Raw genomic sequence first — 115343 nt, 5'->3', positions numbered from 1 at the left:
TTAGACTTTGGGACTTGCAAGGTAACGAAATTAAAACCTTGCGTGGGCATAAAAGTCGCGTTACCAGTGTTAATTTTAGTCCAGATAGTAAAAATATTGCTACTAGTAGTGATGATAGTACTGCCAAACTTTGGAATACAGAAGGCAAGGAATTAAAAACTTTAACCGGACATTATAGTGCTGTTACCAGCATTAGTTTTAGTCCAGATAGCAAAACAATTGCTAGTGGTAGTTATGACAAAACTATAAAACTTTGGAATTTAAAGGGAGAAGAACTCGCAACCCTTAAAGGGCATAATGGTGCTGTAAGCAGTGTCGTTTTTAGTCCAGATGGTAAGAGTATCGCCTCTGCTAGCGATGATAAAACAGTGATTATATGGAATTTTGGCGAACTAGATGAACTAGTAGATAGCAAGAAGTTAATGCAGAGGGGTTGTAGGTGGTTGAATGACTACTTGGTTAATTATCCAAATGAGCAAGAAGCATTAACAATTTGCAAAACTAATACATCAATTAGCCAGAGGAAATAAAAATACCAAAATGCTGAACAGGTAGGTATTATGACTAAAAATTCCAGTGGAGTTTCTCAAAAAACAATTTTAATTTTATCTGCCAATCCCAAAGACACAAATATACTACGTTTAGATGAAGAAGTGCGGAATATCCAAGCTGCAATTAAACGAGCTAAAAATCGAGAACAGTTTGAAACTATCACCTCTTGTGCAGTACGAGTTGAGGACTTACGCCGCGCATTGTTAGATCATCAACCAACAATCGTTCACTTTTCTGGGCATGGCTCAGGAACTGATGGTTTGGTTTTAGAAAATAATTCTGGGCAAATGCAATTGGTAAGCAGTGAATCCTTAGCCCGATTATTTAAGTTATTTCAAAACCAAATTGAGTGTGTTTTACTGAATGCCTGCTACTCAGAAGTACAAGCAGATGCCATTCACCAACATATTGATTGTGTGATAGGTATGAACCGTCCAATTGGAGATACTGCTGCCACCGAATTTGCTGTTGGGTTTTATGATGCATTGGGGGCTGGAAGTTCCTATGATGTTTGTTTTGAAGTCGGTTGTGCTTCAATCGATCTAGAGGGAATTCCAGAGTCCGAAACTCCTGTACTAAAGTTTAGACCGCGTTTACCTCAAGCTTTAGACAAACAGATAGAACCACAAATAAATACAGAGGAATATTTTGCTACGAAACAAAATTCACCACCAAGAAATAACGGTGGAATTTCTCAAAGCGTTAACGGTGGAACTGTTCATGGTGGGATGCAGGCTGCTATTGGTAATAATAATCAACAGACAATGACAACCCAAGGAGCAACTAGTAAACAGCCAACTAAAGAAGAAGTTATCCAGATGCTTGCAGAAATTGAGCAGATGATTAGCAGCGCAGAACTCCCAGTTAATACAAAAGAGGAAGCGATTATGTATTTAGGTGCAGCGAGAATTGCAACTGCGAAAGCAGAACCGAACAAAGCACTGATTGCAATCAATCTTGGAGGTGTAGCTGAAATCTTGCAAAATGCTAGTCAAAACGAAGCAAAGGGTAAGACACTTTGGGAAAAGGCAAAGCCTGTCTTGTTGAAAGTCACTGATTGGTTGAGTCAAGCGATCGCTCTGCCCATTTTATAGATACAGCACCGAACACCTATTTCTTCTTATTGAATTTTGCTCAAGCATACGAAAGAAGCCGATAAAATTAGATTTTCCCGCACCGTTAGCTTCAATACCCTTAAATACAATCAGCCCCAACTATGAATTCCACCCTCCACCTCCTACTAAAGCCCCCCACAACGTCTAAGTTTCGGGTATATATTTTTATAGGGTAGTAGCCTTCCTTCCCACCTTTTATCTTCAAATCACTCCATCCTACTCTGTCTCCGTACTTTTGAATATCTTCATTCACACTTACCCATATCTTTCTTTGAACGCTGAAACCATATTTTCCGTTACTATATTTTAGCCATAGTTGATTGATTTTGTTTAAAGTTTCATATGGAAAGTTTCTAAATAGCTCCCGAAAATCGAAAAAATCATTTAGTATCATTACCTGATAAAAAATCCAAACGGTTTCCTCATCAGCTTTTTCCCATCTCAATTCGCTTGAATTTTGTAAATCTTCTTCTAATTGAATACATAGGCTTTCTTCTGATAGCTCTTGTCGAAATTTTCTAAGTTCTGATTCTAAAGCTTTATCGGCTTCTGAATTATATTGTACTTTCAGCATTCTGTAAAATTGCTCTCTAAATCGCTCTTGATTTTCTTTGTCAGCCAGTGCCAAACGAAAGATTTCTCTCCATTGTTCTTCACTTCTATTTTTCTTATTTCCCCATAACTCGTATAACTTATTTAAGGCTTTACGATACAATAAATATACTTTTGGTTCTTCAGGTAATTTGATAGTGGGTATGATGTGGGGTAAGATACGCGAAACTCGATAAGCCCGTTTTGATTCGTCTGGCTCAGGACTCACTTCTATCAGTCCTAATTCAAGTGCTCGTTCTAACTGTTCTTTGTAGCCAAAGATAGATTCACAAACTGCTTCTAATGCTGACATAGGAACGGGTATTTCAAATACCAAACACCAACTGACTATTCTCTCAGTGGAGGAGTCGATTTTTAATTTAGGAGCGTCTTCTGTTACCCAAATAATCTTTTCCTTCCAACTTTCAGAACTAGCTTCTAATTGACTAAGTTTTGAATCAGCATCCTCCTTTGACAGCACCTCATCATTTAACCATTCCAACAACCGAGGATTCCCATCAGCTAGTTGTAAAGCTTGTTCAATTAACTTCTTATCTATTTTATCAGAATGAAAAGCTTCTAATTGCTTTAGCTTTTTTTGGAGATCGGATTTCCGTAATCCCTCTAACGGTTGCTTGTGGAAGTCTCGCAATAAGTCAGATTCAAAATCATAACGACAGGTAATAATAATATGGTGGTAGCTAATATTCTCTTGCTTTTGAATTGCTTCTACTAAAGCACGCCATATCGGGACAACATTAGATTTAAGAATATACCTTCCATCACGAGGCTCTAAATTCCATTCAAAGTCATCAAACACCAACACCAATTGGTTCAACTTACTCAATGCATCTCGCAATCGATATTTTAGTTCCTCTTTCCCTTCTTTGAGTGCTGCCCGTTCTTCTGGATTTTTCATCAAATCTGCTAGCTGATTCACCAAGCTAGATTCATTAATTTGTCGCCAACACACGATTTTTTGATGTCCAGATAATCGGTCACATAGTCGAGAAGCGATGGTACTTTTTCCCAATCCTCCCATGCCATGAATTAAAACTCCAATCTTTTCATTAGAACTCTTGAGTGTCCGCAAACAGTTTTGTAATTGACGGCGACGACCAATAAAGTTCTCACGAGTGGCAACTCTAACTTTCTTTTCAAAATCTAAAAACTCAGTAGCAACAGAAGGGCGAGGTGCTGGTTTGCGTCCTGGTGTCCTCAACGGTGTCACCAATGCTCCTGGTAGTGTTTCAGCAACATACAATCTCAACAAGTGCCAATCTCGTGATTTTTTTCTAATTAATGTTTGGTAAGTTTGGGCAACTGCTTCCGTAACTTTATTTCCTGCTGATAAATTTTCATATAACGTTGCTGCTGCGGTGGCATCTGTATCTAAAACTTTCTTACCCCAACTTAAAACCGCAGTTGCCCCTTCCATCAATAGGGCTTCTGCCATTGAAGAAACCATACTTTTGTCCCAAGAATATCCAGTGGGACAGCCTGAAAGGAAAATCAACTTTGGAAGTTTAAATTGCAGTACATCAGCAATGTCTTCTACACTGCTATATTCTGGTTCTCCTAATTCTGTCTCGGTAATGAAGCAGGGTTTTTCATCTTTAAAAGTTGCATGACTCGTTAGGTGAAAGACATCGAAGTAGCCGTGTTCGTACTCTTTTACTAAATAACCTAATTCCTTTAGACAACCACTTTCTTCAACTGTCAAAGATAAAGGTATGCGCTTTGTTGCCTCTAGAATGCGCCCTTCCTCTGCTTCAAAATCCAACACTCGTTCTATTCCTTGAGGAGAAGTTGCCATAAACAAGACATTCAGCGCACGATTTTCAGGTTGATTCTCCCAACTCAAGTGTCTGCTATCAGCTTTCCACCTTACTGGAATAATGACAGGTCTGCGTTCTACCAAAAACTTTTGACCATCATGTAGCACTTCCCAAGGTAGATGAGCCAGTCCTTCTGTTGCAGCAATGGCAAGAACAATACCATCACGGCGATGTTGGTCGATAGCTTGTTGAAGAATGCGCTCGCTCCCATCCAACCAGTTATAAAGTGCTTGACCCATTTTGGCGTAATCTTCTGGGCGTGTGTTGTAATCTCTTTCTGCTTCCTTGATTTCAGCTAAGGATAGCTGACAAGACTGGGAATCGTTGGTATGATCCCAGAAGTAACGGCACTCAGCGTAATCGCTGCCAATAGGTTTGAGGACGAGGTGGAGAATTTTTATCGCTGTCTTTTGGGAAATAGTCTCTGGATTCGTTTGAAGTGCTATCTGTTGAGTACTATCTGCACTAGAAATAGTCGATGAGGAGGTCTGATGATTTTTTAATAACTCTTGAGCAATATCTCTCAAGAGAAGATTTCCTGGGTTCGACTCACGTGCTGCACGGATTAGGTCTTCAACCCATCCCTGTGCTTCTGCTGTTTGTATTAATTTAAAGACAATTTCTCGTAGATTATCTCCTCCAGCAATCGCCTCCAAGTTCCTATTCAATTCAAGCGACAGCATTTGCTCTAATGATGCTTTCGTTGGAAAAGCACTCACTAGAGCTTCTTGTAATCGTTTACGCTGTTGACCTACAAGATTCATTTTTAAGACAAGTTCTTGATAGACTTGGGGACTCATGCATTAATAACATACTTTGCAGAGTATGCGGTTCTGCAAAATTGGTCAAGGGTACTCTTATATTGAAAAAGCATTAAGAACTTGTTCATCAGAGTATTACTTAATTTTAAAAGAAAAAACTACCCTTCACGCCAAAGCATGTAGGTAGTCACTAGAAAAAGCCATTTTAGTTTTATTTTACTCAAGTATTCCTATCGTTATAAGCGTAGCGTTTATGGTGGTTATACTGCAACACAATTAATTCTTTCTTGCTCTTTTAACCATCTAATTACGCTCGATTTACTAACGCTTACAGGTTTGTCTTCACCTGCGATAAATATTTGGAACCACCCAGTTTCTAACTCGTAATAGTCAATAATCAAACCCCTCTCTCTAGCTTGATTTAGGACTAATACTTCTTGGGGTAGTAATTTCTCAATTCTCGATTTTTCTTGGTGGGAGAGTTGCTCCCAAGCTTTATCTTTTACACTTAAGTGGCGATAGATTGCACAACGGATTTGGTAGTAGCTAGTTGCCAACTTAAGCTTTTCTACCAATATAGATGTTTCATCAATTTCGACTGATTGCTGTTCGGTAACGTTGCTGATAATGCTTTGTTGGCTTTGCTCTACACTGGAGTCAATTTCTACAGATTCTTCACTCTCTGATATTTCTACTCGTGGGGGTATTTCCGAGTCAACTACAAGCATTTCTGATTCAACACTCTCTTTTTGGGACTGTTCTTTTTCTTGAGTAATCTTGGCGTGATAGTCTGCGATCGCCGAACGCAATATAGCTTGTGGAAGTAGCCCGTACTCGTCGATTAACTCCTGCGCCAGTACCCCTGTTTGATAGTCGTCTTCCCACATTGGAGGGAACTGACAATAGCGATCGCCCTTCGGAGTTCTGCGCCAAACTGATGGTTTTTCCGACTCACTTTCTTGAAGCCTTTGTTTTGAAGCGAGCAGTAAAGCTTTCCGTTCCTCAATCAGTTCCAAGACGCGATCACAGGTTAAACCACCGATGGGATAATCTTGAAGCTGGCTGATAATTGGTTGGTATGTTTTAGAACATAGTTTTAGAAGTATCGTGACTGGAATCGGTGCTAAATGCTGCGGACAAGTTGCAAACTCTTGAAAGTTTTCGGCTATCTTGAGTGCTCGTCTCTCTTCAGCAGTTCCTTTATCCCATCCGTAGGTATCAAGTAGTGCGCGGTACTCTCTCTTGCTGTAAGTACATTTATACTCCCAGAGTAGGAAAGCAACGTGTAAATACTCCAGAGTGCTGGATTCGATATGTGTGGTTGGATTCAGGTCTAGTTGATGTTTTCGGGAGTAGGGAATTGATGTAGATGTAAGAGTAGTTTCCATGATAATATTCCATTAGCTTATAATTTGTTTGGTCTTGAAGAAAGACCGCTTTCTCTATTTAACAAACTGAATACTACGCGGTGATTGGCAGCTTTAAGACTTGTTCTTCTTGGTGTTGTTGATGCTGCTGTAAGATAGCGAGAGCATAGCCCAAAGTGTGCTGATGATATTTGGGCATCTTTTTGAATGAAATATCTTGCCCCCACTCTTGTACAGTGGAGGCAGCAATCTTTAATACTTGCGACAAAGTTTTGATGCACTGGGGTCTAAAGTTGATGTGCGTTACTGTTGCTAGTCGTTGTGATGGTGTCATTCCCTCGAAGAATACTTTCTTCAGGAAAATCTCAGCACTTGCGCTTGGCGGAGTATATTGTTCTCTTTTCACAATTGCGTTAATTATGGCTTTGTCCAAGTTGCACTTATTGATATAAGCGAGTGTCAGCCTTGTGTGTTGGGGCATTTTGTCGAAGCTGGGATTGTTACCCCACTTGCGGACAGCTTGTTTTGAGATTCCCAGTAACCCCGATAGAAGCTTGATACAGGCGCTGCTGTACTGAAACTTCGTTTCCTCTTCCAGCAGAAGTTCTGGGCTGAGATCGGCTATTCCAAAACAGATGCGAAGAAACTGTCTTGGCTCTAACTCTTGCTGTGGCAATGCTTTTAGGATTTCGCAGTAGTCCATTTTACGCTGATTGGAGAGGATTGATTCTTTCACTATATAACAAAAATATGAAAATATAACAAATTTATAGGTTTACAGAAAATTTTATGAAATATCACAGAATTAAGAAAATATGTCATAATTTTATAAAATGGAGAATTAAAATGGAATCATCTTCTTCAGAGGACTCGATGAATAAGTACCCGCTTTCTTACTACTACGTCTCCCCGAAAAACGCAGAGAGGATAGAGTCTTTTAGAGAATTGTCAGGTGATTCCGAAAAATCCTTAATTAGCCAATACGTGCGGGGTTGGATAGGAAGGAATAGGGATTATTACTTACAACTAGCGCGAATTGATGCGGCGGCTAGGGAAATTTCGTTTCGCCAGTGGGGAGAGACTGTTTTTAAAGATGGCATTGAAGCATTGCCAGATTATAAGCAGGAGGTGACAAACCTTCCTCCCAACCCTTTATGGGATGTGACTTTATCATCTGATGCAACAGTAAGGAGGCAATTAAATTACATAACTTTGGGTACGCAAAACTTGGTATTGTTAAAAGTTGGAATTTATTACGATCGCGACGGCGCTATTGGTTTTATTTCTCGAATCGTTAAAGAACACTTAGACCGAAACTGGGATAAGCTTTACGCTCCTCAAGTAGAGGCTGAAAATTTTGAAAATTGGGTATAACTATGCAAGCAGTACAAACAAAAGAACCAACGTTGTCACAAGTTAACCAAGCTATTAACGCCATTCTTGAAACTTTGGGAAATCCAGAAAGCGATTTGCACAAGAAGGCGCTAGCAGCATTTCAAAGTAGCGATCACCAGACTGTCAAGAGACTGGCACTGCTTAATCCAGCAGACTATTACTGCAAGTGCTTGGGATATTTAGGGGGAGCGTTAAAGCTAACCCCAAACACCGACACGATACTGGCTGAGTCAATTCGCGCTGCAGCCGATCATGTGCGGGAGAAATCTCTCTTGCATTTAGCAGAGAAAATTGGCGAGGCTCTGAACTAGAAAATCGAGTTCGGTGTAATATACCGGAATAAAACTATCAAGTCATAAAAGCACTGGGGCTTCGTCACGATATCTTCACCTGCAATGATTGCCTCAGTGCGATCGGCACCACGGCATCAAACAATGTTCATATCATTTTGAGGTGCATTGCTGTATATTCTGCACCAATAGTTGGTGCGGCTGGTGCGAGATGACCGCTTATTGCAGCTGATACCTGAAGGTTATTTTTGATACCTTTTAGAAGCAGAGGGCGATCGCATGAGTCCTCAAATTCCCAAGCAGACAATGCTCCAGTTCCAAACATCTCAAAGCCACAGACAATCACTCCAAATCCTCCAGCGATCATAAGAGTTGTTTAAGGAGAAATATGAATTACGAACCGATTTGCACAAAAGTGCAATTAACTTTGCACTTTTGTGCAATCAACTTTGCACAAAAGGTAAATGCTTTGCTCAATTCGCTGTTGTAGCTTATTAATTAAGCGACAAATTACAGGTGAAAGCCTGCTCATAGTTTCTTGATGTTCAAAGCATAGGCGATCTTTGGTAACGGTTGATACGCATAGCCAAGAAGGTTGTCTTGCTGAACATTAAGTTTTGTCTCACCATAGTTGACATGGTGAGACATGGTGCTTTAAATATTATTTTAAGTTGTTAGATTTTAGGTTACAGTACGACCGAGCAGGCTTGTAATTTGTCGCTAGATTCCTAGTTTGCCTCGGTTCACTTTCCTGTTTTTCAACAACCTTGGTTCTGAACTGTCGTTTATAAGAGGTAAACTTGTGAGTAAAGCTCCACCCACGTCTTATACTCATACTTCCAAGGCTGAGAGTCCGTCTTGCTTCCCAGGCATTGACATTCCTCAAGAAATTCCAAACACAGCAACAGCAGTCACGATAATTATCGTGATCGTTGTGTTTATTCGAGCATTGACATCTTTTGTGGTCGCTGTTAAAGATGCGTAATCCACTTTAGGTATAGTTTCTGACCCCCTAGTTATTTGAACTGGGGGTGTTCATAATGATCGCTTTTGGGTTGGAAAAACAGTGAGTCTCAAAATTGTTGTTATTGACGATCACGAAATGTTGCTGCAAGGTACGCTAGGTGTCCTGAAGGAGCAGTATCCGGATGCGGAAATTTTGACTGCTCAAACAGCACAGAGTGCAAAGGAATTAATAAAAAGTTCTCAACCTGCTCTGGTGATTACAGATCTTTCTATGCCAGAAATGCCTGGAGATCTGGCCCAGATTGAGACTGGTATGCAGCTTCTTAGAAGCTTAATGCAACTGTATCCAACCCTAAATATTGTTGTGCAAAGTAGCTATCCGCGTTCTCTAGTGCGGCTAAAACCTTCTATTAGCCTTCACGAAGGAGGTTTTACAGTGGTGAACAAAAGTTTGCCAGTGAATGAAATGTTAACCAAGGTAGATTGGTCGCTCAAAGGGCTTATTTATACTCCGAAGGAAATGCGTTCTGGATTGGAGCTTAGCCCTGAGTGGCTGGAAGTTTTGAAGTTAGCTTTCCAAGAGGGATTACAGGACAAGGTGATCGCCGAGCATATGAACGTATCTGAACGAACTGTTCGGAACTACTGGACTCAACTTCAGAATGTTCTAGGTGTGTATCCAGATGCTGGTAAAAATATACGAATTCAAACTGAGATCCGAGCGAGAGAAGAAGGTTTAATTGACTAAGACTGTGAAATATGTAAGTAGAAAAATTTGGCGACAGGTTCAAGCGGAAATTGGCATTTGGCGAGTAGGCGCACTACCAGGACTATCTGTGATTGCGCTTGTCATAATTGCTCGCTTATTAGGATTTCTTCAACCTCTAGAACTCAGTGTATTTGATTACTTTCTAAAATTACGCCCTGCTGAACCAACAGATGAACGAATTTTAATTGTTGGCATTAATAAGGAAGATATTCGCAGCATTAAAAGTTATCCAATACCTGATGGGGAATTGGCACTATTGCTTGCAAAATTACAAACTTACAAGCCAAGTGCGATCGGTCTTGATTTATTTAGAGGCTTACCTGTTGAGCCAGGTCACACAGAATTAGTCAGGCAATTAAAACAGAACAAGAATATCATTGGCATTGAAAAAGTCCTTCCCTATTTAAAGGATTTTACAACCAACCCACCACCAGAAATTCCTCCCGATCAAGTAGGCTTTGTTGATACCATTCTTGATCGTGATGGCTACCTAAGGCGTAACCTTCTGGGTACATCAGATTTAAAAGGAAGATATAAATTTTCTCTACCAATCCGTCTTGCAGAAACTTATTTATCTAGTAGAGGTTTTTCTCTAGAAAATGGCATTCAGGATTCACAGGCAATGCGTTTTGGAGGCACTGAATTGCCAAGATTTCTGCCAAATTTCGGAGGATATGTTAGAGCAGATGCGGGTGGAAACCAAATACTTCTTAGTTTTCGCAGTGGGCGGCAACCTTTTCGGATTGTATCGCTACAAGATGTTAAGGCAGGGAATTTCTCGCCTGACTGGATTCGCGATCGCATCGTTCTAATAGGGGTTACAGCGTCTAGTTCGGGAGATTCTGTGAATACTGCTGCAATTGACAGTGCTAACCGTAGCGTAGTGTCTGGGGTAGAAATTCAAGCCCATGCTGTTAGCCAAATCGTTAGTGCAGTTCTTGATGGGCGACCACTTTTAAAAGTATGGACTGATGGATGGGAGTATGTCTGGATTTTTGCCTGGGGACTTTTAGGGATTAGCCTTGGTCGAATATTTTTGTCACCGCTCAAGATTATTTTAGGGCTTGGGGTTACAAGCGCAACATTAGTTAGTACTTGCTATGTATTGCTGATTATGGGTTGGTGGATTCCAGTTGTTCCATCACTGCTTGTTCTTATTATGAATGGAGGGGGATTAACATCCTCATTATTTTACCGCTATCAACAAGATGTGAAAACACGCCTTCAAGAGCGTCAATTCGTTCTTGAAAAAGTCTTCAACGAAATTCATAATAGTCCGCTGCAAAGTATTGCCAGTACGTTACGGGGAATTGAGAAGCAACAATTGTCATCGGAACAGGTGTACTCAAATCTTAAACGTTTGAATAGCGAATTGCGAGAAATCTATAAGTTCTTACGGCGAGAAACCTTAACTCAAGACAATAATCTTTATCTTAGTAACGGTCTAAAACTGGATTTGGAAGAGCCAATTCATGAGGTTCTTCATGAGGTCTATTCAAATACCCTAGAACGTGAATTTCCCTGCTTTAAAACACTAAAAATTAAGATTATTAAGTTTGAGCCAATTGACAGTCGCTTCTTAAGCATCGAACATAAGAGAGGACTTTGTCTATTCCTAGAAGAAGCGCTAGCTAATGTTGGTAAATATGCAGTAGGGGTAACTCGTCTTGAGGTAATTTGCATACAAGAGCAAGGGTTAAATCTAATCCGCGTGGTGGACAATGGTTCTGGTATTAAGTCATTATATAAAGGTATAGGAACGCAGCTATCACAAAACCTTGCTCGGCAGCTTGGAGGAGCGTTTCAACGGGGAGTCAATTCTCCCAAAGGCACAATTTGTGAACTTACTTGGTCTGTGAAAAGACCTTGGTATGAAATTTTTAATCTAATGTTTCCCTTAAACAAATAGACTGTCTGTAACTGAATTAACTTGGCTTGGGCTGCTTAACGAATCATTTATTATAGCAGTGCCGAAATTATAGGGATTAGATTGACGGAAATTTATTAATGCTTTGTTTTGTTATTGAGTTGATTTTTTCATCATCCATTACCTATTAGAACAAATGGTGCCCAGTAAAATGGCTCTTTGAAGAATTCACTTTTTAGTAATATTAATTGTGCATTGCGGAGGGCTTCAGCTTTAGTAACACTAGGTTTAATTAGTTGCTTGTAAAACTCACCCATAAATTCAGCGGTTGATTTGTCATTTACTTCCCATAGGGTAGCGACAGTACTACGTACTCCAGAACGCAGGGCTACTCCACCCAATCCAAAGAGAACCCGATCGCTACCTTCAGCACTTTGACAAGAACTGAGAACCAGTAATTCAATGGGGTTGAATTTGTCTTTTTCTCTTGATAAAAGTAACTGTTCAAAATCCCTTTCCTTAATTCTTTTATCCCAAACTAGAATAAATGTCTCTTCTGGATTAGAGCTATATTGACCATTAACTGCAAGGTGTATTATTGAGGCGGAAGAATTAATAGCTTTTTTCAAGGCTGTACTAGTGACAGCACTATTGAGCAGCACATGACTATCTACTATTATTTGTCGTATTGTTGCTACTTCCTCTTTAACAGCAGGCATTGCAGCGAAGTTGTTTTGACTTTCAGAAATTCCGGCGATTAAACCTATCAAAGGCTTTTTTCTAGAGGGTTGGGGATCTAGTATCTGTAAAGCGGGAGTGAGAGTGATTGCATATTTTTCTACTAAATATTGCTTTCCGTCATCGTTGTAAAGAGCAGCTATGGGAATATCTTGCAGAGAACCATCTAGTATAAATACCAAATTAGTGGAGCGGCTTCTAATTAAATCAGCTTCAATAGGTTTAATTAACAAGCTATAAAGTTTTTTAGAATAGAGCATCATCTCTACATTGTCTTTGGTTTCAACACGAAATTTTTGCACATATTTTTGCATATTGCTAATTAAGGTTTTCATCTCTTTTTGAGAGATATTGGTTGAGTGATAACGTAGAGGTTGCTGGGGTGAGTGAATAATAATATCTAAGCGGTCATCAAGAAGAATTGGATAGATTGCTGTAGCTTGTGGATTAATCTCGTCAATTTCTTTTAGATGAGCATTTAAAGGAGCTAATTTGCGAAAGTTATTTAGTTCAGTCAAAAAGAGAGATTCTATAAGTTGACGAGTTTTTTTAAGATTTTGTTGATTAAATCCAGTTTCTTTAGAAGTTTGCAAAAGTGCTCCAATTAGACTCCGATATACGTGTTCTACAGTATCCTCAAAAGAAACCTGTATAGCTGGATTGATACTAGTTAAATCGCTGCCTAAAGACTGGAGGCTATTAAATGCTTCAGTATAAGCAGACAAAGCTGCTTTAATATTCTTTTGAGATTCGAGCAGACGACCTTTGGCATTTAAAGCTTGGGCAAGAATTACTAATCTGTCAGTAGAGTTTTTTTGATCTACATCTGTCTGTAATAGCTTCAAACTGTCTGAAACTGCTTTATTTGCCTCAGTTAACTTACCAAGTTGCTGATATGCTATTGAAATATTATTTAGCAACATAGCTTGCTTTAATCTTAGGTCTCGGATCTCAAAGGACAGAGATGCCTGTTTCCATGCTTGTTCTGCCTCGGATTGCTTCTGTGCTTTATAAAGTTCTCCACCTAGTGCAGATAGCTGTGAGACATTTTGAATTTCTTGCTTTGTTTGTTTAATCCATATTTTGGTAGACGCAACTTCTTGCTGAGCCTGTTGAACTCGCTGCTTAGCAACTTTTTCGTTCTGATTGGCAGCTTGAGCGTCTTGCTGTGCCTTTTTCAGTTTTGCTGTAGCTAAAGCAACTTCCTGCTGAGCCTGTTGAACTCGCTGCTTGGCAACTTTTTCGTTCTGATTAGCGATTTGAGCGTCTTGTTGTGCCTTTTTCAGTTTTGCTGTAGCCAAAGCAACTTCCTGCTGAATCTGTTGAACCGTCTGCGTTGCCTTTGTTGCTCTGTCTTCCGCTACTGTTGCCTTTGCTTGAGCCTGTTGAACCTTCTTTGCCGCTGCTATTGCTCTTTTTTCTGCTTCTCTCTGCGCTTGTTGAGCCTGCTTGGCTTCTTCTGCTGCACTCCTCGCTTTTACAACTTCCCTCCCTGCCAGAATTCCTAAGATAGCTGTAATTACTAAAGTCAAAATTAAAACAATAGTTCCAATACTAATCCGTCTTTGAGCTTTCTTATTAGCCTCAGTCAAAACCTGATTTCTTTTTTCTACTGCTTCTCTATCTTTTCTTTCACGTTCTAACTCAGCTTCTTTTTCCAATGCAGCTATTTCCTCTTCTGTTTCTTTCGCTTGGCTAGCTGCCAAAAACTCCTTATCTTGATAATTTAGATTTTTATCTCTTGCCCACTCCAAAGCATCCTGTAAGGCTTTTCCTCTCAACAATCTAGAGCGATCGACACCACCAGAAGCTATCCAAAACTTAAAATTTTCAGAGTAGGGACGCAAATTTTTTAATTGAGTTTCAATCCAATTCTGGTCAAAAACTTCTTGATAAACGCAATTATAAACTCTTAACTTGCCTTGTTGTTTAACAACTAACCCCGATAACTGTAACTCACTAATTTCAACATTGTTATTAGTAGCTATTTCTCCATATTGTTGAATCTGCTGATACAACTCCAGCAAATAAGGTGCGCGTTGCTCATTTCTGAGAATTCTATCTCGTATAGTCCTCAAATGCTCTGGCTCATCTTGAGATTCCCAATTCTCAATGATACGCGATCGCACTACCTCCTCAACTGTACGCGGATTTTCTTTCTCGGACTCCTCTACCATAAACTGACACAGCTTTTGTGTCAGAAAGGGTTGTCCTCCCGTCCAGTCCAAAATTTCCTTCATCACTGCTTGGGGATCTCTAAATCTTAAGCGCAATCCCTTGATGAGCGGCTCGACTTCATCAATCTGAAAACCATGCAGTTCAATTGCTTCACCAATGTTAAAGGGGGTTTGGGTTTTATCAGTAATCAAATCGCTTGGAGTCGCTACTCCCAACAAAGCAAATGTGAGCCGCTCAAAAGCTGGATTATCAACACGTTGATTCTGAAAAAACCTAATGAGCGCAAAAAAATCATCCAAAGAAAAATCTTGGCTCAGTACTCTGTCAATTTCATCAACGAAGATGACTATCTGTTGCTCGATCTTTACTAGTAATACTTTTTCAATAAACAATCTTAAACACATCACTGGATCGAAGACTTCCTGGTGCTTTTGCCACCATGTCTGCCAATCGAAATCAAATTTGTCTTCTAACTGGCAGCTTTCTACCAGTGCGTAAACAATCCCTCCATACCATTGGGCTAGTGTGACCTTATGTTTGCCAATACCCGTTAGGTCGATTGCAGCACAAACTGTCCCAGAAGCTTGCAACCTCTGCATTGTCTGCACTCGCAAGCTGGACTTACCCATCTGCCGAGAGTTGAGCACATAACAAAACTTACCCGCCTTCAATTTTTGGTAAAACTCTTCGTCTGCAAGTCGCTTGACATAGCTGGGAGCATCAACTGGGAGACTTGCTCCAACCTGATAGAAGTTGGAAATACGTGCTGCCATATTGTTACTCCTTACAAGACACGGCGGAAATACTCACGGTACAGTTGGCATCGGGGCATAACATAATTGCTCTGCTGATGCACCAGTCCAAGACTGTGCAACTTGTAAATCTGGATTGAATCTAATTCTACCGGAACAGTCGAATTCACAACTTTTTTCATTGCTTGGGCTAGTTCTGGTATTGGTTGCAAGATGTCCAGTAGCGATCGCAAGTGATTAGCGTAAATTCCTGCTTCTGTTGTCGCCGATTGTAACAAATGTTCTAAGGTAACTTTCCCAGCAGCAATATGATACAACGCTAACCGCACTAGATATGGGTGCCCTCCTACCATTGACCTGAGTTCTTCTATTAGAGCATTGTTTCCCTTCATGCCATGCAAATACGCCAAATCTTGTACTTGCTGCTGATTAAACTCTTCTAGCTCAACAGGTACTCCAGCATTAAAGGGAGATTGATGGATATCCAAGGGAATGTAGGCTTCCGTGGAATGCGCTAACACTAACCGCAGTTGTTTCCAAGCATCAGAAATCTTCCCCTTTTCATGCCAAGAGCGTAGCATCCCGAAAAAATCTTCAACCACTTCGCTATAAGGAAATAACCGATCTACTTCATCCAAACCTAAAACCAAAGGAGAATCGATTTGAGCTAAGATATGCTTTTTGAAGTAAGCTGTACAGTTGTCATTGCTACCTAGAATTTTGATATTCCAAGCATCGTCCACTCGATTGTTAAGGTTAAGTTCATCACCAACCCTTCCACAAAGCCAACGTAGAAATCTGTCGAGATTGATGAGTACGGATTTATCTATACCACCAAAATCCAAGTAAACTGCTTGATAATTCTGAAGAGATCCATGAGCGAGAATCCTGGTTAGCAAAGAAGTTTTACCCATCAGTTTTGGTGCTTTAATCCGAATTAGGGAACCAGGCTTAACCAGTGTTTCATAACAAACAGACTCGATCCCATCATGCTCTATATAAAAGGGCGAAGAAAGCGGCACATGACCATTTGGATACTCTAACTCCAACGCGGAAGAAGTGTTTATTGGATAACCAGAGCGTGGCGGTTCTTCTGGTGGGGAATGTTTCCTCTGTAAAAGTTGAGGTGTTAAATGTTCTGGTATCCCTGCCATACGAATAAGTTGACACCCTAGTTTATAAGCAAACTCGTAATCTTTATCTGCTCCAAGTGCATCATAAAAACCAACAGCAAATTCAATGGCTGCTTTATCTCCTATGTCCTGACTCATGCCAACCACATAATTAATATGTTGGGCTATCTCAGTAGCTTGGTACTTGGAGTAGCAAGCATTGAGGACAACACAGTCCACTTGGTCAGCAAACAGTTGAAACAATCCCGCCAATGCCTCTGCATCAACTAACTTCTGTTGACCTGCCTCCGATTCAAATAATAAGCCGTCTTCTGGCGATCCGTGTCCTGAAAAATGAATGATGTGCGGTTCGTATTCCAAAATAGCTCTGTGTATATCCCTGTAGCGTACTGCTTCTGCCCTATCTATTGAAAAGCGATCGCGCATATGTGCCCGTCTCAACCCCTCCTGAATTTCGCGCATCTCCTCATCCAGACGCAACTGGCTGATGCCAGAGGGATTTGCTGACAGAAGCAAGATTTTTCGGGTTGGACTGGGATGACCACTCATGAGAAATCCAAATTTCTATAGATTAACACCATACTAGGCAGAGTTTAAAACAAGCAAAATTTATATATTGACAAAATTCAGTTTTTTTGATATACAAGCTTTGAAGCAACGCGGGTAACATCCAAACTTAACTTTTAATTTGAAAGCCAAACATACAAAGCAAATTAGGAGCTTCGGTAGTTTGGCATATTACCCAGTTCGGGCTAAGTAAGTCGGCACAATAAAACCCATGTATGTTGAGTTTTGTAAAAACTGTACAATGACCTATTTCTAGGCTAGTTACTAATTTTACATTTTGTTACATAGATTGATTTTTTAATGCCGAGTTACTTATCTCAATAGACTTGTGTGAGTCAATTCTGTAATTTTATCTAAGAGGGTATCTATAAAAACAATATTAAGAAATCAAGAAAAGTGTTATCCATGTGAGAAGTATGACATAGAGGTGTATAAATAACAAGAGCAATTGATGGCTTGAAAGGGTTATTCATAGACCTCAGCGACGAACAGTGGCAAATCATTAAACCGATGCTGCCGAAGGCAAAGTCCGAAACCTCTAAGGATCGTAAATGCACGGTCAGCTTGCGTTCATAATTTCACGTAATTTGTATTGATACTGAAGGTAAAAAAACTTACGAAAAAGTCTTAAAGGAGTACGAAACCTTTCTATGGAACCTATAGTAACAGTAGCTAGCGCGATCGCAACTCTGATCCTCAGTGAGGCTTTTAAGGAGGGAGGAAAGTCTCTTGGAAAAGGTGTCTCCGAGAAAATCACTCAACTCCTCACAGTGATTCGTGAGAAATTTAAAGCATCGGGCACAGAAGGTCTACTTACACGGGTAGAAAAGCAGCCAACAGAACCCACTGTAGCCATATTAGAAGCCGAACTCGTAACACAGATGAGTGAGGATGAAATTTTTGCACAGAGATTGGCAGAGTTGGTAAAACAGCTTGAAGAAGCAAAAGTATTACCTCCTTCTGGCGGAAATATTCAAACAGGTGCTTCTTTCAAAGATGTTCAATTTACTAGTGGTGACTCTAGCACTTTTAACGTTGGGAATACTACTCAGAACAACTAGGAAGTCACTTAAGTAGGTGGGCATAAATATTTATCGTTGAGTCAAGGCAGAAGGCAGAAGGGAAGAGGGTTTTAACTAAATTTACTTTTTGTTACATAGTTCTGTTTTTTGTGCCTTCCTACTTACATCCAATATTAATAGTTGTTAAAAAACCTTCATTACCAAGAACTAAGCATGAATAGCTCCTCTAACCCTACAAATAAACAGCAAGGGTCAATTTTCGAGAATGTTAAGTTCACTGGTGGTGACTCTAGCACTTTTAACGTTGGAAACACTACCCAAAATGTTTATCAACAGCAAAAGCTTGATTTTTTTGAACCAAATCTTGAGCAATACCAACCTCCAAAATTTATAAGTCCACAAATCACCTCTAGCCTCATAGAAATCATTAATCAGCAACGACTGTTAGTTTTAGGTGGCAGCCCTGATGTTGACAAGGCAGCATTAGCGAAGCATCTAGCATGGTGTCTTAAATCAACCACTCCTAGTCAACAATTAAAGGTCAAAGAGTGGTATCGCAGTTCCGATCCACAAAGCATTGAGGTAGAACTTAGAGAGACACAAACAACTACAGTAGTTTTTGTCCTAACTCAGCTTTCACCTCAAAATATCGTTGGTTACAACTTGTCACGAGTTCAAAGCAATGCCGCTGAAAGTCCGCACTATGTCATAGTCACGACAGATACTCCCTTTGCTGCTTGGAGGCTACCTGAAAGTGCGAGATCATTTTGGCAAGAATTAGAGGTTGAGGATGTTGCTGACTCTGAAAATTTAATAAATAAACTTCCAAAGGAGTCTATTCATAATTGGTATTATCATCAGTTAAATCCTCGTGAACAACTACTTGCAATAGGATTGAGTTTTTTTGACGGTCTTTTTGACGATCAATTTTTTGCTGCCTTAGAAGAAGTAGTTGAGAGCGTTTGGCAACGACGGGATACTTCTTTGCGTGCTCTTGACTACTGTGATTTAGACAATCTTCGGAGCTTCTTCAATTTCACTGAGACAACTACTCAAAGAACTATCGTTGAGGTTCGCTTTCCCAAACAACGTCAGATATTGTTCAAGGTAGCATGGGGAAGTCATCGCAGGCAGATTCTTGCTGCATTGCCCATACTCGTAAATCTTGTAAAGAACTCAGTGAGGCATTTTGAGCGGGAGTTATATGGTTCTTCAGTACGGTGTGACCAGATACGTAGAGTTATCAGTGAGACGATTAGTGATATTGGTCTAATTGCTAGTGATGCTGTTGAAGATGCTTTGCTCAACATAGCAGCAGACGAGAACATTACAGTTCAAACTGTTGCTGCACAAGCTATGGCATCGTGGCGCGATGATGAAAAAAAAGAGTTAGTTGTTGATGAAAACAAATACTCCCAAATCGATCAACAACTTTTCGAGACGCTTCAACGCTGGCAACACGAAGCCCGAATTAACAGTTTAGTTGATGCAATTTTGAAGAAGCAAGATCAAGAAAAAAGCGAGAAACCACTGGACTACATTCGAGCCACAATTGCTCTCACAGTTAGTTACGCTGCTTTGTATGATCCACCGGATGAATTATCACCCAAACTTTGTGATTTACTAAAACAATTAGTAAGTGAACTGAATCAACTCGTCAGAAATCGTGTTTTCACCCATACTTTACCGAGAGTTGTACCACAGCATTTAGTTAAGTTACGTAGCATATTGCGAGGTATGCTGCGTGTCATTGATGATTCAGTTCTAGCAGTTGCTGACAGTTTAGCACTTGCTTATCGGTTTAGACCAAACGATGTTTTAGAAACACTCAATTTGTGGAATAGCGAGTGTAAGAGGACACGACCGGAAAGAGTCCTAGCCAAAGTGACACCTCGTGAGGCGTTGCTGGCGACTGTAGCGCTAACCTATGGCAAAATTAAATGCGATCAACGTGTTGGACCTCTTACAGTGCAGCAAGCAGTTGAACATTTGCAAAATATTCTTTCAGAAGAACTACATCCCCGTGTTCGGGAAGTTGCTCTATTTGCAATTGGTCTCCAAGCTTACCGAGCATTTGAGCAGGTTGAGCCGCAGTTACAGGATTTAATCAGTGAAATTACACAAAAAGAACGTCAGGAAGTCGCTGACATACTTACTGAAATATATTTAGATCAACGTGCCAAGCTGCGAAATGGTGATAAGTATATTGAAGTTGATAAGAAGCAGTACCCAGTTTGGCTTAACTCAACACGACCCTCTACTTCCGTCGAGAGGGCGATGTTGCGCTGGGCGAAAAACGACCAAAATGCAATGGCGCAACAAGTGGCAACCCACGCCTCAGCTAATTTTGTCAAGAAATTAGAACAAGAAGAGGAACGTCAAATCAAGCAATTGCGGGAAGGACGCGATCCTCTGGAAAGAGAACCAAAACCTGTCTATGCTGACCCTATTATAGTGGGTGGGCAACCTCCACAGGATTGGTATCTCGGTAAACTGATTCCTTGGTTAGCAACACGAAACGCAGAGAATTATCGGGCTGCTATCCGCAACCTGCTACCTGAAGGCTTAAGACAACGCCAACTAAGCCGGGAAATAATGAACTTTGTATTACGAAAGTGGAATGATGCCCCAGACAATGATGTGAAAACTATCTCTGGGCGGTTAAAGCCTGGTCTTTGGTTAGCAGAGAATTTAGGTTGGTTAGCAGCGCTTGGTGTTGGTGGAGTGCTTACGTTAGTTGGAGTAGCAGCCATTAATCTGAGCAAATCTCCAACGATAACTCCCTCTGAACCAGTAGCAATTGACCCCAGCATTACTATTAGCGATCGCGCAAGTGTGAGTGATGTTGACTCTCTTAACTTTAACACTGGTAAATTGACTGTTCGATTTTCCGCAGGTGGCACTTCTGATGACCGTCTCAGCATTCGTAACCAAGGTAAAGATGTGGGACAAATAGGTGTTAGTGGCAGCGAGGTGACTTATAGTGGAACAGTCATTGGTCTATTTCAAGGTAGCAAAGAAACAGAGCCAATGGTTATTAACCTCAACTCCAATGCTACTCTTGAGGCAGTTCAGGCTCTGCTGCGAAATATTACTTATCAAAACGTTGCAAACAGTGTTAAATTAGGTTTACGTATAGTAGAGTTTCAAATTACTGATGATGGTGGTATCCCTAGTCGCAAACCCTTAACTAGAAGTATTTTTGTGACTAATGAAAACACTGCACCAACCCTCATAGCTCCTAATCGTCAAGCGGTTAAAGAAAATACTTCTCTAAGCATTAGTGGTATTAGCATCAATGACCCTGACAGCACTAGAAATTTTATAATTACTCTCAGTGTTAACAACGGCACGATCGCTGTTAAAGACTCTATATTAAAAGGATTGACAGCCAGTGATATCAGCAACAATAACACGAAAACTGTTAAGATCGCTGGCAGTTCAGAAAAAATCAAAGCTACCCTAGCTGATTCTGCTGCCATTCTTTACAAGGGTACAAATGATGATAACTTGAAAATTGAGATTAATGATGGTGGTAAAGACATTCCAGCAAATGCAAAAAACACTCTAGTTTGGCCACCCAAAGCTCAAGAAGCTAAGACAAACAGTAAAGATATCCAAATTGCTGTTAATCCAGCTAATAAGACTCCAGTTATTAGTATTTCTGAACCAAGTAAGACTGTCAACGAAGATGAGAACTTAACGATTACAGGCATCAGTATTGATGACCCAGATAGTCCCAATCTCACTGTCACACTTGGCGTAGAACACGGAACCCTCACGATTAAAACGAATGTTAATAATGGTTTAGTATTCAGTGACATTAGTGGCAACAAGACAGGAACCGTTACGCTCACAGGCAGTATTGCCAAAATTAAAACAACTCTAGCTGATTCTCAAGCTATTACTTACCGGGGTATACAAGACTTTAACGGCAATGACTCCCTAATTATCGCCGTCGATGACAAAGGTAGAGGAAAGACTAATAAGCTAAACATTGTTGTAAATTCTGTTAATGATCCGCCTGTTCTCAGTATTTCTGCAAGTATTAATACTCCTAAACAAAAACCTGAGCAACTACCTGAAGCTAGCCCAAGCAGAAAGCCTGTACCCAATCCATTCCCATCTTCAAACCAAAATAACAACAGTACAAACGCAACTATTGCAGGAGAACCAGGGTCGAAAAACATTCGCTCTGGTCCCGGAACAGATTATGAGAAACGCCACACTGCCTATCCTGGCGATCGTATTCAAATTATAGGTAGGGGCTATGATAAAGAGGGATACCTTTGGTATAAAGTCTACTTCCCATTGTCTGGAGCAGAGGGTTGGATTGCAGGCCAATTAGTTAAAGTTGATGCTAATGCTCAACCCGCTCCTTGAGTAAATTACGTTGTAGACCTACGAGTATTTCCTATCTGATGGAGTAAGTGGGATAAGCAGTTATCTGTAAATGAAAATGAGATTTATTAGTGATTTATGGACTCGATGGCGTTTTATTCTAGTAATTGCCCTAGTTGTTATAGGAGTTGTTCTCAATATTTATGCTCTAACTCAATTTCTAAAGCAAAAACCAAGTGTCTCTCAGTCTGCTTCCAATATTGAACAGAACTTAAAAGTTAATTCTTCTCCAACTACAAATATCTCTCCCAAAGTGGTAACACTTAAAAAACTTCAACCATCAGCATCAACCAAAAAAAAATTAGGACACTTTTATTATTTAGAGGGCGACCCTAATCAAATGATGATTATTGGTAGCTACGGTCCTGGTGAATATCAAAGATTTGAGAGACTAGCTCCAGAAGCGGCTTCGGCATTCATGAAGCTAATTTATGCAGCAAGAGATCAAGGTGTTTGGATTATCCCTGTCTCAGGTTATCGGAGTGTTGCAGCTCAAGAAAAGCTTTTTGAAGCACAAATTCAACGACTGGGTTCACCGGAAGCGGCTGCAAAATTAAGTGCTCCACCTGGTTATAGTGAACACCACACGGGTTATGCTATCGATCTAGCGGACGGTCATTTTCCAAAGCAAGATATTACACATAATTTTGCTTCAACAGATGCATTTAAATGGCTAAACTTTCATGCTAAAGAATTCGGATTTGAATTGTCATTTCAAGAGAACAATTCTCAAGGAGTGAGTTACGAGCCTTGGCACTGGCGTTTTATTGGTTCTCCCAAAGCACTTTTAATTTTTAAGAATCGAAATTAGTGAAAAGCAGGGAAATTTAAAACTCTGACGATATCGTTCTTATCGTTGGTTATTGGCTTATGAAGAGTATCGTGTCTTTTTTGAACATTGGATGAAAGGCAAAAGCTCAAACTCTTGACGAATCTCCAGTAATGAACGGTCAAGTAGAGGTTCAAAATCAAGAAATGGAACAAAACACTGACGCTGACGACTTTTTAGCCAGATTGAAATCAATTCTGGCAATAGCTGTGGCAATACAAAAAAGATTGAAGCATATAGCCATATCACCCCATGCTCTTTCACCAAGTCATCGTACATGACTTTGATTGCGGGACTAATGGTTGGATCTCTTAGGGTGCGTAAGTGATCCCGCAACTTATAATTGCTTGTCCACCACGTCAATGGCAGAATTTTCAGTTCGTCATACATACTCGTGTCACAGCCATAGATAATATGCGAAACATCATGTGCTAGTAAAATCTTTGCAAAATCGGGAGGTAGCTCTTTAGGATCGGTGATGTTCGGATTCAAAGCATAGTATTCCTCTAATCCTTGTCGGAGTGTCTGAGTACTATTGCTGTCTGTATAAAGAGGGCGAGAATGCTGGCTCATAACTCGTCGTATTTAAATACGATACTGTTTCGTAACTATAATAGCACCTATGACTGATGACACTAAAAAATCGCCCGGAAGACCCCGTAGTACCCAATCTCATCAAGCTATGTTACAAGCGACTCTGGAGTTGCTTGCAGAAGTTGGTTTTGATGCTATGAGTATCGATGCGATCGCAAACCGTGCTGGAGTAGGCAAAACAAGCATCTACCGACGCTATAGTGGCAAAGAGGAGCTTGTTGCTGATGCAATTGAAAGTATTAGGCAAGATGTTGTTATCCCTGACACAGGTAATCTTTGGAGTGATATTGAGGCGTTAATTGAAAGTGCTGCACAAATAACTCTCAGCCCATTGGGACGAAAAACTGTTGCTATGATTATCAGCAGTGCAACAACTAACTCTAGGTTTGCTCAGATTTACTGGACAAAATACCTGCAACCTCGAAGGCAAGCCTTTACTGTCGTGCTGGAACGAGCAAAAGCAAGAAACGAAATTCACTCTGACTTAGATTCTGGGTTAGTATTTGACATGATGAGTGGGATTATGCTCTATGCATTAATCTTTCCACCTACGCCCGAATCGTGGGAAACATACGTTAGCCGTGCTCTACGTCTTTTCTTAAGAGAGGCTTCATAGTAGATTGACGCGATCGTTCTACAATAAAAATCAAACTATGGGGATGCGGGGAGTGGGTATTGGGTTCTCAAACGAAAAATTATGGTGGCAATTGAGATAAGTCAGAGATGTGAGCGATCGCCCTTGGCGCAAGCCGAAAGAGCGCTTATCGCGAAGCGCAAGCTGAAAGAGCGCTTATCGCATCCAGCCCACCTTCTTCAAAAGCTGACTACAAAACTATTTGCTTTTGAGCGATTTTATCCAAAATGCGTTTTTCTGCTGCTTCTAGGTGAGCCAATGATAATAACGTTTTTTGTTTCTCTTGCCGAATTCTTTCTAAATTCTTGATAAGATAATCGCCACTTAAATAATAATTACCAATACGTAGTGTTTCCTCGTCTGTAACTTCTCTTCCAGCAAAAGCATTATCTTCAAGTTCTTCTACTTTTTCAATCCAAGCGATCACTTGTTCGGGTGTCATACCTTAACTCCAACGCAACCTATATGCTTCTAAAAATTGTAGCGCTTTTTCCCTTGTTAGTATCATCTCTCTAGAACCGTCTGGATTCTCTTCAAACCCAATGCTTCTGTAAAACTCAATGGCTGCGGGTATGGCTGCTACTTTGAGGATTCCGCTCATTCTATTTGGAGGAGAAGTCATTTCATCAATGATTTCTGCTATCAACCAGGTTGCTGCGCCTTTCCTTGTTTCAGATACACTTTGGGGTAAGCAGTTCCAAGGTGCAGAGCAAAGTATATCTAACAGTAGATGCTGTTGCTCGCCTTCATATAAATAAATTTCTCCAACTCTAGATTCAATAATTGAACCAGCTTGAAGCATATTACTGCTCTTTACTCCTCGAAACATACTGGGACTATCAGTAGCAGCCTCTAATAAAGCTAGAGATTTATTCACACAATATCCAAATTTAGTTCTCAACGTATTCTCAGGATTGCCTCCATAAAATTCTCTAATATATTCATCTATTTTTTCTTGCCAGAATATGAGATATGAAATTGCTGTGCTGTCAGCGTAATTAATGTATTCAAATGTATTTCCGTTCATAAGGATTTTGTCAAAAAAGTATTGATCGTAATCATTTTACTAGATTTTATTAATACTTTTTATAGAAAAGTGTTTGATTTTTTATAGGTAGAAATTTGTGGTGCGATCATCTTGCGATCGCTTTGGAACGCAAATCCTGTCTATTTAGAGGTATTTTTTTATTTATAGATATTTGACTACACGAGTATGTCTTCAAGAAAAGCAGGTCACTCTATCTACCAACTCGGTCATAAGCGATTGGGGAATGCTATTGCGTATTATTTTGGTGCTGGCACAGCAGTTGTAGTGTTGGTAATATTGCTACCATTACTGCAATTTTCTCACTTGGGTTTATTTCTATATCTGGGATTAGGAGTTGGGGGGTATTTACTTTATCACCAAGGAGAACAGTTGAGGAAGAAAGCAGCGCGTGCTTATCAAGGCGCAGCAGCTGAGGCAGAAGTTGGAAAGCTTCTAAAAGTACTTCAAGCAAAAGGTTGGCAAGTTGAAGCAAATGTCCCAGTTAAGGGACTTGGGGATTTAGACTTTGCTATCAAAAGCCCTTCAGGTCACTATTTTGTTGTGGATACAAAGTCGCATAAGGGTACAAAAATTTATCTAAATGGGCAACTTACTCGTCGTTACGGGAGAAATATTTATCCTTTTCACGAAGGAAATCTTTTAGAAAAGGTGAAGCGACAGGCGCGTTCTTTGTCTGTTCGGGTGTCTAAGCCAGTTGTCGCGGTTCTTTGCTTTACCCAAGGTGAAGTAGATATCCCAAATGGTGTAGCTGATGATGTGCTTGTCGTTTTTAAAGATGACCTATTAGTCACTCTTGTTGATTGGGATAGAAAGCTGAACATTTTAAGGTAAGGTTGTTTTTGTCAACTTTTCCTGTTTTAGACGGTTCTTTTTTCAAGAATTATCATCCAGAAATACTGGTGATATTTATTGATTCATATTGCAACTCAAATTTTGAGTTTGTAATATGTTTGATAGTTACCAAACTCAATTGACACAGTTTGGGTATTCATTGGATGGTTAAAAAGAACTTTACTTTAACTTGTGACTTGGTTAAAATTGACCCAACTAAGGATTTGTTAGAGTTGTGTTTAAAGTTCTATTAAATTATCCATTTTCTTTAACTTAGACGGGTAAGTTTGATGGAAAACGTCAGGTATCTCCACAGGCTCTATACAAAAACTGAATTAGCGCGGCGATATGGCATTACAACGACTGCGCTAAAAAAGTGGTATCGATTTGCTGGAATTATTCCACCTAAAAAGAAGGGAGGTTATTTTACTAATGATAGTGTGGAAGCAGCCGACTATTTTTATATAGCAACTAGGTATAGGAGGTTAACCCATAGCGAATATTTAACAGATGTTCTTCCTGCTGGTGGGTTAAATGATTATCTGCTCAAAGCTAATTTGATGTCGCTTGAGGAATTTATTTTTAGATACATTCCAGAAGAGACAAGAAAGAATGATGTTGTAGTACGAGACGTTTTGGAGAGGATAAGAGGTCATGAAGCACATCAATCAAATGGTTTCTCAGTTGCAAGTGTCGCTTGAAGAAGTGCGAGAAATTTGCAGCTTACTAGGTCTTCCAGTCGAAGGAGATAAAATATCTGAGTCTACCGAACAACAATTGCTTCAGTTAAAGGCTGCTGCCACTTCTGAAGGGATGTCCCTTGAAGAGGCTGCTCGTCATTTACTGGAGATGCGCGATCGCAAAAATTCTGAAGGTGGAGAACATCGTTTCGATAAGCGCGAGTATATCAAACAGCGGTTTGGTGTAGACCCCGAACAAGCTACTCCTGATAGCTTTGTTGGGATGCTTTACCGAGATGTTGATAAAGGTATTCAACTTGGAAACTTACGTCATAAAGTCGTGCTAGAATCTTCCACTCTCGCTCTAGAAGAACTCATTTTCCACGGCGGTAGTGATGTAGAAAGTGGTTCAAACAAGGAGATTGCTGGTTACGACCAAGCACAGGAGCGAATTCAGACTCGGATAGATAACGATTTTTTCGGCAAAATCAACTGGGGAGAACAGACTCATCCCCTACTAGTCGGTACATCGATACAACAGCCGAAACGCTTGAAGTCCTCGCTGCCGAAAACCGAGCCATCTCCGAAGAAATAGTTTCTCAAATGCTTCCGCTTTATTACCGACTGCGTGACGAGAGCTTGCTCAATGCTCGTAAGACATCGACTTTAGCAGTTGGTATAAATTGTTTGAGTTTAGTAACTGGTACGGTGGTGGGGACATGGATAGCAGTTCCACCAACTCAAGAAAAACAACAAGTTTTGAGTATTCACCCCATTTTAATTGGTGTAGGTTTGGGCGAGTTTGTTGGTTTAATTTTGGCACTAGTCATCATTTGGTTTACCAGGGAGCAATTATGAGTGCAGCATTCGATTTTTTGATAAATACAGCAGGTGGGTTGTTGATGAACCTGGGCGTGTCGGGGATGGTGGGACAGTTAATGGGAGTAGGAGCGAGTCTTGCTTTACACCCTTTGCTGTTACTAACCGGAATAGTTGTGGGTGGCGCAGGAATTGCAATGGCACGGCAAATTAACAAACGTTCTCGGTTGTATTTAATTGTGGATAATACATAGGGGTGGGTTATGTTTACTCCTACTCCCGTGGGCCATAAAAAGCCGAGTCGAAAGAAAAAGTTAAATGCCACTTTGTGGACGGTTTGTTCGACTGTTGGAGCGCTCTCTGTCATTGCTTCGGTTGCTCTGATGGTAGGGTGGAGGCAGCAGATTCCCGGTAATTCTGTATCTGAGGTACAACAGGCAAAGGCGCAAGTCAGGCAAATTCGAGAAGCGTATTTGGAAAAGCTGTCTCGGACTGACTACAACATGGACTATCTTTCAAGTTATTCCTCAGTGGAGGGTATGCTCACACTCACGGGATGGCGACAGCTGGCGGCGGCGTTGTGGGGACAGCAGCTGCGAAGTGAGGTATCCGGGATGCAGGCAAATGAACGTTCGGGATTTTACCGCTTGCACTATATGCCAGCGTTGGAGATAGTGAAGTTTAATTCGCTAGATGTCTTACTAGAAGCTGCTTCTGGGAATAATACTTTCTACTGGGGTTATCGCAGAACTGACGGGACAAAAGTTGAGGAAAAGATACCTTCTGGTGCGGCAGCTGTGTTGATTTTGGGCAAGCTTGAAGCTATTGACTATGCCCAGAACTTAGAATCCCAGCCCTCAGTGGATTTGAATCAAATGCTCGTTCAGATTAGAAATGCTCAAGAGCCTTATTCTTTAGCACAGGCACAGTTATTGCGGGCGCGGGGATATCTAGATCCAGTCCAGCAGATGGCGCAAGTCGCAGAGATTCGCGAAAGGATAAAGCAACGGGAGGAGGAAAGGCGGATATACCTCCAGCAAATGAAGAAAAACCAGAGTAAACCAGTTCCCAATCAACAATCTGGTGACAAATCAAGGGGGTGATGTTATGTACGTTAAGTTTGCTGCTGCAATAGTTTGTATAGCCTTGTGTTCGCTCAATGTTGTAGCGGCAGTCAAACGTACCCCTATTCGTACTACCCTTGAGGGTTCATCTCGCACCACTGTTGAGATGATGCCATCTCCCAATTCTGGCGTGCATTGGTCAAGTGCGGTTGTTTTTTTGGTCGGTTTTGCTTGTTTTTTAAGTTGGGGTATTAATGAGTATAATCAGCTCCTGGATGAGGAGAATTTACCTGTCAATCCCCCTGTTGCACCGACTCAAGATAGTGTTTCTCAGCGATCGCCTACAGATGATGTCCTTGTCCCTCCGAGGGTTCCCCCATCTACGAACAATGCTTCTAATGTTGTGAAATTCCGTTCTCCCTCTGGAGCGCCGCTTTCTATAAGTTCTAGCTCAATTCCAGTTTGTGACACCACGTCTTCTGAAAAACCAGAATTATCTCCCGAAGAATTCTATTCTTACCTTCAAGGAGAAGATGTGTGGTCGGATGATACCAACCAATCCATGAGTTAATTCAAATTAAAACTATGAGCAATAACAAGCGCAGAGAGTCACCGTTCCGACTGCAACTCCAACTGCTTGTCCGGAAGCGGGTAATGATTTTGAGGCAGTTCTCAGTGCAAAGAATGTTGGCTGCTGGCAGGATAAACTTTCCAATCAAACTCAGACTTTTAGGACGAAAAAAACTCGTGAAGGTGGCTAAATGCGTTTTGTGATTGAGTTTGACTCACAAAGGGAGGATGATAATCAAACAGTAGAATTACCTGTTGAGGCTGAAAGTACATCTGTTGATAATAGATCGCTCGTTGGAAAATATGCCATTGTTACGAGTTTGCTTGTTGTTTGTATCGTTGTACAGCCGATATCTGTATTGATTGAATCGCAATCTGTGGTGCAATCTATCCAAACTTTGGTCAATCCACGTTCTAGCAGTAGTGATTTGGCATCGCGGGTGTATCAAGCAATGCAGCGTAAAGGCTATCAGATATCCCAAAACCCGGAAGAAGTTAATATTATCTATATTCGCGGTGCTGACGAATTTGGCAAACCAAATGGGAATCGCATTAATTCTTGGAGCGATCGCCGTATAATCTTGCAGTTCCGCAATGGGAATCCAGCAATTGTCGGCAATTGGGCGGCGACAGTGAAGCCAGGACTGCCAGCGATTAAGAATCCTTTGAGGAAAACAGGTGCGGCGTTTATAGAACCCGGTCAATATCAAGCTTGGCGGGTTGGTACGCACCACGGAATATTTGGGCGAGTTGAGCCGGGGCTGGTTCAGGTTGCTCCGGTGAAGTTTCGCCGAGATAGCGATCGAGATGGTGATGTGAATAACGAACCAATACAGTCTGGAAGCATTGGGCTGAACCAGCATTCGGGAAGCAATCAGCTTTTGGTTGATAAGGCTTCCTATGCGTGTCTTGCGGGACAGTCAGAAAATGGACATCTTCGCGAGTTTATGCCTCGGGTGAAATCTGACCGTCGTTACCGTCAGAATCCCAATCATATCTTTACAACAACCATTCTAGATGTCAGTGACTTGTAATGCGGTTGGTTATTGATTTTCGCGGTGGAGGGAATCACGGTGCAAAGCGGATAAAGCCTCCTATGAATCGGAATTGGGGTTATGCGATCGCAACTTCATTCTTAGTTGCAGCTATGGTGATTCCCCAGGTTTCTCAATGGGTTGAATCGCAGCAGTTGGTTAAATCTCTCTTGAGTGCTTTGCACGGACCAACTCAAACAAATGGCGATAACAAAACTGTTTCTACCGAGGGGTTTGTTTTTCCAACCGTGGCTGGTAGTCCCGTTACCTCAGAGTTTGGTTGGCGATCGCATCCAATCACGGGACGGCGTAGCTTTCATGAGGGTATCGATTTTGGTGCGCCAATGGGTACGCCCATTTATGCAGCAGATTCGGGTGTGGTGGTGAGGGTAGGCGACAGGGGAGAGGGTTATGGAAATGCAGTTATTATCCAACATCAAGGAAATATTTCGACTCTTTACGCTCATGCCAGCAAATTGTACGTGGTTGAAGGGCAACAGGTTGTGCGGGGACAGGCGATCGCGGCGGTAGGCAGTACGGGTTTTTCAACAGGACCGCACTTGCACTTTGAAGTTCGGGTTAATGGCGTAGAACGGAACCCCCGCCCCTACCTAAACAAGTATCTAGCAAAGCCTTGAGGAGAATTCTGAATTCTGAATTCAGAATTTAGAGCTTCTGCAAACTGAATTCTGACTCCTAAGTTCTGACTACTTTCTTGGTAATTTTTGTATGCTCGGATGCATTTTGATTTCTGGTTCAATTGGTGCTGTTGGGTGTGTCGTTGTTTCTTATGGAGTGGCGTCATTACCATGTGAGTTAGCCTCTAAAGGTACGGTTTGTCAAGCGAGTCGTGTTAATAAAGCGCTTGATAGCTGGAAATTTGGATTTGTTGTTGGTGGTTTAGCTGGTTTGATTTGGAGTCCTCGCCATCAATTGATATCCCGTTTTCAGCCAGTTCATTTGTCAGCTGCTTCTTTAATGACTTTGAGTCTTTATTTTTCAATTTCTCAGGGGACTGGTGTTTCTTCAGTATCTTTAAAAGACAGAGTTAGTACAAGTTCTTATCCACCAAAGTTGAGTGCTTTTTTAGCAACAATTCGTTGGGCAGAAACGGGAACGAGTGAGCCAGAAAGTTATCGCAAATTAGTCTTTAACGGAACTTTTGATGATTTTTCAACACATCCGCAAAAGAAACAGTGCGCTCCTATCAATGGGAAAAGGGTTTGTTCAACGGCAGCTGGTGCATATCAAATGTTAAATAGAAGTTGGCAAGACTTAGCACCAAAGTTAAACTTGAAAGATTTTAGTCCAGCTTCTCAGGACAAGATGGCAATTGAATATATTCGTCGTAATAACGCCTTAAATGATGTCGAAGCAGGAAGGTTTGATGCTGCTGTTTATAAAGTCAGAAAAGTTTGGGCCTCATTCCCTAATAATAATTACGGGCAGAACAGTAAATCAATTGAAAAATTAAAAATTTACTATGAACAACAACTCCAAAAGTATGAAACTAAAAGGATTAAAAGTTATTATAGCAGTCCTATTTGATAGATTAAAATTATTAACCGCAAAGACGCAAAGAGCACGAAGAAAAGAGAGAAGGGAGCATTTTACAAATGAATTAGGACTGCTATATAACCACTCACTTAATTGAATCGTGAAAATCTCCGCTCTCTCTTTCCTCTGCGTTCTCTGCGTCCTCTGCGGTTCAAAAAAATTCATTCCGCCAAATATACAGGATTACTCTCATGTTAGTGCCATATAATGGTAACGATAATATTGAATATCAAAAACAACAGGTTTTGACGGCAATTGTACAAGCCAAGCAAGATGGTTTGAGCCATGAAGAGATTAGGTTGAATGTATGGGAAGCTTTACCTTCATCAATCGCTTCTTATGCTGAAACTGTTCTACAGCAAATTGATTTTCAGACGAAGTTATCCCGCCCGATTATTGAATTTGATTTAGAGTTTTTATTTCGGTCAGTATATTCTGCAGTACTTTCTCTCACAAGTGATGAAGAAATATTATCAATATGTGCAGAACACTGTACTTTAAACCAGTATGAATTTGTGCGTTATGCTCTTGAATATATCCATGTCAATCGCGTTCCATCAGAGTGGGAGCAGAATAACGTCTATCGAAAAATTCTTGAAATAATCACTCTCTCACCCATCGAATCCTTATTTGAGTATATTGATGCTCTCAAGAATATTTATCTCAAGCAAATTGGATATGAAGTGGTTCAAGAAAATCTTTACAAGTTATTTGTTAAGAATAAACAGGTGAGTTATTTTCTAGATTTAGCTAATAAAACTAGAGATAATCTTATCAAAAATTATTGTTATCGAACCGCAGCCCTTGTTGCGGGTGTTACGGGTCAGCCTACAGATTTGCAACTGACAGGAAATAGCTTAACCATTAACGAACCTAAATCTTTAGACAGTCAGAGAGCTATTCATGAAATCGTTCATTCACAAATTTTAACTATGGAACAAGCAGGAAAGTTATTAGTTGATACTTTGGAAGATTTTAGTATCAATGCCAAGTATGTCAATGCTAAAACTGGTCCTACCTTTAATCGCATTAAGGTAAAACTGGGACGGGGTGTGAGTTACAAGAAGGTAGAAGACATTGGGAACGACTTAGTACAGCAGCTTGGTGAAGAATTAGGTTTGAAAGTTGCGCCAATGGTGAGTGTAGTCCCTGGAGGGGTAGTATTTGACATACCGAGACTGGACAGACAGTTTGCCTATTTTCGCGACTACATTAGGTTTGACGGCGAAGCTGACATTTATTCAGTCTCTATCCCCGGTGGTGTTGATGTCGATGGTACCTATGTTGAAATTCCCCTGTATAGCGATAACGTCACCCATATTCTGGGGGGAGGGCGAACTCGGGGAGGGAAGTCTCAGTTTGAGAAAGCAGCCATTTTGTATTTGGTACGGCGCTATCCACCATCAGTAGTGCGGTTGGCGCTTTCGGATGTCAAGCGCGTGACTTTTGGTAAATTTGATGGACTACCCCATCTTGTTGCTCCAGTTGCGCGAGATGCTGAGGCTACCGCCAACTTACTCGATTATTTGGTTGAAGAGATGGAATTGCGCTACCAAGAGTTTGAGCGCCACAGCAGTATCGAAACCATCGCTCAGTATAACTTGCGGTTTGCACCCGGTATTGTCATGCCGCGATTGGTTTGTCTGATTGATGAGTGTTTTGACTTGCTTTCAGATGATAAGTATTGCTCGCGCATTGAGAACGCGCTGATGAAGTTACTGGCAAAAGCTGGTGGTGCGGGGATTCATGTCCTGTTATACACGCAGCGACCTGACAAGAACGTCATTGATCCTTTGATTCGTTCAAACTTCCCAACCAAAACTGCTTTTGTGACAACCCGACCTGAAGATAGCTGTATTATCCTTGGGGATGATAAAGACAAGCGTGCGGTTTATTTGCTCGGATACGGGGATTTCTTGTATAAGACAACTGAGGTAGTACGGCTTCAAGCATTGTATGTCGCTGATGATGAAGACCCTGAATACTTTCAGCAGTTACTTTTAGAAGCTCAAAACCATAACGATTCTTATACTGCATGGGAGTCTCAACTGGATTTTGATGAATTTGTTGCTAGTTTGTATGGCAAAGGCAACAGTCATGATAGCGACGGATCTAAGCCAGTTGCTAGTTCTAAAACCAAGCGATCTCAGACTGATTTTGAGGGGAGTTTTAGTTTTAAGGTACAACTTGATGAGTCAGCAAAAAACTCTATTTTGAATTTGCATCGTAAAGGTTATCAACTTGATGAGATTGTTAAAGCCGTCTTCAATTTATCACGTCATGATGGGCGATCGTATAAGAAATTGAGAAACGTTGTTGAGGAGTTTTTGAATAGCTTGAAAGGAGGTGACGATAGTGATATATGAACTCACAATGCCTTTACCTGCTACCATGAATGAAATTATCAATCAAGCGCGTTCCGGGTGGCAGGCAAGCAATCAACTGAAGAAGTATTGGACAAATTTAATTGGAGAATTTGTTTTTGAATGTGGATTTTGTTTGGATAGTACTGTATGGATTGAGTTTCATTGGTATCTCAAGAACTTTGGGCGAGATAGCGATAATGTAGCAGCTGCTGCCAAATTTATTATGGACGGATTGGTTGCAGGGCGAGCAATTCGTAATGATAACCTGACAGTTATCCAATCGCCTGTCGTTCATTACTATCATCGCAGTCATGGTGATGATGGCGTGCTCTTAAGACTTTCACAATCCCCTGATTTTTTATTAGATAACTTGATTCTGTCTAACCAGTTTTCTCAAAAGAGTTTAAAAAAGTGTTGTCAAACAATTACACATTTACTATCGACTTAATTGGAGATTCAACCTTGAAGAGTCTCGTTGCGAATCATATTACATTATGCGGTAAACATTGGATTTTCATAAAGCGATCGCTTGATTTATGTGCAAGTTCGACCCTTGCTACCGCTCTTGGAAACTGAACTGTTTCCGAACCCGAAAACTAGCTTTTACAAAACTAATCAATTTTGAAATAGCTAAAAGAGTAGGGCAGTAGGTCAATAGTTTAGCTTCCAAAAATCCCTAAGAAGCCGGGACTACTAAGTGGTCAACGTGCATTGTTTATGGAGGGATTATGTTAAGGAAACTGGTACACTGTTTGAAGAAAACTCATTCATTTTTTGGATGTCTGTCCTTAGTTGTTGTAGCTGGTGGTAGTCTCGTCACTGTCACAGGTTTTGGAGTATCGCATTTAGCAAAGGCTGGTGTTCCTGCTGACCGAGAATTTTGGGAACGGGTAACACACGCTGGTGTTGGAAGTATTGTTCTGGGACTTGTTGGTACAGTTGCAACAACTGCAGTTGGTGTTTCTTTGGGCAGTTTTGATGAGGAGAAAAAGGAGGAGAAAAATCAAGAGTCGAGTCAGGTGACAGTCAGTCAGCTTTTGTCAGAATCTTCTGAAGATGGCCAGTCGATAGGTGAGGATACATCTGATAGTCGTAGGATTTACAGCTATCACCTGCTTGAAAATTGATGGTCATCCTAACTTTTTGGAGGATGGGTTGGTACTTTGTCGAGTTGAAGCTCAGGAGCAGCAACTGCTTTATAGCTTTATATCGTCTAGCCAACTAGACCAGCTAGCCACTATTTACGGCGAACTTTATGATGTTATTCCCAGACTTGTCGGCAAATGTTTCTCATCGTATCAACCTTTTCCTAAAGAGGCGTTGGACGAATACTTACAAATTCACCGTCGTTATACCGAGGCGGTAGAAAACGGTCATATAGGAGATGAATATTTGCAATCTTGCAAGGGTTGCTCTTATTTGTTTGCTGAAAATCATGTTGTCTGTGCGCCACAGCCTCTCGGTTGGTATGGAGTTGATTGTCCGGATAAGCGTTGGGTACCGCAAAGGGCGTTACGTCCTTATGAGGATGATGCCGTTGTTGCAGGACTTAATCAAGGATTGGAGTTATGCAATGTGGCTAAACGCGATTGCATGATTTTAGTTCGCGATGAGTATACTAGTCGATGGTTTTCTTTCAACTTTGATGGTGTCTTGTACCCATCATCTGACAAGCTTACAGAACTTGATGATATAGCAGGTCTTGCGACTTACGTTGACTATTTTCGTCACCGAAAAATTGTTGAGTGCAATTATTCAACTGCAGATTACATTGACCGCTGGCGCTACGAATTGGCAAATACTAACGTGACGATTGATGTCACGGACAATCGGATTATTGTTCGTGAGGGTAAGTCATTAGGTAGTAAGTTCCATGAGTTTAAACTGAATGGACAGCCGTTTAATGCGTATTCTTATGCGTGTCCGTGCGATCTGAGGAATAACTACAACCTAGTTTCTTTAGTTGATTATTTGAAGCGTCGTTCTCACAAAAAAGAGGTGCCGTAATGTTGCGTAAGCTGTGGGATTTTGAAACATCTAATTGTATGACTGATTTCGGCTCTGAATATTTTAGAGGTGCTTTTCGCGTAACGGTGGCAACAGCCTCGCCTTTGTAAACCAATTCAAAAATTACTGGTTTCAAACAATCTAGTTGATTTAATTGACTGGGGCAATCTCACCTCCATCTCCATTTTTACTGGGGTGACGTAGAAAATTCATTCAGCACGGGGGCAATGTGCCCCCACTACTGGGTGGATTCTCTACAAAAACCACCCACTAGTAATTATTGGAGCCACCACAATGTTAGTCACATCTGATTTGATTTCTACTATCAACGATTTACTCTTTCCTGTTTTGTTGTTTGTGCTGAGTTTTTGTACGTTCTGCTACTTTTACAGTCCTGAAAGTTTTGAGAATTGCGTTCAATCTCATGATGCGAACTGTGTTGATAAGACTCTTCAGGATTTGGCTCAACTGGCAGATTTAGAAGCTCCTGTTGCTACTGAACCACCTACTTTTATTTCTGATTCAATTGAGATAAGTACTTTAGAGTTAGAAACTAAGAGTGTTTGGGAAGAATCAACAGTACCTACAGTAGGAGCGGAACAAACCAAAACAGTAGTGTTAGTCGATGTTGGCAGAGAAAAACAGTTGCTAACTGAATTAGGTGCTCGCAAGCTGCGCTCTTTCTGTAAGGAGCGAAAGTTAAAGGGTTACTCTGTTGTTTACAACAAACACAGCCTGGATGGTTTGGTTGATTTTTTACTAGCCCGTGGGTTTACCTATTCACAAATTGTGGTTGATGTTGCATAGGGCTTAACCGATTCTTGTCCCGGTTTAATAAGGGATTTTCCATTGGAGGAAAGATAATGATATTGAGATACCAATACTATCGTGAGTTAATTGATAAATTGACTGACAGCAAGAATATTAACTTATATGGAAAAGAAGGAATTGGAAAGACTTACACTGTTAGGGAATGCCTGCTAAAAGATATTCAGTTACAAGCCGTGTATCTAAGTTTGGAGTATCCCTTTTATTTGGATAATCTTTTTGAAGCGATCGCCATGAGTTTTGAACTCTACTACTCTTTAGAATGGAGTCAAGTGGTGAATTGTTTATCGCAAGGTGCAAGCAAGCTTTTGGTGCTGGATAATTTTGACAGATTGCACTTGGCTAGTGAAAATTTTGCAGAGGACTTATCCAGGTTGAAGATGCTTGCTGACCTTGACAACTTCAGCATACTGACGATTTCTCGCTTACCTTTAAAATATTTTCACTTTGCCAGCTTTACTAACTGCTTTGAGGATTTTATAATGGATGGCTCAAACTGTTGGATATTCTAATTAGTTACAACCAGAAAAAATTTATTGAAGAAAATTCGACAGAGGAGTGGTTGACATTGAACCGAGAGCCTTGTCAGATCATGCAATTTGGTCTGAAAAGCATTGCTAAGTCTTTCTTATTTTTTCATCAAAGCCTTGTTTAACATAGGTTAACAGCTAACAACCTTAAAAAAGTGAGGCACGATTACTTAAGAAGATAAAAAAATATGTGCTAAATCATAAGCATTTTTAAAAGATGCGATCGTAATTAGAATTCTATCAGACCACACCCACCTTCTGTGTTTTGTCCAGAATTATTGCACTAACAACATTCGCTTCTCAATTGCTTCCCAAGTTGTTGGCGATATCCGCACAGCTGCTTGTTTACATTGCACCAGAAGTGAATTAGCATACAAATAATTTTTTAGTGCTTCTATTTCCTCTTCAGACAAATATATTAGGTCTGAATTTAAACGGAGAGTATTAAACCAGGTTTGTACAACACGCTCACGAACTGCACGATGAAGTGGTTGCTGCGTGTCAGAAAGTTGAGCTTTCAGTACTTCTAATCGTGCAATTAGTACATTAAAATTTACACTTTTATTAAATACTTTTATTTTTTCAAATCCGCCGGTCAGGTCGAAAGCTTGGGTATGGGAGAGGAAATAGTGAGTCAAATCAAAAGAGAAAATAGAAGCGAGAGCGAAGGCATGGACAAGGGCAAAAGCACGAGCATCAAGAACGCAATCATGAGCAAAGGCAATGTCAAGAGCGAGAACAAGAGCTTGGTCAGGATCTAAGGCAAGAGAGGAAGCAAGGTCAAGAGTAAGGAAGAGAAAGATAGCAGCGGTGCGTTTAGCAGCAGGTTTAATATCTCCTACCGATCCAGTTGTTACTTGGTTTACCCAAGTAAGTAAGGCTTGTAATTTTGGAGTATTGATATACTTTTGTGTTGCTTTTTCTATTAGTAAAAGCAACTCATCAGCCCCTCCTCGCATTAATCCTGCTACTTGCAAAAATACCTCTTTCCAACGCTGTTCTGTTAAATATGTTGCAACTAATTTTTCAATTTGGCGTTGGTCATCAATGTACTGAGCTGTCAAATACTCCTGAAGTGTGAGATGGGAAAATGAAAATACACCTTCTGCTCGTTCTACCAGAATCCCTTGTTGAATAGCGATAGCATTCAGAACTGCTTCACCGTCTAATTCTTTAGGTGCATTCAAGTTACTTGCCAAAAAACTTTTAATTTCTTCAACTATCTCTCTCTTTGTAAAAAATAACTGATTTAATTCAAAGTTTTGACAAGCAATTTTTGAAAGTAAAATTTCTTCTAATTCGGTATTTAATCCTTGATAAATTTTATCCTGTAAAATTCGCTTCTCTGCTGCCCATTCCTCTAACAAAATTCTTAAAGCTTTACGGTAAAGAATACTCCGATTGTCAGGAAAATTCTGTGAGCGATTATAAACCAAGCAAAGAAAAGTTAATAATAAGGGAGTATGTGCTAATTCTTTAGCAGCACAGTTTTCTGGTTTTTTTAGTATTTCCCAGCATTTTTGGGCTGTCCCTGCTTCTTTGTCTGCCTTTGATCCGAACCAATTTAGTATAAATTGCTCAATTTGAGTATCATCAAAATCCGCCATTACTACATCAGTGAATCGCCGAAAGTTATGACGATAAGCTGCTGTTCTACAAGAAGCAATAAAACGATTTTTTTCATATTTATCAACAAAATTCTGAATTTGGTTTATAGTTTCATTTAAGTTGTTTGTGGAAACTTCATCAAGACCATCTAACAAAAACAGTAAATTTCCTTTATCCATCAATTCTAATGCCGATTCTTCAGCATAGGGGAAGCCACATATCTTCAATTCTTCTGCTATTAATTCTTTAATATTAATTTCTTGAGGATTAAAGCTTTTAAGTTCAACAAAAACAGGAATACAAAGATGTTGAAATATACCTCTTTTTCCTTTAAGCGATTCCAGTCCCATCTTGCGAAGAAATGTTGACTTTCCAGAACCAGGTCCACCTAAAACCATAAGGTATTGCTTGTTATTAACCACTTCAATTCCTTCATGTTTGACCCCATCTGCAAGTCTAAATCCTCGATTTTTAGCTTGACGAAAAACTTCTTCTAACCTTGAAATAGATTCAAAACTATGAATTGCTGTATTATCCAAAAACTGAACAGCAGTATATACCGACTCTAATGTTACAGGCTCTTGCATCCCTAATACTTTTAACTGACCGTGCCGCTCTGTATATTTTTGAATATATTGCTGCGAGGCTTTGAAAATCAAATTTTGTGTTCTTTTATCTAAAGTTTTGACCAATTTACCTCCCTGCTCCCAAACGACCTTAATAACAAGAGCAGTTAGGTTTTTGGTGGCTTCAAATTCAAGTCCTGTCATAGAAAGCACGGATTAGTTAGTAACTATCTCAACTGTAAACGATATTATTGAAGCAAAAGTCGTGCTTCCTCTCGTAGTGGCAGTTATCTCAGTATTGCCAAAAAGGCTGCGTGAAAATCTGCTACGATATGTAAAACATAATAACATGGGGGCGATGTTGCTTAAATTTACCGAATCGGTATAATGATTGGGTAAACACTGAGAAAACCTGGTTTTAAGTTATTTTAGATACCAGTGCTATTAACTGACGCTGATGGCTTTCTTGGAAGATACAACTCTTCACCTGATATTAATGCAGTAAGGTTAGATTAATGTATTAGTCCTATGAGCAAAATTACAGTCTTCACTTTTTTTAGTTAAGCAGGTTGTTTACCTCTCATAGGTGCAAGAAGCACGTAACTGAGTTAAGTGAAGGCTTCACCTTTATGAGCTGCTTTCCAACAAAACTGTTTAAACATATTTATATAGGCTATGCCAACTCAACCATCAGTCAGCGATATAAATAACCAGTACGTCAAACAGCTTTTGAAAACACTAATAGCTGTTAAGAAAGGTGACTTTTCAGTTCGGATGCCCGACAATTACACAGGCATAGCTGAAAAAATTGCCGATACGCTGAACGACGTTATTAAGCTAAATCAACAAATGGCGACTGAGTTAGAGCGTATTGGTAAAGTGGTGGGTAAAGAAGGCAAACTTACTGAGCGTGCCTTACTTGGAGGTGCTCATGGTTCTTGGGCAGCTTGCATTGATTCGGTTAATACGCTGATTACAGATTTAGTTGAGCCTACGCTTGAAACTACTCGTGTGCTTCAGGCAGTGACAAATGGTGATTTATCTCAAACTATCTTCACTTACAGTGATGGCGAACCCTTGAGGGGAGAGTTTCTCAGAACTGCAGAAATCGTTAACACGTTGGTGAAGCATATCAACTCCTTGACATCTGAAGTAACGCGGGTAGCTCGTGAGGTAGGAACCGAAGGTAAACTTGGCGGTCAAGCATCACTGACTAATGTTGCGGGAACTTGGAAAGACTTGATGGATAATGTGAACTCCATGGCGGGTAACTTGACGGCACAAGTGCGTGGCATTGCTAGGGTTGTGACGGCGATTGCTAATGGTGATTTGAAGCGGAAGTTGATGTTGGATGCCAACGGGGAAATTGAAACTTTGGCAGAAACGATTAATGAGATGATTGATACGTTGGCAACTTTTGCTAATCAAGTAACGACGGTGGCGCGTGAGGTGGGGATTGAAGGTAAGTTAGGGGGACAAGCGAAAGTTCCTGGGGCGGCTGGTACTTGGAGGGATTTGACTGATAATGTGAATGAACTTGCTGCTACACTTACTACTCAGTTACGTGCGATCGCAGAAGTAGCAACTGCAGTAACGAAAGGTGACTTAACACGTTCGATTTCCGTAGAAGCACTGGGTGAAGTAGCAATCTTAAAGGACGATATTAACCAGATGATTGCTAACCTGAGAGAAACAACCCAGAAGAACACCGAACAAGACTGGTTGAAGACGAACCTTGCTAAGTTCACCCAAATGTTACAGGGTCAGCGAGACTTAGAGACAGTTACCAAGTTAATTCTCTCACAATTAGCACCACTGGTAGGAGCATCTCACGGTGTCTTCTATATTATGGAAAGCTTAGAAGACAATCCATTCTTAAAGCTTTTAAGTAGTTATGCTTACCGGGAACGCAAGCACCTTGCCAACCGCTTCTTTCTTGGTGAAGGTTTGGTAGGACAATGCGCTTTGGAAAAAGAACGCATTCTACTGACGGAAATACCTTACGATTATATTAAAATTGGTTCTGGATTGGGAGAAGCATCTCCACTTAATATTGTGGTTTTACCCGTCCTCTTTGAAGGACAAGTCACAGCAGTGATTGAACTGGCGTCATTCCGACGCTTCAGTGAAATTCACCTAACTTTCTTCGACCAACTCACCGAAAGCATCGCAATTGTATTAAATACTATTGCAGCTAGCATGCGGACTGAAGAGTTACTCAAGCAATCGCAGTCCTTAGCACAGGAGTTACAAGCACAGCAAAACGAACTCAGGGAAACAAACAAGCGCTTGGAACAACAAGCCCAAACCCTAAAAGCTTCCGAAGAATTACTGAAAAGGCAGCAAGAAGAGCTACAACAAACCAACGCCGAACTGGAAGAGAAGGCAGAGTTGTTAGCCCAACAAAACAAAGAAGTCGAGCGCAAGAATCAGGAAATCGAACAGGCAAGGCAGTCTTTGGAAGAGAGAGCAGCACAACTAGGGCTTTCCTCAAAATACAAGTCTGAGTTTCTGGCAAATATGTCCCACGAGTTGCGAACGCCACTGAACAGCCTGTTGCTCCTTGCAAAGCTGCTTGCTGATAAGGATAATAACAACCTAACCCAGAAGCAAATTGAATATACCCGCACCATTTATTCCGCTGGAAATGATTTACTAGGGCTAATCAACGACATTCTTGACCTGGCAAAGATTGAATCTGGAACTATGCCAGTAGACATCAACCGGATGCTATTCTCTGATTTACGCAGTCAGATAGAAAGCACCTTCCGTCAAGTCGCACAAGACAAAGGGCTTAATTTCATAATTGACTTTGCTCCTGAACTTCCTCCCTTCATCAACACTGACTCCAAGCGTTTACAACAGGTGCTGAAAAACTTACTCTCCAATGCTTTTAAGTTCACCGATCGAGGTCAGGTGAGTTGGCAGGTTAGGATAGTTGCTGAGGGATGGAGTCTCGACCAGGAAGTTTTGAATCACGCCAACACCGTCATTGCTTTTATCGTAAGCGATACAGGAATTGGTGTTGCACCAGATAAACAAAAGATTATATTTGAGCCGTTTCAGCAAGCAGATGGCTCCCCCAGCCGTAAGTATGGTGGCACGGGTTTGGGCTTGTCAATATGCCGTGAAATTGCCCAGCTTTTGGGTGGCGAAATTGTCCTGAACAGCAGTTTGGGAAAGGGCAGCACCTTCACCCTCTACCTACCGTTAACTTATCTGTCGTCCACAGCAACAACCTCAGTCAGTAGTTCGCTCACCAGCAAGCCTCAGAGTGAGTATCAGACAGCTAGCCCGGTAATTACCACCCCAGTACCGTCTCAAGCAAATGATTTCAGAAGTAATCTAGCCGCTGAGTCTCAACCACTTAAGGAGTTTTTGCCTCAAAGCAGCGCTCTTAAGGATGACCGCGACGAACTCCAACCTGGAGATCGTACACTGCTAATTGTTGAGGATGACGTTAACTTTGCCCATATTTTGTTGGAGATGGCACGGGAACAAGATTTCAAAGGGGTAGTCGCCCTACGCAGCGATGACGGTTTATCGATGGCACAGGAATACAAGCCCGATGCTATCATACTGGACATCCACCTGCCAATGATGAATGGTTGGACAGTGCTAGATCGCTTGAAGCATAACCTCAACACCCGTCACATTCCCGTCCATGTTATTTCAGTTGACGAGGAACAGCAGCGAGGTCTAAAACTTGGGGTCATCGGGTACTTACAAAAACCCGCGACCCGCGAAGCTTTGACAGAAGCCTTTTCCAAGATTAAGACTTTTGTAGAGCGTCAGAGGAAAAACCTGCTAGTGGTAGAAGACGACGAAGATCAATGCCGCAGCATTGTGGAACTTATCGGTAACAGCGATGTCTCCACAACTACCGTTAGTACTGGTGCAGAGGCTTTGGCGGTACTGAAAACACAGCAGTTTGATTGCATTGTACTCGATCTAGGGTTGCCAGATATAACTGGTTTTGAACTACTTAAGCGAATTAAACAGGAAGTGTCGCTCTCAAATTTGCCGATTATTGTGCATACAGCAAAGGAGTTAACTCAGCAAGAACAAAACGAAATTAAGCAACTAGCTGAGACTATAATCATCAAAGATGCCCGTTCCCCAGAGCGTCTGCTAGACGAGACAGCATTGTTTCTGCATCGCATTCAAGAAAATTTACCAGAAACTCAGCGCCAAATGTTGGAACAGATACACCAGACCGACGCTGTGCTGGCTGGTAAGAGAGTGCTGATTGTTGATGATGATCTACGCAACATTTTTGCTCTCACTACCATGCTGGAGTGGTACCAGATGCACGTTGTGTACGCTGAGAACGGCAGGGATGGTATTGCTGTATTACAAACCACCGCTAATATTGATGTTGTACTAATGGATGTGATGATGCCGGAAATGGATGGATACGAGACGATGCGAGTTATCCGTAAGATTAGACAATTTGCCTCACTGCCAATGATTGCGCTTACAGCTAAAGCTATGCCGGGCGATCGCGAGAAGTGTATCGAATCGGGTGCATCAGATTACATCACAAAGCCTGTAGATATTGAACAGTTGCTATCGCTGCTACGCGTTTGGCTTTATGACGCAAGGTAGAGTCGAGAGGAGTACTATTACTCTACCCCTCTCATCCAAAACTAGTAAAAATCAATGAGTGGCATAATGACCCCAAGTATCGAATGTCAACTCCTTCTACTGAACCAACTCTCTAGGTCGTTCCCGCGATGGTTTCAGTGCGAAAATACACATTTGGTGTGAGGGTAACCGTAAAGCAATAACTTTTACTGATTGAATAAGTCGAAGTATTCAAATTTGAATACTTCGATTGAAGTGCTGTTGCTTTATTAACTTGAAGCTGCTATTTCTTCTTGGTACTGTTCCAGCAAGCGCCCTATGCTTCTTGGCGATATATCTGAAACGATTCCTCTACGTACTGCTTCAGATGCAATGAGCTCGTTCTTGGCGTGTTGCGATCGATAACTTCTCTCGTTCCATTTACTAATTTCAATGATTTTGGCAACTTCGACTTGTTTGCACTTTCTGGGTCTTCCGTCCTTTGATTCGAGAAATTGTTTGATTAATTCCCTTAGCTCTTCTTCCGTTTGAGATGTGAATGTTGCATTTAACCACTTTTTACGCCAGGTCGATACGTGATGGAAACTAGTTCCTGTCTTTTTGCATATGTTTGTATTACTCTCACCCTTAGCAGCTTCCAGTATGACAAGCGCCCGCTTGCTGATATACTCTTCTTCTGTCTCAGCAATTGATTCCAGTAGTTTTTTTTCTACCTCGTCTAGTTCTACAGGAGGCGCTTTTGGAACTGGCATTCCTTGTTTACCCCTTTTTTCACTAAATTAGTTTTGCCAAAATGTATATTAGCTGATATACTCTTCAAGTATAAGTATTATTCCAAATAAATCAAGACCTTGAACCAACAAAGTCTTGAGGGAAAAGCAAGCCAACCTGTTGTAGCAGGCTGGACAAATGCTCTTTATCTGTTTTTACTTAATTGAGTCCATCATACCATGAATCTACTGCTCTGTGTACGCCTTCCCTTTGACAGGTGTTTCCTTTCTCCGTATTGGCATTCGGTAAATTGCTTAAGTATACGGTACATTTTTGCAAAACTTCGCTTGTTTTTAGAGCGAAGGTATAACAATTTTCTTATTTCAGAAAACTTAATAGTGTCTAAATATTTTAGGCATTTGGGTTGAATTCAGTTCCCCAAATGCTTTTTTGGTATGAATTTGAGCATTTGGAGAACAACAATTAGGACGATTAGGACGATTAGGACGATTAGGACGATCGCGAGTTCAGTTTTGTTCCACTTATGTCTTTGAAGATTTTAGGGTATAAATATGTACAATTTAGACCATCAGCAGGTTGTTCATCTTCCTCCAGATGAACTAGTTGTTCACCCAAGATTAATAGAAATTTACGGTGAAGATGAAGATCGCCCCTCATTGGAAGCAAGTATTCAGCGAGAGATGAGGATTCTTGTTCCAATAGAAGTTTCAGCACGCACGGGTGTAAATGTCGTCATTGCGGGTAAATGTCGGTTACAAATAGCTAAAAAACTGGGTTTTGCAACTGTTCCAGTCTTTTTTGGTGAATACTCTGGCGAGGAAGAAGAGTTGAAAGCTCTGTACGACTTGAATATTCACCGAGAAGAGAAAACCCATTTTCAAAGGTTTATTGAGGGTGCTTACTGGGAACCTCAGCTTAAAGAACAAGCCAAAGAGCGACAGAGGGAGAATGCTCGACGGCTAAACGATCGCAAACAATCAACGAAGTGTTCAAATTTGAATACTTCGTCAGATGACATGAGTTCTCAAGAATCTAGAGAATTGCCAGTCCTTAAAGAGGTTGCCAAAAAAGTAAAGCTTAGTGTTGGTAGCTACCACAAAGGGAAAAAAGTTTACTCGTATATTTCTCAATTAAAAAATGAGGGCAAACTACGCTCGGTAGCAGCGCTGCAACAAGAACTCAACCGCAGTATTGACACAGCTTACAAGTTTGTGCGTGATGAGCGTCGGGAAAAAGTATTAGATGCGATCGAGCGCGGCGAGGTAAATACCCTTCGTGAAGGTAATGCTCTTGTGCGTACAGGTTCTCGTAACCCATGGCGTAAGTTTGAAGTTGGACAAGTTTATCTATTTAAAAAGGAGCCGCGACCAGATTTTTATCAACAGGCTCGCGTAATTAAAATTACAAACGAATTTGTGATGTTTGCTTTTAGGAATTCTAAAACTAATGATTTAGAGACCATAAGTTTGAGACCACCAAGTATTGATGCCACATTACAGGAGGAACCATCAGTGAAGGAAAGAGCGCGAATATTGCGGTTGTTAGAGAAATTTGGTTCGATTTATCCACTACGGGTAGCACTGAGTGAAATGCTAAACATTACGAATTTGACAATGGAGGAGGAACGATTCTTAGCGTATCTTGAGACTGGCAAGTACGAGGAGATGATTAAGGAGCGTGAGATTGAATTTGAAATAACTAGAAATAAAAGTACTGAAGATCGTTGTGCTGCATAAAATGTTGACCTACGGGGCTTCTAACGGGCTATCTAAAGACAGCCAACTATACAAATACAACTGGTGGTAGGGGGTACGCGATGAGCAAGTATATCCGCACGAGCCGTGCTAATCCTTGTCCTGTTTGTGGCGACATTCGCGGGCGCTGCCGTCATCTGCCGAATAGCCCTGATACTGTATTATGCATGACGGCAACAGATGCATATTCAGCACCAGAAGGCTGGAAATTTATCAAACTTACCCGTGATGGGTTGTGGGGAATAATACGACGCGATACTGGTGATACTGATGAAGCTTCGAGACGCGAGTGGGCAGAATATTGGCGTGACTTACATAGCCAACGCTTGCAACAAGAAAAAGCTCATCGTGCTGCAAGTCTTACCGAAGAGGAGCGCGATCGCCAAATTCGAGATGTTCTCGGACAACTACAGTTATGTCAAAAGCATGAATTCGACTTAAAACGCCGGGGACTCAATGAAGAGTTAATCGTTGCAGGACAATTTAAATCGGTTAAGCAATGGCAAAAACTCGATAGAGAAGTTTCTCACCGTTTGGCAGGTGTTTCTCTTGGGGGACGTTCTTTGATTACCCCTCAATCTGGCTATCTTTGTCCTGTATGGAATCCTCTAGGACAAATTATTAGTTGGCAGTTGCGGGTTGGCAATATTGAAGTTGATGTCCCTAAATATTTTTGGGCATCCTCTCGGACAAAAAAACGCCCCACAGGACCAACGGCTCACTTGCCTAATGGCGAGTTACCTCTGACTTTTTGTACTCCTGCGATTCAGAACGAGTACACCCTCAACGAAAACGCTCCTATATCCTTTGCTTACATTGGACTTGCTGAAGGTATCCTCAAACCTTGGATTATTGCCCAAAAAAGAAATCAAATTACCATTGGTGCTGCGGGTGGTAACTTTGCCTCAAGCCCTGAAACTTTCAAGCGGTATCTCACTGCTGCAAGCGAAAAGTTGGGCGGTACAAAAGATTTGCTCTTGTGGGCTGATGCAGGTGCAGTTATCAATAAAAATGTGATGCGTCAATACCGAAGGACTCACGAGTTAATCAGGAGTTGGGGGTACACTCTGAAAGTAGCTTGGTGGGGTCAAGTTGATAAATATTGCGCTGATGGGGATGAATACGCGGGTGAATTTGAAATTCTGAGTTGGATAGAGTTTGAAAGTTTATCGCGCCATCCCCAACGCGTTTGGGATGATGTGAAAATTCAGTTAGCCAAAATCGAAAAGCTTTTACGTCCAAAGCGGGGTTTTAGGCGACGGGTGAAGAGATCTATTAGCAAGAATGCTCCACAAGAAATATTAGTATACACTCCAGAGGATTTACCAACTCCCGAAGAATACCAAAGAATGGGATGCCCTAAGATTGTTTATCTGGGAGACGAACGGGTTAGTCTTTGGATGGAAGCAGTTGCCAAAGGTTGGCAACACATCTTAGATAAATCAACTCCTGGGTTAGGGAAATCTCATACAGCTGGAAGCATGACGCCACAAGAGTTTGGCAGTCGTCAACTGTGGTATCTTGCGATCGATCATCGCAATCCAACGACGATCGCTGTTGAAGCTAATTTTGTCGATCTACCCCCTCGCCATAGTGGTTTGAAGAGCGATCCCACTCGACTGACTCCCCTCGGACAGCCCTTTTTAGTTCACCCGAATGGAATTGAAGATGTGACTGCACCTGGTAATTGTCATCGAGCAGGTACCTTCCGCGCACTCGCTGCAAAAAATCTTAACCAAATTGAAGAATCTAACAACCCAATTTGTTTCTCGTGTCACCTGCTGAATGCCTGTCGTCACAGTACTGGTGCGGGGTTTGGCTATCGCTTTCGTCGGCATTCTGTTCTTCAAGAGATCCAAGTTAGAGCGCATCCAGATAGTCTGCCCTCCCCAGATGATTACCAATTTTCTGATTGTGGCATGATTTGGGATGAGGCTTCTCAACTTATGCGATCGCGCAAAAAAATTGAAGTTCGTCTGGGCGATTTCAATCGAACAGCGGGTGAGTTAGCTGTGAATGCACCGGAGTTGTTTGCCAAACTCCACCCTCTTTTTGAGCGATTGAAGTTTCTTTTTTGTGCTGGGGAGTCAAAATCAAAAACTCCATGGTTCGCGTCAGATATTCAACTCCCAAGTTGTAGTCGTTATGGTTATGATGATACTGCTATTCGTCAACTCCTCGGTCAACCACTTGATGATATTGTGGATATTATTGATGAATTGACGAGCCTGCTTGCTCCCAACTTAACGTTTTTAGCTCAAAGTGCTCTCAGTATAGATACCAGTGCTGGTACTAAGAGCGAACGTGCAACTTCCAGGCGAATCAATAAATTATTGCGCTCAACTGCTTACCAAGAGTCTCAACAAGCTCTCGAAGCAGTCGCTCTGAATTGGTTGATTCCACTGTTGTCAGTTTGGGGGAGACACATCCATGGAGCATTTAATTTTCATAGAGGAATATTGACGGTACATTTGTCAGAAACCCGCCACCGGGATGTCGCGAATGCAGCGCAGTTCAATATCTACTTGGACGCTACATTAGATGTCAGGTATCTTGCTTTGAAGTTAGGAGCGCTTATTGAGGATGTACTTGTTGTTGAGCAAGTCACCCCAAGCCATGAAAATTTGAAGGTGGTGCAAATCACAAATATGGGTGTTTTGGGACGCGATCGGCGATCGTCTATGCATCACCGCCTAGAAGCACTACGGTCCGAGATTGAAGCCATGTCCCCTGGTGTGGCTTTTATTGAACGCAAAAGTTTTGCTCAACCGGGTGATGGCTACCATTTTCGCGATAGTAGAGGCGTGAATCGTTTTGCAAATGCTCCCGCTCTTTGTTCGATTGGTATACCTTATCCTAATATTGGTGAGTTAGCAGCAGAGTATCAAGTTTTAACAGGTCATTCAGTTAATTTTGATTTACCCCAAGTGCTCTCAAAACTGGGTGATTCAACAACTCCTTTCCCGCCGAAAGATGACCCAAAGGTGTGTCCAGAAGCAGGGGGACTCTGGAATTCTGGAGAAGAAATTACACCGCTCGTCTTACACCCTCAACAGAGCCAGACTATAACCTTTGAAGACTTTGTTGATAGCTTTGTGAGAGCAGAAATTATTCAGGAAGCGGGACGGTTGCGATCTGCCCTCCGGGCAGGAGCGAAGCTATCGCATTTACGTCCACCAGAGCAATTAGTTTACTATTTTGTAGGAGATTATGACTTAGAATTTTTATCCGAGGCAATGCCTGGTATAGTCTTGGAGAAAATCTCATCAGCAGAAGTTTCCCCTGAAGCTGGAACAAAGAATCAGCGAGCCATCTGGTTAGTTTCTTCTTTATTTTCTACTATTTTTCAACAGGGGAATAAGAAACCAAAGCAAAAAGAAATTGAAAACCTCTCGCTCTTAGAGAGCGAAGAAGGAGGAATTACTCAAGGAAGGGTGAGCCAAATAGGCAGACTGTTTGGCGGTTGGTCAATTTTCGCCAAGTTAATTACCGAATTATTATCAATTTTTCTGGAATCTAATGAATCAGATATTACCCAATTTAATGAAGATGAACGTTGGATAAAAGATGTCTATTTACCACTTCTAGTTCATGCAGGTGAAATTCCAAGAGTTGAAGCAGTCAAAGAAGCGATCGTACTTGTATCAGTTTATGGTTGGGAGACTTTTCGTCAGATACTAAAATCAGTTACTCTTGATATTCAAGTCATTCTTTTTGAATATTTAGCATTAATGATTCCTGAAGATATCCTTTCAATTTTTGTTCGCCTAGGTCAAGAACTTCATTTAGATTCTTCTTAGTACCAAACTTAATCTAACAGCTAGTCATTTGAAATTTTCAACATAAATATACAGTCAATACGATTCGGTTGACATCTATCACCCACGTATGGTGAGGCTATACAAGCTTGGTTCGTATGGCTGTCGGCTGTCTTTGGTGAGAGTTTATCCGAACCGTATTGAGTATACAGTCATCCAGCATTTATTTTCATATCTGCTGGCTATTTGTGTTGGCTGAAATTATACAAATATTTATTGTAAAAAATAAATATTTGGATTTTTAGATTTTTTCTATTGATGATTTTTGATATTTAATTAAATATCAAAAATTTTAAATCTTTATTATCATTAATATGAATATTTTGAATTTTTCAACACAGAATTTATCTAAAATTTTTATATTTGTTGTTTCAAAAATTTAAATCCATAGGGTTTTTATTTAAATTTTGAACATACATTAAGATGCAAAAGCTTATACAACAAGCTTAAAGCCTAAAAACTCATTCAGAAATCAAACCGGGTTTTTATATTAGTTTTGTTTTTATAAACTAAACTAACTAAATTAATATTTGAGAAATCAATTTTTCTTGAGGATTTTGTACTCAAAACTCACAGTGTAACAAGTTAGAAAAATACGGGTACTGGGTATATGTCCCAAGTACAGCAGCTACCAACTGAGAACCGCTATATATGATTTGTGCAATGCCCACACGCATTAAGTAACTTGTGCGTGTGGATATCGCCTTTATGCGGGCGCTTCATACCATTGCATAATTATTGACATCTCTTACCGCTGTTTTTAGCAACAACCGTGACTAACTTACTTTCTTTTCTTGGTACATTCTTTGAAGCCAATAGTCATCTTTGCAGTAATAGTCGTAGTTTTTGTTTATGATTCTGACAACTTTTTCTCTTGTGTCGGTGCTATCAAATAACTCTTCAGCTGTTTTATACAAGGGATTGTTAATTATTCCGCGACAAAGTTTGATAGCAGTCCAATTTCCTAGTACAGCCCATTGCAGCCAGTAAAGCGTAGCAGTTTCGATAGTGATGGGTTTTACTTCTGACAGTTCATTTTTCTCTATCAAAAACTCGATATCGTGGTGTGAAACTGGTTCTCCGCGTTTTTCTTCTGCTCTTATAAAGCTCAAAATTGTACTAAACTTCTTACCAATAACTCCACTTACCTGGTTGGCATCTAGAAATAGATGATTTTTTGTTTGATACCATTTTGTATCTCTTCTATGTCGATAAATATTGATACTAATACCGTTAATATTTATTGTTTTGTAGTTACTACTCATAGATTTAGAGCCTTCTTACAAAAAGGATACGGTTCAATTTTCAATTTAGCTGATGGGATTATTTTTTATCTACTAATAATTTTTGAAATTAAATAAATTTATTTTTAATAATTTTTTGCTTGAAAATACTTGCCTATCATCTCGAATTAAATTTTTTATAGTTTACAAGAATACCTGCAAAGTATAGAAAAATCATTACTGTTTTATCTTTCAACTAATGTTGGTAAAAAATAGATTTCTGTTGATTGATTTTTGGAAAGAGAAAGTGCATACTAGAAACCATCTAGCGAACAGACTAGTCAGGTTTGGATTGTAATGAGTAACTACTGGCTACCTCGAAAGGTTATTTTTCAAGGTAATCCTATGAGGATTTTAGATATCGATACGGGTATTGAGTTCCTAGCAGAAGATATATGCAATCTTGTTTGTCCTGGAATTATTGGTAAAGGAATCAAATCTTTTATCGAAGCACTACCACTAAAACTGCGCCGCCAGCGTCAAATTATTGATGAGAATAGCACATTCAAGGAGGTTGATACTTTATGTTGGTTAGCACTTAAATTTGTTTTTAATCTATTCGGTTATGAGAAACATCGGGAGTTTGTACGTTGGTTGCGGAAGGATGTTGTTTCTAGCGCTACTACAAACACAATCTTAACTGCTTCTAAAGCTCATATTGAGAACGGTATAGTCTCTTATGGAGAGAAAGTGGGTACTATTCGTCAGTCTTTAAACCAAGTCATTGGTTTGAAAAATACTGAATTTTTTTCAGTTAAGAATGTGTCAGTTGCATCACGTTTACCAGCTTCTGAACTAATTGTAGCTAAGCTAAATTCTCTCCACTGGTTCAATGTTATTAACAATTGTCAGTTGGTTTCACTGTCGGAAATGTATTATGAATCTCGATTTTCTTTGGTAGGTGCTCCTCCGACGCTTGTACCTGCTATTCAAGATTATTCTTTATTGCGGAACTATACTTTCGATACTGCGCTTTTAGAAGCAATATATCTCAGTTTTTTGTACAAGCAAGTTTCTGTACCTTTATTTGATTCTGAAATTGATTTACCCAACAAATTGTTACGCAAGCGTTATCTAGATTGTTGTCAATTGGCACTAGAAAATGAGAAGATATCTTATTCAGATTTATACTTCGCTTTTGTTACTAATGCTAACAATTTGTTTCTAGCACAAGAACTGGATATTGCTCTAATATTTTCTTACTTTAAAAAGCATTTGAGTTTTCCCATTTTACGAATTTTGGAAGGAGGTGTTTTTTTGCCAGCACTTGATTTATGTGGTTCTATAGGAACTCTAGATAGTCAAATAGTTTCATCTCTAAGATTAGCTTACCTCAATTGGCTATCGGCACTTTTGGAAGAAATAAACTCTTCTCACTAACATTCTATCCATTTGAAAATCTCATTTTACTAGCAAAGTGTATTGACTTTGCAAAAGGTTCTTATGTCTCGTAGTAGGAATAATAAGGCTAATAAAGTTATGTCTGATAACAATAATGCTCCAGCTAATACTGATGATAAAGCTCAAAGACGTTTAGTAATTGTTACGGGCGATAAAGGGGGAGTTGGTAAAAGTACCTTTGCACGAGGTTTGTTACAGCTTTATGTGGATAAAGACATCAAATGTCTTGCTTATGAAGCCGATCAGCGAAATCCTCAAATGGCAAGACATTTTGGAAAGAAATATGGTCCATTAGTTGACTATATAGATATCTTTCGTAGGGGTGGCGCTGATGAATTACTTATTACAATAGAAAAGAAGCAAGATTATGCAACTTTCTTGTTGGATTTACCAGCCCAATCTGGTGGTTTTTTTGAAGAGTTCGTGAAAGAACTAGCCTTTTTTGAAATGTTAAAAGATATTGGTTGTCGAGTCACTATGGTTTCAGTTATCAGTAGGGTGCTTGACTCAATCAATGTACTGGAAAAGTTGTATCAATGTTGTCAAGACCAAGTTGACTATGTTGTTGTAAAAAATCTGTTTCATGGTGAGGAACAAAAGTTTGAACGTTATAATGACTCTAAATTCCGTCAAGAACATCAGGGTATATTAAATGAAATTGTTATGCCCGATTTGTTTTACAAACCTTATGACTTTATTGATGTTCATGGCTTAACATTTGCTGATGCACAGACCCATCCCGATACCAATATTGTCATTAAAGCAAGAGTTAAATTTTGGTTGTCTGAATTTGAGGAAAAGGTTAAACCTCTCTCTAATTTATTCAATCTTGATAGTCAATCAACTCCGGGTATTTATCAACAGATGGCTGAAGCAACTGAAAAACGTAGAAAAGAGCAGGAATCTGAAGCTGCTTAGGTTTAAGAAAGAATTCTGAATTCAGGAGTCAGAATTCAGAATGAATTTGAGCTTCCTGGATGTTGAATTGGATAACAAAATTTTCTGTAGTTGCTGTAACTGGTGGTAACTAGAGCAAGGCGTTGCTTCCCTAATTTATCCATAAGAAAAGCAAAAATTTATACTTTTCACTAATCCACTGAATTCATTCAAAAGACCATTCTGATAGCGCAGCGTGGCGTCAGCCATATTCTGAGTTCTGACTTCTGGATTCTCCTTAAATGTTGAGAAAGCGTTTTGTAATTATAGTCGGGGATGCTCGCGTTGGTAAGTCCACTACTTCTCGACTCTTACTCGATCTGTATGCCAAAAATAAACTTAACGTGCGGGCTTTTTATCACGGACATCGTAACAAGCTTTCAATGTATCAGACAGAAGATTTTAAAATTGACCATTTGGGTTTTTCTAGGGGTGATTCTGATAGGCTGTTACTTGACTTAGATATGTTCCCAAAGACTGAAGTGGTTTTGACTGATATGCCAGGTCAAAACCTTCCTGAATTTAAAGCTTTTGAGAAAGATGTTTCCCTAATAGAAAATCTTAACTGTTTGGGATATCGTGTTACTTTTCTCCACCCCATATCCCACCGTAAGGACTGCGTTGAAGATTATTTACAGGAATTGTGTGACTATTTTGATAACCAAGTTGATTATGCGATCGCCAAGAATCACTATTTTGGCGACCAATTTCCCTATTATGATGGCAGCCAACTTCAAGCCAAAATCAAAAAACTAAATGGGTTGGAATTAGTCTTGTCTAATTTACACAGCCAGTGCTATCAACAAGTTGAAGATGCAGCTTTGTCCTACTCTAAAGCTGTGTTACCCGAATCTCCTCTTAATGTTATTTACCGTTCGATTGTATTTAACTGGATGGAGGATTTTTTAACTTCTATTACTTCTAACGACACTGCTTCTAATTATCTTGGCTTGAATGTGAAACAGCTTCATTCCAAACAGTTAGAACCTTCTTCAGCTTCAGATATACTTCCAGTTTCTACTGAAGTTTCTGTTGGTGTTTCAGAACCTCCAGTTCAAACCAACTCTTCTAACCAGCAGTCTTTTTCTCCTGACGAACCCGAACCAGAGAAATGGTAATAAGGTATGTTTTTATACTAAAACGAGATTTGAGATTGTTATTGACTTATGGCTAATAATGATGTTGCAAAAAATGTTGAAAAGGTTTTTTCAAACCTTGACGAAGCTAAAAAAGCAGAAATTACTGACTATGTGCTTCAACTGGGTATTCGACGTGATGACCCTTTGTTTAACCTTTATGCTGAGTTGGGTACTACCCAAACTGTCTTACAGAAATTACCGGGTAGGCTTGATGTCATTGTCAACAAATGGACTGATATGGTGGACGATAAGCTTAGGGATGCTTCCAGTGTAGCTATCCAGCAACAAAAGACTGCGATCGCTGAAGCGGCGAAAGAGTTGATCAAGAAAACTGGCGGTAATGGAGGGGCTTTACCTCAACTAGGATTTGGTCTTAACAATTGGAAGTTGGCTCAAATTGGGGGCGTGTTGGGTTTTGTTCTGGCTTTGGGAACTGGGATTGGCATCTTCACTTACAAGACTGTTGCTGATAGTACTTCTTCTCAAGCTGTTGCCCAAACTCTGCTTTTGAAGCCTGAAGACCAAAATCTATTGAGTTGGGCTAAGTCTCAGGAAGGCCAACTAGCTCGTAAAATTTATCAGAAGAACGCTCCTATTATTAAGACTTGTCGTCAGAAAAAAGACGAAGGTTGCACAATTCTGGTTAATTAACTATACTAGGCAGCTAGCTTCATCAAGGTGATAGTTGAAAAATCCTTATTTTCTTTGTGCTCTTTGTGTCTTCACGACTCAAAAAATATTTTTAAACCGCAAAGACGCAAAGAGCACGAAGGTAAGATTCTAAAAATTGGGCAGAATTGGTCTGATTTTAAGTTACTTTGAACCTACTAAGCAGCCCACCCCCTGTAACTCTGATAACTTTTGTCTTGATCCTTTTGAGCTTGACGGTTTTGATTTTTTTGGTCATTCTTGCTGCTTCTGGTTTTCCTGCTTCTGTAGGTAGCCTCTTGCTCAATTTTCATATCTGCGAAAGTTAAGATGCCCAGACGGATACCCTCGCGAATGGCATTGAGTCTGTCATTGACTCCTAATTTGATAAATGAATTGTGCAGGTATGACCTAACCGTACCTTCTGAAACATACATGACGTTAGCGACTTCATCATTCTTCATCCCACTAGCAACTAGTTTGAGGGCTGTTAGTTCCTTATCAGAAAATTCGCTTAACAGGCTAATCTGCTTCTCTTCTGTCTCTTTCGACCTAAAACTATCGATTAAGATACGGTTGATAGTTGGGTCAATCCATGATTCATTGTTGTATGCGGCAAATATCGCTTCGAGGAATCTTTCTCCTACCTCTTCTTTGGGATTGTTTTTACAGTAGTAGCAGTCTGCACCGTTGGCAATTGCAGCCTTAATCGAGTCGCGATCGCTATTGGCAGTCATGACCACGATTCTTGCTGACTCATGAATATGCTTGATGGCGCTAATTGCCTCTATTCCACACATATCAGGTAGGTCAATATTGATAACTACTACATCTGGCTTTTGAGATGCGATTATGTCTAATCCCTCTTTTCCGTATTTTGCTCCACATACCTGAAATTTCTGATTTTCAGACAAGATGGCGGTTGCACCAATTCTAGACATATTGTCGTTCTCAATGATGAAAATACTAATCATTTTGATCGTCCTTAATTTGTCTTAGTAATTCGTAATCATACTTATAACATTTAACTTTTGGAACGTTTGTATTCTTTACGGTTCCCACATATTAGGCTGACAAATTAACTAGTATTTTATATTTAAAGAAAATTTAAAATACTAGCTAGTTTTTATATTTATCGTGAAGGATTTAGGTTGCGGCGTGATTTTTACTGTAGATTTTGGTTTTAATATTTCTAAGTAAAACTATGGAGCAAAAGATAAATTTTTATGAAGGGTGACAAAATTCTTGAATGGATAGAAAAAATAGTCGTTTGGGCATTGACAGGGCTATTAATATTTGTCGGGCTAGGTAGATTTCCACTTAGCCCGACAAGTCTTTTTGATTTTGCTGATTCGCTTTATTATTTTGCGGTAGCGATCGTTGTTTGTCCCAAGACTCCAATTGGTTTTTACAAACGGCTATTACTCGGTTTTTTATCCTTTTTATATGGAGTCTGGATGAAGCTAATTTAATGATAAGTAGTCAAAACTCAGAATTCAGTATTCAGAAGGTCTAAGCAGAATTTAATAAGAATTTAGGAGTCATAAATCAGAATTGAATTAAAGGGTTTAAGTTCCGCACAAAATTTTAATAGAGTAGTGCTTCTAGGTGGCGGGATAACCCTTAAATTGATAGATCCTGAATTCCGAATCCTGAATTCTGAATTCTTCCATCTAATCGAGTTCGCTACCCGACTCCTTATTTTGTATTTGTTGTTGACTCTGCTCTCTGTAGGCTTGTTGTTCTACACTAGTTCTCTCAAGTTGAGAAATCTGCCCGCGTGACTGGCTTTGAAATAGAGCTTTAAAACGTTCAAATTCTTCTTGCGTGAGGTTATTGACAATAATAGAATATTCTTTAGAGCTATTATCTTTTGATGCCAATAGCGCCTCTTGACTCTCCTCTAATTTGGGAGAATTTCTATCTAGACTTAGGGTTTGGGTATCTTTTTCTAGTTTGAAACTAGCTGTATACTCTTCTCCTTGATAAACAATCTTTTGGGACTCTTTATCTTGCTTACCAAAGGTGTTTATCCTATCTAGAATTATCGGAATTACAAATTGCTGAATCTGGGGATCGGTTACAAGCGATTGTTCTTTATTCTCTATAGTTTTCTCTGCACTATTATTAGTAATATCATCATTTTTATTAGATGAGCTATTTAAAATTTCTGGTTCAAATGTTTTTTCTAAAGTTGGATTAAGCTCATTGGTAGAGGATTGATTTTGATGCTCTTGCTCAACAAAACTAATAGGTTCAATCTCTACTGAGGTTACTTTTGCTTCTTCTTGCGCGACTTTGGCTACTTCACCTACTACCGAGCTAAGACCTGAAGCTGCTTCTGTTTGAGTTTCCTCAGTGATTCCTCGTTTTCCGTACTCTTCAATTTGCTCGTCAGTAACTTTTAGATAATCCATTATTTCTCTAACGACGGCGGCTCTTTGAGCTATACTCATTTCCTCTACTTCAATTGCACTTAATTTTTCAACCAAATCTTTCATTTGAGTTACCTCTCTACTAAATCTTGTTTAACTTCATAAAGTGAATTATTGATACGAAAACTTATGAATTTAAAGTCTCGTACCATCTCATCATTTATTTTATTGACTTGGGTGTTACCTTCTCTAATATATAATATTACATTGTCTTCCTTGTCCTTGATTAAGTAAGTTTTATCTTGAGCTTTGGTAGCAATTTGATATTTTTGAGTTTCTACAGACATGATGCCATTGACATCTTCTTGCCCGATTGTTTTAACAATATGTTGGGCAAGACTTGTGATTTCGTTAATTTGTTCAAGTGCCTTGAGGTCTTTTTCCATCGCTGTAAAAGTATCTTCAAGGCTAATATTTTCCTTTACATATAGTTCAGTTACCTCCTGAATTCTATTGAGATATTTTTCACTTTTACCGAGTTGTTGTGCAGCTACATACCAATCCTGAAGGTTTTGGACTGTATTAGCCTTCATTCGCTCGATAATTTCTTCCATTGCTCCAACCTGTTGTTTGGGGTTACTGACTGGAGCATTAAGTACTTGTTCGATTGGTTCGATGGGCGATCGCTCTTGAACTCGATTTTTCTCCATCACATTCGTATAGGCTTGTGCGATCGCACGAATGTATGGTGATTTTAGTCCTTCTCCCTCCCAGAAGTTAGCTTTGGAATTTTCTGGGCTAACTTTGTAGCTGCAATTTTCCAGCCATTTGACCCCTCCCCGTTTTGTGACTGCCTCGACAAGTTTGGGATGTTGTTCAAACCGTGCTGTCAAGATTTCAGCCATTAACTGAACTCTGGGTTCCCCTAACGGTAGAGTTTCTTTATATGCGTAAAAGGCTTGTTCTGCCGATAAAAATGGCTGCCCTTCTGGTTTTGATTGGGTGTAGGTTTCCGGTCCGTAGTTACCAGCTGGCATTGCTTTGTTATCGCGGAACGATACAGGATACTCCCCTTCGATAGTTCCCACCTGCTTAGATTTAACTGTCGTGCTGGTGAGTACAGCACCTAGAGAGTCATTTCCTCGTGAGTTGAAGTTGATACCGGGAGCAACCTCTTTTGTTGTTTGAACCTTCTGTGAAGTAACATCTACATTACTGACGAGGATTTCAACTGCTTTGGTATTAATTGTATCACTTAAGTAGCTGTTTTTGTCTTGGTTTTGTTGGTAAGCAAGTCCTATTTGTACGATTTCGGCAACAGCAGCTTGCAGTCCTGGTGCTTTGCTTTCTCGGTTACCAGCAACGTTGAGAACTTTAATGTGATTTGTTTCAACGAAATCACGCAATAATTGAGCAGCTGTAGGACGAGCGTTGAGTGCAGTATCGAGCGGTACCTGTAATACTGGCTTACCCATATTTTGGGCGGCTTTTACTGTGAAACGACTGCCAGGGCTATTGACATCGCCAAAGATGGCAGTACCATCAGCATTGCGAATGTTTTCGACTGTTCGCTTGTTGTAAGTTTCAACAGTGGTATTCCCTTTTTCCCCTTCGACAAGCCCATATTCTTGCAAGTTGGGATTCGCGCCATTCTCAGTCATCCATCCGGCGGCGGCTGTACCTCCGGTGGGTAGTCCTAATGCTTTCGCGCCTTGGAGTCCTCCCATGTCAGCGCCAGTTTGCCCACCGCTAATAACTTTAATTGGTTGACTTTGAACTTCTGGTAATGGGGAAGCAGGGGAAGCTGAAACGATTACTTGTTGTGATTTTTCCACTACATTAATATAGGCTTCAGCAAGGGCGCGGATAAATGCCGATTCTTTACCTTTGCCTTCCCACTGTTTATCCTGGGCGTTGGTTATGTTGGTGAGGCAGTGCATTGCGGGGGTTCCCCCCGTTGTAGCAACTGCCGTGCAGTTTTCTAACCACTCCGTTCCTCCTCGTTTTGAGATCGCATCAACTAACCGGGGATGCTGTTCGAGTTTCGCCTGAAGCACTTGTACCATCAGTTTGTACTCCGGCGTTAAGGGATGAAGTTGCTTTTGATGGTTGAATGCGTGTTCGGCAGATGCATATGCTACACCTTCAGGTTTGACTGCATGGGTTTCTATTCCATACCTTCCGGCTGCTGCAACCGGGTTGTCATTAATTGAAACTTGGTAATCGTTCTGTAACTTGCCTTGTTCTTTAGCAAGTGCAGTGGCATTGGCAAGTGCTGCTCCCAACCCGTCTTTGGAGTCGGGGCTAATATTAATAGATGTGGCAGTTTGTTTTTGTACGGATGGGAACGGAACAATCTTGCTATTGACGTAATCGCCCAGGGGTTCCATAAATAACCCATAGACTTTACTTTTACTCGCTTGGGTTTGGGTCAGTTCTTTAGGTGAATGCTTCTCCCAGTTTGCCCAGGCTTGCTGGTATGCTGGATCTTGAATCATTTGAGGAGTTATTTCGTACTGCTTACCCACCCGGAAAGCGACTTGCTCGTTATTCTTACCGACTGCGATCGCAATATCTCCCTCTTTGATGCCATAAGTTTTTTGGTAGTCTACCCCCCTGGTAGTGTGTACCCTACCGTACCCGCGCATGGCATCGATAGTTGTACTGACTTGTACTTTCGGAGGTTCGCCATGCATATGCAGCGAGTAAACCATTGGTACTGGTTTTCCAGATATGGTAGGGTTGTCTGGAATCTGGGAGTTTTGAGCACGGACTGTAGTCTGATTCCCAATGGCGATAAGTTCTTGTATGGTTGGCTGACTTTGTACTGTTGAACTGTTTCGCGTAGCTTCTTTAAGGGAGTTGTAGCTGCGTTTGACTTTAATCTCTCCCCCTGGTATCCACTCATCGCTTTTGATAGTAAGGTCGGAGTTACTGTTGATGACTGCACGAAATGGTTGGTTTGAGCCGAGGAAGTTCTCAAACTTTTGGCGAACGCTATTTTCTTTGCCCAAATCATTTTTAATCGACCAGATGTTAATCGACCATCTTCCAGCTTCAGTATTGATAGCAGCGTGTTCGTTCTTGCAGTTAAACCGCGTTACCGTACCCGACTCAAGTTGAAACTCCTGATAGGTTGCTGCGGTATTTTCTTCCTTGGTCCATATCATTTGTTCCTTAGCAGCACGGTATCCCCAATCAGAATTACCGATGTTGATGCTGCGGGCTTCGATGGCGGCATAGGAATCGTCGCGGTGGTAGTTAATGCCAGCACCAGGTTGTTCTGAGTAGGTTACTAAAACTATATCCGCATCAGGATATACCTGCTTGACCAGTTTCATCAGTGCATCGTCCCGTACCCCTGGCTTGAAGTCTTTGTCCTTCAAGTCCCATTTTGCCCCTACCCAAGCTACCTGGCGACCTGGGGCGTAGTTGGATTTATCTGACTCCAGGACTGGTTTGATATAATTTTCAAGGTGTTGGCGCAGTTGTTCAACTTTTTCTGAGCTAATTTTACCCAGGATTTCGATCGCTTTGGTTTGGTCAGCTTGGCGTGAGTAGGGTAGCGATATTGGTTGGTTGTGAATTTGTGCTTCTTCTGAGTTTTGTTGATTTGGTTGGCTTTCGTTAAGAATTTTTGCCACTACTTGTGCTTGAGAGACTGATGTGCTGATAAACTGGTCAGTAAGAACTTTTTCCTCCTGTAGGGGTTTAGCAGGAGCTATCGGTACTGGTGTTTCTTCTCGATATAGTTCTCTTGGACGGTTTGGTAGTGCTTTTAGCGCTTGCTTGTACTCGCTATCCTCTGAAGTTTGATTTGATGGAAGCAGGCTACTTAGAGTTTCGAGTTTTTGATTGAGTTCTGCGCTGAGTTGTTCGTAACGCTCAAAACCCTCAATTTCACCGATGTTAATAACTTCCCCAAGTAAAGTATTTAATTGTTCATTTAGTTTCTCTGGAATTTGGTCTTTACTGATGATAAACGTCCCTACATTTTTTTCAATAAAGTAGTTATTGTCAATTCCCTTTGATTCTAACCAGGTGTTTAGAGCGATCGCATCTTGTGCGGGTACGAGTAGTCCGATAGCTTCTTTCGTTTCTACTTGTGACCCATCTGCAGAACTATACTGTTGATTTGGGTTATAGAAATATACAGTTTGTTCGGGAATAATCGGAGTCGATTGTGAAGGAGTGTCTGCACTTTTGATGTGACCTCCAGCACGTTCAATGAACGTTGGTTTAAGTTCATTGCTGATGGTACTTTCATCAAGCATAAATACAGCCATCCCCTTTTTGGCTTCTAACCGAGTTTGTGATGCGGGAAGCTGCTCGTATGACACTCCTACTTTTTCAAGATAATTTTTAGTTCTTTCTGCTAACTTTTCATCAACAGCCAATCCAATTAACCCTACTAATTTATGTTCCCTGTCTTGGAACATAATTGTAGGACGTTCGTTAATCTTATCAAGAATTTTATGGCTTTTTTCCTCTTGCTCTCTCCTGACAGGTTGTTCGCTACTTAGAAGCTGACTGCGCTTAATCCAGCGATCGGGATATTGTACGGTTTCTGGATGAATGGAGATTTTAGCAGTACTTTCATTACTGGTAATTTGTACTGGAATAGTGGTTCGTTGTTGATTTTCGCGGATAATACCTGCATCAATTAGTTTTTGTACCGTACTCTTTTCTTTTCTCCCCCACTGCTTGGGTACATTACCCCTACTTAATTCAGCTTCGACTTGTTCGGTGTGTTGACCAATAACACCAAGCGATTGGTCGCCGATTTTGGCAATATAAACGTGCTTTTTATCAAATGCTCTAACTAAAGTTTCTCTAAAATCCTGGTCGTGAAGTTCTTGTTTTTTGTACCTTTGATTGGTAATATTAATTCGGAATAAATGACCATTAGTTGTTTTTGCTATGGCATAGGCATTTTGTCCGGTAGCGATCGCTTGAATTTTTAGCTGTAGTTGTTGCCCATTTCCAGGTTTTTCTGCTAACCACCCTTGGACGATCCCTTCCTTGACAGATTCCTTATCAATATTGCCTAATTTTTCTTGTTTGTTCCCATTTTGAATATAAATACTGTAGTCTTCTCGGATTAAGTTAACCTTTTCAATTGTTAACATAACAGGTTCATTGTTGAACCTTAGTGTGTTACCAAACTTATTAACTTCACCTACTTTAAAGGTAAGTTCTGGTAGTCCTGGTACTTTGGTTGTCACAGAGACTGTATAGACTTCACCTTTTTTAATACTAGCATTGGCAGTAGTACTAATTGGTAGTCGGGCGTTATTCTGTTCGATATTACCAAATGTTTCGTAATGACCTTCCTGGTTTTGTATTTCAATGATACTTTTCCCATCTTCAGCTATATTAAACCGAATGTTTTGAGGGTTACTTTCATTGAAGACTTCACTGCTACGGTTGAATCCTGTAATACTAAATTCGGTAAACTTAAGCGTATTTAATTGACCGATAATTTCTTGAGGAAAGGCAGCAAATACAAAATTAGAAACCTTCTTTTGGGGATCGTTACCTTTTTCATGACTGCTTTCACGAGTTGTTGATACAGCCCAAGTAGCAGCAGCCATTGCTAGTTTCTGCTCTGAAGGAACCGAATTATAAAACTCTTCTGCTGCTTGATAAGCTTTTTGGTAAAGCAGTTTAATCTGACCCTCGCTCAGTTCTGGCTGGAAGGATATTTTGTTAGAAGTGACTGACTGTCTGAGGGTAATTCCTATCTCTTCTAGTTTGTTTTCCTGCTCCTTAGCAAGGGTTCCTAATGCCCTAAATTTGGGTTTACCATTTTCTGTTTCATCGTTGATTTGAGCATAGACAATATACTTATGCGGGCGATTGCTGTTGCGCTTTTCTTCAGGTATTTCTGATAGTTTAAGCGTGATTTTATTAGCTCTCCAAATCAATTCACTATCATATTGAAGAAGATTAGTGACACTGACGCGATCGCCATTAGTAAGGGTAATGTTTGCAGAAGGTCCTTTTTCTGTCTCCTTTTGTCTCGATAGTTGATTGGCTCGGTTAAAAGATTCATCAAATTCTTTTTTGGCAAGAGTTGCTTGTAAGCGCTGGTGGTTAGAAAATTCAACTCCTTTAAATAAATCTTGAAACTGAACGAGTTCCCGTGATTCGAGGCGGGCTTTCTCAAAGTATTGGTTAGTTTTAGCAATAAGTAATTCAACAGGCGAGTATCCTGTTGGCTGAATGGTGCTATCAACATAAACATCTTTCTTCTTGTCTCGAATGTAATTGACTTCTCGATGAAGAATCCGACTGTTGTTGCGGATAATCTCCATCTCTGGTTTTTTAGCACTCTTGAAGAGGTCAACCGCAATTTGGTTTTGAAATGCTGCAGAGGCAATCATTTCGCGGTACATCTTCGTGTTAACGCTCATTGCTTTGAAAGCGGTTTCTCGGTTGAGAGGTTCTTGTCGTGCGGTTTGGACAAATTCCTCCATGTAGCCGCGATACCTGTCAGGAACTTCTTTACCTTCTATACCCTTGGACTTTGCCCAGGCTTCTGTCTCGAACAAATCTTCGTAGTGTTTGTCTACTGCTTGTACGTATTCAATTTGGTCTTTCTCGCTCCCGAAGTTCTTCAAGATGGTGATTTCTGACTCTAGCGCTTCAATGGATGTCAGGTGATTGTTGATTACACCAACGCTAATGCCATCGCTCATGTGGATGGCGATTTCTTCAAACTCTGGCTGGCTACCATCTTCTTGATAGAAGGACTGTTTTTTGAGTTTGACAGTTGGGTCGTAAGCGTTTTCGGGTAAGTTTCGCTCAAGAGCCTCTGCTGTAAGATTGGGGTACTTGCTCGCTGCAAGGAACCCAATGCAGTCACCGTCGTAGTCGCGTGCTTGGCGTTCCTGTTCGGACTCTTGGGGAAGGAGTTCTAGTTGGTAACCGACTGACTGAAGTTCTTTAATATACTCATTAAATTTGTTGATAAACTCGATTTTATCTTTGGTTTCGAGCTTGCCGATATTTTTGTCTAAGTAATTTTCAATACCTTCTAATTGGAGATTTTTTCCTTGGGCTTCGGGAAGGATAGATACGAGTTGTTTGTTGAGGCGGTTGTAAATGCGATCGCTTGTTTCATCTGAGACAGCGATCGCACCTGCAAGGGGTTTGCCATCCGGTCCGAGTATATCTTCCACCATTTTGTTTGTGGAGACACATAAACCGTTGGAGTTAAGGAAGGGGGAGCGGAAGTTGAGGACTTGTTCGGAATCTTGGTAATGAGGAATGCAAATTTCACCATTTTGCAGGTCTTTGGAGGGAATGACCATCGCCCTTTCAAATGCGAGGGTTTTACCGATGGCAATTTCTTTCCATTCATTTTGAACGAACCGGGTGAGTTCCCTCTGTACCTTCTCAGTTTCGAGAAGCTGCCCAACTCCTTGCAGGTCAGCTTTGATAAGTTTATAAATGAACGAGTCAGTGGTAAGGCGATCGCGTAGAGTTTCTAACTCTTCTGCTACTGTTGGGTCTTCTGCTGCTTGTTCTTCGAGTGTAGTTGCTTGTTCTTCTAGAAAAGCTTTGCGCTTCTCGTACTTTTCGCAATAAAGTTGGGCTAGTTGTCTAGGCTCGTCCTGTGCTTCCTTAAGTTTTTTGGCTTCGAGTTCTAGCTGTTCGGTAAAATCCTGCAATCCATTGGGGAAGGAAGCAAGTAACTGTGAGATAGCTGTTTTACCGAGTTCGGACTGTGATTTCTCCCCCAACCATATATTTTGCCTGTACAGTCCGGGTTGAATTTGGGGCTTGGTTGAACCATTGGGGTTGTCTTTATCGGTTCCCTTAAATGAGGATAGGGGAAGAATGAGGTCTATTTTTGTTTGGTTTTTGGGGTCTTGGTAGTTGAGAATCTGGTTGAGGTTGGCGGGCCGCAGTGTACCTTTGCCAAAGCGGTACTTTGTATCATCCCCGTCTCGGTCAGTCCAGCCAAAGCGGTGCTGGATGACGCGGTATCTCTCACCTTCATGATGTCCGGTTAACTCGTGATATAACTTGGTTGAGATTTGTCCGTAGCAGTCCCCGGTGAGGCGATAGGCTTGGTCGTTATTGATAACGCCGCCATTGTCACCATTGCTATCATCAACAACGAGAACGTTTAACTCTCGGTTGATAGCATTTTTACACGAACCGAGAAAGATAGACCCGTAAGCACCTCTATCTTTGTTATCGGGACAAAGTTGTCTAATTGCGTCAAGACATTCTTGTGGACCATAAAGTAATCGAGTTTTTGATGATAGTAATAGCTTGTGTCCTTCCGGGTGATTCTTTAGTTGAAGGGCAGTAGACTTTTCGTCCATATGCCCAAACGAAAAGTTTACTCCAGGAAAAAAATGTTCTAGTAGAGTGTTATTAAGTTCTTCTTTGAGTAGCGAATCTGCATTATTAGTATTACCATCTGTATGAATCCATTGATTTAATCTAGTATCAAAATGTTTAGCTTGAATTGTCATATATAAGAGTTAAGCTTATAAATTTAAAATAAAAATTTTGTTTATTCACGCTAAAATCCCCTAAAGTTAAATTTTACTTGTTCCGTCCTGGTAATTTATTCAACAATTTTCCATTTTCTCCCAGTAAAAATTATGTATTTTAAAATACTTTTATATAAAGACAACACTTAAGCCACTCTCCTGTCTAACTAATTTTTCACTCAGAGTTTCTAAGTAGTAAGTATTTAAATATACTTTAAATTTAATAATTTCCTTTGCCTAATAAAACAGAGCAGGTTTTCTTCATGTTTGCTGTGGTGGCAGGTTTTCTTTTTACCCTTGTAGATGAAGCGGTAAAGACTTTTCTTTATCACAACGACCTAATTGATAGTGGGATTTTGTCGCGTTTCAGAAACTATCCGTTGTCTTCTGATTGCCCGAAACGAGAAGCGAACGCATGGCAACCCTATTGCCTGACCTTAAAAAATCCGAAAATGCAATATCTCTGTCAGCAGAGGAAATTGTCACACTGCTGAAACAGCATTTGGATTGCATAACCCTGACATTGCAGCCATCCACTCTACATTGCACTTTAAACTGTCCAGAAAACTCTATCAAATAATATTTAGAGAGCGAAAATTTCAGGGGAGGTAGGTAAGAGCTAGTACATGAAGGCAGAGACCAGAAGGCGCAAACGCTTAGAAGCTTTTATCTCAATGCTAATAGTATGTTCATTTCCAGCGGCCTGTACTAGTGCTTTTCACTGTAGAGTCAGAACTTTCAAAATTGCGTATTATTACTTAGGAAAAGTAAAAAAAATATTAAGTTTTTGTATAATTTTAGTTATGATTCTCTAGCGGTCGGTAAAAATGGGAGGACAGACCAGTTATTTCAGGTGAGGCATTAATATGCTAAGTGATTTTACTGAGGCAGCAAACAGCTTATCTGGCTCTTCTGGTCAAGATATAAGCACTAATGCACAACTCGGTATTAACCAAAAGCTTTTAGGTTCAACAGATTACGCAAATGCCTTTAATTTAGCTAACTACTACAACTTCAAAAATGGCAGTGGCTCTTCTGGAACGGAGAATGCAAATTTGAGAACAGGACTAGCTGTAGAAAGTACTAGTTTGGATTCTCCATTTAGCTCTGGCTGGTATACGGTAGGTGATGCTGGCGAGGTGAGTTTTGATTACTTGTTTGATGGCGGTGCTTATAAGGGAGAGCTAGCCATCTTCAGTTTGAAGGGTTTAGCGCAGTATGAACTAAGCTCTAATGCCTTTGTCCAAGAAGTTGCTAAACGAGCGCTGAGTAATTCAACACTAGGTTATGTAGTGATTTCTGACTCCTCGGAAGGGGCAAGATTTAGTGGGAAATTTCCTAAAGATGGAAATTTCCAAGAAGGCGATTATTTCGGAGTCAAAACGTTTACGATGAATCCGGGAGACCAGTTTGGTATTATGCTGGTGCCCAATGGTACGGTGCAAGAAATTTTTAATAATCCAAACCTAAATAGTGATAAGTCTCCGTTGCTCTCCTTGACATTTGCTAATCCTAACTCAGGGTTTCTAGTCGGGCAAATAGCGGATGTCACTGGGAAGGGTAGCACTTTTGTATTTGAAGATTTGCGGGTAGATGGTTCGAGTGACCGGGATTATAACGACATTATCTTTCAGGTGCGAGGGGCGCTAGGAAAAGCCGTTAGTTTGGATAAGGTGATTAATTCTGCTTTAGAGTGGCGAGATTCGCAGATGGGTAGGGCGTTGCTTGCTTATGTCGCACCATATGATAATCCCCAGACTTTTCAAACAGTTAATTTTAATTTTCTTGCAACTGACCAACCTCTAATTGGTATTATTGATACGGGGTTTAGCGCCAATAACCCAGATATTGATTATAGCCGTATCATCAAGGGACGCGATCGCGTTGATGGTGATGATAATCCATTACTCGATTTTGGAACGGGCAATGAACACGGTACGCATATTCTCGGTATCATCGCAGCAACGCGCAATAATGGTATTGGCATTGATGGTATCAACGACAAAGCACCTATTTGGTTAGGTAGGGCGGTTGGTTCTGGTCAATGGGCAAATTCACTGGTTGAATTTGTGGATTATGCCCGACAGTCTAGACATCCCAATGCCTTAGTTAACCTCAGTTTTGATTTAACGCAGGTTAATCCCGATGGAAGTGTAACAACACGTTATGAGTTGACGCCAGAGGAACGTTCCGCCATTGAGTATGCACGCCAACATAATGTATTTCTTGTGACATCTGCAGGAAACGATGGCGGTGTGATGTCCGTTTTGGGACAAGCTTCCCAAGAATTTGACAATATTATGACCGTCGGTGCTGCCGATGGCTTAAACCGGGCGAATTACTCTAGTTACGGCTACGGTTTAGATATTGTGGCGGAGGGTGGTACCAGTGAAAATCCTATCCTTTCTACTGTGGGAGATAGTGTAGGTACAATGGCGGGAACTTCTGCTGCTGTCGCCTTTGTTACAGGAGCAATTTCCCAAGTATGGGCAGCTAGACCGAAATTAAGCTACCGTCAGGTAATTAATGCTGTCAAATTGACGGCTACAGACATAGACAAACCTAACTGGGATGAAGAAACGGGTGCAGGTTTGTTGAACACAGAAGCAGCAGTCAGTCTAGCAGATACTATCGAACCTCAAACTTATTATGCGCCAGCAACCCTCATACCTGAAAGCTGGAGTGGTGCAGGAAAAGTCACATCAGCAGAAAGAGCAACGTCGGTTCAGTTTAGTGGTAAGAATTATAACTGGGAGTGGTACACCATTAAATCGGGAGATACATTAAGTGAAATTGCCCTTCGCACGATGGGCAATGGCACAGAATCATACTACAACTTCATCGCTCAACATAATGGCATCAATAATCCTAGCCTAATTTATCCCGGACAGCGAATTGAGATTCCCAAAGCTGCATCAATAGATGAATTTGAGGGCAAACGCTATGAGTGGGTTTCCTACACTGTTAGACCAGGAGATACATTAAGTGAAATTGCCCTTCGTACAATAGGTAATGGCACAGAACCATACTACAACTTCATCGCTCAACATAATGGCATCAATAATCCTAGCCAGATTAATGCTGGGCAGCAAATTGAAATTCCTAGAGAAGTCAAGAATCAGGAATCAACACCAAATCCTAAGCCAACACCAACTCCCAACCCAACACCAACTCCTAACCCTATTGACCCCATCGATTCTCGTTCAGATAACTATCGAAATGGGCAAGTTAACCCCTTTGCTTATCGTTGGCAGGGACAATGCACTTGGTATGCTTATGGTCGGATGCTAGATACTGGGTTGCTACCTGCTGCGGCAAAAGCTAATGGTTCGTTTTTGGGTAATGCTGAGCTTTGGGCGCGGGATGCTAAAAATGCTGGTTTAGATGTTACTTCCAAACTAACACCTGGGGTGCGAGGACTCATAGTTTGGTCGCCTAATGCTAAAGGTGCTAGTCGGTGGGGACACGTAGCCTTTTTGGAAGAAGTTTATGCTGATAATCGTATCCGCATTTCAGAGGCTAATTGGACAAATCAAGGGATTTCAGAACGCATTTTGACACCAGCAGAATACGATGGACTGTCCTTTGTGCGTTTGGAAAATGCCGCAGCGAAGCCCATTTTGAGTTCTCCTCCAGCACAACTTGGAAAGCAACGACAGCACGTTGTTCAATCTGCTGAAAGTCTTTGGGGTATTGCCCAGACGTATTTGGGTGATGGTAAGCGGTGGCGAGAAATTCGTAAGGCAGATGGGAGTGCGTTTACAGAGAGTGAGGCTGGTAAGTCGCAGGTGGGAGTATCGGTTTATTTGCCTGTGAGTTATCAATCGGGGGAAGGTAAGACTGTTACACCTGCTTCTGATTCAAAACCTAATCCACTAATCACTCAACTAGTAAGAACAGGTGTAGTAGATTTTGCTGTATCTTCTAAGCATATCGATAGGCGAGAGTATACAGGTCCTGTATGGACTACTATTTACGCTGAAGCAGGTAATGAAGGTAAGAAGCACAAAGTAACTATTGACTGGGGTAACTACAGATGGGAAGGGATTGTAGCTCCAGCTACTGGAGAAAGAATGGTGTCGCTTTGGTATCAGAAGAGGAATCAAGACTCTATCCCAAGGTTCGCGAAAGTAGAACCCCTTCCCAATGATAAAGATGGTGCTCAATCTATATCTCAAAAAACAATAATTTTCAACGGTGCAGGTGCATATGTCTCAAAGAAGGGCATAAGTATCGATGATGGAACGTGGAAAGAAATATTAACTGGATATAAATTAGAAAGAACAGAAAAGGGAGTAGCTTTATATCATAATCAAGATAATAATCACTCAAGTTTCTTACAAACTGTAGATTTGAGTGAAGGCGCATCTCTACAGTTTCGATATGGAGAGAGCAATTTGCAAGGAGATAGTCCAAAATTCAGAGTCCAGACTATTAATGAGGCGTGGGATGAGTTTGCATCAAATCCAAAAGCTTTTTCTATTAATAATGGTGCATTCTTTAATGACTTGAGTTTTTCTAGCACAGAACTGTCATTTCCTCTTAAGGTAGGCAATGATAAAGGCAGTAAAGTTATTAGCAAAGGTAAGGTACCCAATCCTTCTAATGCCTTAATGTTTGAATTATGGAATGACCAGGCAAAAATTAGACCATTCAATCAACAAGATTTTCAAGAATCTAAATCAGCAAATATTTTGGTTGCGCTAATCGAAGGTATAAAAGAACCTTTTGCAGAAATAGGAAGAACTTTGATAGGTATTAAAGATAGCGATTTTAATGAAACTTATGAAACAGTTATAGTTTTTAATGCAGAAAAATCGACTGAGGCTCGTGGAGTTGAAACCCTCAAAAAATTTGGTGCAGATCGGATAATAGTACTTGATGGGTCAGGCTCTTCAAAGTTAAATGTTAAAGGACGGGAGTATCTACCAGGAGATTGGAGAAGAATACCGCAAACAATAGGCATATTAAATGGTTAACTCTAAGGTATTAAAGTTTCAATAATCCGTAATTATCAACCAATCTAACTGAACTTATGGTTAATTTTATAGGTCGGGTTGTTAATCAAAAGAATATGCCTGTTAAAGGAGCTACAGTTTCTCTTGAATTTCAAGGTACTCCACCTATTGTTTACACTGATTCTCAAGGAGTTTATAGATTTACAGTTAACTTCATTAGCGGCAGTAGTCTTAATGGACGTATACGAGTAGAAGCAATTGGGTACGAAACCAACGACCGTTATATTGAATTATCACCCAATAACTCAAATCTTGAAGAATTTCGGCTTGTTGAAAATGACCCTGATTTTGCCAGTAATAAAAGACCAATAGCTATAAGAGTGGCTTGGATAACAGCAGCAGCAACAGTTTTAGCAGCATTGATAGGTAGTGTGGCAATGTTGTCTAAAAGTTCTGAAGAAAGGACAAAACCAACTTCTCCAGTAAATATTCCTAGAGCACAAACTGATAACTCTTCAGAAATAACGACAACTACACTCTTAAAAGAGCCTGTATTTTCAACGAAAGAAACATCTTCACCAGAATCTATTCAACCAAATCTACTTAAATCGAAAATATCTGAAGCTATAAAAGTGGGTTACGACGGACTTACTACTTACCGTACTTTCATCAAAACGTTCGAGAAAAATGGTGGTTCATTTACTTTAGGTTCTCCAATTGATAATGTGCAATCTTGGGAGAATGGTCTTATTCAAAATTTTACCAATGGGTCAGAAGAAAGGGGCGCAATTATCAAGTCTTACAATAGCGATAAGGCTTATTGGGTTGGGGCTGAATTCTGGCAGGTGTTTATGGCTATAGGTGGACTAAAACCAGAGGGAATAGGTTCCCCAGAAACAGACCGCTATAAAACTAACAGTGGTCAACGTCAAAACTTTGAACGTGGTGCTATTTTTCAATCCTCAAGGGGGATTTTTCCAATGTTTGCAGGAATTTATGGTTATTACCGTGACAAAGAGGGTGGAGAGACGGGTCGGCTAGGGTTTCCAGTTAGTAAGGAACAAGGTGTTGGCAATGGAATACATCTTCAGTACTTCGAGAACGGATGCATTCGTTACGATGAGCATGGCTCACCAACACGGACAATAATGAATCCAAACAGATGCCTGTAAAATAAGTATTATTTAAGGAGTAAGACACTTAGCATTAGATAAATGCTGGTAATCTAGAATCACATTTTTTGCTTGACAAGTTTACGGGCGTTCGCTTTACCGAAAACCGTTTTTCTCATAGGGAGAAGGAGGTAGGGAGTGTCTGTGCCAGTTTATAGTTATGAAGCCATAGGTCTACATCCTCCTGAAGAAGGTCAAGGTTTGGTAAAGCTTTTTGCGAAAAGCTATGCGGTAAAATGCAGCGTGTATGGTTTTATGTAGGCGTTCCCAGATGCCGTATACACGGATGTTAATGGGGCGGTAGATGCCGAATGGAAATTTATTTTACAGGAATTGTGTGCGATCGCTGGCTGTATAGTAATGATTTTGACTATAATTATTATAGTTTTGTATACAACACTCATGCCTGCGTAGATTTGCCTAAAAAAGCAAAAAATTAATTTCATAGGAGTTATATTCTCATGCTTGCGAAGGAAAGATTAGCTCGCTTAGAAGAAACTTTAGATATTGACTATGAGAAGCTGGATGAATTTGAAAAGGAACTAGTCCTACTAGCAAGTCCCACTCAAAAATTTGAGTTAAAGCAACGTCTTAAACGAGAGGTACTACCAAGTATTCGTCAACATGAGTCTGAATACTTACAAATTCTGAGTCAAGAAGCAAACTTATTTCATATCTCTGAGCAACAAGCTAGTCAAGCCATTGTTGATGTTGTGCAGCAGGTTGAAAATATTACAACCTCTGGATATAATAGCTATCCTCCTGAAGTTATAGAACTGTTGAAGGAAATTCTAAGAAAACTTAATGAATTGGATAAACCAGCAGCAGCAAAACTGAAAGCCACCCTGCCACTCCTGCCACCCATCGTATCTTACGAAGTGGAGATTGATACAGAAACTTCTCTAAGAAAAATACGCCAAATAATCACAAGACCATTCAAAGGTAGCTCTAAAAAAAAATCAACCATGATGTAGCAGATTGGCCTTGCCCCTACCAAGGTTTATCTACCTTCCAAGAAGAACATCATCAGTTTTTCTTTGGTCGTGAGACTTTTGTAAAAGACCTGGTGAAATTAGTCAATAAAGAGCCTTTGGTTGCTGTGATTGGACCTTCTGGCAGTGGAAAGTCTTCGGTAGTCTTCGCTGGTCTTATTCCCTATTTGAAAGATACAGGCGGTTGGAGGATTGCCAAGTTTCGTCCTGGAAAATCCCCTTGCAAAACCCTGACAGAGGCAGTTGTTTCCTTAATGCAACTTCAGACTTATGAACTAGACCAGCAGACTATAGAATTTAACCAGAATATCCGATGGTTACAGCAGATGGTGGAACAGTTTCTATCAAAGCATCCAGGTGAGCGTTTGCTTCTAGTAGCTGACCAGTTTGAAGAACTCTACACCCTTTGTGAGGATGAAAAGGAGCGCCAACAGTTTTTAGATCAATTGCTCACATGTGTTAGAGATGCACCCAAATTCACCCTGCTCCTAACTATGCGGGCAGACTTTTTACACCATGCTCTCTCCTATCGTCCTTTTGTAGATGAGTTACAAAATCGAGATTTGAAAATTGGTCTGATGAGTCAGCAAGATCTGCAAAAAGTAATTGAGGAACCGGCTAAAATTTGTCGTATATACATAGAAAATAATTGGTTTCCTCTACGTTTAGAAACAGGACTAACTGAACGCATAATATCAGATGTAGGTGACAAAGCCGAAAATCTACCTTTGTTAGAGTTCACGCTGACTCAACTATGGAAAAAACAGACTGACGCTCAGCTTACTCATAAGAGTTATCAAGAAATCGGTTTTGTAGAACAGTCAATCGCTAACCATGCCGAAGAGGTGTATAAAAACTACAATGATGACGAGAGACAACGGTTAGAGCGAATTTTCATTCAATTAATCAATCCAGAAAAAGGGACAGCATACACTCGTCGCATCGCAACTCGTACAAATTTGGGAGAAGATAACTGGGAACTGGTAACGTGCCTTAACAGTGAAGAGATTCGCCTGGTTGTCATCAACTATAACAAGGAAATTCAGCAAGAGACCGTAGAAATTATCCATGAGGCTTTGATTCAAAACTGGCATCGTTTAACTCAATGGATGAAGAAAAACAATGAGTTTCGCACTTGGCAAGAAGAACTACGGAGGCAGATATGTCAGTGGAATAATACAGGTAACGACGAGGGAGCATTGTTGCGAGGTGTACCGTTAGCTGTGGCGGAAGATTGGCAGCAGAAGCATTTAAAGGATTTGGCTTACGAGGAGCGGTTTTTTATCAAGCGAAGTTTAGAACTGCAGGATAAGGAGATCCAGCAGCGGAATAGGGAGACAAAGCAGCGCGAAAGACAGCAACAGCGCATTACCATAGCCCGAACTCTGGCAATTTGTCTAGGTATCGGAGTAATTGGCTTAATAGTTCTGTTAAACAGAGAAACGCTATTAATAACATTTGTAATTGCTATTAAAAAGCACTTGGCTGGGCAGAATCTGGAAAAATTTCATATGCCAAGAGCCAACCTCTCCCAAGCAAACCTCTCGCGAACCAACCTCTCAGAAGCTAACTTGGAAGCAGGTGACTTGTCAGAAGCTAACCTTCAGGATGCTCGGCTATGGAAAACTCATATGCCAAGAGCCAACCTCTCCCAAGCAAACCTCTCGCGAACCAACCTCTCAGAAGCTAACTTGGAAGCAGGTAACTTGTCAAAAGCTAACCTTCAGGATGCTCGGCTATGGAAAACTCATATGCTAAAATCTAGCCTTCAAAATGCCAACCTTTCAAAAGCTGACCTCTCAGAAGCTAACTTGAAAGCAGGTAATTTGTCAAAAGCTAACCTTCAGAGCGCTCGGTTATGGAATACTTATATGCCAAAATCTCGCCTTCAGGATACCAATCTATCGCAAGCTAATCTATCGCAAGCTGATTTGAATGGATCTGACTTTTCGAGAGCTAAACTAAATGGCGCTAACCTTAGAAACACTTATATGCCAGAAGTTAGTCTCCAGAATACTGACCTTTCACAAGCGGATCTATTGCAAGCTAATTTATCAAAATCGGATTTGTCAGGCGCTGACTTTAGGGGTGTTCGGAATCTAACTCCTGAGCAAGTTAAGTCAGCAAGGAATTGGGAAAAAGCGATATACGATGAAGATTTTGCTAAAAAGTTAGGTTTGAGATAGGGACTTCAATGAGCCAGCTTTCCTTGCGTTCGCCAACAACAGAAGGTTGATAGTATAACCAGACTCTGACAAATTTTAGGTCTGGTTACATATCGGATAAATGCTCGTAAAAATCAGGGCGGTGTGCGATCGCTTCGGATAAGATTGGCACATTGCCGCTTGGCTGGAGAGGTTCTTCTCTATGCTTTGATTTCTTACTCTTTAGGCTATTAATTACATTAGAGCTAAGTTATTTTCTTTGCTCTTATTTTCATAAATTTCTTCTGTCAGTAGTTCTAATTTCGCCTCATCATAGCATTTATCTTTTGATTTAAAATCCACGAATTATGCGGAATATTTTGATTTTTGACGAACCCAAAACATTTCTATCTAATTGGGATCTTTAGCATTAGATAAATGCTGGTAATTGAGAATCACATTTTTCTTGATAAACGCTAACTAGTTGGTGTAATTTTTCCACTTCGTTTGGTATGAGTGATAAATTTGTGTTTTCAATTAACCTGCTTAATTCTTCTGCCCATTCTTGGTAGGATGAACTCCCGATAATCCCCTCACTTGACTGGATGTAATTGACTAAAGGTATAGAGTTTATTTGGAAGCCCTGTCTTCCCCAAACGTTTATACATTGGAGTAAATATTCATAATCTGCAAATACTCTGTAGTTGGAATTCCATTTAGGTGCATTTTTCCAATAGTGGGTAAACCCATTACTATCGAATATTTCCTTTTGAGAGATTAATTCTGCTAAAGAACACTCAGCATGACTCGGAGAAAGAAAAGTTTTGCCCTGGCGAATAATTTTCCCATCTTTGGTGACATCTCGACGACGCTGTTGTGCTGTCATACAGTATTTAACTGTAGGGTACTGTCGGAAAAACTCGCTTGTAGTAGCGATAAACTTTGGTGTGAGGTTATTATCATCGTCTAGATAAGAAATTAATTCCCCTGTCGCTGCCTCAAGACCAGCGTTGCGTGCGTGGCATAGCCCAAACCCAGTGGATGAATGTTTAATTTCCACATACTTTAGTGAGAAGTTGGTTTTGAGATGGCTGACAATCTCTCTAATTTCGGGATTTCCACCGTCGTTGACAACAACCCACTCGAAGTTGTAGTCTGTTTGGTCGAGCAGACTGGGCAGTGCGATCGCATTCAGTTGTTCTGGTCGATTGTACGTAGCGGTAATGATAGATAGTTTCATTGTTCAAGACCTCTTGACTGGTTGTTTTGCTGGATATCTATTCGGTGTTGAGCGTGCAGCTGCTGTATGTTGATGACATCCTGTTGGATTAACCCGCGATTAATTTCAATTTGATTGGCAGTCAGATTTTCTTGAATTAAAAGAGTCTTTTCTTGCAAGCGAGATACCATGAAGATATTTTTCTCAGTGTCGAGAGTCAACTTATAATCGCCGAGTTCCAATACAAACAATTCCAAATTTTCTGCTGGTGATCTAGAAATATCGTTACTATTTGTAGTAGCAAGTATAGCCTTAGCGAGAGGTGTAATTATTTGCGCTCTTTCCAACTGTTCTTGTACTAACTGTTGGTAATTCCATTCAGGAAGTTCAATCCCTAATTCCATTTTAATAAAGCGTTCGGCAAGAATAGCCATTTCGGTAGGACCAATGCCACCAGGGACAGGAGTGATGTTTTGGGGAATGTTGTAGGCGCTCTTGTCAACATCACCTCTAGGAAAGTCTTGTTTAGTTTCTCCTGGAGTGAACCCGCTATCTACAACTAACCTGTGTTCGGGAAGAATATATGGAGTGGCTAGTCCAGGTACTCCTGTTACAGTTACGACGATATCAGCAGCTCTTGTTCTGGTTAAATCATCACCATCTTCCAGTATAAAGCAGTTGATATTCTTTTCTCTTAAATAATTAACAACTCCATTACCGATAAACCCTCCACCACCAATGACTGCAACATTTGAATCTGGTTGTGCAAAAGACTCAACTATTCTGGCTACACCTTCAGATGTAGCTGGTGCTGAGAATAAACCGTTAGGTTCTTCTCGTACTATATCTATATCTTTTTCTGGAGATAAAATTTCAAGAGAGTCTTCAAATTCTGATGGAATTGGAAACTGAACTATAGCTGCTTTTACATTCTCGTTATCGTTTAGATTTCGGAGAATATTTTGAAATTGTTCTACAGTGGTATCTTCTGGCGATAGTGTTTCCCGATTGACTTTCACTCCAAAAGATTCAAAGGTCGCTACTTTTTGATTTTCTGATACTAAAGCTGCTTCGTATTTTCCTTTTAGGCTTTTTTGCCTTTCACTTAAATTTTCAGAATTTCTTAAATTAGGTGGGGGATTAAATCTAATGATGGTAATTTCTTTACCTAGTAATTGTTCTTGGTAGTTTTTGCATTGGTTCTTAACGTGTTCTTTAATTATATTGCCATCAATTATCATGGTAATTATTATGATTTATGATTTGTAAAGTATTTTTCTCCCTCAGAGGGTCGTCTGGTAATTTCGCCTATACTCTTACCATCACAATCAACCCAACTGGTCGCATATCGTTCAGTTCTATGAAACCCTGTAAACTCTAAATTTTTTCCGGCAAAATGAGCTTTAAACCATTCTTTTGCTTCTTCTTCAGTATCAAAAGTTCTAGTTTTTACTTCTTCTTTTGTTTTCTGCCAATTACTATCATCGATAAAATCACAAACGTAATGAGGCATATATCTATTCTCCTTTTTATAGTGTGCTTGGTTTATTTACTATTATTTCATATGTCAATAGATGTGGTGACATTTTTCTCATCAAGGTAGCTGAATATTGAATAAAGTTGGTGACTTTCTGTTTTTAAATTTGAGCTTCCCAAGATGAGCTACATCTACGCTTTGCTTCTTCAATCAGTTTTCGAGTCGTCTTTTTTCTCAATAATGCCATTGCAGCGTCGCACTCAAACCAAACGTCATGGTGATCGCACCAATAATTGTAAGCCTCATCTGCACCACCAGAAGTCAGAATATTAGGATTATAATTTTCTGGTTGACTTGGGCTTTTCAACACGAGTATTTCGGCTACAAGTGGTCTGCGCTCTATTGCAACTTTTAGCCACTCTTGAACCACATCACTTCTATTTAACCGAATGCCAGCGAGAACCCTGCCATATAGAATACTAGGATCGGTGGTTTCGTTGTCATGAAAAATGGCTTCTTCCTCAAACTCATTTTGATAAAGCTTGCAAACTGACAAAACATCTTCATATCTTCCCAATTTTAAATAACATTCTATCAACAAATCTCTAGCACCAATATTATCGTTATAGTGGATGCTAATCAGATTTAGAAAAATTTCTGAGGCAATCTCTAGATTCTGGATGCTCAAAAAAATTAGTTCCTTATCTTTAGCTGCTTTTAAATGTACTAAGCCCCAGGCATGGTATAGTCTAAAAAAGGGTCGATTGTTTAAATCATAGTAATTTATCTTATCTTTTCTAAAATCAAACTTTTTCGGAAAAATTCTCAAAAGTCTTTGAATCCCGACTTCCCACGTCCGAAATGCCAAATCTTCACAACCACATTCTTCGTAAACTTGCCCTAGCAAACAATATGCATCAATATTATCTGGGCAAATCTTAATGATATTTGTTAAAATATTGATGATATTATTCGGCTCTAAATTACTATAAAACCAAGCATCGGATATCGAATCTAAGCTGTCATTAAATTCTGTAACTGAAGACGGTAACTCAAAGTGCCAATCCCCGTCTGCTTGTTTTTCTAAACGTAAATTACTCATTTAAACCTCCAGTAAAATTCTGAGTATAAGAAAGAAAAGAATGGTTAGTAAAGAGATTTCACTCAAAATATTTTAATTACAGAATATGTTTCTATTTCTTATAAATAAATAAAACTAGATGATTTATAATCTTTAATTTAAGAGAGTTTTACTTCTCAATTCCCCAATTAATCCGCGATCTATTTATTAGCGCTTGTTGGGTAAAGACACGCAAGCTTTCAATCTGCTCGATTTCGTTTGTTGTTAGTTGGGTTGGTATCTCTTCATGCCACTTACCATTATGATAGCGGGTTTGCATCACAGGAATATCATCTCCATGACGGCAAACAGTTAGGACATTTCCGTCCAAGCTTGCGCTCAACTCTCGTCCATTAATACGGTAACTATTGGTAACAAGCATATAGTTAGTTATAACAGTAGCCAAATCTTTGATATTGCTTTGTAGGGGAGCCACAGGTGTGAGCGGATTTGCCACAGAGGGTACTTCTGCATCGCGATTGCGCGGAGCGCGGACGCCTTCAGGCGTATCGCTTGAGACGAGCCGACTGGCGTTGTTAGGGGTAAGGGAGTCATTGATGAGTGATGGTTGCTCCTCCGTTGGAGAAATTGTGCCATTATCTGTACTCAACTTCTTTTCTGCTCTTGATTTTCCCTTGGAGTGTGATACTTTTTCCTCAACCTCAGCTATTTCCACTTGAATTGGCTTTTCCAATTCTTCCAATGGTTGTGGCAGTTCTTCCTTAACCTCAGTGTCCACTGCTAAATGAGTATTTTGACTGAGCGATGATGACAGTTCGGTAGAGGGCTGTTTTTCGTTCAGCTGTTCGGGTTGTACTTTCTTCTTTACTGGGGTTTTTGCTGTAGCCAACTCTTTTTCCAATGTTGGTGTTGTTAAACCCTTTTCAAGGAAATTACTAGGTATATTTGTACTATCAACGAGATTGATATTGCTGTCAGCATCACCATTGCTATCGCTTGTACTGCCGTTAGTAGGTTTATTGCTATAGGAGTGTTCTGCATAACTTGAAGCTGTGTTGTTTATGCAGTTAATTGCTTTGATTTTGGCTTGTTGAATGGCTTGCTTATCTCTCTCGCGAGCGTATGTGACTCCATATTCAGATTGCAGTTTATTCCAACTGTAAGGTTTGTATACTTGATAACCAGCAATTTTGACCTGATTGTGAATGTAGGTAAAGCCGAGTAGTTCATCTCCGCTCATCTTGGGTAATACTGCGATATTGTTTTCCTCCAGCCGTTGGATAAAAGTAGAGACGGTGGGGCTATCTTTAATAGCTTCCCCTATTGCTTCCCGAATCATCTCCTTACTCGTTGGGGTTTTGTGCTTGCTGTTGACTGCTTTAATACTTTTTGAGCGGTTGGGACTTGTAGGTGTAGTAATTTTGTACTCTTGTTCTAACCTCAAGGCGACGGCTTCATTCGTCGTTGGTGTAACTTCCAACCCCAATTGAGCCGCAATTCGTCTAGTTGACACCTGGGAGTTGAAATAGTCGTAGGAATCATTAACTAATTTACCATCTAACCGAATACGTGAAGCTATTATGTGCAGGTGTTCGTGATTGCGATCGCTATGTCTAACTGCAACGTATTGACTGGTTGCATGGAGTGACTCATCCTTGGGCAAATACCCCATATCTTTAAGGTATTCCTTGGCTACGTAGCTGTACTGACTATCAGATAAATGCTCGTGATAATCGGGGCGGTGTGCGATCGAGATGATGAGGTGAGCGCATTGTCGTTTGACTGCTTTGTTGGTGTATTTGGTACTGAGAAACTGTTCGTTAAATTGGTGTGGACTTGTTCCCATCATGTTGGTATCAACAATTGCAGCACTATCTTTCCCCAAAACATACTTGAGGGTGTCGAGAAAGTCGGGTTTTTTATAGATAACGGGAATCAAATTGAAGAACTAGGGAGTAGGGGACTAAAGTAGCAGGAGATAGGGAAAGGCGTTTCACCTTACTTATCTTGGGTTGAGGGAGATGTGTTTGGGGTGTCCAAGTTAAAGGCAGCTGCAATGGTCTTATCCGCGAGTGCGATCGCAATTTCCACTTGGTTAATAATTTGCTGGTTATTTGTCTCGACTGCCAAGTGCTTAAGCATCATCAGTTCGCTTTTGAGAGTTCCTACAGTAGCACGTATGGTTATCAAATCAGCAGATGGTTTGGTTGTCAAGACTCGTCTCAAGCCACATGAGCGTAGGTACTCAGATGCGGTTACCCCCGTAGCAGTGGCTTTATTCTCAATAGCGATTTTCTCGTCATCAAAAACGTACACCTTGATAGACTTGGTTCGTTTGGTGGGATTATCTGCCATACCTTATTTTTGGTGGGACTCTTGGAAGCAGATCGCTACTGCACTAAACTGGAGAACTTGCACGACTACCGAGAAATTTAACACTACTCGCACTCCCAGTTGTGGACAATATTGCCGCTATTCGTGGTATAGCTTCTACGATAGTAATATGTAACTAGTAAAAATACTGTACCTGTTGCGATCTCTCTATTACAAAGCTTTTGAATGGAAAAATTGTGTCTGTAAATGTAACCTACGTAGAAAATTCACCAGAGTTGTAGGTATAACACAATTTTGTATTACAACATAAGACAAATACGACCCAGATGATTGTCAATTAATCTAGATTATTGATAATAATGGAAAGCTAGAGTAACCCTATTGAACATACCTTGTCTAATGAAGAGACTACAGTACAGGAAAATACACCAAAAATTAGTGAGACAGCGTGCAAATCTAGACAGTGAGAGGGTTATGTGGATTTTGTCAAGTTTGATGCTCTCAAAGGTAGAGTGAAGAATAGAGTGAGATTAACTTCTGTTTTGAGTTGGAGTTTACTCGTACCTTACTCTTTTATAATTGGGTTTTATTTAAATTAAAATAGGTAATTAAAATTTATTTTCAGTTGACAATTTGCGGTTTTTTGGAAGTGGGGTAAGAACTGAGTAGGACTTGAGTAAGAGTTGAGTAGGATGTAATTCTCATCAGTAGATTTCAGTATTAGAGATGACTTTTTTGTACTGAGAATCTTTCATCTATAATGCAAACTGAGGTTAGTGTCATTGCTAATGTCATGTTAACCATTTACATGACCGTAAATACGTGCTCATCTACCATCTATGGGAAAGCGATCGCTTCAAGGGCGAATTTACCAACCAGATTCCAAGGCGATGCTCCCAGAGGGAACCGCCCAAGGGGCGAACGCAGAGCAGCAACCGAAGCGCATCGACCTTGAGTCAATCAAAATATCGCAAAACCCCTACTCCGAATGTAGAGTCCCCCACATGGTCATGAGGTTTGGCATGATGCACAATAATTATTGGAACTGAGTGCAACTCGATTCTTGAACCAATGTAACAGAGCGATTCTGGTATTGAGCGAGTCCAATTGAGGAGGTTTTTGACTCAAATCCACTTTATAGAAGAAACACCTATACGAAACAGACCGCTTTGGAGCACGAACCAGAGCGGTTTATGGTTTATCCCAACTACCAGATGTAGGAATAATCGCACGTGAGATGCAGAATTTTAAAACAGCTAGCTTTTTGATAAAGCTCTCCTGCAATCTGAGCAGACCTTTGTGGAGTCGAGATTCATAAGTCGGAAATGTTTTACCAAATGGTCGCGACTAAAAAGAACTTTTGAAAAAGTAGACAAATGTAGTATGACTATGTAACATAGTATAGAGAAGTCTTTATTACAAATACTACAAACCTTCGATGATAAGTCGATTATCCTCAACTAACAAATGCGCGATACATTGCCGACCCGATTGGGGTTGGATAGATGCTTTCGTGCTATTTGCGTTTGAGGGAACGTATCGGTTATTAGGCGGTAAATCTGCAGGTTCTGGCATTTTTGGAGCATTAGCCTGTTGGTTGAATCCAGAACGACTTATCCAGAGCGGGAGGTGCAAATGTTTTCTAGCACCCATATAGGGCAAAAAGTATCAATTACCTGACCCCCGCTTTTGTTCACCAGAGGCGGGGGTTATTTTTTGAGGAGTAAATCAACTTATGGAAGCTCAACCACCAAGTCAGCAATCACAAATACTACAAAATTCAGTTGTAGTGTTCTCCAAGAACTACTTGCCACTTGCACGCATTAATATTAAACGAGCAATCGTGCTGTTAGTCACAGGTCAAGCAGAATCGTTAGATTTTAGCAGCACCAAGCTCTGGCAAGTTCGCTCTCCCAGTATCGTACTACAAGTGCCTGAACACATTCGTCTAACGGTTGGCAATCCAGAACGGCACTGGAAAGTCCCTCCTGTAAACCGTCGTGAAGTGTTGAAGCGAGACAACCACACCTGCCAGTACTGCGGTAGTATCAAACATCTAACGCTCGACCACGTAATTCCCCGCTCCAAGGGTGGACAGCACAGTTGGGATAACGTGGTAATTGCGTGTGAGAAGTGCAACTTAACCAAGGGCAATTGCTTACCTCATGAAGTTGGAATGGTACTGAAAACTAAACCCAAAGCACCAATTCACCCAGCAGTTGCATTTGCCGAACAGTTCTGGAGCACACAACGCCTAGCTGAGAACGAGTAATTTATTTCAACCCTAGTCAGGGAGAGTAATACAGCTATTAAATCACTAAGCGCCCTCTCACTTCTCAAAAAAACTTTGTAGTACACCCTTGACAATTTTATAATACATTGTGTAGTATAAACGTAGTAAACCACACGAGCCTCTTCAAAAGGCATGGTGTTAACACTTCTGAACCTTGAAAAGTTAATAATTGCCACATTTGGGGATGTAGCTCAGTTGGTCAAGAGTGCCTGTCTGTCGAACAGGAAGTCGCGAGTTCAAATCTCGTCATTCCCGTGTAGCCTTGTGGACGAATAACAAGTCGTTGTGCCTCTCAAGCACGGGAGTTGCGGGTGCAATTCCCGTCCTTGCTTCCAAATGAGGATGTAGCTCAGTCGGAAAGAGCGCTTGTTTCCGAAGCAAGTGGTCACAGGTTCGATTCCTGTCGTCTTCGTAGTGTGTCCAGGTCGCCTAACGGTAGGGCGTTGGTCTGCAAAACCGACTGTGCGAGTTCAATTCTCGCCCTGGACTCCAGACATTGCAGCGTAGTTTAATCGCTAAAGCCCCAAGCTCATAACTTGGTCAATGCGGGTTCAACTCCCGCCGCTGCGACCAATGCACAGATGGTGTAACGGGAGCATTAAGGTCTCCAAAACCTTTGGTCAAGGTTCAAATCCAAGTCTGTGCGTTAATGGTGCCGTAGGCAAATTGGTAAAGCCGTCGATCTTTCAAGTCGATGGAAAGCGGGTTCAACTCCCGTCGGCACTGCCTCATGGGTTGGCTCGCAAGCTTGGTGTAGGCAACGGTCTGTAAAACCGCCGCGATTGCATTGCTAGTTCAATTCTAGCCCGACCCATTACGGAGAGATTGCTATTGGCAGAGCAAGCTGTTTGCTAAACAGTCGTGGATGCAAGTCCATTGTGGGTTCAAATCCCTCTCTCTCCGCCTTATGAGAACGTGGTGTAACTGGATGAACACGTCGGTCTACGAAACCGAAGATTGAGAGTTCAAGTCTCTCCGTTCTCGCCTTATCCCCCGGTAACTCAGTTGGTAGAGTGCTTGTTTGAAGAACAGGAGGTCATCCGTTCAATCCGGATCTGGGGGACTGGCACATTGCCCTATAGCTCAATGGCAGAGCAAGCGGCTGTTAACCGCGAGGTTGTAGGTTCAAGTCCTACTAGGGCAGCCATTTATTGCAGGATGGACGATTGGCAAGTCGCTTTGACTCTGAATCAAGGAGAGGTTGGTTCGACCCCAACTCCTGCATCCAATTTTCAATGGGAAGTAGGCAAACAGGCAAAGCCGTCGCACTTTGAATGCGAAGTTTGAAGGTTCAAATCCTTCCTTCCCAGCTTGTGCTCCTGTAGCCCAACTGGAAGAGGCGGCTGTCTCAAAAACAGTCTATGTGTGGGTTCAAATCCCACCGGGAGTACCAAATTATGCTGCTGTAGCCCAATTGGAAGAGGTGCTGGTCTTAGAAACCAGAGATTGTGGGTATCTCCTCCGGAGACGCTTCGCGAACGACTCCCACCAGCAGTACCAATCATCGGGATGTGGCGCAACTTGGTAGCGCGGCAGCTTTGGGAGCTGAAGGTCGCAGGTTCAAATCCTGTCATCCCGACCATTTGCCCTTGTAATGCAATTGGAAGACATACCGTGGTCAGAATGCGGTTTTTTTGTGGGTATCTCCTATGTCCTATGTCCTTACGGAGACGCTTCGCGAACGGAGACGCTTCGCGAATAACTCCCACTGAGGGCATTGTGCTCCCGTGGCGAAATCGGTAAACGCTTCCGTTTGAGGGACGGAATTTTTGCAGGTTCAAATCCTGTCGGGAGTATTAAGCACTCCTTGGCGGAAGTGGTCTACGCGCACGCCCGATAAGCATGTTACTAGCAGGTTCAAGTCCTGCCCGGTGTACCAAATTATCTAGGTGAGACGCAGGTGGAAATGCGCTTGGTCTTCGAACAAAGAGGTATTTGCGGGAAGGCTGTTGCTCAAAAGCTTTGTTACCGCTTTGCTAACGCCTACAATCTCTCTCACTCAGACCATTTTCGGGTCGTTGGCAGAGCGGATATGCAGCTGTCTTGTGTATGGGGTATTGGCATATCGGCGAGTGCATCGGACTTTTAATCCGACTTAGACAGGTTCGACTCCTGTATACCCCATAAATTTAGGATTAAGCGGATTTATCCAGGTTCAACCCCTGGGCAACCCACTAAATACGGGCGTTTGGCAGAACGGTTATGCTCCTGACTCTTAATCAGGCTGACACAGGTTCAACTCCTGTAGCGCCCACCAAATTTTGCCCCTGTGATGCAATTGGAAGACGTAGCCCGCTTAAACCGGGTTTGTTGCAGGTTCGACTCCTGTCAGGGGTACTTGCGGAGATAGAGCAACGGTTAAGGCTCAACGGTCTCATAAGCCGAAGTTCAGTGGGTTCGACTCCTACCTCCGCTACCAAATGCTGGTGTGGCTCAATGGCAGAGCAATCGCCGATGTTCGCGATGGGTTACGGGTTCAACTCCTGTCACCAGCTTAATTAAATGCGGATGTGGTGTAAAGGCAACACTGGAGTATGCCAAACTTCAGATGCGAGTTCAACTCTCGTCGTCCGCTCTCATAGCCCTGTAACTCAGTTGGGAGAGTGCCTTTCTTACAAAGAGGAAGTCGCGGGTTCAAACCCTGCCGGGGCTACCAATCTGTGGGAGTGTCGCCTAACGGATGGGCATCGATCTTCTAAATCGATTTGTAGGGGTTCAAGTCCCTTCACTCCTGCCAAATGGGATCATAGCTCAACTGGCTAGAGCGTCCGCCTTGCAAGCGGAAAGTTAGGAGTTCAAATCTCCTTGATTCCATGATGGTGTTTGAAGTCAAAGTGGTCGAGACGCTGGTTTGTGGAACCAGTCATTAGGGAGTTCAAGTCTCCTCAGACACCCCTGAATGGAAGCTGTCCGGCATGGACGAGGAAACCGCCGATGATTGCGGCTGCGGGTTACACCGTCAAGAGTTCAATTCTCTTAGCTTCCGTTTTTGCACTCTTACCACAATTATAAGAGTATTACTAGTAGCTCGTTACTAGTAGTGTAGGTAAGTGTGCTGTCTGACAACCTTATGTTTCATCTGTTCTTGTGTTGTGATTATCAAAGACGTTGTTTGCGATCGCTTTGATACGACAATTGCCAATCTTTATGTTACAAAAAAAGACGTGTAGCGACAAAGCTATTCTCAATAAACTACAGTTTTTGAGAAATTAGGGAATGTAAAAATGACCCTATTAGACATACCTTGTTACCAGACGAGGCTACACCTGAGCGCAAGGAGCTCTTGGTCATAGACGGCGAATGGCTCAAAGTCAGTTACAGATAGGGTTTCGAGACAAACTCAAGATTTCCAAACAAGCAGGGATTTGGAAGAGTTGGGTAGGAGGTTACTCCGAGTTTAGTAAGAGTTAACTCTTACCTTATTCTTCTGTTGTTAAATGATATTTCAATTAAAAGATAAATTCAAAATATATATTGAATTATAAATATCTAATTTTGGGAGAGTAGAGTCATAACTGAGTAGGAGTTGGGTAAGAGTTGAGTATGGTATAACTCCAATCAGTAGGTTATAGTATGTTAAATTACATTTAATTTGCTGAGAATCCCTCGTTTTTTGCCCCTTGATTTATGCCAAGAAAGAAAGATTTAGCTGAATCAGTGATGCTGACGGTGATCAGAAAAAAGTCAACACTTGAGGGTAAGGTGCTGGAGTATCTTAAGGAGAGTGAAGAGGGAGGGAGTGACTTGGCAATGGCAGCGATTATGCTACGGCATAAACCCTATTACTTACGTAAGGTTGGTGTGCCTCAAGAAGAACTACGCTCGTGTGTTTTGGATGCGATCGCGGATTTAGAAGCTGAGATAGTTAAGCTAAAACGGGCATTTGGAATGGAAGGGCTTGCCCAGGTAGTGCTAGTTCAGCCTTATAATGGAGTTCCTTCAATAAGTGCATCTCTCGCAACTGCTAACTTGGTTCCTCCAAAAGAGTCTTTTTTTGGGTCAAATGAATCAGATTCTGTTGAATTACCTACAGCAAATGAAGTGTCAGTGTCAGTAGAATTGGAGGAAGAGGAAGATTTAGACGATGATGACGGTTTTTTTGATGATGACGAGGATGACCCAATTGCCAAGGCAGAGATAGAAGTTGATGCGGGGTTTCGTTTAGAATGAGAAAACTTCGTCTAAATCTTCCTTATTGCTGTAACATTAGTATTGAAGCTTCATCACTCAATAATTTGGCGATCTATAGTCATTCACAATTCCCAATCCAGCGTAAAAGTCTCCTCATTATCTTCCAACTCAACTTGGGGGTCATGTGGGGTATGACTTGACTCATCAACAGCAGCTAGATTTTGTTCTGTGGGGGTTGATTGGGGGTTAACGGCTACAGACTGTACTGGTAATACACCCTGCTTAAACGCAAAGTAGCAATCAACAATAAAGTAAAGCGTTTCAAGGTAACTTTTACCCAATCGTTGCGATTCAGCATTGATGCGATCGCGGTAGCTGTCTTTGATTCGGACTTTTTCTGGGGTTTTGTCTTGCTGAGAAACCATTTTAAGTCAGTTGGCACAAATAAAGTTAACTAGTTTAAACTGTCAAAAGTCATTAGTTATTTGGTGTTACCTCCACGAAAAACTTACACACCTTCAGCAGATGCGCTTGCAGAGGAAGAAGCTCCAATGGTTTTAGCCATTTGCAATAGACCATAAGAATTAGCCTCTACTGGGTTGTCAAGAATTTCAAACCCATTCTGTGTAAGCAGTTTTTTAAATCCAGGAAGTAAGCAACCGCCGCCAATCGCCCAAATGTCATCACCTTGGTGTTTTGCCTCAAGAGCAAGATTGACTGGTTTTTTCAAATAGCTTTCGTACCACTCTTTAAGACAAGTGGTGTATACATCTTTGATGTCGATATCGCGGCTGTACTTGGTATGTCCCATTTCAAGACAAAAGCGAATTTTCGATAAATCACCAAGCTTCCCACCGTTGAGAGGTTTCATCTTCTTAGCAATCTCACCAATGAGAACTTCCACACCCGCCGCATAGGGAGTATGAACTTCCCTTTTCCCCTGAAAGTAACGAGAATAAAGCGTTGTACCATTCCCAAAATCTACGACAGTTAACCTTTTGGGGAGTTTTCTACCGAACAGAGCGCCCATACCTTCAGGTACGACTTTGAGAACCTCTACTCTGACATCAGAGAGTTTACCAGCGAGCATTGGTTGATATTCACCATTGAGTATTTGACACAACTCTTTTGTCAAAGCAGTATCATGCAAGCTGACCACCAGCTTTAAGTGCCAAGTCTTACGATGTGGTAGATGAGCCAACGCACCCAATAAAGTGATGAGGGCGTTGTTAACTTTGTTAACGTTGCTATCAGTGTTCCGCTCGAAGTAGTACCCGGTGCGGAAAGCTGACTCCCCAACAGTGTAAGCGTTGCCGTTATAAACAACTCGACCGGGTACATCTTCCATGTCTTCTCGTGAGATGTAGCTGGGAATCCGCACGACATCAAAACCATCGACCAACAGTTTGACGCTGCCATAGCCATTGTCGAAACCCGCACAAAAAATCTTTTGATTCGCGTGAATGTTCTTCATGTTATTTGGCAAAAGTTTTTTAAAATCCCATACTGGGTCAAAGCGGTGTACTCTAGATACAGGGTTGGATAAGCGATCGCAAATTATTTCTTCATGGGGGCTAAGTGGGATACAACAGCTCAACGAATCCAATATACCCCAAGCATAGCACATACATACCCCATACAGGGGTTAAATTCGAGAAAAAAGCCATGGGATACGCTTAGCCCCCACTTGTACCCCATGAGCGATGAAACTATTGTTGGTGCTGACAAAGAATATTATTGTTATACAATTGTAAAATTTTCTCGAAAACAAAGTAATAGTGTTGTAAAGAAGGCTTTTTCCTCTACCAAGATAATACTGGCAACAGTTAAATTGTAAGCAAGAGTAGAGATTTATTTAAACCTTCATGTATGTCCAAGACTAAGGAGAAACCAGATTTAAACAAGATAGTCATCACGATAGATATGGGTGGAAGTAAAACCAAGGCGATCGCGCAGGAGTATCCTGAAGGGAATCCTGTGGTCTTACTTTTTGACTCAGAAGTAGCGGATGTCTCTAGGGCTTCGATTGAAAGTGTTGAACCAGAAGGTAACCCCTCTTCTCGTGCTTGGGTAGGAATAAGCGGTGAGTATTATGCTTTAGGAGAACTCGCCCGCCATCGGTTTGGGGGTATATCGCAACTCAAAGAACTTAAATACGAGCTAGCAGTCCCCAAGATATGTGGTGCAATCTGGCTGGCGAAGGAAAAACTGAGCCTAAGTAACGATGTTGCAGTTTACTTGAGCATCCTGCTACCGCCTGGGGAGGTGCAAGACTCCGAACAATTACAAGTTCGTTTGAAAAATGCGTTTCGGGGGTTTGATACGCCAGCAGGTAAAATGCGAGTGAAAATGCTGCGTTGTGATGTAGCTTCTGAAGGGAGTGGAATATTTCTTTACCGCAAAAAGGTGCTAGGCGAGAATATGCCTACTTCAATGTACGTAATGCTTGGTTATCGCAACGCGAGTATTTTTACTGTTCGAGGTGGCGTTCCAAGTACGGGAATAACCAGTAATTTTGGGATGTCTTGGCTGGTAAACAATTTCACTTCTAAGGTATCGGGATTAAGCCCTGATAGTCCTAATATTGTCGAAGTGTTGGTAGAAGCTGGGGCGAGTTGCGATGGGCAAAGTCCTACTGGAGGCGATCGCCTAGTGCTTCAAAAACTCTCACGCAAGCGTAAACGCGAGGAGATTCAACTTGATGGCGAGTTGATGTCCAAGGCTTTATTGCTTGCTAGAGATGAGTATTGGCGTGCGATTGTGAGGTGGTTGCGCTCAAAAATGGATGAGGATATTGAAGAACTAGTCTTTTGCGGTGGAACTGCCGATTATATTCGTTCAGAGATAGACAGTTACTTCCGAGAAGAAGGGATGAAAGTATCTTGGCACGCTGATATCTATATACCTGATGAAATCTCTACTGGTATGGGTAATCGAATGGCTGATGTCTACGCGCTGTACCAGCATATGATTGTTCAGTTTGATAAGCTAACTGGTTACGAACGTTCCAACTCATTATTAGCTACTAAAGCAATTCAAACTCAATCAACTACAGCTAGTTTGTCTGGGGGAACGAAACAACAGTACGGTTTTGAGTTTCCCAGTCCTCCCCCCCAATTTATAGCTGTCAACGAGAAAGTATAATTTGAGAGCCAAAAATTAATCAGCGCAACCGTAGCGCTGATTATCTTCTCCTAGATTGTTAATTTGAAGAAGGAGTCAGAAATCAGAATCGATTGGTTGGGAATTTAGACCCGCAACCAATCGTTGACCACCAAATCTACGATGCATGGTGGAGACTTCACCCATTACTCATCATCCAGTTGCTTAACTTCAACTGAATTCTGGCGACTGACGTCACGAGTTCTTTCTTATTAAAAAAAGAAAACGGCTGCGTATGCAACCATTTTCTATTAACTAACCACCGACATTATTGATTTTGCAGCAGTTTTTCTTAGAGTCCCACGTACCTCCCAAAGCTTCGCAATCGCTTTGACCGCCTGAGAGTTTTTGGCAGATAGAACCGTCGCTTCTTACTACACCGCATTGCCCAACTTCAGAGGAAAAGCCAATAACTGTACCGTTGATAACAACTAATGTAGCGATACCGAAAATTTTGTAAATCATAGTTTATATTTCCTATATGTTTGATTCACAAAAAACGGCGTAAGCCACTGTATAGAACTGGTTTTCAGCACGAATTATTTATCTTGCCTCAATGTAGATGTAGTTTGTTGAGTGAAAAAAATATCAGCTAGAACTTGACTGCATGAAACAGTTGCGTTCTAACTGACTCTTTTAGAGTTTATGAGTGGGGCATTTCATCCAGTACTTGGGAGTCATCAACAGGAGAATCAGTAAGTTCTGGAAATGGTTTAACATTAATTTCCTCCATTTCGGCGTACTGTTGTTCCCGACGAGTGCGGAGTTCCCAAGATTTACGGTTGTAAGCTAGAAGTTCTGACAAACCCATGTTGAACTTAGTTTGCGCGAAGGTTAGCAATTGTTCTGTGGTGTAACGACGTTCTTCAGCAGTTCCGAAACAGATTTCAAACTGAGTTTTGAAGGTTTTCCAATCGAAATTGTCAGACCCTAATTGTCGTTGCGATTCTTTACCGTAGAGGTCACGAATCGAGTAGAAAATTGCGTTGTATTTCCGCACGTCGAATGATTCAACTTTGAATTGCTCCATTGCTGAATCGTCGATGGTTACAACTTTGGTTTTAGTAGATTTAGTAGCCATAATTTCTCCTATGTGGCTTATTTACTTCATTTATTTGGGGTGTTAACCCCTGTAAAGAAAAAATCTCACCCAAGAATGAGTGAGATTTCTGATACGAATGAGTTGATAATTTAGGATTAGATAATTTCTGGTTCTGCCTTTAGAGCTTCCTGTTTGAGCCGTTCGCGTCTTTCCCAAGTGCGTTTGTTGACTTCGAGTAATTCTTCTAAGCCCTTATTGAAGTGCTTGATGGAGTACTCAACTATTTGTTCAACAGAATATTTGGGATGATCGACTGTACCAAATGTGGCCCAGAAGTGAGATTTGAATTCTTCCCAATTGGCTTTATTCCAGTTAGTTTTGGACTGAGCTTGAATGGTTTGTCCCCATGTTTCCTGCAACGCGTAATAAACTGCTTTGAATTTACGCTGGTTGTAGGAAGAAATTTGGAAAATGCCCATTGCGCTGTCGTCAATCAAGCTAACTTTCTTGGATTTAGCAGTCATGATTATATCTTCTATACAAGAGATTTCTATCGGGGGAAAATGCGTCAGCAGAAGTGCCTTTTACTAACTAATTAGGATGTCAGTTTGAGTAGAGAAAAAATAAATAACAATTGGTACCAAGTTACGTTTAGAGAATAAAAAACCGCAGAGACGCAGAGAACACAGAGAAAGAGATAGGGAAAGATAAAATTCTCTCTATGAATGCAACTTAGTATGAGTAAGTAGTAAATAAAAAACCGCCAGCTTGTTGAATTGCTCGCGGTTTGTAGAAGTAGATTTTTTAGAAGTGATGAGAGGTGGTTTTAAAGATAGTAGTGTTTTCCTAACCAGCCTTCATATTCCCAAGTATCTGGATATCCTTTTTCTTCATTACCTTCAATATGTTTGCCAAGACAGTAAGCAATATGGTTACTGTTCCAGTACCAACTGCCATCTGTTCGGCGACAAATCTTGGTTTCTAACCATTCGCTGGTACGGATTAGCAATCCTCCATCTACGAACTGGATAGCTGGTCTAAAGGTGTTTCCAGAAGCGTTGGATATCCAGATACCGCAAACTTGAAAGTGAAATTTCATATCGACAGTTTCTCTATTTATAATTTCTCCTGTTGCGGCGTTAGCCAGTGTTAATTAATCATATGTTGAGTGAAAATAAACCAAAAATTAATCGCAAAAACCAGAATTTTCACGCTTCTGATAATGTGCGATCGCTGAGATTACTCCCTTCGGTGAAGATTACTACTCTTCTTCTCTTCTTTCCTCTGCGTCCTCTGCGGTTTTTTAATCAAGTAATCTTCTGACAGCACAGGAGTAGTCTATATCGTTTCCAACACTTATTTACTCCTCTTCATCAAGCTGCGATTCTAGAGCATTGTCTTCAATTAAACTACCTTCCCCTTCGGAAGGGATTCTTGTCCCCGCTAAAAGTTTTTCTATTTGGGTAAGAGCTTTCACTAATTCTTTAAGTTCCTTAGGTTTATCCCAAATATCGCTATCTTTAGCAGCTTTGTTTAATCGGCTTAATCTACTGATAACATCTTCTTTTGAAGGTAAGGGTTTTTCTTTTTTCTTTGGCTCATCTAGTAGAGCCTTTTCTACCAACTCCTTAATTTTAGACAAAGACAGTTTTTCGTCAATTGCTTGTTTTAATACTTCAGCCCGTTTCTCATCATTCTTGATTTTAGATATTGCCAGAGCTTTGGTATATTCCAGTTCTCCCCTCGACAGGACTTCCTTGATATCATCCTTAAGCTTGAGTACGGGAAGTCGATTTGATACGAACGACTGCCAGGTTATTTTTCCTAATTTAGAGAATACCTCCTTTATGGTAAGGCTTTTGGAGTTCCCCATAACATCGGGGGTGACTTTGCCCTTTTCTTCGTCCTGCATTCGGTAAAGAATAGAAACTATTTCTGACTGCTTAGTTTCGAGCAATGCTGCAAGTAACTCCAGAATACCTATAGTCTCTTCAAAAACATTAAGGTCTTCTCTTTGAAGGTTTTCAATCAAACGAATGCGATTAGCTGTGATATCGTCACATTGGATGATATTGACTGCTATATTTTCTAAACCTGCGCTCGCACAAGCCTTGAGCCGTCGTTCACCAGCAATTAGTTCGTATTTGTTATCTTCAATACGTCTTACTACTATTGGTTCTAATAGTCCTACTTCTTTGATACTAGCTACAAGCGATTGTAGTTTACAAGAGTCAAAATACCGTCGTGGTTGGGATGGTGCTAATTTTATTTGGGTAATAGGAATTGTATTGGTGATGTTGAGAGTTTTGTCTGTTTGCGTACAGAAAGTAATTATCGTTGAATTATTGCTATTCTCTAAAACTTTTAAAACTGCCCTAAGCGAATCGGTTTGCTGATGAATTGCTGTATGAATTGTACGATTGAGAGCTTGAGAGCTTTCAATATAAGCTTTAGCCGTGTCATAAAAGCTATTTGAGGAATTTTTACTTGGATTCATAAACATTAACAAGAAGAACTCAGGAGTCAGGAGCCAGAATTCAGAATTCTGTGCGACTGGCGGATGAGTAGAAAGGTTTAAATAACGACAGTTAGCACGACGTCTACAATTGGTTAGGGTCTAAATCCACATACTCTTGATTCTGAATTCTGAATTCTGAATTCTGGATTCTGTTTTAATTAACAAATTCTTAGTCTGCACTGGTTTCTGCGTCTAATAACTGTTCTATTTGGTTGAGTAATTTTTCTAAAGCCTTCCGTTTCTTAGGATTTTCCCAAACTTTTGAGACTCCCAATTTTTTGGTTAACTCTTTGTACTTTAATTGAATTTCTGGTGTGGTAATTTCCCCCTGACAGGTTTTGGTAAGGGCTTTTATCTCTTCTAGAGAAAGACTATCCTTGATTGCTTTGTCCAGTATAGTAGCACGATCGCTGTCTGATTTGACCTGAGCTATTGCTCGAGCTTTGGTATATTCGATTTCACCACTTCGCAGGGCTACTAAAATATTTTCAGGAAGTCTAAGCAAAGGCAAGCGGTTACGGACAAAAGAATCCCATTTCATTCGTCCTAATGCCGAAAATATCTCTTCAACAAGCATTGCTTGAGGACTACCCGTAACGTTACGGGTAATTTTCCCCTTAGCTTCATTCTCCATCTTTTGGAGTAGCTTGACAATTTCGTCTTGACTTATTGATAAGCGAAGTGCTAATAGCGCAAGAATGCCCTCGGTTTCCTCAACAGGATTTAGGTCTTCCCTCTGGAGGTTTTCAATTAAGCGGATGTGATTTGCTCTCGTTTCATCGCACTCGATAATGTTGACGGCTATGTTTTCTAGTTTCGCAATTTTACAAGCCTTAAGACGTCGTTCGCCTGCTATGAGTTCGTAAGCGTCATCTCCAATAGGTCTAACAACGATTGGTTCTAGTAGTCCTACTTCCTTAATACTATTAGCGAGGGATTCAAGTTTTTCTTGGTCAAAGTAGCGCCGGGGTTGGGATTCGGGAAGAACAATCTGTTCGATTGGTAGGGTAGCCTGCGGTGTAAGGTTGGCTTCGGGTTCCCCAAATAAATCATCCAAACCGGACATTTTTTCTAGTGTGCGATCGCTCATAATTCAGTGATATAGTTTGCTATTTCTTGGAGTATTTTGACCGCCGGGTGGCTTTTTTTGTAAAGTGCAAGTGGTACGTGTGCTTGGGTTGCATCTGGGAAGGCAGTCGATTTGGGAATGGGGGTAGTGATATGTATTCGTCCTTGCACTTGTTTTTTTACCTCCTCCAAGATACCCGCGTCTTGTAGATTTCGCCCATCATACATTGTTGGAACGATACAGGCAATCTCTAATTTTTGATGCCCTCCTTTTTTGATTCGGGCAATTGTTCCTAGTAAGTCGCTTGTACCGAGGTAACACTTATATTGTGTTTGTAAAGGTATTATGACATGGGTTGCTGCGATGAGGCTCATAACGCTCAGTAAGCCTAAAGAAGGGGGACAGTCGATAAGAATATAGTCAAATTGGTCAAGTATGTCGTCAAGTACAAGTTTTAGTCGCATTCGGTTATCGACTGTCATGTCTTGCATTATCTCTCGCTCGGTACCAGCTAAGTCTTTATTGGTAGGGATTATATACATCCCATGAATTGGGTTATCCCATATATGTAGAGGCGCACGCTCGGTAATGGCACCATAAATATTCTGCTCCGTCGTGAGTTTTTCTCCCCCTAGTCCCATGAAAGCAGTCAGTGATGCTTGTGGGTCCATATCTATAAGTAGTACCCGGTGTTTTTGGCTAAGGTGGTATCCCAAGTTATGAGTTAAACTTGTTTTTCCCACGCCGCCCGACTGATTTACGGTAGCGATTATTTTGGTCATGTCAATGTACATGGGTAATGTAGTTCTTAAGTAGGTAATGTAGTTCTTAAGTAGGTAATGTGGATCTATTGTAGGTAATGTAGTTCTTAAGTAACTGTCATAAGCTCTGAAAAGCGTTAAGGCATGGGAGTATTATAATCTCGGAGTGTAGCTTCATTACACAAGCGTGTTATTACCAATTCCTATAATGTTTGATAAATTTCAACAAAAGATAGGCATTTTTGACGTTTATATTCGTTACAAACAGGATAGTCTAGTTACCAAATGTTATGAATTTTAGCTTCGGAGAATAAATTTTTCTTGAGTTTATTAGTGGTGACTATTAGAATCTGATGATTTTATTGTAAATTAGAAATTAGCAAGCATTGCTCAAAGTAGAAAAATTAGCCCACATTTCTTACAAGTTAAGCGACTGGATTCACCGGAATCTTTACTGAGAATAGATTTTGAGCATTTTTGGGGAGTCAGATTTTGGTGAGCGTGTGAAACGCAGAAATCTAAGTTTTACAAAGCGTTGAGAAACGTTGTGATAAATCCGGGTTAGCTTTTAGGTGTTGAATTCCGAAAAAAATGTGAGGGATGTCAGTTTTTGTTTTTCCAGAATACATGAGTGTGATTTGGAAAAAGACCGGAAATTACCGTTTGATAAAAAGAGCTTCTAGGTGCTCAAATTAAATATTTAATAGTTCAGCTATTTCTGTCAAGTGACAATTTCAGAAAGAGTTCTGTAGAGAGGCGAATACAATGGCTGACAGTACTCACTCGACAACTTCTTCAGTTATCGAAAAACGTCTAAAACAAGGTAGAGGTCAAGGACGTGGGGCCGACTATAAACCGTGGCTGACGATTCAAGATGTCAGTTCGATTGGTTTAAGCAAAAGGATTTTGGGAATCACAACGCGGAGAAGACATGAGTTTTTCAGTCAAATCGAAAGCCATTATTTTTATATCTTAGATTGGGCAAAAAATGTCACGGATATAAGAGAACAATACCCGATGCTACCATTATCAGAAACTTTAGAAATTGCAGCAAACATTGGTGTAGCTCACCCAATCTTACCAAAAACTAAAGAACCGATTGTGATGACTACGGACTTTTACATAGAAGTTCAACAAAATCTGGGTGTTTGCTATCAAGCTCGCACAGTTAAACCGGAAAATCAACTGGATGATAAACGAACCATAGAGAAGTTAGAGATCGAACGTCAATATTGGGAGCGAAGAAATATTAGCTGGGGGATTGTAACTGAACGTGATATTCCTTTAAAAGTAGTGAAAAATCTTAAATGGATACGTGTTGGCGTTGATTGGGATGCACTCGGATTGTCAAAAGACTCAGTCAAACAAGCTAAAAAACTTTTAATTCAATATTTGACTCAAAGTCAGGACTCATTAACTGACATTTGTTCGAGGTGTGATGTCGAATATGGTCTGAAAACAGGTAGCAGTTTAGCAATTGTTAGAAATATGTTGCAAACACGAGAATTAATAGTTGATTTACATCAACCAATTCACTCTAGAAAAAAACTTGTAATTATTAAAACTCAATTTTAACGACCATGGGTTGCTTAATCTAACTAGACTGACCGAGCGCAACTGAGGTGATTTGTATGCTATCAGTTAACCAAATAATTTGTTGGCACAGTGATAATAAACTAGACAGAGTTATTTATATTGATTGGCTAGATTGTTATATAGTAACTATCGATATTAATAATTCAAAGGCTCAACCAATTATTCACAGATCTCAAGAAATAGAGTCAGCAATAGATGGCGAGCAAGCTAGCTTATTAAACTCAGAACTTTACGCAAAATATCTGATAACTGATAGCGAACTGTCTACTATTCAATGTCAGTATAGAGACAATGCTTGGAAGGCAGTTTCGTTAATTATTAATTATGGTTCATCAATCTTTGAGCCACATGAACGAAGTCGAGTCATTAAGGAAGTGTCAGAACTTTGCGGGCGTTCAGAACCAACTATCCGTAAAGATTTACGAAGATATTGGCAAGGAGGACAAATTAAAAATGCTCTGATTCCTAGATTTGATAGTCGTCGAGGTCAAGAACTGTCAAATCCTATTTCTTCATATTTGCCTCAGATTTTAAACTCTCTTTATAAATATGCTTTCTCAATATTAATCTCTCTAAAAGAAAACATATTTTGGAGTAACGAGAATTTCAAAGAATTTGCTTTGGCGTACAAAATATTGACCATTAGTCATCATCCTAAACGAGGTCGTCCGAGTTTCCTTTCATATGCAGTAGGGAAAAAGCTAGGGATTAATATTACTATTGAAATCCGAGAAAAGTTTCGGAAAGGTATCAAGCTATTTTATGAAAATAGACAAAAAATGCCTCTAACAAAAGCTTATCAAAAAACTCTAGAAAAGTTCTTTAATAAAGGTTATAAATTATCAGATGGCATTTTAGTCCCTAATTTACTATTAGCAGAAGAACTACCAAGTTTCGACCAGTTTAAATATTGGTATGAAAAAGATTATGACATGAATAAAAAACTGATAGCGCGTGAAGGTCAGATAAAATACAATCTTGTCCACAGGGCTGTTTTAGGTAATTCAACCCAGATGGCTTTTGGACCTGGTGCTTTATTTCAAATAGATTGCACAATTGCCGATTTATATTTAGTCAGTAAAATCAATCGGAACTGGATTATTGGTAGACCAACTCTTTACTTGGTTATTGATGTTTTTAGCAGGCTGATTGTTGGATTTGCGGTAACTTTAGAACCACCGAACTGGCTGGGGGCAATGTTAGCTTTGGAGAATACAATAACAGATAAAGTTGAGTTTTGTAAAAAGTGGGGGATTGAAATTACAGAATACGAATGGCCAAGTCATCATTTGCCAGCAGAGATTATTGCAGATAGAGGTGAGTTCAAAAGTTATAAAGCAAATAATCTTTCAGATTCGTTAGGTATAGAAATCAATAATACTCCTCCATATAGAGCAGATTTTAAAGGCATTATTGAACGAAGTTTTCGCTATTTTAATGATGAGATAATCCACTGGCTGCCTGGTTCTGTCAAGCATTTACCCTCAAGAGGCGAGAGAGATTACCGTCTAGATGGAGTTTTAACGACTGATGCGTTTAGAAAATTAATGATTCTTTTTATCCTTGACCATAATAATGAAAATCTTTTGATTTAGTTATTAAGTTTAGTTTCAAGACCAGTTCTAACAATGATAGTAAGATTTTTTGGGGAGAAATACTATGGCTTCATATCCAATAAATGAATTCATGATTGAAGATGAACTTGAGCCTTATCCAGTCAATATATGGCATTGGGGAGTAAAAAATAACTACCAATGTTTTCTTCATTGGCAAGACTCACAAATCATCCGAATGAATCTTTTACCAACAGAAACAGCTTTTGTTACTCGTGACTGTATCTCTTTTAAAAAGCTGCATTATACCTGTGACTTAGCGGTACGGGAACAATGGTTTGTTGAAGCCAAAAATCGAGGCGGTTGGAAGATTACTGTTGCTTATGACCCAAGAGTAGTTGATAACATCTACATCCGTTTGCATCCAGGTAAAAAAATGGTCGAGTGCTACTTGCTAGATATTGACCATAAGTTTTTAGGATGCGAATGGACAGAGGTTTGTGACTATTACAGACGAATGAACGAGAAAAAACAAGCTCTCAGAACGCGCAAAATTCAGTCGCGAGCAAAACTCAATGCTACTGCTCAAGAAATTCTAAAACTTGAAACATCCCAGACAGAAAAAGTCAGTAATGGTCATAGTAAACGTTCAAGACTTAACGATATGCGTTTACACCGCTCTGCTGAACGTACTGTTGAAAGGAAAGAACAAGCTTGGGACTTAACGCAAAGCTCGGCTGATTCGCAATCAACACTTCGTATCCCTTATGAGGTAGTTGTTCAACCACTTTCTTTAGATGATGGTTATGTAGCGCCCCATCAAGCCACTGAAAAATTACGGAAATCTCGTCAAATAAAACTAAACAATGACACCCAGTAAAAAGCAACAAGATAAACGCATCTTAGTTTTTAGAGGTGAGAAAGTAGAAGCATCTTATCACGAAGAAATATCTATTTATAGTGGGAATCCGTGTATTGAGGCATTACCTTTAATTAAAACAGAAGATGAAGTGATAGATAGTTTAGAATTTTATCCATCCTTTAATGAAAAAGAGCGGAATTTCCCATCCCATCTGCGTTTACATCTGACCCAGGTTGTACTGGATATATTTGTCCCTATGAACTTTCATCTTGATTTAGAACAGCGTTTTTCCCGCATGATTCGCATAGGATATAAAGCTCGTAATCCAGTTAATAAGATGTTTTGGCAAGATGTTAAAGGGAAAGTAGAAACGATGCGGTCTGCAAAAAAAACTAGTTTCGGTCAGCGTTCTCTTGCTACAGGTTTTACGATACTGGGCATCAGTGGGGTTGGTAAGTCTACCGCCGTTCAGGAGATTTTAAATCTTTATCCACAAGTGATTTATCATAATCGTTATGGCGGTCAAAATTTGACATTAACACAACTAGTCTGGCTGATATTAGAATGTCCTGCTGATGGTTCAATCAAGGGGTTATGCCTCAATTTTTTTCAAGCCTTGGATGATATTTTATCAACTAATTATTATGAAAAATACGGCGGAAATGGTCGGAGGACAGTCAATGAAATGATGCCTTACATGGCTTTAGCCGCCTCCAATATTCATCTAGGTGTCCTTGTAATTGACGAGATTCAAAGACTCACAAAGTTAAATATTGGAGGCTATGAAAAAATGCTAGATTTTTTCGGTCAGTTAATTAATACAATTGGTATACCAGTTGTTTTGGTAGGGACTTATAAGGCTTGGTCAATTTTAGGGAGTGAATTTCGCCAAATTCGTCGTGGTACAGGACAAGGAGATTTTGTTTGGGACAGAATGCAACCTGATGACGAGGATTGGCAATTATTGGTTGAAGCGCTTTGGGCTTACCAGTATGTCCAACACCCTTGTAAATTAACTAAATAATTAAGTAATGCTCTTTACTACGAATGTCAAGGAATTACGCATTTCGCTATTATATTATTTATGCTGGCGCAAGTGAGGGCAATTACCACTGGTGTAGAAAAAATTACGGTAGGTATTATTAAATCAGTTGCCAAAGACTGCTTACGCACGGCTAGAAAAATTTTAAATGCTCTCAAATCCGGCAATCTGGAAGATTTAAAAAATTGTGAGGATGTACTAGCCATCGATCTAGAAAAATTTATCTGTGAAGAACAAAATAAACTTCTAGATGGAAATGTAGAAAACCAAGAAATCAAAGAGGCTTCATCTCAAATCTCCAATTTTGATATGCAGCAATCGATTACTGATGATAAAAATATTTCTAATTCTTCAAATATTAACAATCGAAAACAATCTCAATTTGAATCTAAAACCCTTAGAGGAAAAGGGGGTTTATTAGAAATACTAGATAAATCTCAAACTCGCGGAATCTCAGGTTATCAAGCTTTTAAAGAAGCTGGTTATATTTTGGCTGCAACTGAACATTTGGATGAAGTAGACGAGGTAACGGAAGTATGATTATCTTTTTTCCAGACCCCTACCCAGACGAACTGCTTTACAGTGTTTGTGCCAGATACACAGATATAGCTGCATACCCTGGTAGTAGCTCTGCAAATCAAGAACTATTTGGCAGCAGAAGTAAAGTTGCTAGTGTTGATCTACCAATGAATCTTGGTTATTTAGTAGCTAACTTACCTGCAGGACATCAATATACAGAAGACCAGATAATTGATGAAAATACACTACTACCTTTTTATGCTCCATTTTGTCCAGCAGAGCGAATTAGCTCTGTGCGGATTGATATGAAATATTCTCACAGTCCCCAAATCTACGGGCGTTTGGGTATTTTCAGTCAGCATCCACCTCAATGGCTACAGTTTTGTCCTCTTTGTGTAGAAAGTGATAGACAAAAATTTGGTGAGCCTTACTGGCATCGTTTACATCAAGTACCAGGTGTAAAAGTTTGTCCTATTCATAATGTTTTTCTAGAACAAAGTACAGCATCAGCACGTAAAGAACGCCCGTGTTGGGAGTTTATAAGTGCCTCGAGGGTAATTAAAACAACTCAGCCACGTCTACTTAAACAACAAGAACCATCTCATCAAAAATTCCTAAAAATTGCTGGTGATATAGCTTGGTTATTGTCGCAACGAAACCTAATCTCCTCAAAAAATGAATTCCGTAATCGTTACCTTCACTTATTATCCAAACAGGGATTTGCCACTTATAAAGGATATGTTTATTTTTCAGCACTTATGGATGCTTTCACCAATTTATATCCAACTCAAATCTTACAAGACATCAACTGTAATTTGGACTCAAATAGTTACAATAACTGGCTTATGAACATTATTCGCTCGCCTTTGAGTAAAGCGCAAAATCCCTTACATCATCTACTACTTATACAGTTTTTAGGCTATAGTCCCTCTGATTTTTTCCAATTACCAAGTGAGTTCTATCTTTTTGGAAAAGGTCCCTGGCTCTGCTTAAATCGTGCTAGCGACCACTATCAACAGCCTGTAGTGCAAAAGTGTCATATTAAGTATTTTAGTGGGCGAAAACCTGTAGCAACTTTTTCGTGTACTTGTGGTTTTGTATATTCTCGCCGTGGTCCTGATGAAAGTGAAGAGGATAAGTATAAAATTGGTCGTCTTATCTCTTATGGACACCTATGGCTAGAGCGTCTTACAAAACTCTGGCTAGATCCAACAATTAGTATTCCTAAAATTGCACGCGAGTTAGGGGTAATTTATCAAACTGTCAAGTTTCACGCCCTAGCGTTGGGTTTACCATTTCCCAGGTCTGAATTGAATTTAAAACTTTTTCAATCTTCACAGCAACTAAATGATGATAATATGAATTACAGGCTAACTAAATCCACAACTCAAGAGAACCATCGTCTTCATTGGTTAGAAGCAATAGAGAAGTATCCAGAAGCTAGCCGAACTATATTACAAGATAAATTTGTTGTTTTATATCGGTGGTTGCAAGCTAATGATAGCGAATGGCTTAATGCTCACTTACCACCAACGCAGCGTTTTTTTAAGCATAAGGGAGTAGCGCGAGTTGATTGGTCAAATCGCGATCTTGAGCTAGAAATTGCAGTTCGCTCTTCCGCATCGTGTTTAAAAAATTCGACTGGTAGACCGATATGGCTAACAAAAACAGCGATTACTAAAAAAATTGGTATTAGAAAGCTCTTGAGCGATCATCAAGACAAACTACCACTGACAGTAAAAGCTTTAGATGAACTAGTCGAAACTCAGCCAGAATATGCTGTACGTCGTCTTTGGTGGGCAACTAATTGTTTTTTAGAAGAAAATATATGTCCAACAAGAGTGCAGTTGCTGCTACGCGCTTCCCTAAAACCTGCTACTGTCGCTCTACCTCTGGTTAAAGCTGAAATTGATAAAGCTTTAGACATATTCTCACGTGTTAACACTTAATCTCATGTTTAGGCTATCACTCTTACAAAATTAGTATTAATCAACCCGTTTCTAGAACAGATTTACTGTGTGACAGTTAAAAACCCAATTCCTTGTGCTTTCAAATACAAGTATTGAAACAGGACTTGCTCTTTGAGAAACTTAAATAACTTTACAAAATAATGATGACGATAAAGTAAAGGTTTCAAGTATTTCCAGTTAAGAACCTAATTCCCCGCGTACAGTCAAAAAAAATTGTGGTTATAAATGAAGCGATTTTTAGTTCTGATAGCGTGATTCTACCAAACTTTGATGCATATTTTAAAAAAAAACACAAAAAATAAAGTGCCAGTTGAGATATTTATCCCGAACTAGCACTTTAAAGAAGAATGCAGAACTCAGAAGCAATCGTGGGGAATTCAAAGCAGCCATTTACATCCCCTACGAGCTACAAACTCTATTCTGACTCCTGACTCCTGACTCCTGAATTCTTTTTTGTTAAATCCCCATTTTAGAAGGGTGGTTTTTCATCCAACTCTTCATTATTGGAACTAATATTCTCTTCAAGTAGTTCTTTCGCGAAATCGGGCGTTTCGGGTATGTTCGAGTTGTTGGTTTGGACTGTTTCGCTCTTCTGTTGTGATGATACAAAGTTTCTGATGACTAAGGTAGCAATCTTTTCCTTATAGTCGCCTTTATTATCAACCATCAAGTCGATATATCCTTCTGCTGTGCCATATGTCCCTTCTCCACGTTCGTCGATAATTACGGCGGTCGCACCCTTAGAGCGGTAGGGAATTTCGTCAGCAACTACACCCGATCGCGAACGAGTGTTAAATTCAGCAATTCCGAACGTGATGAGCGAACCTTCTTTATCATGGGTTTTGTTGATGGACTTGATAGTTATAGTTGTAGTAGTATTAATCATTTTCCCGTGCTTGTTGATTTAACTAAACGATTGGTTTTAACTCGCCTACGACTAGAATTGCGTAGGCGGTTTGTTTTTAGAAGTTTGCGTTAGCTAAAGTAGCTACAGTTTGGGTTTCGCTACCGTTCGTTGATGTAGATTCTTCCCTACGGGGTGAACCTAGTAACTCGATAGCGTTGATAGTAATTACAGGTTTTTGACGCATAGTGCCAGAATTTTTGTCCGCCCACCTATCGAACCCTAACTCGCCGATTATCGCAATTTGAGTTCCTGTACGGACGTAGTTACCAATCACTTCTGCTTGGTTTCCCCATGCTACAAGGTCAAACCATAACGCTTTGTCGTTCTTGTAGGGAGGTCTGACTGCAATTGAGATTGAAGCTTTGACTGCACCTGACTCAAAATATTTCAGTTCAGGTTCTTGTCCAGCACGACCAACTAGCATGACTTTGTTGATGTATTCCATTGCATTAACCACAATACTTATACGATTACTTCCTATTGCTGCGTTAGCATTAGGATTTCAAAAATTTATGACTTTTATCAAGAAAGAATTCAGAATATGCCTCCGGCACGCTTCGCGAACAGGAGCCAGAATTCAGCATGAATTTTGTGAGTCTGGATGCCCTTATTGAGTCAAATGCTGAACGTAGTTTGCCCGTCAGCTTTATAAGTCAACTTCTCTCCAGATTTATCCGTGGAGAAAATAAAACTTTATACTTTGCTGAATCCCCTGTTCGCGCAGCGTGGCGTCAGCCATATTTATTCATGAGGAAATTCTAAATTCTGAATTCTGGCTTCTGGATTCTCTTCAAGAATTGTTTAAATTAAATCGTGGTTTTTACTCAGAAATGATAAATTTCTCTGTGTTAAGGTGGTAGGGCTATAAATGTTAATTGTTTAACTAATACAAATATTATTTATGTCTGATTACTCTCTTGCTGAATATCTTCTTTTTAAGCGAACGAGTATTTGTAAGTTAGTTCTTTTGGCTCTAATGTGGATACAGTCCGATGAAGATAACCAGTTATCGCTTTCTCCTGGATACTCATCACCCTTACGAGTCGAGAATTCAACTTGGTTAGAAAATACTGATGCTGAAGAAGATATTGAACATTTTCGAGATGTTTCTAACACTGTAAGGATGGGTATTTGGCTAGAGGTTTTACAACAAAAGCTACTAGATACAGCTTCTGACTTACCGACTTGTTTGCATGATGCCTCGTTGTACGCGCTGCTGGCAATTAATATGATGCTTGTGGATAAGGAACTAGATGGGGTATATATCCATTCCCAAAACGAATATTTTGCGCGTGCGATCGCCTATGAGGCTTTATCGCAACTAGGTGATTCTGAAATGACGAGGGGTTGTCCCTATATGGATTTTCCCCTATCCCTAGAAGAAGCTAAATCATTACTGCCAGTTGACAGAAAAGAAGATTTAGAAATCGAACTAGAAAATTTTTTAATTGATACTTACCATCATGATTTTCAAGACGATGACCCCGATGTGAATGATTATCCAAGAGATTGGTTAAAAGAAACATTAAAAGACTTTTTTGCTCCTGCTAACTGGCGCTTTAATATCAACCAAAAAGTGATTGTACAGCTGCAAGAAAAGTATGGTTCTGAATATGCAGAAGCTGCTTTTTCTCCTCAAACTAGAGGTAGCGAACGTTGGGGAAAAACACTCGTTTATCTAAAATCTTATTTTGGTGCTAGCTCGTTTTTTGCTAGTAGTCAAAGCGATTTGGTTTTATCTGAAAAAGAGTTATCTGCACTCGAATCTTCTGATGAATATATTGAAGATTCAATACCACCTGGTTATTTCCGCATCAAGTTCTATCTCACTCGTTTTTCAGATAGAACAGATACTCTATCCCAATTGGTACATACCTTGGTTTATTTCTTGCTAGCAGGAGAAAATTACCATCCCAGCCATTTGGAAGATTTGATGGCTATTCCAGCTTCTTCGCGAGTAATATCTAGCTTGCAAGCCTGCTTGGGTGTAGCTGCTTATAGAAGTGGTTACTATATGGCTGCTTCTAATATTCCTGAATCAGAAGTTGGTCGAAATTGGCTCTTGACTGAGGCTTTTCCTAACTTGCGCGACTTTTATCAAGCAGGTAGGTTAGGTGAAAAAGGTACAGTTTTAGCTTGAGATTTGGTTTGAATAAATCTTAATTTGAGTTATGAAAAAGTATTTAATCTTAGGGCTTTTGTTCCTATTATTCGGTTGTTCATCTAACAAGCAAGATAGTGTTTCTGCCGAACCATCTGCTCCTACTCCATCTGTATCATCTTACCCAGATAATTCATCTCTCAGTCAAGCTTTACCAAACGGTTTACCTAATGAAGAAAAGTTGGAAGATACCGACTCAGAAAACGACTTAATTGACTCGTTTTATTTTGATGGTAACGGGGTAAAAGTTGGTTTGACAGTTACTGCCGATCGCGCGTGTTATCTCTATGTGCGTCGCGGCACTCCCAACAAACTTGGTGAAGTCGAGATTGAATCTTTCCAGCGTGAGAAACCAGGTTTGTGGCGAGGGTACCAAACCCAGCGTGCGCTAACTCAACCTGCTGGTAATAAACTAAATATTTACCAGAACGAGGAACTGGTTTCCAACTACGAAAATAATGCCATATCGTCAGAAGCCCTTACTGCTCTTAAAGAATTAAAAGAACGCGAAAAGTCATTCAAATTGCTGTTGCGCCAGGATTTAGGAGCGAGTGATTCGGCTCGGAGAGTTTACACCGAGCAGTGTTCTAAACTAAGGAATTTTTACTATCGGGAAGAATTACCTCCTCTCACTAAAGATGAGAAGAGAGATTTTGAACGCAGTCTGGAAAAGTCCAAACAGAAGACCGATGATAACTAGTTAACTGAACAGCGACAGTTGCTCAATTGTATTTTCTCTAGTCTGATTGATTTGAATTTTATCGGTTGTTTGTTTATTCGTCCCAGATGACCTTTTGCCCCATCCTTCCTCTGCTACATATTTGACTACACGCGAACGAATGTCAGCAGCTAATTCGTCATAATCGAGTTGAATTTTCTGGTAATCGATTGGGTCTGTACCAATATTCTGCCAAATTTTCTCATAATCATATTCTTTGTAAGGTTTATGTCTAGTAAGCGCATCATAACTTGCCCAGAGATATACGTCTGTATATGCTGCTGAGAGGGGAACTTCAAAGGTGATTGGCATCATGAGTGCTAAAACTTCACTACTAGAAGCTAGTGTTCCTACTTCACCTTTGTCTATCTCATCCAACGCAATACTAAGTCTATCAATTGCGATCGCACGCCATACCCAATTTGGAACTGACTGCTGCCAGCCGTTTTGTTGAGTGATAATTGGTCCAGCGATGTACCTTACAATTTTAGTGTCGGTTCCTGCTAATTCGAGTAGGCTAGCTGTCACAGTTTTATTTAGTCCTTGTTCGGTTAATAGCTGTAGAATTTTTCTGCAACTGGGGCTTAGAATTTCGCTGGTCTTCGTATGAGTGCTATTGCGAATGGTTTTTTTGATATCAAATAAGCTAAATTGTTCTCTCATGTTAACTTTTTGGTGTAAATAAATACTGCCAGTCAGAGAATTCTTACTGGCAGCGATTGTTGTTTATTTGTGGTATTGATTAGGGCAGAAGCAGGTTGTCCCAAACGCTTCTAGGGGTAACGTGATATGAGAGTTGTTGTCTTGCTTGAGTAAATTTGGCTAGCAACTGGGTGTCTTTAAACTTTTTCCACCAGTCATGTTGCAGGTAGTTAAGCAACCACAACTGCGCTTCGCAACCCCAATCTGAGATGCAGTTACTTAAGCCCAGAGCATCTACTATGTTTTCAGGAGGTTTTTCCAATTGCTTCATGACTGATGAGGATATATTTGAAAACATACATTGATTGATAATTGCTTGGCCGGGGCTGCCCGAACTAATAGCTAGTAACTCCTGTGTTAACTGGATTTGTTGTTTTTGGAGCACAGATACAACTTCCTCGTCAGTTAATCTTGTAAAAGGTACTATCTGGCACCTACTGGTGATAGTAGGTAGTAACTTTTGCGGTTGGGACGAGGTAAGAATGAATGTTCCTGTTTTGGGTTCTTCCAGCGTCTTGAGGAGTTTATTGGCAGCAGTGGAGTTGAGATGCTCAGCATCATTGATAATGACTACCTTGCGACTTCCCAAACCAAGGGTTGAAAGAAATTCGGTAATTTCGCTGACCTGTTCTACCCGAATGCTAAGGCTACCTGTAGCTTGTGAGTTCTTAAGATATGTAGGTTCCACGAACAAAATATCCTGATGGTTTTCCCCGACAACCGCTTGGGCAAACGCCTGTGCTGTTTTACCCTTTCCAACTCCCTTCATTGGGCTGGTAAACAGATATGCACTTGTTATTTTGTTTTGTTTGAGTGCTTGAGTAAGAAGGGTTTTGGCAGTATGCTGTCCGGTAATGTTTGCGAATGGGTTAGTTTTCATGTGTTGCAGATTTCAACAATTCGACTGGTGAGGTTATCAGTTCCGCTTTTAAGTTCGGTTTCAAGTTGTGCGAGTATTAGTACGCTGCGTTTAAGTTTTTCTAATGCAACATACTTGACTTCATCCTTGAGGTAGTACAGCCTTTTAGGGTTTTTCAAATCGGCAAGTTCTGCTGTTTTCGCATCGTTTAATTTGGCTTCTACCCCAGCTTTAGTTATTAACCAGGTACGGAAAATTGACGTGAGGGTTGCAACTATTTTGAGTGGATGTTCGTTAGTAGCTGTTAGCTTGAAAACTTGCGTTATTGCTATGTTGGCACGGTTTCTTAACATGGCGATCGCAAGCGTTGAATAATCCGTGTTATTATTACTAACTAATTGAGTGATTTCCTTGAGTAAAATAGTTTTTCCATTGGCATAGATAGCAAGTTTAGCAAATTCGCTATCAGCGCGTGCAGTATTACTGCCAATCGCCTCTACAAGGTAATCAGTAATATCTGGCGTCAGCTTAACTTGATGGGTAGCTGCATATTTTCCTATTAAGTTAATTATCCCTAGTTTATCCCAATTAGGAACCAGAGGAAATTCTTCTTGTTGAGCTTCTTGAAGAAGAATTTTGACTGCGGCTTTTCGACAATCTGGCTTTTTACTGCCAGTTATCAAAAGGATGCTGTCAGTAGGTATTTGCGACAGCTTATCTTCTAAATCTTTATTGTTTTCGTTCAATAAACTATCAGTAAAGCAGTCGCTATCTACATGAACAATCTTGCAGCCTTCCCCAAAGGGGAGAGTCATAACCTCAGTAAAAACTTTGGCAGCGAGATTTTTCTCTTTTTCAAAGAATCTGACATAGTTAAAAGTTTTCCAATCAGAAGGAATATTTTGATTAATCAACTGGTCAACTTTTTGATTGAGCGAGTAGGTGTCCTCACCGTAATACAAGTATACTGGCATGATAATTTTGATAAATTTCCAATTATCAGGCGTTAGTTGTTAGTGGTGGTTGTGAAAAGGTAGGCGATAAGCGAAGCTATAGGCAAAAGCCGTATCGCACTATAACTTACTAAGTACCACTAGAAAGTATAAGTACTTATGGATAAATATTTATACATTTTGTAAAGCAGCTAAAATCGCTGTAATCCAGCACTGTTGACTGTTACCCGTTCAGAGTTCTCTCTCCCAATTAGATAATTTATTTTGCACGACTACTTACAGCTATCAAAATTGGAATTTTTGAAAAATTCTGTTCTGTACGCTTTTCACTATCACTTTCATGGTTATTACGTAATTGTATAATCACTATACAGTAATCTTGTGCTGAGGGAAGCCGTCGCACCATGAAACAATCACTTAACGCGATCGCCAAAGGTGGGCGGTTCGCGTCATCGTATCATTAGGTGCTAACTTAACGCTGGAGAGAGAATAATTGAGGCAACTGAAAGTCGCGGTTATACAAACAAAGTCCGCTTGTAGGGACTAACGTAAAGATAGAGTGTCAAATTTAATCTGACGAGAGTAATAAAAGAGCGCTATTTTCTTAGCATCTATGAGGTGGGTAGCACCTTTTAAGGTGAGCTACCCACAGTATCTTAACCGTTTTTACCGTTGATTTTTTCCTTCTTTAGGTTGCTTCTATCTTCTTGCTCCTTCAAGCTACGAGCTTTCTGCAGTAAAACTATATACTGGTTGAGCACACAGATTAATACCTCAATAGTGGCATCCCCTTGATTAATACGTTTTGTTCCTTGTAAACCAATTAAAAACATTTGCAGTACCAAAAACAAGGCAATGGTTTTGCTGAGCATATCTTGACGCTGTGTTTTCATATTTCCATCTCAGAAATCACATCTACAGCGTCCTTTAAAGGTAGTAAGCTAAAGCAAATCCCCCCACATTGGTTAAAAAATGCCTTAGAATGCGGATTAAATGGATTTGAGGTGGTATCCAAAATTTGGGGTAACCCTAAACTTCTTAGTTAACTTTCCAGACCCGAATGGCGAAACTGACGTATGGTCCTCAGGTGAAAGCACGAGTGAAGCGTCTGTTAGAGGCGTTGCTTCGTTTTGTTAATGGGGAATTTGAGGACAGTAGCTTTAAAATGGAGCACCACTGGAACAACGAAGACAGTGCTAACCCAAACCTGATTGTTCGCACAACTTTGGTAACTTTGAACTTTTTGACACTCAAAGACAACTATCCTGGTGAGTTAACCAAACCGCAGATCCGAGAAGCGCTAAATTTGCTGAAGGATTTCTTAAAAATTTTGAAGGATAACCGCACCACAACTAAGGGGTCTGAGAACTGGCATTTTACGCTAACACTATGGTCAAAAGATAAGGAAAAAAATCTTCAACAGTTTGATGAAGCATGGGAAAGCAGTAGACCAAAGAAATCTAAGGATTTAGAAGAGAATTTTAGAAAATATGAAAATGTTGCTACTAATGACTTTCAAGTAGAATTTATTCTAGAACAACTAAATTTACTAGCGTTAGATTCAAAATCCATAGAATGGATTAAGTTAGGTTTTAGGGTTTTTGAGAGAAGGCGTAGAACTGGAAAAATTTTAAAAAAGCATGAAGAGGAATTCAACTATTTTAAGGAGCAAGTTTTAGCTTTAATAAGTATGAGTTCTCGACTATCACTTTTGGCTGATCAGGCGAGAAAAATCGTTCATGAGGCGCAGCAATCATTGGAAGACGAGATAGAAGAGTTACGTAAATTAGGCAATAATAAGACAAATGATATAATACATTTTCTAGAATTAGAAAAGACAGAAATTAAACATAAAGTGGAGTCATCAGAGAGAGTATTAGAAGTTATCAAAAAGTTTGAAAAGGCTTTAGAAGCTGGCAAAGAAGCAGCTGAATGGCTAGATACGAATAGAGAAAAATTAGCCAAAAGATCCGGTGATGCTGCATTAGCAAAGTATCCTGATATAGAAAATTCTACATCGGTAGAATCACGAGAAGACCTGTACTGGAAAATTACACAATACTTGGCACGCATCTCCCATTGTCTCATAATGGGAAGAAATAATATATTGGATGAACCAGACAGTCTTGGCTCCTTTTCTATCGATATCTATAAAGCAGCATTTAGCTATATTAAAACGAAACGAATACCAAAACGTTTGTCTATTGAAGCTACCGTTCAACTCAAAGCTTGCATAGATTATCTCCTTGATAGATTTCCAGATTACTGAATATTGATTTAATTAGCTAATCATAATTATCATGACTCTGCTTGTATCGGCGAAACTCATCTTGAGTTTTTTGCAAATCCAGAAATACTTCATCAGCTTGCCCCCCAAGCTGATTATATGGTTTCAAATGTTTTCTTTGCATTTCTTGATACTTCGCTTCGGGAAGATGCCCCTGGCTCCACAATTCATCAAGTTCTTTCTTGAACTCTTCGAAGGCAGCCATGTTCAGTTCTTGAAATTTATGTTGTCATTTACTTGTTCCTGTTTTAGAGTCAAAATCCGGATCGGTAGTAGCTAGGTACAGTTAAATAAATTTATGTAAATATCCCTCTTCTATCACTTTCTACAGAGAATAATCTCAAATCCCTGTTTGTTGGTACTTTCGTAACAAGACAATTGAAATGACAAAATTGGGAGGCGAGCGTATAATTCATGATTATGTCTAAGGTTGAGGGTAAGGATAGTATTTTTCTCTCACTGTAGTGATAAAAGCGTTTGAGGAATGTGAGCGCATTCTGAATAAATGTAAAGAAACATTTCTGTTTCTTAGAAGCAGCCCCATGGTTGGCAATCGCCACCCGCTACGAATGAAAGAAACTATGAATTAACTAGTGGAAAATTCAAAAATTCTCAAACTCGCCCAGAAGTCAATCGTGCTGCCAATGCCTTCCGAATGATGGCTTTTTCTTAACTCACAGTTGTTCCGCTCTCAGTGCTTTTTACAGGTGTTTGCGTTGTTCAATTAAGCTATGCGGCAGCAGTTCCCTTAACAAGGATAACCAATAATTAAATGTGTCATTCGCTGTCAATTCACTAATATATTCTTTTACCACAAAACATTACTACTTCAGAGATGTCTACTCAGAAGTTACGTTAAAACTTAAATATATACTGTCAGATTTTGATGAGAAGCAGGATTTTGAGAATTCCGTTGGCTTGCCTCAAAAGCTTGTTTTTGTCGAAATAGCCGATCAGCTTCATCAACCTTCTGGCTATATTGCTCTACCATGCTTTCAACCAATGGATGAGTACAATGTCCTTGGTTTCGTAGTTCCTCAAGTTCTTTTTTTAAGCTTTCAAAAGTAGACATTTTGAAATTAATTCTTTAGACATCATTAACTGATTTCACAGCGTTAGGAACCACATCAGGACGATTGACAATTAAAAAATAAAGTCTTAAGCTAAGTAGATATTTAAACCTAGCGTGTGGTATTGGATTTTTTGCTGAACATTCGGCAATAGCTGGATGTAACGCGGTCTAACATGATATGAAACTGTGAGAGAACTAAGTTTTGAGGCAAAGCATATGATAACATTCAGGTCATGTTATCGTAGCCGATGGTTGTTATCTCATGTCTCTTGTATTTCCTTAAACTTGCGAATGGAGTCTAAACTTTCTAGATAGTGCAGCACCTGAAGGGGCGACAAAATAGCCTGAAAAGCTTATGAGTTCAAGTGTGCAGCAATTTGTGGTAAAAAAAGATAGGTCTACCTTTGTCAACAAGACCTATCTAATGACAATGATACCTTCATTTTACCAAATACACTTAAAAAGTCAATTTAGCCCAACCGAATACTTACTGCTAACAATTTTAATTAATGTTATACAGTCAATTAAAAAAGTTAGTTTAGAAGCGTTAGCAACAAATCTCCCAATCCCTATTTTATTTGAAAGCAGACGAAAAAAATTACAAAGATTTTTATCATTACCATTCTTAACAATTGAAAAAATTTGGTTTCCGATTGTTACCACATGGTTGTCAACATATTTTCAATCTGACAAAATGATTTATGTAGTCATCGATTAAAAGAACGCGAAAAGTCAT

General features: G+C 40.3%; 92 protein-coding genes, 26 tRNA genes and 2 pseudogenes (1 of these 120 running past the window's edge). 81 read left to right on the top strand and 39 right to left on the bottom strand.

The window, feature by feature from the left end:
• A protein-coding gene (locus WA1_RS51170; protein ID WP_017740835.1) for an nSTAND1 domain-containing NTPase crosses the window boundary here: on the top strand, positions 1-530 show its final stretch. 3202 nt of this gene lie to the left of the window's left edge; the window shows 530 of its 3732 coding nt (coding positions 3203-3732); its start codon lies beyond the left edge, outside the window; it ends in the stop codon at positions 528-530.
• A 30-nt stretch (positions 531-560) separates the two neighbouring features.
• Positions 561-1646: a CHAT domain-containing protein gene (locus WA1_RS51165; RefSeq protein WP_017740834.1), complete on the top strand. Its 1086-nt coding sequence runs from the start codon at positions 561-563 to the stop codon at positions 1644-1646.
• Positions 1647-1746: 100 nt separating this feature from the next.
• On the opposite strand, the gene WA1_RS51160 is transcribed toward WA1_RS51165, so the two are convergent.
• The 3 genes from WA1_RS51160 to WA1_RS51150 all read right to left on the bottom strand — a co-directional run bounded on the left by WA1_RS51160 (position 1747) and on the right by WA1_RS51150 (position 6927).
• Positions 1747-4896: an effector-associated domain EAD1-containing protein gene (locus WA1_RS51160; RefSeq protein WP_017740833.1), complete on the bottom strand. Its 3150-nt coding sequence runs from the start codon at positions 4894-4896 to the stop codon at positions 1747-1749.
• 221 nt (positions 4897-5117) lie between these two features.
• Complete coding sequence (locus WA1_RS51155; RefSeq protein WP_017740832.1) at positions 5118-6245, bottom strand: hypothetical protein; 1128 nt, start codon at positions 6243-6245, stop codon at positions 5118-5120.
• 73 nt (positions 6246-6318) lie between these two features.
• Complete coding sequence (locus WA1_RS51150; protein WP_017740831.1) at positions 6319-6927, bottom strand: hypothetical protein; 609 nt, start codon at positions 6925-6927, stop codon at positions 6319-6321.
• A 143-nt stretch (positions 6928-7070) separates the two neighbouring features.
• Between WA1_RS51150 and WA1_RS51145 the strand changes: the two genes are divergently transcribed.
• Entirely contained in the window at positions 7071-7598 is a 528-nt protein-coding gene (locus tag WA1_RS51145) for a hypothetical protein (RefSeq protein WP_017740830.1), read from the top strand.
• 2 nt (positions 7599-7600) lie between these two features.
• Positions 7601-7930, top strand: a complete 330-nt coding sequence (locus WA1_RS51140; RefSeq protein ID WP_017740829.1) for a hypothetical protein — start codon at positions 7601-7603, stop codon at positions 7928-7930.
• 127 nt (positions 7931-8057) lie between these two features.
• Here WA1_RS51140 and WA1_RS51135 read toward each other — a convergent pair whose 3' ends face one another.
• Positions 8058-8276 carry a hypothetical protein gene (locus WA1_RS51135; RefSeq protein WP_017740828.1) on the bottom strand — a complete coding sequence of 73 codons (219 nt, stop codon included), beginning with the start codon at positions 8274-8276 and terminating at the stop codon, positions 8058-8060.
• 435 nt (positions 8277-8711) lie between these two features.
• Here WA1_RS51135 and WA1_RS56450 point away from each other — a divergent pair, with 435 nt between their 5' ends.
• The 3 genes from WA1_RS56450 to WA1_RS51125 all read left to right on the top strand — a co-directional run bounded on the left by WA1_RS56450 (position 8712) and on the right by WA1_RS51125 (position 11553).
• Positions 8712-8894, top strand: coding sequence for a hypothetical protein (locus WA1_RS56450; protein ID WP_148663097.1), 183 nt, complete (start codon positions 8712-8714; stop codon positions 8892-8894).
• 81 nt (positions 8895-8975) lie between these two features.
• Positions 8976-9623, top strand: coding sequence for a response regulator transcription factor (locus WA1_RS51130; protein ID WP_017740826.1), 648 nt, complete (start codon positions 8976-8978; stop codon positions 9621-9623).
• Positions 9616-11553, top strand: coding sequence for a sensor histidine kinase (locus tag WA1_RS51125; protein WP_017740825.1), 1938 nt, complete (start codon positions 9616-9618; stop codon positions 11551-11553). The genes WA1_RS51130 and WA1_RS51125 overlap by 8 nt, the downstream gene beginning before the upstream one ends.
• A gap of 131 nt (positions 11554-11684) precedes the next feature.
• Here the strand turns inward: WA1_RS51125 and WA1_RS54395 are convergent, their stop codons facing one another.
• Together WA1_RS54395 and WA1_RS51115 are read right to left on the bottom strand one after the other, a co-directional pair.
• Positions 11685-15200, bottom strand: coding sequence for a CHAT domain-containing protein (locus WA1_RS54395; RefSeq protein WP_017740824.1), 3516 nt, complete (start codon positions 15198-15200; stop codon positions 11685-11687).
• A gap of 11 nt (positions 15201-15211) precedes the next feature.
• Entirely contained in the window at positions 15212-16861 is a 1650-nt protein-coding gene (locus WA1_RS51115; protein ID WP_017740823.1) for an AAA-like domain-containing protein, read from the bottom strand.
• 668 nt (positions 16862-17529) lie between these two features.
• Between WA1_RS51115 and WA1_RS51110 the strand changes: the two genes are divergently transcribed.
• The 3 genes from WA1_RS51110 (at position 17530) to WA1_RS56435 (ending at position 23113) form a co-directional block, all read left to right on the top strand.
• Positions 17530-17940, top strand: a complete 411-nt coding sequence (locus tag WA1_RS51110) for a hypothetical protein (protein WP_017740822.1) — start codon at positions 17530-17532, stop codon at positions 17938-17940.
• Between the two features lie 174 nt (positions 17941-18114).
• Positions 18115-22284: an SH3 domain-containing protein gene (locus tag WA1_RS59160; RefSeq protein ID WP_017740821.1), complete on the top strand. Its 4170-nt coding sequence runs from the start codon at positions 18115-18117 to the stop codon at positions 22282-22284.
• Between the two features lie 70 nt (positions 22285-22354).
• Positions 22355-23113, top strand: coding sequence for a M15 family metallopeptidase (locus WA1_RS56435; RefSeq protein WP_201789263.1), 759 nt, complete (start codon positions 22355-22357; stop codon positions 23111-23113).
• Between the two features lie 57 nt (positions 23114-23170).
• On the opposite strand, the gene WA1_RS51095 is transcribed toward WA1_RS56435, so the two are convergent.
• Complete coding sequence (locus tag WA1_RS51095; RefSeq protein WP_017740818.1) at positions 23171-23704, bottom strand: hypothetical protein; 534 nt, start codon at positions 23702-23704, stop codon at positions 23171-23173.
• Between the two features lie 49 nt (positions 23705-23753).
• Here WA1_RS51095 and WA1_RS51090 point away from each other — a divergent pair, with 49 nt between their 5' ends.
• Complete coding sequence (locus WA1_RS51090; protein WP_017740817.1) at positions 23754-24341, top strand: TetR/AcrR family transcriptional regulator; 588 nt, start codon at positions 23754-23756, stop codon at positions 24339-24341.
• Between the two features lie 208 nt (positions 24342-24549).
• Here WA1_RS51090 and WA1_RS51085 read toward each other — a convergent pair whose 3' ends face one another.
• Both WA1_RS51085 and WA1_RS51080 read right to left on the bottom strand, forming a co-directional pair.
• On the bottom strand, positions 24550-24801 hold the full coding sequence (locus WA1_RS51085; protein WP_017740816.1) for a hypothetical protein: 252 nt from the start codon (positions 24799-24801) through the stop codon (positions 24550-24552).
• Positions 24802-24804: 3 nt separating this feature from the next.
• Positions 24805-25386 carry a GNAT family N-acetyltransferase gene (locus tag WA1_RS51080; RefSeq protein WP_017740815.1) on the bottom strand — a complete coding sequence of 194 codons (582 nt, stop codon included), beginning with the start codon at positions 25384-25386 and terminating at the stop codon, positions 24805-24807.
• Between the two features lie 186 nt (positions 25387-25572).
• Between WA1_RS51080 and WA1_RS51075 the strand changes: the two genes are divergently transcribed.
• The 16 genes from WA1_RS51075 (at position 25573) to WA1_RS51000 (ending at position 37675) form a co-directional block, all read left to right on the top strand.
• Positions 25573-26238 carry a nuclease-related domain-containing protein gene (locus tag WA1_RS51075; protein ID WP_017740814.1) on the top strand — a complete coding sequence of 222 codons (666 nt, stop codon included), beginning with the start codon at positions 25573-25575 and terminating at the stop codon, positions 26236-26238.
• A 290-nt stretch (positions 26239-26528) separates the two neighbouring features.
• Positions 26529-26939, top strand: coding sequence for a hypothetical protein (locus WA1_RS51070; RefSeq protein ID WP_017740813.1), 411 nt, complete (start codon positions 26529-26531; stop codon positions 26937-26939).
• Positions 26893-27513 (top strand): hypothetical protein, encoded by a 621-nt coding sequence (locus WA1_RS51065; RefSeq protein ID WP_026134396.1) that lies wholly within the window; start codon positions 26893-26895, stop codon positions 27511-27513. The genes WA1_RS51070 and WA1_RS51065 overlap by 47 nt, the downstream gene beginning before the upstream one ends.
• An 8-nt stretch (positions 27514-27521) precedes the next feature.
• Entirely contained in the window at positions 27522-27776 is a 255-nt protein-coding gene (locus WA1_RS51060; RefSeq protein WP_017740811.1) for a hypothetical protein, read from the top strand.
• A complete protein-coding gene (locus WA1_RS51055) occupies positions 27773-27991 on the top strand; it encodes a hypothetical protein (protein ID WP_017740810.1) in 219 nt (72 codons plus the stop codon). Before WA1_RS51060 ends, WA1_RS51055 begins: the two co-directional genes overlap by 4 nt.
• Before the next feature lie 9 nt (positions 27992-28000).
• Positions 28001-28840, top strand: a complete 840-nt coding sequence (locus tag WA1_RS51050) for a phage terminase large subunit family protein (protein ID WP_017740809.1) — start codon at positions 28001-28003, stop codon at positions 28838-28840.
• Between the two features lie 4 nt (positions 28841-28844).
• Positions 28845-29372: a hypothetical protein gene (locus WA1_RS51045; RefSeq protein ID WP_017740808.1), complete on the top strand. Its 528-nt coding sequence runs from the start codon at positions 28845-28847 to the stop codon at positions 29370-29372.
• 190 nt (positions 29373-29562) lie between these two features.
• Entirely contained in the window at positions 29563-30405 is an 843-nt protein-coding gene (locus WA1_RS51040) for a hypothetical protein (protein ID WP_017740807.1), read from the top strand.
• Positions 30405-31043: a M23 family metallopeptidase gene (locus tag WA1_RS51035; RefSeq protein ID WP_017740806.1), complete on the top strand. Its 639-nt coding sequence runs from the start codon at positions 30405-30407 to the stop codon at positions 31041-31043. The genes WA1_RS51040 and WA1_RS51035 overlap by 1 nt, the downstream gene beginning before the upstream one ends.
• Positions 31044-31134: 91 nt before the next feature.
• Entirely contained in the window at positions 31135-31953 is an 819-nt protein-coding gene (locus tag WA1_RS51030; RefSeq protein WP_017740805.1) for a glycoside hydrolase family 24 protein, read from the top strand.
• 200 nt (positions 31954-32153) lie between these two features.
• On the top strand, positions 32154-34328 hold the full coding sequence (locus tag WA1_RS51025) for a DNA translocase FtsK (protein ID WP_017740804.1): 2175 nt from the start codon (positions 32154-32156) through the stop codon (positions 34326-34328).
• A 7-nt stretch (positions 34329-34335) separates the two neighbouring features.
• Complete coding sequence (locus WA1_RS51020) at positions 34336-34776, top strand: hypothetical protein (protein WP_017740803.1); 441 nt, start codon at positions 34336-34338, stop codon at positions 34774-34776.
• Positions 34777-35056: 280 nt separating this feature from the next.
• Positions 35057-35455, top strand: a complete 399-nt coding sequence (locus WA1_RS51015) for a hypothetical protein (RefSeq protein WP_017740802.1) — start codon at positions 35057-35059, stop codon at positions 35453-35455.
• Complete coding sequence (locus WA1_RS51010) at positions 35400-36335, top strand: hypothetical protein (protein WP_158516806.1); 936 nt, start codon at positions 35400-35402, stop codon at positions 36333-36335. The genes WA1_RS51015 and WA1_RS51010 overlap by 56 nt, the downstream gene beginning before the upstream one ends.
• Positions 36336-36629: 294 nt before the next feature.
• Positions 36630-37142 carry a hypothetical protein gene (locus tag WA1_RS51005; RefSeq protein ID WP_017740800.1) on the top strand — a complete coding sequence of 171 codons (513 nt, stop codon included), beginning with the start codon at positions 36630-36632 and terminating at the stop codon, positions 37140-37142.
• A 56-nt stretch (positions 37143-37198) separates the two neighbouring features.
• Positions 37199-37675, top strand: coding sequence for an AAA family ATPase (locus tag WA1_RS51000; protein ID WP_017740799.1), 477 nt, complete (start codon positions 37199-37201; stop codon positions 37673-37675).
• Positions 37676-37968: 293 nt separating this feature from the next.
• Here WA1_RS51000 and WA1_RS50995 read toward each other — a convergent pair whose 3' ends face one another.
• Positions 37969-40071: an NACHT domain-containing protein gene (locus WA1_RS50995; protein ID WP_017740798.1), complete on the bottom strand. Its 2103-nt coding sequence runs from the start codon at positions 40069-40071 to the stop codon at positions 37969-37971.
• A gap of 933 nt (positions 40072-41004) precedes the next feature.
• Between WA1_RS50995 and WA1_RS50990 the strand changes: the two are divergent.
• Positions 41005-44475, top strand: a pseudogene (locus tag WA1_RS50990) (response regulator); the annotation flags it as partial.
• A gap of 248 nt (positions 44476-44723) precedes the next feature.
• Here the strand turns inward: WA1_RS50990 and WA1_RS50985 are convergent.
• Positions 44724-45206, bottom strand: coding sequence for a COG3415 family protein (locus WA1_RS50985; RefSeq protein ID WP_017740796.1), 483 nt, complete (start codon positions 45204-45206; stop codon positions 44724-44726).
• Positions 45207-45737: 531 nt separating this feature from the next.
• Here WA1_RS50985 and WA1_RS50980 point away from each other — a divergent pair.
• On the top strand, positions 45738-46922 hold the full coding sequence (locus tag WA1_RS50980; RefSeq protein ID WP_017740795.1) for a ParB N-terminal domain-containing protein: 1185 nt from the start codon (positions 45738-45740) through the stop codon (positions 46920-46922).
• Between the two features lie 80 nt (positions 46923-47002).
• A complete protein-coding gene (locus tag WA1_RS50975) occupies positions 47003-50740 on the top strand; it encodes a hypothetical protein (RefSeq protein WP_148663096.1) in 3738 nt (1245 codons plus the stop codon).
• A gap of 794 nt (positions 50741-51534) precedes the next feature.
• Here the strand turns inward: WA1_RS50975 and WA1_RS50970 are convergent.
• A complete protein-coding gene (locus tag WA1_RS50970) occupies positions 51535-52023 on the bottom strand; it encodes a hypothetical protein (protein WP_017740793.1) in 489 nt (162 codons plus the stop codon).
• 363 nt (positions 52024-52386) lie between these two features.
• On the opposite strand from WA1_RS50970, the gene WA1_RS50965 reads away from it, so the two are divergent.
• The 4 genes from WA1_RS50965 to WA1_RS50950 all read left to right on the top strand — a co-directional run bounded on the left by WA1_RS50965 (position 52387) and on the right by WA1_RS50950 (position 56168).
• Positions 52387-53421 (top strand): hypothetical protein, encoded by a 1035-nt coding sequence (locus WA1_RS50965; protein WP_148663095.1) that lies wholly within the window; start codon positions 52387-52389, stop codon positions 53419-53421.
• 99 nt (positions 53422-53520) lie between these two features.
• Positions 53521-54360: a nucleotide-binding protein gene (locus WA1_RS50960; protein WP_017740791.1), complete on the top strand. Its 840-nt coding sequence runs from the start codon at positions 53521-53523 to the stop codon at positions 54358-54360.
• Positions 54361-54620: 260 nt separating this feature from the next.
• Positions 54621-55496: a hypothetical protein gene (locus WA1_RS50955; protein WP_017740790.1), complete on the top strand. Its 876-nt coding sequence runs from the start codon at positions 54621-54623 to the stop codon at positions 55494-55496.
• A 48-nt stretch (positions 55497-55544) separates the two neighbouring features.
• Entirely contained in the window at positions 55545-56168 is a 624-nt protein-coding gene (locus WA1_RS50950; protein ID WP_017740789.1) for a DUF6753 family protein, read from the top strand.
• A gap of 176 nt (positions 56169-56344) precedes the next feature.
• On the opposite strand, the gene WA1_RS50945 is transcribed toward WA1_RS50950, so the two are convergent.
• Entirely contained in the window at positions 56345-57139 is a 795-nt protein-coding gene (locus WA1_RS50945) for a response regulator (protein WP_017740788.1), read from the bottom strand.
• A 252-nt stretch (positions 57140-57391) separates the two neighbouring features.
• Between WA1_RS50945 and WA1_RS50940 the strand changes: the two genes are divergently transcribed.
• Positions 57392-57637, top strand: a complete 246-nt coding sequence (locus WA1_RS50940; protein WP_017740787.1) for a hypothetical protein — start codon at positions 57392-57394, stop codon at positions 57635-57637.
• 201 nt (positions 57638-57838) lie between these two features.
• Here WA1_RS50940 and WA1_RS50935 read toward each other — a convergent pair whose 3' ends face one another.
• Complete coding sequence (locus WA1_RS50935) at positions 57839-58666, bottom strand: hypothetical protein (protein WP_017740786.1); 828 nt, start codon at positions 58664-58666, stop codon at positions 57839-57841.
• Positions 58667-58671: 5 nt separating this feature from the next.
• Positions 58672-67032 carry a YpsA SLOG family protein gene (locus tag WA1_RS50930; protein ID WP_017740785.1) on the bottom strand — a complete coding sequence of 2787 codons (8361 nt, stop codon included), beginning with the start codon at positions 67030-67032 and terminating at the stop codon, positions 58672-58674.
• A gap of 254 nt (positions 67033-67286) precedes the next feature.
• Here WA1_RS50930 and WA1_RS59155 point away from each other — a divergent pair, with 254 nt between their 5' ends.
• From WA1_RS59155 to WA1_RS50910, 6 genes are all read left to right on the top strand, one after another.
• Positions 67287-67547 carry a hypothetical protein gene (locus tag WA1_RS59155; protein WP_201789262.1) on the top strand — a complete coding sequence of 87 codons (261 nt, stop codon included), beginning with the start codon at positions 67287-67289 and terminating at the stop codon, positions 67545-67547.
• Between the two features lie 372 nt (positions 67548-67919).
• Positions 67920-72032: a S8 family serine peptidase gene (locus WA1_RS50925; RefSeq protein ID WP_017740784.1), complete on the top strand. Its 4113-nt coding sequence runs from the start codon at positions 67920-67922 to the stop codon at positions 72030-72032.
• Positions 72033-72088: 56 nt separating this feature from the next.
• Positions 72089-73183 carry a carboxypeptidase-like regulatory domain-containing protein gene (locus tag WA1_RS50920; RefSeq protein WP_017740783.1) on the top strand — a complete coding sequence of 365 codons (1095 nt, stop codon included), beginning with the start codon at positions 72089-72091 and terminating at the stop codon, positions 73181-73183.
• A gap of 311 nt (positions 73184-73494) precedes the next feature.
• Complete coding sequence (locus WA1_RS61190) at positions 73495-73623, top strand: hypothetical protein (protein ID WP_272819491.1); 129 nt, start codon at positions 73495-73497, stop codon at positions 73621-73623.
• 21 nt (positions 73624-73644) lie between these two features.
• The gene (locus WA1_RS50915) at positions 73645-74157 is read left to right on the top strand and encodes a hypothetical protein (protein ID WP_017740782.1); all 513 of its coding nucleotides are present in this window, start codon (positions 73645-73647) and stop codon (positions 74155-74157) included.
• Positions 74142-76361, top strand: a complete 2220-nt coding sequence (locus tag WA1_RS50910) for a pentapeptide repeat-containing protein (protein WP_336389864.1) — start codon at positions 74142-74144, stop codon at positions 76359-76361. Before WA1_RS50915 ends, WA1_RS50910 begins: the two co-directional genes overlap by 16 nt.
• A 388-nt stretch (positions 76362-76749) precedes the next feature.
• Here WA1_RS50910 and WA1_RS50905 read toward each other — a convergent pair whose 3' ends face one another.
• The 6 genes from WA1_RS50905 to WA1_RS50880 all read right to left on the bottom strand — a co-directional run bounded on the left by WA1_RS50905 (position 76750) and on the right by WA1_RS50880 (position 82451).
• Positions 76750-77559, bottom strand: a complete 810-nt coding sequence (locus WA1_RS50905; RefSeq protein ID WP_017740780.1) for a glycosyltransferase family 2 protein — start codon at positions 77557-77559, stop codon at positions 76750-76752.
• Entirely contained in the window at positions 77556-78779 is a 1224-nt protein-coding gene (locus WA1_RS50900; RefSeq protein ID WP_017740779.1) for a tetrahydrofolate dehydrogenase/cyclohydrolase catalytic domain-containing protein, read from the bottom strand. Before WA1_RS50900 ends, WA1_RS50905 begins: the two co-directional genes overlap by 4 nt.
• 8 nt (positions 78780-78787) lie before the next feature.
• Positions 78788-79051: a hypothetical protein gene (locus WA1_RS50895; protein WP_017740778.1), complete on the bottom strand. Its 264-nt coding sequence runs from the start codon at positions 79049-79051 to the stop codon at positions 78788-78790.
• Positions 79052-79175: 124 nt separating this feature from the next.
• Positions 79176-80117, bottom strand: a complete 942-nt coding sequence (locus tag WA1_RS50890; RefSeq protein ID WP_017740777.1) for a tetratricopeptide repeat protein — start codon at positions 80115-80117, stop codon at positions 79176-79178.
• A 148-nt stretch (positions 80118-80265) separates the two neighbouring features.
• Positions 80266-82035: a relaxase/mobilization nuclease domain-containing protein gene (locus WA1_RS61185; RefSeq protein WP_026134393.1), complete on the bottom strand. Its 1770-nt coding sequence runs from the start codon at positions 82033-82035 to the stop codon at positions 80266-80268.
• Between the two features lie 59 nt (positions 82036-82094).
• Positions 82095-82451 carry a plasmid mobilization protein gene (locus tag WA1_RS50880; protein WP_017740774.1) on the bottom strand — a complete coding sequence of 119 codons (357 nt, stop codon included), beginning with the start codon at positions 82449-82451 and terminating at the stop codon, positions 82095-82097.
• A 739-nt stretch (positions 82452-83190) separates the two neighbouring features.
• On the opposite strand from WA1_RS50880, the gene WA1_RS56420 reads away from it, so the two are divergent.
• Complete coding sequence (locus WA1_RS56420) at positions 83191-83385, top strand: hypothetical protein (RefSeq protein ID WP_148663094.1); 195 nt, start codon at positions 83191-83193, stop codon at positions 83383-83385.
• A gap of 470 nt (positions 83386-83855) precedes the next feature.
• Here the strand turns inward: WA1_RS56420 and WA1_RS57960 are convergent, their stop codons facing one another.
• The gene (locus WA1_RS57960) at positions 83856-84005 is read right to left on the bottom strand and encodes a hypothetical protein (RefSeq protein ID WP_272819490.1); all 150 of its coding nucleotides are present in this window, start codon (positions 84003-84005) and stop codon (positions 83856-83858) included.
• A 160-nt stretch (positions 84006-84165) separates the two neighbouring features.
• On the opposite strand from WA1_RS57960, the gene WA1_RS50870 reads away from it, so the two are divergent.
• The 28 genes from WA1_RS50870 (at position 84166) to WA1_RS50750 (ending at position 88893) form a co-directional block, all read left to right on the top strand.
• Entirely contained in the window at positions 84166-84702 is a 537-nt protein-coding gene (locus tag WA1_RS50870; RefSeq protein WP_017740772.1) for an HNH endonuclease, read from the top strand.
• 201 nt (positions 84703-84903) lie between these two features.
• Positions 84904-84978: transfer RNA gene (locus WA1_RS50865), tRNA-Asp, on the top strand.
• Positions 84979-85061: 83 nt separating this feature from the next.
• Positions 85062-85135 (top strand) — tRNA-Arg (locus WA1_RS50860).
• A 6-nt stretch (positions 85136-85141) separates the two neighbouring features.
• Positions 85142-85215 (top strand) — tRNA-Cys (locus WA1_RS50855).
• A gap of 5 nt (positions 85216-85220) precedes the next feature.
• Positions 85221-85296: transfer RNA gene (locus WA1_RS50850), tRNA-Ile, on the top strand.
• A gap of 2 nt (positions 85297-85298) precedes the next feature.
• Positions 85299-85369 (top strand) — tRNA-Trp (locus WA1_RS50845).
• Positions 85370-85374: 5 nt separating this feature from the next.
• A tRNA-Glu gene (locus tag WA1_RS50840) sits at positions 85375-85449 on the top strand.
• A 6-nt stretch (positions 85450-85455) separates the two neighbouring features.
• Positions 85456-85537: transfer RNA gene (locus tag WA1_RS56415), tRNA-Tyr, on the top strand.
• Positions 85538-85541: 4 nt separating this feature from the next.
• Positions 85542-85626, top strand: a tRNA-Ser gene (locus tag WA1_RS50835).
• Between the two features lie 6 nt (positions 85627-85632).
• A tRNA-Arg gene (locus WA1_RS50830) sits at positions 85633-85707 on the top strand.
• Between the two features lie 6 nt (positions 85708-85713).
• Positions 85714-85786: transfer RNA gene (locus WA1_RS50825), tRNA-Phe, on the top strand.
• 9 nt (positions 85787-85795) lie between these two features.
• Positions 85796-85870 (top strand) — tRNA-Asn (locus WA1_RS50820).
• Positions 85871-85875: 5 nt separating this feature from the next.
• A tRNA-Gln gene (locus tag WA1_RS56410) sits at positions 85876-85951 on the top strand.
• A gap of 8 nt (positions 85952-85959) precedes the next feature.
• A tRNA-Gln gene (locus tag WA1_RS50815) sits at positions 85960-86033 on the top strand.
• Positions 86034-86038: 5 nt separating this feature from the next.
• Positions 86039-86116 (top strand) — tRNA-Leu (locus tag WA1_RS50810).
• A gap of 6 nt (positions 86117-86122) precedes the next feature.
• A tRNA-Leu gene (locus WA1_RS56405) sits at positions 86123-86223 on the top strand.
• 5 nt (positions 86224-86228) lie between these two features.
• Positions 86229-86305, top strand: a tRNA-Pro gene (locus tag WA1_RS50805).
• A gap of 139 nt (positions 86306-86444) precedes the next feature.
• Positions 86445-86519, top strand: a tRNA-Leu gene (locus WA1_RS50800).
• Between the two features lie 255 nt (positions 86520-86774).
• Positions 86775-86847, top strand: a tRNA-Lys gene (locus WA1_RS50795).
• Between the two features lie 58 nt (positions 86848-86905).
• A tRNA-Lys gene (locus tag WA1_RS50790) sits at positions 86906-86980 on the top strand.
• 6 nt (positions 86981-86986) lie between these two features.
• A tRNA-Leu gene (locus WA1_RS50785) sits at positions 86987-87060 on the top strand.
• Positions 87061-87063: 3 nt separating this feature from the next.
• Positions 87064-87138 (top strand) — tRNA-Met (locus WA1_RS50780).
• A 7-nt stretch (positions 87139-87145) separates the two neighbouring features.
• Positions 87146-87218, top strand: a tRNA-OTHER gene (locus WA1_RS50775).
• Positions 87219-87227: 9 nt separating this feature from the next.
• Positions 87228-87298: transfer RNA gene (locus WA1_RS50770), tRNA-Gly, on the top strand.
• A gap of 5 nt (positions 87299-87303) precedes the next feature.
• Positions 87304-87379, top strand: a tRNA-Val gene (locus WA1_RS50765).
• Between the two features lie 6 nt (positions 87380-87385).
• Positions 87386-87460 (top strand) — tRNA-Arg (locus WA1_RS50760).
• A 3-nt stretch (positions 87461-87463) separates the two neighbouring features.
• Positions 87464-87537 (top strand) — tRNA-Ala (locus WA1_RS50755).
• A gap of 813 nt (positions 87538-88350) precedes the next feature.
• A complete protein-coding gene (locus tag WA1_RS50750; RefSeq protein ID WP_017740770.1) occupies positions 88351-88893 on the top strand; it encodes a hypothetical protein in 543 nt (180 codons plus the stop codon).
• An 83-nt stretch (positions 88894-88976) separates the two neighbouring features.
• Here WA1_RS50750 and WA1_RS50745 read toward each other — a convergent pair whose 3' ends face one another.
• Positions 88977-89279, bottom strand: a complete 303-nt coding sequence (locus WA1_RS50745) for a hypothetical protein (protein WP_017740769.1) — start codon at positions 89277-89279, stop codon at positions 88977-88979.
• Between the two features lie 83 nt (positions 89280-89362).
• Positions 89363-90328 carry a ParM/StbA family protein gene (locus WA1_RS50740; RefSeq protein WP_017740768.1) on the bottom strand — a complete coding sequence of 322 codons (966 nt, stop codon included), beginning with the start codon at positions 90326-90328 and terminating at the stop codon, positions 89363-89365.
• Positions 90329-90723: 395 nt separating this feature from the next.
• Here WA1_RS50740 and WA1_RS50730 point away from each other — a divergent pair, with 395 nt between their 5' ends.
• On the top strand, positions 90724-91998 hold the full coding sequence (locus tag WA1_RS50730; protein ID WP_017740766.1) for a ParM/StbA family protein: 1275 nt from the start codon (positions 90724-90726) through the stop codon (positions 91996-91998).
• Between the two features lie 273 nt (positions 91999-92271).
• On the opposite strand, the gene WA1_RS50725 is transcribed toward WA1_RS50730, so the two are convergent.
• From WA1_RS50725 to WA1_RS50695, 7 genes are all read right to left on the bottom strand, one after another.
• Positions 92272-92481, bottom strand: coding sequence for a hypothetical protein (locus tag WA1_RS50725; RefSeq protein ID WP_017740765.1), 210 nt, complete (start codon positions 92479-92481; stop codon positions 92272-92274).
• A gap of 178 nt (positions 92482-92659) precedes the next feature.
• Positions 92660-93097, bottom strand: coding sequence for a hypothetical protein (locus WA1_RS50720; protein ID WP_017740764.1), 438 nt, complete (start codon positions 93095-93097; stop codon positions 92660-92662).
• Between the two features lie 116 nt (positions 93098-93213).
• Entirely contained in the window at positions 93214-93582 is a 369-nt protein-coding gene (locus WA1_RS50715; RefSeq protein WP_017740763.1) for a hypothetical protein, read from the bottom strand.
• Positions 93583-93884: 302 nt separating this feature from the next.
• Positions 93885-94157, bottom strand: a complete 273-nt coding sequence (locus tag WA1_RS50710) for a hypothetical protein (protein ID WP_017740762.1) — start codon at positions 94155-94157, stop codon at positions 93885-93887.
• Positions 94158-94418: 261 nt separating this feature from the next.
• Complete coding sequence (locus tag WA1_RS50705) at positions 94419-95555, bottom strand: ParB/RepB/Spo0J family partition protein (RefSeq protein ID WP_017740761.1); 1137 nt, start codon at positions 95553-95555, stop codon at positions 94419-94421.
• 190 nt (positions 95556-95745) lie between these two features.
• A complete protein-coding gene (locus WA1_RS50700) occupies positions 95746-96666 on the bottom strand; it encodes a ParB/RepB/Spo0J family partition protein (RefSeq protein ID WP_017740760.1) in 921 nt (306 codons plus the stop codon).
• Positions 96663-97427 (bottom strand): ParA family protein, encoded by a 765-nt coding sequence (locus WA1_RS50695; RefSeq protein ID WP_148663092.1) that lies wholly within the window; start codon positions 97425-97427, stop codon positions 96663-96665. The genes WA1_RS50700 and WA1_RS50695 overlap by 4 nt, the downstream gene beginning before the upstream one ends.
• Before the next feature lie 744 nt (positions 97428-98171).
• Here WA1_RS50695 and WA1_RS50690 point away from each other — a divergent pair.
• From WA1_RS50690 to WA1_RS50665, 6 genes are all read left to right on the top strand, one after another.
• Positions 98172-98981, top strand: coding sequence for a heteromeric transposase endonuclease subunit TnsA (locus tag WA1_RS50690; RefSeq protein ID WP_017740758.1), 810 nt, complete (start codon positions 98172-98174; stop codon positions 98979-98981).
• A gap of 56 nt (positions 98982-99037) precedes the next feature.
• Entirely contained in the window at positions 99038-100597 is a 1560-nt protein-coding gene (locus tag WA1_RS50685) for a DDE-type integrase/transposase/recombinase (RefSeq protein ID WP_026134391.1), read from the top strand.
• Between the two features lie 64 nt (positions 100598-100661).
• Positions 100662-101435, top strand: a complete 774-nt coding sequence (locus WA1_RS50680) for a Mu transposase C-terminal domain-containing protein (RefSeq protein WP_026134390.1) — start codon at positions 100662-100664, stop codon at positions 101433-101435.
• Positions 101422-102441, top strand: coding sequence for an ATP-binding protein (locus WA1_RS59150; protein WP_017740757.1), 1020 nt, complete (start codon positions 101422-101424; stop codon positions 102439-102441). Before WA1_RS50680 ends, WA1_RS59150 begins: the two co-directional genes overlap by 14 nt.
• Before the next feature lie 60 nt (positions 102442-102501).
• Positions 102502-102999 (top strand): hypothetical protein, encoded by a 498-nt coding sequence (locus WA1_RS59145; RefSeq protein ID WP_017740756.1) that lies wholly within the window; start codon positions 102502-102504, stop codon positions 102997-102999.
• Positions 102996-104927, top strand: coding sequence for a TnsD family Tn7-like transposition protein (locus WA1_RS50665; RefSeq protein WP_017740755.1), 1932 nt, complete (start codon positions 102996-102998; stop codon positions 104925-104927). The genes WA1_RS59145 and WA1_RS50665 overlap by 4 nt, the downstream gene beginning before the upstream one ends.
• A gap of 490 nt (positions 104928-105417) precedes the next feature.
• On the opposite strand, the gene WA1_RS50660 is transcribed toward WA1_RS50665, so the two are convergent.
• Positions 105418-105834 (bottom strand): hypothetical protein, encoded by a 417-nt coding sequence (locus WA1_RS50660; protein ID WP_017740754.1) that lies wholly within the window; start codon positions 105832-105834, stop codon positions 105418-105420.
• A gap of 76 nt (positions 105835-105910) precedes the next feature.
• A complete protein-coding gene (gene ssb, locus WA1_RS50655) occupies positions 105911-106300 on the bottom strand; it encodes a single-stranded DNA-binding protein (protein WP_017740753.1) in 390 nt (129 codons plus the stop codon).
• Positions 106301-106756: 456 nt separating this feature from the next.
• On the opposite strand from ssb, the gene WA1_RS50650 reads away from it, so the two are divergent.
• Both WA1_RS50650 and WA1_RS50645 read left to right on the top strand, forming a co-directional pair.
• Positions 106757-107995 (top strand): hypothetical protein, encoded by a 1239-nt coding sequence (locus WA1_RS50650; protein ID WP_017740752.1) that lies wholly within the window; start codon positions 106757-106759, stop codon positions 107993-107995.
• 31 nt (positions 107996-108026) lie between these two features.
• Positions 108027-108716: a hypothetical protein gene (locus tag WA1_RS50645; RefSeq protein WP_017740751.1), complete on the top strand. Its 690-nt coding sequence runs from the start codon at positions 108027-108029 to the stop codon at positions 108714-108716.
• Here WA1_RS50645 and WA1_RS50640 read toward each other — a convergent pair whose 3' ends face one another.
• The 4 genes from WA1_RS50640 to WA1_RS50625 form a co-directional block, all read right to left on the bottom strand.
• Positions 108717-109397, bottom strand: a complete 681-nt coding sequence (locus tag WA1_RS50640; RefSeq protein ID WP_017740750.1) for a hypothetical protein — start codon at positions 109395-109397, stop codon at positions 108717-108719.
• A gap of 79 nt (positions 109398-109476) precedes the next feature.
• Positions 109477-110316: an AAA family ATPase gene (locus WA1_RS50635; RefSeq protein WP_017740749.1), complete on the bottom strand. Its 840-nt coding sequence runs from the start codon at positions 110314-110316 to the stop codon at positions 109477-109479.
• On the bottom strand, positions 110313-111269 hold the full coding sequence (holA, locus tag WA1_RS50630) for a DNA polymerase III subunit delta (RefSeq protein WP_017740748.1): 957 nt from the start codon (positions 111267-111269) through the stop codon (positions 110313-110315). Before holA ends, WA1_RS50635 begins: the two co-directional genes overlap by 4 nt.
• A gap of 635 nt (positions 111270-111904) precedes the next feature.
• Positions 111905-112141 (bottom strand): hypothetical protein, encoded by a 237-nt coding sequence (locus WA1_RS50625; protein WP_017740746.1) that lies wholly within the window; start codon positions 112139-112141, stop codon positions 111905-111907.
• Positions 112142-112308: 167 nt separating this feature from the next.
• On the opposite strand from WA1_RS50625, the gene WA1_RS50620 reads away from it, so the two are divergent.
• Complete coding sequence (locus WA1_RS50620; protein ID WP_017740745.1) at positions 112309-113517, top strand: hypothetical protein; 1209 nt, start codon at positions 112309-112311, stop codon at positions 113515-113517.
• A gap of 16 nt (positions 113518-113533) precedes the next feature.
• On the opposite strand, the gene WA1_RS50615 is transcribed toward WA1_RS50620, so the two are convergent.
• Complete coding sequence (locus tag WA1_RS50615; protein WP_017740744.1) at positions 113534-113740, bottom strand: hypothetical protein; 207 nt, start codon at positions 113738-113740, stop codon at positions 113534-113536.
• Positions 113741-114397: 657 nt separating this feature from the next.
• Positions 114398-114607 (bottom strand): hypothetical protein, encoded by a 210-nt coding sequence (locus WA1_RS50610; RefSeq protein ID WP_017740743.1) that lies wholly within the window; start codon positions 114605-114607, stop codon positions 114398-114400.
• 430 nt (positions 114608-115037) lie between these two features.
• Here WA1_RS50610 and WA1_RS61180 point away from each other — a divergent pair.
• Positions 115038-115343, top strand: a pseudogene (locus WA1_RS61180) (IS4 family transposase); the annotation flags it as partial.

The sequence above is a fragment of the Scytonema hofmannii PCC 7110 genome (genome assembly GCF_000346485.2).
GTDB classification, from domain to species: Bacteria; Cyanobacteriota; Cyanobacteriia; order Cyanobacteriales; family Nostocaceae; genus Scytonema; species Scytonema hofmannii.
The sequence above is the reverse complement of the archived record's forward strand: the minus strand, read 5'-3'. Positions and strand labels throughout refer to the sequence as shown.

What these genes read in the sequence shown, in the direction of transcription:
- WA1_RS51165 (WP_017740834.1), top strand. Translation starts at nt 561, where the DNA reads ATGACTAAAAATTCCAGTGGAGTTTCTCAAAAAACAATTTTAATTTTA.
- WA1_RS51160 (WP_017740833.1), bottom strand. Translation starts at nt 4,896, where the DNA reads ATGAGTCCCCAAGTCTATCAAGAACTTGTCTTAAAAATGAATCTTGTA.
- WA1_RS51155 (WP_017740832.1), bottom strand. Translation starts at nt 6,245, where the DNA reads ATGGAAACTACTCTTACATCTACATCAATTCCCTACTCCCGAAAACAT.
- WA1_RS51150 (WP_017740831.1), bottom strand. Translation starts at nt 6,927, where the DNA reads ATGGACTACTGCGAAATCCTAAAAGCATTGCCACAGCAAGAGTTAGAG.
- WA1_RS51145 (WP_017740830.1), top strand. Translation starts at nt 7,071, where the DNA reads ATGGAATCATCTTCTTCAGAGGACTCGATGAATAAGTACCCGCTTTCT.
- WA1_RS51140 (WP_017740829.1), top strand. Translation starts at nt 7,601, where the DNA reads ATGCAAGCAGTACAAACAAAAGAACCAACGTTGTCACAAGTTAACCAA.
- WA1_RS51135 (WP_017740828.1), bottom strand. Translation starts at nt 8,276, where the DNA reads ATGATCGCTGGAGGATTTGGAGTGATTGTCTGTGGCTTTGAGATGTTT.
- WA1_RS54395 (WP_017740824.1), bottom strand. Translation starts at nt 15,200, where the DNA reads ATGGCAGCACGTATTTCCAACTTCTATCAGGTTGGAGCAAGTCTCCCA.
- WA1_RS51115 (WP_017740823.1), bottom strand. Translation starts at nt 16,861, where the DNA reads ATGAGTGGTCATCCCAGTCCAACCCGAAAAATCTTGCTTCTGTCAGCA.
- WA1_RS51110 (WP_017740822.1), top strand. Translation starts at nt 17,530, where the DNA reads ATGGAACCTATAGTAACAGTAGCTAGCGCGATCGCAACTCTGATCCTC.
- WA1_RS59160 (WP_017740821.1), top strand. Translation starts at nt 18,115, where the DNA reads ATGAATAGCTCCTCTAACCCTACAAATAAACAGCAAGGGTCAATTTTC.
- WA1_RS56435 (WP_201789263.1), top strand. Translation starts at nt 22,355, where the DNA reads ATGAAAATGAGATTTATTAGTGATTTATGGACTCGATGGCGTTTTATT.
- WA1_RS51095 (WP_017740818.1), bottom strand. Translation starts at nt 23,704, where the DNA reads ATGAGCCAGCATTCTCGCCCTCTTTATACAGACAGCAATAGTACTCAG.
- WA1_RS51090 (WP_017740817.1), top strand. Translation starts at nt 23,754, where the DNA reads ATGACTGATGACACTAAAAAATCGCCCGGAAGACCCCGTAGTACCCAA.
- WA1_RS51085 (WP_017740816.1), bottom strand. Translation starts at nt 24,801, where the DNA reads ATGACACCCGAACAAGTGATCGCTTGGATTGAAAAAGTAGAAGAACTT.
- WA1_RS51080 (WP_017740815.1), bottom strand. Translation starts at nt 25,386, where the DNA reads ATGAACGGAAATACATTTGAATACATTAATTACGCTGACAGCACAGCA.
- WA1_RS51075 (WP_017740814.1), top strand. Translation starts at nt 25,573, where the DNA reads ATGTCTTCAAGAAAAGCAGGTCACTCTATCTACCAACTCGGTCATAAG.
- WA1_RS51070 (WP_017740813.1), top strand. Translation starts at nt 26,529, where the DNA reads ATGGAAAACGTCAGGTATCTCCACAGGCTCTATACAAAAACTGAATTA.
- WA1_RS51065 (WP_026134396.1), top strand. Translation starts at nt 26,893, where the DNA reads ATGAAGCACATCAATCAAATGGTTTCTCAGTTGCAAGTGTCGCTTGAA.
- WA1_RS51060 (WP_017740811.1), top strand. Translation starts at nt 27,522, where the DNA reads ATGCTTCCGCTTTATTACCGACTGCGTGACGAGAGCTTGCTCAATGCT.
- WA1_RS51055 (WP_017740810.1), top strand. Translation starts at nt 27,773, where the DNA reads ATGAGTGCAGCATTCGATTTTTTGATAAATACAGCAGGTGGGTTGTTG.
- WA1_RS51050 (WP_017740809.1), top strand. Translation starts at nt 28,001, where the DNA reads ATGTTTACTCCTACTCCCGTGGGCCATAAAAAGCCGAGTCGAAAGAAA.
- WA1_RS51045 (WP_017740808.1), top strand. Translation starts at nt 28,845, where the DNA reads ATGTACGTTAAGTTTGCTGCTGCAATAGTTTGTATAGCCTTGTGTTCG.
- WA1_RS51040 (WP_017740807.1), top strand. Translation starts at nt 29,563, where the DNA reads ATGCGTTTTGTGATTGAGTTTGACTCACAAAGGGAGGATGATAATCAA.
- WA1_RS51035 (WP_017740806.1), top strand. Translation starts at nt 30,405, where the DNA reads ATGCGGTTGGTTATTGATTTTCGCGGTGGAGGGAATCACGGTGCAAAG.
- WA1_RS51030 (WP_017740805.1), top strand. Translation starts at nt 31,135, where the DNA reads ATGCTCGGATGCATTTTGATTTCTGGTTCAATTGGTGCTGTTGGGTGT.
- WA1_RS51025 (WP_017740804.1), top strand. Translation starts at nt 32,154, where the DNA reads ATGTTAGTGCCATATAATGGTAACGATAATATTGAATATCAAAAACAA.
- WA1_RS51020 (WP_017740803.1), top strand. Translation starts at nt 34,336, where the DNA reads ATGCCTTTACCTGCTACCATGAATGAAATTATCAATCAAGCGCGTTCC.
- WA1_RS51015 (WP_017740802.1), top strand. Translation starts at nt 35,057, where the DNA reads ATGTTAAGGAAACTGGTACACTGTTTGAAGAAAACTCATTCATTTTTT.
- WA1_RS51005 (WP_017740800.1), top strand. Translation starts at nt 36,630, where the DNA reads ATGTTAGTCACATCTGATTTGATTTCTACTATCAACGATTTACTCTTT.
- WA1_RS51000 (WP_017740799.1), top strand. Translation starts at nt 37,199, where the DNA reads ATGATATTGAGATACCAATACTATCGTGAGTTAATTGATAAATTGACT.
- WA1_RS50995 (WP_017740798.1), bottom strand. Translation starts at nt 40,071, where the DNA reads ATGACAGGACTTGAATTTGAAGCCACCAAAAACCTAACTGCTCTTGTT.
- WA1_RS50985 (WP_017740796.1), bottom strand. Translation starts at nt 45,206, where the DNA reads ATGCCAGTTCCAAAAGCGCCTCCTGTAGAACTAGACGAGGTAGAAAAA.
- WA1_RS50980 (WP_017740795.1), top strand. Translation starts at nt 45,738, where the DNA reads ATGTACAATTTAGACCATCAGCAGGTTGTTCATCTTCCTCCAGATGAA.
- WA1_RS50975 (WP_148663096.1), top strand. Translation starts at nt 47,003, where the DNA reads ATGAGCAAGTATATCCGCACGAGCCGTGCTAATCCTTGTCCTGTTTGT.
- WA1_RS50970 (WP_017740793.1), bottom strand. Translation starts at nt 52,023, where the DNA reads ATGAGTAGTAACTACAAAACAATAAATATTAACGGTATTAGTATCAAT.
- WA1_RS50965 (WP_148663095.1), top strand. Translation starts at nt 52,387, where the DNA reads ATGAGGATTTTAGATATCGATACGGGTATTGAGTTCCTAGCAGAAGAT.
- WA1_RS50960 (WP_017740791.1), top strand. Translation starts at nt 53,521, where the DNA reads ATGTCTGATAACAATAATGCTCCAGCTAATACTGATGATAAAGCTCAA.
- WA1_RS50955 (WP_017740790.1), top strand. Translation starts at nt 54,621, where the DNA reads ATGTTGAGAAAGCGTTTTGTAATTATAGTCGGGGATGCTCGCGTTGGT.
- WA1_RS50950 (WP_017740789.1), top strand. Translation starts at nt 55,545, where the DNA reads ATGGCTAATAATGATGTTGCAAAAAATGTTGAAAAGGTTTTTTCAAAC.
- WA1_RS50945 (WP_017740788.1), bottom strand. Translation starts at nt 57,139, where the DNA reads ATGATTAGTATTTTCATCATTGAGAACGACAATATGTCTAGAATTGGT.
- WA1_RS50940 (WP_017740787.1), top strand. Translation starts at nt 57,392, where the DNA reads ATGAAGGGTGACAAAATTCTTGAATGGATAGAAAAAATAGTCGTTTGG.
- WA1_RS50935 (WP_017740786.1), bottom strand. Translation starts at nt 58,666, where the DNA reads ATGAAAGATTTGGTTGAAAAATTAAGTGCAATTGAAGTAGAGGAAATG.
- WA1_RS50930 (WP_017740785.1), bottom strand. Translation starts at nt 67,032, where the DNA reads ATGACAATTCAAGCTAAACATTTTGATACTAGATTAAATCAATGGATT.
- WA1_RS50925 (WP_017740784.1), top strand. Translation starts at nt 67,920, where the DNA reads ATGCTAAGTGATTTTACTGAGGCAGCAAACAGCTTATCTGGCTCTTCT.
- WA1_RS50920 (WP_017740783.1), top strand. Translation starts at nt 72,089, where the DNA reads ATGGTTAATTTTATAGGTCGGGTTGTTAATCAAAAGAATATGCCTGTT.
- WA1_RS61190 (WP_272819491.1), top strand. Translation starts at nt 73,495, where the DNA reads ATGGAAATTTATTTTACAGGAATTGTGTGCGATCGCTGGCTGTATAGT.
- WA1_RS50915 (WP_017740782.1), top strand. Translation starts at nt 73,645, where the DNA reads ATGCTTGCGAAGGAAAGATTAGCTCGCTTAGAAGAAACTTTAGATATT.
- WA1_RS50905 (WP_017740780.1), bottom strand. Translation starts at nt 77,559, where the DNA reads ATGAAACTATCTATCATTACCGCTACGTACAATCGACCAGAACAACTG.
- WA1_RS50900 (WP_017740779.1), bottom strand. Translation starts at nt 78,779, where the DNA reads ATGATAATTGATGGCAATATAATTAAAGAACACGTTAAGAACCAATGC.
- WA1_RS50895 (WP_017740778.1), bottom strand. Translation starts at nt 79,051, where the DNA reads ATGCCTCATTACGTTTGTGATTTTATCGATGATAGTAATTGGCAGAAA.
- WA1_RS50890 (WP_017740777.1), bottom strand. Translation starts at nt 80,117, where the DNA reads ATGAGTAATTTACGTTTAGAAAAACAAGCAGACGGGGATTGGCACTTT.
- WA1_RS50880 (WP_017740774.1), bottom strand. Translation starts at nt 82,451, where the DNA reads ATGGCAGATAATCCCACCAAACGAACCAAGTCTATCAAGGTGTACGTT.
- WA1_RS56420 (WP_148663094.1), top strand. Translation starts at nt 83,191, where the DNA reads ATGCAAACTGAGGTTAGTGTCATTGCTAATGTCATGTTAACCATTTAC.
- WA1_RS57960 (WP_272819490.1), bottom strand. Translation starts at nt 84,005, where the DNA reads ATGCCAGAACCTGCAGATTTACCGCCTAATAACCGATACGTTCCCTCA.
- WA1_RS50870 (WP_017740772.1), top strand. Translation starts at nt 84,166, where the DNA reads ATGGAAGCTCAACCACCAAGTCAGCAATCACAAATACTACAAAATTCA.
- WA1_RS50750 (WP_017740770.1), top strand. Translation starts at nt 88,351, where the DNA reads ATGCCAAGAAAGAAAGATTTAGCTGAATCAGTGATGCTGACGGTGATC.
- WA1_RS50745 (WP_017740769.1), bottom strand. Translation starts at nt 89,279, where the DNA reads ATGGTTTCTCAGCAAGACAAAACCCCAGAAAAAGTCCGAATCAAAGAC.
- WA1_RS50740 (WP_017740768.1), bottom strand. Translation starts at nt 90,328, where the DNA reads ATGAAGAACATTCACGCGAATCAAAAGATTTTTTGTGCGGGTTTCGAC.
- WA1_RS50730 (WP_017740766.1), top strand. Translation starts at nt 90,724, where the DNA reads ATGTCCAAGACTAAGGAGAAACCAGATTTAAACAAGATAGTCATCACG.
- WA1_RS50725 (WP_017740765.1), bottom strand. Translation starts at nt 92,481, where the DNA reads ATGATTTACAAAATTTTCGGTATCGCTACATTAGTTGTTATCAACGGT.
- WA1_RS50720 (WP_017740764.1), bottom strand. Translation starts at nt 93,097, where the DNA reads ATGGCTACTAAATCTACTAAAACCAAAGTTGTAACCATCGACGATTCA.
- WA1_RS50715 (WP_017740763.1), bottom strand. Translation starts at nt 93,582, where the DNA reads ATGACTGCTAAATCCAAGAAAGTTAGCTTGATTGACGACAGCGCAATG.
- WA1_RS50710 (WP_017740762.1), bottom strand. Translation starts at nt 94,157, where the DNA reads ATGAAATTTCACTTTCAAGTTTGCGGTATCTGGATATCCAACGCTTCT.
- WA1_RS50705 (WP_017740761.1), bottom strand. Translation starts at nt 95,555, where the DNA reads ATGAATCCAAGTAAAAATTCCTCAAATAGCTTTTATGACACGGCTAAA.
- WA1_RS50700 (WP_017740760.1), bottom strand. Translation starts at nt 96,666, where the DNA reads ATGAGCGATCGCACACTAGAAAAAATGTCCGGTTTGGATGATTTATTT.
- WA1_RS50695 (WP_148663092.1), bottom strand. Translation starts at nt 97,427, where the DNA reads ATGACCAAAATAATCGCTACCGTAAATCAGTCGGGCGGCGTGGGAAAA.
- WA1_RS50690 (WP_017740758.1), top strand. Translation starts at nt 98,172, where the DNA reads ATGGCTGACAGTACTCACTCGACAACTTCTTCAGTTATCGAAAAACGT.
- WA1_RS50685 (WP_026134391.1), top strand. Translation starts at nt 99,038, where the DNA reads ATGCTATCAGTTAACCAAATAATTTGTTGGCACAGTGATAATAAACTA.
- WA1_RS50680 (WP_026134390.1), top strand. Translation starts at nt 100,662, where the DNA reads ATGGCTTCATATCCAATAAATGAATTCATGATTGAAGATGAACTTGAG.
- WA1_RS59150 (WP_017740757.1), top strand. Translation starts at nt 101,422, where the DNA reads ATGACACCCAGTAAAAAGCAACAAGATAAACGCATCTTAGTTTTTAGA.
- WA1_RS59145 (WP_017740756.1), top strand. Translation starts at nt 102,502, where the DNA reads ATGCTGGCGCAAGTGAGGGCAATTACCACTGGTGTAGAAAAAATTACG.
- WA1_RS50665 (WP_017740755.1), top strand. Translation starts at nt 102,996, where the DNA reads ATGATTATCTTTTTTCCAGACCCCTACCCAGACGAACTGCTTTACAGT.
- WA1_RS50660 (WP_017740754.1), bottom strand. Translation starts at nt 105,834, where the DNA reads ATGATTAATACTACTACAACTATAACTATCAAGTCCATCAACAAAACC.
- ssb (WP_017740753.1), bottom strand. Translation starts at nt 106,300, where the DNA reads ATGGAATACATCAACAAAGTCATGCTAGTTGGTCGTGCTGGACAAGAA.
- WA1_RS50650 (WP_017740752.1), top strand. Translation starts at nt 106,757, where the DNA reads ATGTCTGATTACTCTCTTGCTGAATATCTTCTTTTTAAGCGAACGAGT.
- WA1_RS50645 (WP_017740751.1), top strand. Translation starts at nt 108,027, where the DNA reads ATGAAAAAGTATTTAATCTTAGGGCTTTTGTTCCTATTATTCGGTTGT.
- WA1_RS50640 (WP_017740750.1), bottom strand. Translation starts at nt 109,397, where the DNA reads ATGAGAGAACAATTTAGCTTATTTGATATCAAAAAAACCATTCGCAAT.
- WA1_RS50635 (WP_017740749.1), bottom strand. Translation starts at nt 110,316, where the DNA reads ATGAAAACTAACCCATTCGCAAACATTACCGGACAGCATACTGCCAAA.
- holA (WP_017740748.1), bottom strand. Translation starts at nt 111,269, where the DNA reads ATGCCAGTATACTTGTATTACGGTGAGGACACCTACTCGCTCAATCAA.
- WA1_RS50625 (WP_017740746.1), bottom strand. Translation starts at nt 112,141, where the DNA reads ATGAAAACACAGCGTCAAGATATGCTCAGCAAAACCATTGCCTTGTTT.
- WA1_RS50620 (WP_017740745.1), top strand. Translation starts at nt 112,309, where the DNA reads ATGGCGAAACTGACGTATGGTCCTCAGGTGAAAGCACGAGTGAAGCGT.
- WA1_RS50615 (WP_017740744.1), bottom strand. Translation starts at nt 113,740, where the DNA reads ATGGCTGCCTTCGAAGAGTTCAAGAAAGAACTTGATGAATTGTGGAGC.
- WA1_RS50610 (WP_017740743.1), bottom strand. Translation starts at nt 114,607, where the DNA reads ATGTCTACTTTTGAAAGCTTAAAAAAAGAACTTGAGGAACTACGAAAC.